The 112,113-nt window shown below is 73.4% G+C and carries 106 protein-coding genes and 2 pseudogenes (1 of these 108 only partly in view); 48 read left to right on the top strand and 60 right to left on the bottom strand.

The genetic code is table 11. From position 1 onward, the window contains the following. Window positions 1-593, bottom strand: partial view of a bifunctional polysaccharide deacetylase/glycosyltransferase family 2 protein gene (locus tag ADL15_RS45985; RefSeq protein WP_083972556.1) — the beginning only. Its footprint begins 1,585 nt before the window's first position; 593 of the gene's 2,178 nt are visible here — the first part of the coding sequence; its start codon is at window positions 591-593; its stop codon lies beyond the left edge, outside the window. Then, window positions 590-883, bottom strand: a complete 294-nt coding sequence (locus tag ADL15_RS45980) for a hypothetical protein (RefSeq protein WP_157442014.1) — start codon at window positions 881-883, stop codon at window positions 590-592. The genes ADL15_RS45985 and ADL15_RS45980 overlap by 4 nt, the downstream gene beginning before the upstream one ends. Window positions 884-1,077: 194 nt before the next feature. Between ADL15_RS45980 and ADL15_RS45975 the strand changes: the two genes are divergently transcribed. Beyond that, window positions 1,078-1,959, top strand: a complete 882-nt coding sequence (locus ADL15_RS45975) for a universal stress protein (protein WP_067706377.1) — start codon at window positions 1,078-1,080, stop codon at window positions 1,957-1,959. A 57-nt stretch (window positions 1,960-2,016) separates the two neighbouring features. Here ADL15_RS45975 and ADL15_RS45970 read toward each other — a convergent pair whose 3' ends face one another. Then, window positions 2,017-3,225, bottom strand: coding sequence for a hydroxymethylglutaryl-CoA reductase (locus ADL15_RS45970; RefSeq protein ID WP_067706163.1), 1,209 nt, complete (start codon window positions 3,223-3,225; stop codon window positions 2,017-2,019). A 263-nt stretch (window positions 3,226-3,488) separates the two neighbouring features. Between ADL15_RS45970 and ADL15_RS45965 the strand changes: the two genes are divergently transcribed. Genes ADL15_RS45965 through hypE form a run of 9 tightly spaced genes read left to right on the top strand, consistent with a single transcriptional unit; the run spans window position 3,489 to window position 12,730 of the window. Next, a complete protein-coding gene (locus ADL15_RS45965) occupies window positions 3,489-4,625 on the top strand; it encodes a 4Fe-4S dicluster domain-containing protein (protein ID WP_067706161.1) in 1,137 nt (378 codons plus the stop codon). Further along, the gene (locus ADL15_RS45960; protein WP_067706159.1) at window positions 4,622-5,467 is read left to right on the top strand and encodes an FAD/NAD(P)-binding protein; all 846 of its coding nucleotides are present in this window, start codon (window positions 4,622-4,624) and stop codon (window positions 5,465-5,467) included. Before ADL15_RS45965 ends, ADL15_RS45960 begins: the two co-directional genes overlap by 4 nt. Further along, window positions 5,467-6,243, top strand: a complete 777-nt coding sequence (locus ADL15_RS45955; protein WP_198171295.1) for an NADH-quinone oxidoreductase subunit B family protein — start codon at window positions 5,467-5,469, stop codon at window positions 6,241-6,243. The genes ADL15_RS45960 and ADL15_RS45955 overlap by 1 nt, the downstream gene beginning before the upstream one ends. Next, a complete protein-coding gene (locus tag ADL15_RS45950; RefSeq protein ID WP_067706157.1) occupies window positions 6,240-7,538 on the top strand; it encodes a Ni/Fe hydrogenase subunit alpha in 1,299 nt (432 codons plus the stop codon). Before ADL15_RS45955 ends, ADL15_RS45950 begins: the two co-directional genes overlap by 4 nt. 1 nt (window position 7,539) lies before the next feature. After that, window positions 7,540-8,016 carry a hydrogenase maturation protease gene (locus ADL15_RS45945; RefSeq protein WP_067706155.1) on the top strand — a complete coding sequence of 159 codons (477 nt, stop codon included), beginning with the start codon at window positions 7,540-7,542 and terminating at the stop codon, window positions 8,014-8,016. Next, window positions 8,013-10,322, top strand: coding sequence for a carbamoyltransferase HypF (gene hypF, locus ADL15_RS45940; protein ID WP_067706153.1), 2,310 nt, complete (start codon window positions 8,013-8,015; stop codon window positions 10,320-10,322). The genes ADL15_RS45945 and hypF overlap by 4 nt, the downstream gene beginning before the upstream one ends. 1 nt (window position 10,323) lies before the next feature. After that, window positions 10,324-10,572: a HypC/HybG/HupF family hydrogenase formation chaperone gene (locus ADL15_RS45935; RefSeq protein WP_067706151.1), complete on the top strand. Its 249-nt coding sequence runs from the start codon at window positions 10,324-10,326 to the stop codon at window positions 10,570-10,572. Next, window positions 10,569-11,678, top strand: coding sequence for a hydrogenase formation protein HypD (gene hypD / locus ADL15_RS45930; protein WP_067706149.1), 1,110 nt, complete (start codon window positions 10,569-10,571; stop codon window positions 11,676-11,678). The genes ADL15_RS45935 and hypD overlap by 4 nt, the downstream gene beginning before the upstream one ends. Next, entirely contained in the window at window positions 11,675-12,730 is a 1,056-nt protein-coding gene (gene hypE / locus ADL15_RS45925; protein ID WP_067706147.1) for a hydrogenase expression/formation protein HypE, read from the top strand. The genes hypD and hypE overlap by 4 nt, the downstream gene beginning before the upstream one ends. A 16-nt stretch (window positions 12,731-12,746) precedes the next feature. Here the strand turns inward: hypE and ADL15_RS45920 are convergent, their stop codons facing one another. Further along, window positions 12,747-13,046, bottom strand: coding sequence for a hypothetical protein (locus ADL15_RS45920; RefSeq protein ID WP_157442013.1), 300 nt, complete (start codon window positions 13,044-13,046; stop codon window positions 12,747-12,749). A 235-nt stretch (window positions 13,047-13,281) separates the two neighbouring features. On the opposite strand from ADL15_RS45920, the gene ADL15_RS45915 reads away from it, so the two are divergent. Both ADL15_RS45915 and ADL15_RS45910 read left to right on the top strand, forming a co-directional pair. Beyond that, window positions 13,282-15,483 carry a glycosyltransferase family 2 protein gene (locus ADL15_RS45915; RefSeq protein ID WP_067706144.1) on the top strand — a complete coding sequence of 734 codons (2,202 nt, stop codon included), beginning with the start codon at window positions 13,282-13,284 and terminating at the stop codon, window positions 15,481-15,483. Between the two features lie 130 nt (window positions 15,484-15,613). After that, window positions 15,614-17,119 carry a long-chain-fatty-acid--CoA ligase gene (locus ADL15_RS45910; protein WP_067706142.1) on the top strand — a complete coding sequence of 502 codons (1,506 nt, stop codon included), beginning with the start codon at window positions 15,614-15,616 and terminating at the stop codon, window positions 17,117-17,119. 59 nt (window positions 17,120-17,178) lie between these two features. Here the strand turns inward: ADL15_RS45910 and ADL15_RS45905 are convergent, their stop codons facing one another. The 6 genes from ADL15_RS45905 to ADL15_RS45880 form a co-directional block, all read right to left on the bottom strand. Further along, a complete protein-coding gene (locus ADL15_RS45905) occupies window positions 17,179-19,863 on the bottom strand; it encodes a bifunctional acetate--CoA ligase family protein/GNAT family N-acetyltransferase (protein WP_067706140.1) in 2,685 nt (894 codons plus the stop codon). Next, entirely contained in the window at window positions 19,860-20,750 is an 891-nt protein-coding gene (locus tag ADL15_RS45900; RefSeq protein WP_067706138.1) for a universal stress protein, read from the bottom strand. Before ADL15_RS45900 ends, ADL15_RS45905 begins: the two co-directional genes overlap by 4 nt. A 153-nt stretch (window positions 20,751-20,903) precedes the next feature. Beyond that, window positions 20,904-21,488, bottom strand: a complete 585-nt coding sequence (locus ADL15_RS45895; RefSeq protein ID WP_067706136.1) for a DoxX family membrane protein — start codon at window positions 21,486-21,488, stop codon at window positions 20,904-20,906. Window positions 21,489-21,608: 120 nt separating this feature from the next. Next, window positions 21,609-23,978, bottom strand: coding sequence for a glycoside hydrolase family 65 protein (locus tag ADL15_RS45890; RefSeq protein WP_067706134.1), 2,370 nt, complete (start codon window positions 23,976-23,978; stop codon window positions 21,609-21,611). A gap of 71 nt (window positions 23,979-24,049) precedes the next feature. Next, window positions 24,050-24,529, bottom strand: a complete 480-nt coding sequence (locus ADL15_RS45885; protein WP_067706132.1) for a universal stress protein — start codon at window positions 24,527-24,529, stop codon at window positions 24,050-24,052. 94 nt (window positions 24,530-24,623) lie between these two features. After that, window positions 24,624-25,547 (bottom strand): universal stress protein, encoded by a 924-nt coding sequence (locus ADL15_RS45880; RefSeq protein ID WP_067706130.1) that lies wholly within the window; start codon window positions 25,545-25,547, stop codon window positions 24,624-24,626. Between the two features lie 158 nt (window positions 25,548-25,705). On the opposite strand from ADL15_RS45880, the gene ADL15_RS45875 reads away from it, so the two are divergent. The 5 genes from ADL15_RS45875 to ADL15_RS45855 all read left to right on the top strand — a co-directional run bounded on the left by ADL15_RS45875 (window position 25,706) and on the right by ADL15_RS45855 (window position 28,443). Continuing rightward, a complete protein-coding gene (locus ADL15_RS45875) occupies window positions 25,706-25,933 on the top strand; it encodes an SHOCT domain-containing protein (RefSeq protein WP_157442012.1) in 228 nt (75 codons plus the stop codon). Between the two features lie 44 nt (window positions 25,934-25,977). Then, window positions 25,978-26,307 carry an STAS domain-containing protein gene (locus ADL15_RS45870; RefSeq protein ID WP_083972554.1) on the top strand — a complete coding sequence of 110 codons (330 nt, stop codon included), beginning with the start codon at window positions 25,978-25,980 and terminating at the stop codon, window positions 26,305-26,307. Between the two features lie 24 nt (window positions 26,308-26,331). Further along, window positions 26,332-27,042 (top strand): hypothetical protein, encoded by a 711-nt coding sequence (locus tag ADL15_RS45865; RefSeq protein ID WP_067706123.1) that lies wholly within the window; start codon window positions 26,332-26,334, stop codon window positions 27,040-27,042. A 97-nt stretch (window positions 27,043-27,139) separates the two neighbouring features. Next, on the top strand, window positions 27,140-27,412 hold the full coding sequence (locus ADL15_RS45860) for a DUF1876 domain-containing protein (protein ID WP_067706371.1): 273 nt from the start codon (window positions 27,140-27,142) through the stop codon (window positions 27,410-27,412). Window positions 27,413-27,426: 14 nt separating this feature from the next. Beyond that, entirely contained in the window at window positions 27,427-28,443 is a 1,017-nt protein-coding gene (locus ADL15_RS45855; protein WP_067706121.1) for a zinc-binding alcohol dehydrogenase family protein, read from the top strand. On the opposite strand, the gene ADL15_RS45850 is transcribed toward ADL15_RS45855, so the two are convergent. Next, on the bottom strand, window positions 28,444-29,307 hold the full coding sequence (locus ADL15_RS45850) for a universal stress protein (RefSeq protein ID WP_067706119.1): 864 nt from the start codon (window positions 29,305-29,307) through the stop codon (window positions 28,444-28,446). Window positions 29,308-29,461: 154 nt separating this feature from the next. On the opposite strand from ADL15_RS45850, the gene ADL15_RS45845 reads away from it, so the two are divergent. The 6 genes from ADL15_RS45845 to ADL15_RS45820 all read left to right on the top strand — a co-directional run bounded on the left by ADL15_RS45845 (window position 29,462) and on the right by ADL15_RS45820 (window position 35,169). Next, window positions 29,462-29,908 (top strand): universal stress protein, encoded by a 447-nt coding sequence (locus tag ADL15_RS45845; RefSeq protein ID WP_067706117.1) that lies wholly within the window; start codon window positions 29,462-29,464, stop codon window positions 29,906-29,908. Between the two features lie 59 nt (window positions 29,909-29,967). Beyond that, the gene (locus ADL15_RS45840; protein WP_067706115.1) at window positions 29,968-30,360 is read left to right on the top strand and encodes an Hsp20/alpha crystallin family protein; all 393 of its coding nucleotides are present in this window, start codon (window positions 29,968-29,970) and stop codon (window positions 30,358-30,360) included. A gap of 122 nt (window positions 30,361-30,482) precedes the next feature. Further along, window positions 30,483-33,209 carry a cation-translocating P-type ATPase gene (locus ADL15_RS45835; RefSeq protein WP_067706113.1) on the top strand — a complete coding sequence of 909 codons (2,727 nt, stop codon included), beginning with the start codon at window positions 30,483-30,485 and terminating at the stop codon, window positions 33,207-33,209. Then, window positions 33,188-33,853, top strand: coding sequence for a CBS domain-containing protein (locus tag ADL15_RS45830; protein ID WP_067706111.1), 666 nt, complete (start codon window positions 33,188-33,190; stop codon window positions 33,851-33,853). Before ADL15_RS45835 ends, ADL15_RS45830 begins: the two co-directional genes overlap by 22 nt. A 56-nt stretch (window positions 33,854-33,909) precedes the next feature. Continuing rightward, on the top strand, window positions 33,910-34,824 hold the full coding sequence (locus ADL15_RS45825; RefSeq protein ID WP_067706108.1) for a universal stress protein: 915 nt from the start codon (window positions 33,910-33,912) through the stop codon (window positions 34,822-34,824). Window positions 34,825-34,875: 51 nt separating this feature from the next. Further along, a complete protein-coding gene (locus ADL15_RS45820; RefSeq protein ID WP_067706106.1) occupies window positions 34,876-35,169 on the top strand; it encodes a hypothetical protein in 294 nt (97 codons plus the stop codon). A gap of 85 nt (window positions 35,170-35,254) precedes the next feature. On the opposite strand, the gene ADL15_RS45815 is transcribed toward ADL15_RS45820, so the two are convergent. Both ADL15_RS45815 and ADL15_RS45810 read right to left on the bottom strand, forming a co-directional pair. Further along, window positions 35,255-36,121 carry a universal stress protein gene (locus tag ADL15_RS45815; RefSeq protein ID WP_067706104.1) on the bottom strand — a complete coding sequence of 289 codons (867 nt, stop codon included), beginning with the start codon at window positions 36,119-36,121 and terminating at the stop codon, window positions 35,255-35,257. A gap of 62 nt (window positions 36,122-36,183) precedes the next feature. Beyond that, window positions 36,184-36,786 carry a universal stress protein gene (locus ADL15_RS45810; RefSeq protein ID WP_067706102.1) on the bottom strand — a complete coding sequence of 201 codons (603 nt, stop codon included), beginning with the start codon at window positions 36,784-36,786 and terminating at the stop codon, window positions 36,184-36,186. 305 nt (window positions 36,787-37,091) lie between these two features. Here ADL15_RS45810 and ADL15_RS45805 point away from each other — a divergent pair, with 305 nt between their 5' ends. After that, the gene (locus ADL15_RS45805) at window positions 37,092-38,129 is read left to right on the top strand and encodes an alcohol dehydrogenase catalytic domain-containing protein (protein WP_067706099.1); all 1,038 of its coding nucleotides are present in this window, start codon (window positions 37,092-37,094) and stop codon (window positions 38,127-38,129) included. A 94-nt stretch (window positions 38,130-38,223) separates the two neighbouring features. Then, window positions 38,224-38,484, top strand: a complete 261-nt coding sequence (locus ADL15_RS45800) for a hypothetical protein (RefSeq protein ID WP_067706097.1) — start codon at window positions 38,224-38,226, stop codon at window positions 38,482-38,484. Between the two features lie 23 nt (window positions 38,485-38,507). Here ADL15_RS45800 and ADL15_RS45795 read toward each other — a convergent pair whose 3' ends face one another. Beyond that, window positions 38,508-38,897: a helix-turn-helix domain-containing protein gene (locus tag ADL15_RS45795; protein ID WP_157442010.1), complete on the bottom strand. Its 390-nt coding sequence runs from the start codon at window positions 38,895-38,897 to the stop codon at window positions 38,508-38,510. A 36-nt stretch (window positions 38,898-38,933) separates the two neighbouring features. Then, the gene (locus tag ADL15_RS45790) at window positions 38,934-39,467 is read right to left on the bottom strand and encodes a DUF2231 domain-containing protein (protein WP_067706093.1); all 534 of its coding nucleotides are present in this window, start codon (window positions 39,465-39,467) and stop codon (window positions 38,934-38,936) included. Between the two features lie 169 nt (window positions 39,468-39,636). Between ADL15_RS45790 and ADL15_RS45785 the strand changes: the two genes are divergently transcribed. After that, window positions 39,637-40,314, top strand: a complete 678-nt coding sequence (locus tag ADL15_RS45785; protein ID WP_157442009.1) for a response regulator transcription factor — start codon at window positions 39,637-39,639, stop codon at window positions 40,312-40,314. Continuing rightward, window positions 40,311-41,558 (top strand): sensor histidine kinase, encoded by a 1,248-nt coding sequence (locus ADL15_RS45780; RefSeq protein WP_067706091.1) that lies wholly within the window; start codon window positions 40,311-40,313, stop codon window positions 41,556-41,558. Before ADL15_RS45785 ends, ADL15_RS45780 begins: the two co-directional genes overlap by 4 nt. Before the next feature lie 6 nt (window positions 41,559-41,564). Here ADL15_RS45780 and ADL15_RS45775 read toward each other — a convergent pair whose 3' ends face one another. Further along, complete coding sequence (locus ADL15_RS45775; protein WP_083972551.1) at window positions 41,565-42,338, bottom strand: SGNH/GDSL hydrolase family protein; 774 nt, start codon at window positions 42,336-42,338, stop codon at window positions 41,565-41,567. 263 nt (window positions 42,339-42,601) lie between these two features. Here ADL15_RS45775 and ADL15_RS45770 point away from each other — a divergent pair, with 263 nt between their 5' ends. Further along, a complete protein-coding gene (locus tag ADL15_RS45770) occupies window positions 42,602-43,300 on the top strand; it encodes a PilZ domain-containing protein (protein WP_157442008.1) in 699 nt (232 codons plus the stop codon). Here the strand turns inward: ADL15_RS45770 and ADL15_RS53705 are convergent. Further along, window positions 43,264-43,380 (bottom strand): annotated as a pseudogene (locus ADL15_RS53705) (DNA-binding response regulator); the annotation flags it as partial. The gene ADL15_RS45770 and the pseudogene ADL15_RS53705 overlap by 37 nt on opposite strands. A 196-nt stretch (window positions 43,381-43,576) precedes the next feature. On the opposite strand from ADL15_RS53705, the gene ADL15_RS45765 reads away from it, so the two are divergent. Further along, complete coding sequence (locus tag ADL15_RS45765; protein ID WP_157442007.1) at window positions 43,577-45,316, top strand: sensor histidine kinase; 1,740 nt, start codon at window positions 43,577-43,579, stop codon at window positions 45,314-45,316. 162 nt (window positions 45,317-45,478) lie between these two features. Here ADL15_RS45765 and ADL15_RS45760 read toward each other — a convergent pair whose 3' ends face one another. Continuing rightward, window positions 45,479-46,609, bottom strand: a complete 1,131-nt coding sequence (locus ADL15_RS45760; protein ID WP_232344960.1) for an SPFH domain-containing protein — start codon at window positions 46,607-46,609, stop codon at window positions 45,479-45,481. Window positions 46,610-46,626: 17 nt separating this feature from the next. Continuing rightward, window positions 46,627-46,878 carry an NfeD family protein gene (locus ADL15_RS45755; protein WP_067706083.1) on the bottom strand — a complete coding sequence of 84 codons (252 nt, stop codon included), beginning with the start codon at window positions 46,876-46,878 and terminating at the stop codon, window positions 46,627-46,629. Between the two features lie 192 nt (window positions 46,879-47,070). Here ADL15_RS45755 and ADL15_RS45750 point away from each other — a divergent pair, with 192 nt between their 5' ends. Beyond that, complete coding sequence (locus tag ADL15_RS45750) at window positions 47,071-47,505, top strand: PspC domain-containing protein (RefSeq protein WP_157442006.1); 435 nt, start codon at window positions 47,071-47,073, stop codon at window positions 47,503-47,505. A gap of 3 nt (window positions 47,506-47,508) precedes the next feature. Here ADL15_RS45750 and ADL15_RS45745 read toward each other — a convergent pair whose 3' ends face one another. From ADL15_RS45745 to ADL15_RS45680, 14 genes and pseudogenes are all read right to left on the bottom strand, one after another. After that, window positions 47,509-48,309, bottom strand: coding sequence for a glycoside hydrolase family 16 protein (locus ADL15_RS45745; protein ID WP_067706081.1), 801 nt, complete (start codon window positions 48,307-48,309; stop codon window positions 47,509-47,511). Continuing rightward, complete coding sequence (locus tag ADL15_RS45740) at window positions 48,282-49,403, bottom strand: glycosyltransferase (protein WP_083972549.1); 1,122 nt, start codon at window positions 49,401-49,403, stop codon at window positions 48,282-48,284. Before ADL15_RS45740 ends, ADL15_RS45745 begins: the two co-directional genes overlap by 28 nt. Next, complete coding sequence (locus ADL15_RS45735; RefSeq protein ID WP_083972548.1) at window positions 49,400-50,530, bottom strand: GNAT family N-acetyltransferase; 1,131 nt, start codon at window positions 50,528-50,530, stop codon at window positions 49,400-49,402. The genes ADL15_RS45740 and ADL15_RS45735 overlap by 4 nt, the downstream gene beginning before the upstream one ends. Then, window positions 50,530-51,318 carry a Wzz/FepE/Etk N-terminal domain-containing protein gene (locus tag ADL15_RS45730; RefSeq protein ID WP_083972547.1) on the bottom strand — a complete coding sequence of 263 codons (789 nt, stop codon included), beginning with the start codon at window positions 51,316-51,318 and terminating at the stop codon, window positions 50,530-50,532. Before ADL15_RS45730 ends, ADL15_RS45735 begins: the two co-directional genes overlap by 1 nt. Beyond that, on the bottom strand, window positions 51,315-52,409 hold the full coding sequence (locus ADL15_RS45725; protein ID WP_067706077.1) for a glycosyltransferase: 1,095 nt from the start codon (window positions 52,407-52,409) through the stop codon (window positions 51,315-51,317). The genes ADL15_RS45730 and ADL15_RS45725 overlap by 4 nt, the downstream gene beginning before the upstream one ends. Continuing rightward, on the bottom strand, window positions 52,406-53,122 hold the full coding sequence (locus ADL15_RS45720; protein WP_198171294.1) for a polysaccharide deacetylase family protein: 717 nt from the start codon (window positions 53,120-53,122) through the stop codon (window positions 52,406-52,408). Before ADL15_RS45720 ends, ADL15_RS45725 begins: the two co-directional genes overlap by 4 nt. Beyond that, the gene (gene murJ, locus ADL15_RS45715; RefSeq protein ID WP_157442004.1) at window positions 53,112-54,629 is read right to left on the bottom strand and encodes a murein biosynthesis integral membrane protein MurJ; all 1,518 of its coding nucleotides are present in this window, start codon (window positions 54,627-54,629) and stop codon (window positions 53,112-53,114) included. The genes ADL15_RS45720 and murJ overlap by 11 nt, the downstream gene beginning before the upstream one ends. Then, window positions 54,626-55,948: an O-antigen ligase family protein gene (locus tag ADL15_RS45710; RefSeq protein WP_067706073.1), complete on the bottom strand. Its 1,323-nt coding sequence runs from the start codon at window positions 55,946-55,948 to the stop codon at window positions 54,626-54,628. Before ADL15_RS45710 ends, murJ begins: the two co-directional genes overlap by 4 nt. A gap of 3 nt (window positions 55,949-55,951) precedes the next feature. Beyond that, window positions 55,952-57,331, bottom strand: coding sequence for an exopolysaccharide biosynthesis polyprenyl glycosylphosphotransferase (locus tag ADL15_RS45705; protein WP_198171293.1), 1,380 nt, complete (start codon window positions 57,329-57,331; stop codon window positions 55,952-55,954). Window positions 57,332-57,458: 127 nt separating this feature from the next. After that, a pseudogene (locus ADL15_RS45700) lies at window positions 57,459-57,722 on the bottom strand (DsrE/DsrF/DrsH-like family protein); the annotation flags it as partial. Window positions 57,723-57,731: 9 nt separating this feature from the next. Beyond that, entirely contained in the window at window positions 57,732-59,084 is a 1,353-nt protein-coding gene (locus ADL15_RS45695) for a wax ester/triacylglycerol synthase domain-containing protein (RefSeq protein WP_067706071.1), read from the bottom strand. Next, on the bottom strand, window positions 59,084-60,529 hold the full coding sequence (locus ADL15_RS45690) for an HAD-IB family hydrolase (RefSeq protein ID WP_067706069.1): 1,446 nt from the start codon (window positions 60,527-60,529) through the stop codon (window positions 59,084-59,086). The genes ADL15_RS45695 and ADL15_RS45690 overlap by 1 nt, the downstream gene beginning before the upstream one ends. Beyond that, window positions 60,526-62,418, bottom strand: coding sequence for a lysophospholipid acyltransferase (locus ADL15_RS45685; RefSeq protein ID WP_067706067.1), 1,893 nt, complete (start codon window positions 62,416-62,418; stop codon window positions 60,526-60,528). Before ADL15_RS45685 ends, ADL15_RS45690 begins: the two co-directional genes overlap by 4 nt. Before the next feature lie 59 nt (window positions 62,419-62,477). Continuing rightward, complete coding sequence (locus ADL15_RS45680; RefSeq protein ID WP_067706066.1) at window positions 62,478-62,993, bottom strand: pyridoxamine 5'-phosphate oxidase family protein; 516 nt, start codon at window positions 62,991-62,993, stop codon at window positions 62,478-62,480. 144 nt (window positions 62,994-63,137) lie between these two features. Between ADL15_RS45680 and gap the strand changes: the two genes are divergently transcribed. Beyond that, window positions 63,138-64,154: a type I glyceraldehyde-3-phosphate dehydrogenase gene (gap, locus tag ADL15_RS45675; protein WP_067706064.1), complete on the top strand. Its 1,017-nt coding sequence runs from the start codon at window positions 63,138-63,140 to the stop codon at window positions 64,152-64,154. Between the two features lie 60 nt (window positions 64,155-64,214). Here the strand turns inward: gap and ADL15_RS45670 are convergent, their stop codons facing one another. Next, window positions 64,215-65,090 (bottom strand): universal stress protein, encoded by an 876-nt coding sequence (locus ADL15_RS45670; protein WP_067706062.1) that lies wholly within the window; start codon window positions 65,088-65,090, stop codon window positions 64,215-64,217. A 160-nt stretch (window positions 65,091-65,250) separates the two neighbouring features. On the opposite strand from ADL15_RS45670, the gene ADL15_RS45665 reads away from it, so the two are divergent. Beyond that, a complete protein-coding gene (locus tag ADL15_RS45665) occupies window positions 65,251-65,940 on the top strand; it encodes a CBS domain-containing protein (RefSeq protein ID WP_067706060.1) in 690 nt (229 codons plus the stop codon). A 5-nt stretch (window positions 65,941-65,945) separates the two neighbouring features. On the opposite strand, the gene ADL15_RS45660 is transcribed toward ADL15_RS45665, so the two are convergent. The 3 genes from ADL15_RS45660 to ADL15_RS45650 form a co-directional block, all read right to left on the bottom strand. Beyond that, a complete protein-coding gene (locus ADL15_RS45660; RefSeq protein WP_067706059.1) occupies window positions 65,946-66,446 on the bottom strand; it encodes a hypothetical protein in 501 nt (166 codons plus the stop codon). A gap of 144 nt (window positions 66,447-66,590) precedes the next feature. After that, window positions 66,591-66,779 carry a DUF1918 domain-containing protein gene (locus tag ADL15_RS45655; protein ID WP_067706057.1) on the bottom strand — a complete coding sequence of 63 codons (189 nt, stop codon included), beginning with the start codon at window positions 66,777-66,779 and terminating at the stop codon, window positions 66,591-66,593. Beyond that, on the bottom strand, window positions 66,776-67,669 hold the full coding sequence (locus ADL15_RS45650; protein WP_067706055.1) for a universal stress protein: 894 nt from the start codon (window positions 67,667-67,669) through the stop codon (window positions 66,776-66,778). The genes ADL15_RS45655 and ADL15_RS45650 overlap by 4 nt, the downstream gene beginning before the upstream one ends. Before the next feature lie 171 nt (window positions 67,670-67,840). Here ADL15_RS45650 and ppdK point away from each other — a divergent pair, with 171 nt between their 5' ends. From ppdK to ADL15_RS45635, 3 genes are read left to right on the top strand one after another with little or no spacing between them, the layout of a single operon-like run. After that, window positions 67,841-70,480, top strand: coding sequence for a pyruvate, phosphate dikinase (ppdK, locus tag ADL15_RS45645; RefSeq protein ID WP_067706053.1), 2,640 nt, complete (start codon window positions 67,841-67,843; stop codon window positions 70,478-70,480). Window positions 70,481-70,492: 12 nt separating this feature from the next. Next, window positions 70,493-70,873: a hypothetical protein gene (locus ADL15_RS45640; protein ID WP_067706051.1), complete on the top strand. Its 381-nt coding sequence runs from the start codon at window positions 70,493-70,495 to the stop codon at window positions 70,871-70,873. Window positions 70,874-70,926: 53 nt separating this feature from the next. Beyond that, window positions 70,927-72,624 carry a GAF domain-containing sensor histidine kinase gene (locus ADL15_RS45635; RefSeq protein WP_067706049.1) on the top strand — a complete coding sequence of 566 codons (1,698 nt, stop codon included), beginning with the start codon at window positions 70,927-70,929 and terminating at the stop codon, window positions 72,622-72,624. Between the two features lie 21 nt (window positions 72,625-72,645). Here the strand turns inward: ADL15_RS45635 and ADL15_RS45630 are convergent, their stop codons facing one another. The 7 genes from ADL15_RS45630 to ADL15_RS45600 all read right to left on the bottom strand — a co-directional run bounded on the left by ADL15_RS45630 (window position 72,646) and on the right by ADL15_RS45600 (window position 80,390). Further along, window positions 72,646-73,746: a site-2 protease family protein gene (locus ADL15_RS45630; RefSeq protein WP_083972545.1), complete on the bottom strand. Its 1,101-nt coding sequence runs from the start codon at window positions 73,744-73,746 to the stop codon at window positions 72,646-72,648. 46 nt (window positions 73,747-73,792) lie between these two features. Continuing rightward, window positions 73,793-74,005 carry a DUF1918 domain-containing protein gene (locus tag ADL15_RS45625; RefSeq protein ID WP_067706045.1) on the bottom strand — a complete coding sequence of 71 codons (213 nt, stop codon included), beginning with the start codon at window positions 74,003-74,005 and terminating at the stop codon, window positions 73,793-73,795. A gap of 116 nt (window positions 74,006-74,121) precedes the next feature. Further along, window positions 74,122-76,641: a cation-translocating P-type ATPase gene (locus ADL15_RS45620; protein ID WP_083972544.1), complete on the bottom strand. Its 2,520-nt coding sequence runs from the start codon at window positions 76,639-76,641 to the stop codon at window positions 74,122-74,124. Between the two features lie 49 nt (window positions 76,642-76,690). After that, window positions 76,691-77,164, bottom strand: a complete 474-nt coding sequence (locus ADL15_RS45615) for a flavodoxin domain-containing protein (RefSeq protein WP_067706041.1) — start codon at window positions 77,162-77,164, stop codon at window positions 76,691-76,693. A 71-nt stretch (window positions 77,165-77,235) separates the two neighbouring features. Then, window positions 77,236-77,796, bottom strand: coding sequence for a DUF2267 domain-containing protein (locus ADL15_RS45610; protein ID WP_067706039.1), 561 nt, complete (start codon window positions 77,794-77,796; stop codon window positions 77,236-77,238). Window positions 77,797-77,881: 85 nt separating this feature from the next. After that, window positions 77,882-79,489 carry an ABC transporter permease gene (locus ADL15_RS45605; RefSeq protein WP_067706037.1) on the bottom strand — a complete coding sequence of 536 codons (1,608 nt, stop codon included), beginning with the start codon at window positions 79,487-79,489 and terminating at the stop codon, window positions 77,882-77,884. Next, a complete protein-coding gene (locus ADL15_RS45600) occupies window positions 79,473-80,390 on the bottom strand; it encodes an ABC transporter ATP-binding protein (protein ID WP_067706035.1) in 918 nt (305 codons plus the stop codon). The genes ADL15_RS45605 and ADL15_RS45600 overlap by 17 nt, the downstream gene beginning before the upstream one ends. A 107-nt stretch (window positions 80,391-80,497) precedes the next feature. On the opposite strand from ADL15_RS45600, the gene ADL15_RS45595 reads away from it, so the two are divergent. The 3 genes from ADL15_RS45595 to ADL15_RS45585 all read left to right on the top strand — a co-directional run bounded on the left by ADL15_RS45595 (window position 80,498) and on the right by ADL15_RS45585 (window position 82,885). Beyond that, window positions 80,498-80,935 carry a universal stress protein gene (locus ADL15_RS45595; RefSeq protein WP_157442002.1) on the top strand — a complete coding sequence of 146 codons (438 nt, stop codon included), beginning with the start codon at window positions 80,498-80,500 and terminating at the stop codon, window positions 80,933-80,935. A gap of 78 nt (window positions 80,936-81,013) precedes the next feature. After that, complete coding sequence (locus ADL15_RS45590) at window positions 81,014-81,310, top strand: 2TM domain-containing protein (protein ID WP_067706031.1); 297 nt, start codon at window positions 81,014-81,016, stop codon at window positions 81,308-81,310. 87 nt (window positions 81,311-81,397) lie between these two features. Then, window positions 81,398-82,885 carry a GGDEF domain-containing protein gene (locus tag ADL15_RS45585; protein WP_157442001.1) on the top strand — a complete coding sequence of 496 codons (1,488 nt, stop codon included), beginning with the start codon at window positions 81,398-81,400 and terminating at the stop codon, window positions 82,883-82,885. Window positions 82,886-82,925: 40 nt separating this feature from the next. Here the strand turns inward: ADL15_RS45585 and ADL15_RS45580 are convergent, their stop codons facing one another. After that, window positions 82,926-84,650, bottom strand: a complete 1,725-nt coding sequence (locus ADL15_RS45580) for a glycerol-3-phosphate dehydrogenase/oxidase (RefSeq protein ID WP_067706024.1) — start codon at window positions 84,648-84,650, stop codon at window positions 82,926-82,928. Between the two features lie 22 nt (window positions 84,651-84,672). Continuing rightward, window positions 84,673-86,136, bottom strand: a complete 1,464-nt coding sequence (gene glpK, locus ADL15_RS45575; protein ID WP_067706022.1) for a glycerol kinase GlpK — start codon at window positions 86,134-86,136, stop codon at window positions 84,673-84,675. 98 nt (window positions 86,137-86,234) lie between these two features. On the opposite strand from glpK (ADL15_RS45575), the gene ADL15_RS45570 reads away from it, so the two are divergent. The 3 genes from ADL15_RS45570 (at window position 86,235) to ADL15_RS45560 (ending at window position 89,532) form a co-directional block, all read left to right on the top strand. Beyond that, entirely contained in the window at window positions 86,235-87,002 is a 768-nt protein-coding gene (locus tag ADL15_RS45570; protein ID WP_067706021.1) for an IclR family transcriptional regulator, read from the top strand. Beyond that, on the top strand, window positions 86,999-88,471 hold the full coding sequence (gene glpK, locus ADL15_RS45565; protein WP_067706020.1) for a glycerol kinase GlpK: 1,473 nt from the start codon (window positions 86,999-87,001) through the stop codon (window positions 88,469-88,471). The genes ADL15_RS45570 and glpK (ADL15_RS45565) overlap by 4 nt, the downstream gene beginning before the upstream one ends. Window positions 88,472-88,632: 161 nt before the next feature. Further along, a complete protein-coding gene (locus ADL15_RS45560) occupies window positions 88,633-89,532 on the top strand; it encodes a universal stress protein (RefSeq protein WP_157442000.1) in 900 nt (299 codons plus the stop codon). Between the two features lie 20 nt (window positions 89,533-89,552). Here the strand turns inward: ADL15_RS45560 and ADL15_RS45555 are convergent, their stop codons facing one another. From ADL15_RS45555 to ADL15_RS45540, 4 genes are all read right to left on the bottom strand, one after another. Further along, window positions 89,553-90,425, bottom strand: a complete 873-nt coding sequence (locus ADL15_RS45555; protein ID WP_067706017.1) for a universal stress protein — start codon at window positions 90,423-90,425, stop codon at window positions 89,553-89,555. A 125-nt stretch (window positions 90,426-90,550) separates the two neighbouring features. Beyond that, the gene (locus ADL15_RS45550) at window positions 90,551-91,294 is read right to left on the bottom strand and encodes an ATP-binding protein (RefSeq protein ID WP_157441999.1); all 744 of its coding nucleotides are present in this window, start codon (window positions 91,292-91,294) and stop codon (window positions 90,551-90,553) included. Between the two features lie 167 nt (window positions 91,295-91,461). Next, the gene (nifJ, locus tag ADL15_RS45545; RefSeq protein ID WP_067706012.1) at window positions 91,462-95,001 is read right to left on the bottom strand and encodes a pyruvate:ferredoxin (flavodoxin) oxidoreductase; all 3,540 of its coding nucleotides are present in this window, start codon (window positions 94,999-95,001) and stop codon (window positions 91,462-91,464) included. Then, window positions 94,998-96,614 (bottom strand): NAD(P)-binding protein, encoded by a 1,617-nt coding sequence (locus tag ADL15_RS45540; protein WP_232344958.1) that lies wholly within the window; start codon window positions 96,612-96,614, stop codon window positions 94,998-95,000. Before ADL15_RS45540 ends, nifJ begins: the two co-directional genes overlap by 4 nt. Window positions 96,615-96,885: 271 nt before the next feature. Between ADL15_RS45540 and ADL15_RS45535 the strand changes: the two genes are divergently transcribed. Next, entirely contained in the window at window positions 96,886-97,626 is a 741-nt protein-coding gene (locus tag ADL15_RS45535; RefSeq protein ID WP_067706008.1) for an SDR family NAD(P)-dependent oxidoreductase, read from the top strand. A gap of 19 nt (window positions 97,627-97,645) precedes the next feature. On the opposite strand, the gene ADL15_RS45530 is transcribed toward ADL15_RS45535, so the two are convergent. Beyond that, window positions 97,646-98,404, bottom strand: a complete 759-nt coding sequence (locus ADL15_RS45530; protein WP_067706006.1) for a 2,3-bisphosphoglycerate-dependent phosphoglycerate mutase — start codon at window positions 98,402-98,404, stop codon at window positions 97,646-97,648. A gap of 256 nt (window positions 98,405-98,660) precedes the next feature. On the opposite strand from ADL15_RS45530, the gene ADL15_RS45525 reads away from it, so the two are divergent. Beyond that, on the top strand, window positions 98,661-98,873 hold the full coding sequence (locus ADL15_RS45525; protein WP_067706005.1) for a DUF1918 domain-containing protein: 213 nt from the start codon (window positions 98,661-98,663) through the stop codon (window positions 98,871-98,873). 31 nt (window positions 98,874-98,904) lie between these two features. Here the strand turns inward: ADL15_RS45525 and ADL15_RS45520 are convergent, their stop codons facing one another. From ADL15_RS45520 to ADL15_RS45510, 3 genes are all read right to left on the bottom strand, one after another. Then, entirely contained in the window at window positions 98,905-99,102 is a 198-nt protein-coding gene (locus ADL15_RS45520) for a hypothetical protein (RefSeq protein ID WP_067706004.1), read from the bottom strand. A gap of 47 nt (window positions 99,103-99,149) precedes the next feature. Further along, a complete protein-coding gene (locus ADL15_RS45515) occupies window positions 99,150-99,986 on the bottom strand; it encodes a universal stress protein (RefSeq protein WP_067706002.1) in 837 nt (278 codons plus the stop codon). Window positions 99,987-100,069: 83 nt separating this feature from the next. After that, on the bottom strand, window positions 100,070-100,972 hold the full coding sequence (locus ADL15_RS45510; RefSeq protein ID WP_067706001.1) for a class I fructose-bisphosphate aldolase: 903 nt from the start codon (window positions 100,970-100,972) through the stop codon (window positions 100,070-100,072). 189 nt (window positions 100,973-101,161) lie between these two features. Here ADL15_RS45510 and ADL15_RS45505 point away from each other — a divergent pair, with 189 nt between their 5' ends. Next, window positions 101,162-102,229 (top strand): DUF2855 family protein, encoded by a 1,068-nt coding sequence (locus ADL15_RS45505; RefSeq protein ID WP_067706000.1) that lies wholly within the window; start codon window positions 101,162-101,164, stop codon window positions 102,227-102,229. 103 nt (window positions 102,230-102,332) lie between these two features. Here ADL15_RS45505 and ADL15_RS45500 read toward each other — a convergent pair whose 3' ends face one another. Further along, on the bottom strand, window positions 102,333-103,244 hold the full coding sequence (locus tag ADL15_RS45500) for an SDR family oxidoreductase (RefSeq protein WP_067705999.1): 912 nt from the start codon (window positions 103,242-103,244) through the stop codon (window positions 102,333-102,335). Window positions 103,245-103,339: 95 nt separating this feature from the next. On the opposite strand from ADL15_RS45500, the gene ADL15_RS45495 reads away from it, so the two are divergent. Next, window positions 103,340-104,053: a TetR/AcrR family transcriptional regulator gene (locus ADL15_RS45495; RefSeq protein WP_198171292.1), complete on the top strand. Its 714-nt coding sequence runs from the start codon at window positions 103,340-103,342 to the stop codon at window positions 104,051-104,053. Here ADL15_RS45495 and ADL15_RS52305 read toward each other — a convergent pair. Next, window positions 104,050-106,230 carry a HelD family protein gene (locus tag ADL15_RS52305; RefSeq protein ID WP_232344956.1) on the bottom strand — a complete coding sequence of 727 codons (2,181 nt, stop codon included), beginning with the start codon at window positions 106,228-106,230 and terminating at the stop codon, window positions 104,050-104,052. The genes ADL15_RS45495 and ADL15_RS52305 overlap by 4 nt on opposite strands. Window positions 106,231-106,810: 580 nt before the next feature. Next, complete coding sequence (locus ADL15_RS45485) at window positions 106,811-107,143, bottom strand: hypothetical protein (protein WP_067705997.1); 333 nt, start codon at window positions 107,141-107,143, stop codon at window positions 106,811-106,813. Window positions 107,144-107,329: 186 nt separating this feature from the next. Between ADL15_RS45485 and ADL15_RS45480 the strand changes: the two genes are divergently transcribed. Beyond that, the gene (locus ADL15_RS45480; protein WP_232344955.1) at window positions 107,330-108,208 is read left to right on the top strand and encodes a hypothetical protein; all 879 of its coding nucleotides are present in this window, start codon (window positions 107,330-107,332) and stop codon (window positions 108,206-108,208) included. Between the two features lie 143 nt (window positions 108,209-108,351). Here the strand turns inward: ADL15_RS45480 and ADL15_RS45475 are convergent, their stop codons facing one another. Together ADL15_RS45475 and ADL15_RS45470 are read right to left on the bottom strand one after the other, a co-directional pair. Next, entirely contained in the window at window positions 108,352-108,888 is a 537-nt protein-coding gene (locus ADL15_RS45475; protein ID WP_067705993.1) for a hypothetical protein, read from the bottom strand. Window positions 108,889-108,970: 82 nt separating this feature from the next. Next, complete coding sequence (locus ADL15_RS45470) at window positions 108,971-109,471, bottom strand: MarR family winged helix-turn-helix transcriptional regulator (protein ID WP_067705987.1); 501 nt, start codon at window positions 109,469-109,471, stop codon at window positions 108,971-108,973. 39 nt (window positions 109,472-109,510) lie between these two features. Here ADL15_RS45470 and ADL15_RS45465 point away from each other — a divergent pair, with 39 nt between their 5' ends. Together ADL15_RS45465 and ADL15_RS45460 are read left to right on the top strand one after the other, a co-directional pair. Next, on the top strand, window positions 109,511-110,509 hold the full coding sequence (locus ADL15_RS45465) for an EamA family transporter (RefSeq protein ID WP_067705986.1): 999 nt from the start codon (window positions 109,511-109,513) through the stop codon (window positions 110,507-110,509). A 219-nt stretch (window positions 110,510-110,728) separates the two neighbouring features. Further along, a complete protein-coding gene (locus ADL15_RS45460; protein WP_232344954.1) occupies window positions 110,729-111,415 on the top strand; it encodes a GTP pyrophosphokinase in 687 nt (228 codons plus the stop codon). Between the two features lie 238 nt (window positions 111,416-111,653). Here ADL15_RS45460 and ADL15_RS56180 read toward each other — a convergent pair. Beyond that, window positions 111,654-112,113, bottom strand: a 460-nt coding sequence (locus ADL15_RS56180; RefSeq protein WP_232344953.1) for a Fic family protein, incomplete at its 5' end; no start/stop codon positions are given.

Genomic DNA, 112,113 nt, shown 5'->3' with positions numbered 1-112,113 from the left:
AGCGACGAGTACGGCGGGCGGTACAGCCGGGCCGAGCGTCCCGTCGTGTGCGCGACAGCCCCCAGCGTCGCCGACCTCTCCAGGCTCCGCAGCCAGGCCGGCAGGGTGGACTCCTTCGCGTGGGTGAAGGTGTGCACCCCGATCTCGTGGCCCTCGCCGACGATCCGGCGGGCCACCGCCGGGTTGCGGATCACCTGCGTACCGAGGACGAAGAAGGTCCCGGGCACCCGGTGCCGACGCAGGACGTCCAGGACCCGCGGGGTCCACACCGGATCGGGCCCGTCGTCGAAGGTCAGCACGATCGTCCGGGCCGGGAGCCGGTACGTCCGTGCCCGGGCGCCGGACAGATCGATCACCGGGCCACCGGTGTGGATCGCGGCCGGCACCGCGCCGAACGGCCGGACACCCTGCGGAGCGCTGTCCGGTGCGTACCCGCTGCGCAGGTAAGCCTCGACCGCCAGCAGGTTGCCGAACATCAGCAGCGACGCCAGCACCACCAGAGCGCCCAGCAGCGATCGCCGCCGCCGCAGCGCCGGGATGCTCCGGGTGGTCAGGTCCGGTTCGGCCGGGGGCGTGGCCTGGTAGACGCTCATCGGAACAGGCCCCCGGAGCCCGGCGCGCCGCCGAGCAGCTGACTCAGCCAGAAGCCGACGGCCAGCACGACGAGCAGGACCGCGACGGCGTACGACAGTCGCCGGAGCCGGCGGCGGCGCACCCCGCTCGGATCGGCGAAGACCGGTGGCGGCATCCCGTCGAGGGGCGCCACGTCGGTGCGTGCCCGCTCCAGCGGCGGCACCCGGCCGATCACCGGACCGGCGTGCACCCGTCCGGCGACCCGTCCCACCGCACGGGGCGCCGGTCCTGCTCGCCGTCGCCGAGCCATGCTTCGACGCTAAGCGCCCGGCCGTACGGCCGGAGGTTCCGAAAGTCCCGGTCCGCCTCGCGGAAGGACCCGCACCTACCACTCGGCCCGCTCGTCCGGAAGGGCAATCGGTCTCTGGCTCTGCCGGTCCCCGCTCGGCACCGTCGGAGGTGAACGGCCGGTTCAGGTGCACCGGCGCTCCGGAGGGGGAGATCGTGGACGGGTCGACCGGCGCCCGGGTGCTGCTCTGCTACGACGGCTCGGTAGCGGCCGGAGCCGCGATCGAGGTCGCGGCCCGGCTCCTGCCGCATGCCCGGGCCCACGTGGCGTTCGTGTGGGCCCCGCCGTTCGGCAGCGCGGCGTTGCGGCACCGGTTGTGGCACGGCACGAGCGAGATCAACGAGTTCGTGGCGGCCATCGAACGCGAGGGCAAGGCAGAGGCCACCCGGTTGGCCGCGGTGGGCGTCGCCCTGGCCGCCGCCTACGGATGGGCCGCCGAACCGCTGGTCCGGCGCACCTACGGCGGGGAGGGCCTGCAACTGGCCGAGATCGGCGGGGAGATCGGCGCGGACCTGATCGTGCTGGGCTCGCGCGGGCTCGGCGGGGCGCGAGCGGTCCTCGGCAGCGTCTCCGATCTCGTCGTCCACTACGCCCGGTGCCCCGTGCTGGTGGTTCCGCATCCCCTGCTGGAGGCGGAGCGCGCGGTCCTGGACGTCGGGCCGGTCGTGGTGGGCTGGGACGGCTCGCCCGGGGCGACGGCGGCCCGACAGATCAGCGCCCGGCTGTTCCCGGGGCGCCCGGTGGTGCCGGTCTTCGTCGCCGACGGCGACGAGCGTACCGCCCGGATGATCCCCGGCCTGGTGGAGGCGCACCATGCCGACGGTCACCTGGAACACGGGCGGTCGACGGCCGCGGCGCTGGCGGGCCAGGCACGTGCCCTCGACGCCGCGCTCGTCGCGGTGGGTTCCCGCGGGCGTTCGGCGGTGCGCGAGATCCTGCTCGGCAGCGTCGCCATGGCCATGCTGCATCACGTCCACCGGCCGGTGCTGGTGGTGCCGCACCGCGAGACGCCGGCGTCGCCCGGCACTCCGCCGTGACGCCGGCGTCGCCCGGCACTCCGCCGTGACGCTGACGTCGCCGGCACCTCGTCACTCTCACCGGCCGCTCGCGCCGGGACGGTTGCGGCCGAGCCGTTCGTGCGCGGCCACCCAGTCGCCGTGGATCACCGCCGCGGCCAGGGACACCTCACCGGCGAGCACGGTCGCGGCGCAGATCTCGGCGAGCTTGCCGGCGTTGCCCGGACCGGCGCAGCCGAGCAGGTCCAGGCAGGCGCGCTGGGTGGGCAGGCCGGTGCCACCACCGCAGGTGGCCACGATCAGCGCGGGCAGGGTGACCGACCAGTAGTAGTCACCGGAGTCCAGCAACTGGGTGTAGGTGAGCGAAGCGTGCGACTCGGCGACGTTCGCGGCGTCCTGCCCGGTGGCGATGAAGAGCGCGGCCAGGCCGTTCGCGGCGTGGGCCCCGTTGCCGGCCGCGCCGGCCAGCAGCGTCCCGGTCGCGCCGGCCTGCCGCCAGCGGAACAGCTCGGCGGTGTCGACCCCCATGGCGTCGTGCAGCGCGGCGCGGGAGAGCACCGCCTCGGCCACCACCCGCCGGCCGCGGGTCAGCAGAGTGTTGATCTGCGAGTGCTTCTTGTCGGTGTCGATGTTGCCGGACAGCAGGTATGCGGGGTGCGCCGGATGCGTCGCCGCGATCCACTGACAGGCCGCCGCGGCAGCCCGGCTGGTCAGGTTCTGCCCGGCCGCGTCCCCGGTGGTGAAGTTCAGGCGCAGGTAACGCAGCGGGCCGACCTGGAACTGGTCGATGTCGCGCAGCCGCCCGTGCCGGGTGGTGCCCTCGGCCACCCGCTTGATCTCGTCGAACCGCGCCGAGACCCAGGCGCCGAAATCGCGGGCCGCCGCGGCGGACGCGAACGAGAACACCGGGCCGCGCTGCATCGACTCCTCGACGACCGTCGTGCTGACGCCACCGCACGCGGTCAGCAGCCGCATGCCGCGGCTGTAGCTGGCCACCAGCGCGCCCTCCGTGGTCGCGAGCGGGATGAGGAAGTCGCCCCGGGCGTGTTCCCCGTGGATGCGGAGCGGCCCGGCGACGCCCAGCGGCACCTGCGCGACCCCGATGAAGTTCTCGATGTTGCCGCGGGCCGCCGCCGGATCGAATCCGGTGGTGACGCTGGACAGATCGGCCCCGGTGTACTCGGTGAGCATCGCGCGGCGGCGTCGCGCCATGGCCTCGGTGTGATCGTCGGCGGGGTCCCGGGGGATGTGCGGGCCGGTGCGCGCGGAGGAGTCGGTCGTCGACATGGTTATCACCTCGGACCATGCTGACCGGCCCCGCGGTGGCCGGGGCAGAGCCGGAGGTCCCGGCACGCCCGGCCGGTCGGCCCCGGGGCGCCGCCGCGGCGGTTCGACCCCGGAGCCGGGACCAAAGGCCCTGTCGGCGGCGATCGGGGGCGGGCCAGGCTGGACGCAGCGAAGGCAAGGTGTCGATCCTGTTCCGACGGGTCGTGGCGACCGGGACCTGACGGTGCGGCGCGACGGCCGGCGGCGTGGCTCGAGGAGGTGCCATGCGATCCGGTGACACAGCGGTGCTCATCGACGTGGCGGACCTGTCCGCGCTCTTCGGGGCCCTGCACCGTCGCGGCTATACGATCGTCGGCCCGATGGTCCGGGACGGGGCCGTCGTGGTCGCCGAACTCGGCGGCGCGCACGAGCTGCCGTACGGCTGGGGGGTCGACACCGAGGCCGGTCACTACCGGCTGTGGCGCCGCGCGGACGACGCGGCGTTCGCCCACTGTGCCGGGCCGCAGTCGTTCAAGGACGTCCTGCACCCGCCGCGCGCCCGGCTCTGGTCCGCCGATCGGGCCCCCGACGGTACGCCGGAGGTCGTCCCGGAGCCCCCGTCCGAGAAACGGTACGCGCTGTTCGGCGCCCGCCCGTGCGACCTCGCGGCGCTGGGCGTCCTGGACCGGGTACTGACCGGCGGTGACCACCCGGAGCCGGTCTACACCGGCCGCCGCGACGGCACGTTCGTGGTCGTGGTCGAGTGCACCGAGCCCGGCGCGACCTGCTTCTGCGCCTCGATGGGCACCGGCCCGCACGCCCGGGACGGCTTCGACCTGGCCCTGACCGAACTCGTCGATCCGGACCACCGTTTCCTGGTCAGGACCGGGTCACCGGCCGGTGCCGAGATCCTGGCGGAGGTGCCCACCCGCCCGGCGCCCGGGGAGACGGTGACCGCCGCGGCCGGTCTGGTGGACCGGGCGGCCGCCACGATGACCCGGCACATGCCGGATGAGCCGCTGCCACCGCTGATCGCCGCGAGCCGGGAGTCCCCGCACTGGGACGACGTCGCGTCGCGATGCCTGACCTGCGGCAACTGCACCATGGTGTGCCCCACCTGCTTCTGCACCACGACCGAGGAGGTCACCGATCTGACCGGTGACCACGTGGAACGCTGGCGGCACTGGGACTCCTGCTTCAGCGTCGACTTCTCCTATCTGCACGGCGGGGCGGTACGCACCAGCGGCCAGTCCCGGTACCGGCAGTGGATCAGCCACAAGCTCGGCACCTGGCCCGAGCAGTTCGGGATGTCCGGCTGCGTCGGCTGCGGGCGGTGCATCGCCTGGTGCCCGGCCGGCATTGACATTACCGCGGAGGCGGCCGCCCTGGCGGCGTCGCGGACCGGTCAGGAGCAGTCATGACCACCGGAACGGCGGGGTACGCGAGCACCGCGGTGAACCCGGCCGTCCCGGTGCCGTACCGGATCGTGGACCGCCGGGCCGACACCCACGACACGGTCACGATCGAGCTGGCCGCGGTCACCACGACGCTGCCGCCGTTCCAGCCCGGGCAGTTCGCCATGCTCACCGCGTACGGAATAGGGGATGTCCCGATCTCGCTGAGCGCACGCCGCGACGACCGCCTGGTCCACACGATCCGCGCCGTGGGCGCGGTGACCCGGGCCCTGCACGATGCCCGGCCCGGCGAGGTGGTCGGCGTCCGGGGCCCGTTCGGCACGACCTGGGACGTCGGCTCCGCCACCGGCCGGGACGTGATCGTGGTCGGTGGCGGGATCGGCCTGGCGCCGCTGCGCCCCGTGGTGGAGCACGTGCTGTCCCGGCCCGGGTCCTACCGGCGGGTGGCGGTCCTGGCCGGCGCCCGGTCGCCGGCCGAGTTGCTCTTCACCGACGATCTGCGCCGCTGGACGGGCCCGGCGCAGGTCGAGGTGATCGTGGACCGCCCGGACCAGGGCTGGGACGGGCCGGTCGGCCTGGTCACCTCGCTGATCCCGGAGGTCGACGTGGACCCGGCCGACGCGGTGGCGTTCGTCTGCGGGCCGGAGCCGATGATGCGGTTCACCGCCCGGGCGCTGGTCGGCCACGGTGTGCCGGCCGAGCAGATCCGGGTGTCGCTGGAACGTGGCATGCGCTGCGGCACCGGCTGGTGCGGGCACTGTCAGCTCGGCCCGCTGCTGATCTGCCGGGACGGACCGGTGGTGCCCTACCCGGTCGCCGAGCCACTGCTGAACGTACGGGAGCTGTGATGGACGTGTCGAAGCCGACCCTCGCGGTGTGGAAGCTCGCCTCCTGCGACGGCTGTCAGCTCACCCTGCTCGACTGCGAGGACGAGCTGCTCGCCGTGGCGGGGCGGGTGCGGATCGCGCACTTCCTGGAGGCGTCCCGCGAGGTGCTGCCGGGTCCGTACGACATCTCGCTGGTCGAGGGCTCGGTCACCACCGCGGCGGACGCCGGGCGGATCCGGGCGATCAGGGAACAGTCCCGGACCCTGATCACCCTCGGGGCGTGCGCGACCGCCGGCGGCATCCAGGCGCTGCGCAACCACGCCGACGTCGCCGAGTACACCTCGCTGGTGTACGCCCACCCCGAGTACATCGCCACGCTGGCCACCTCCACGCCGATCGCCGCGCACGTCGACGTCGACTACGAGCTGCACGGCTGCCCGATCGACCGGGGACAGCTGCTCGGGGTGATCTCGGCGCTGCTGGCCGGCCGCAAGCCCGACCTGCCCGCGCACAGCGTCTGCTTCGAGTGTAAACGCCGGCACCAGGTGTGCGTGGTCGTCGCGCGCGGCCTGCCCTGCCTCGGGCCGGTGACCCGGGCCGGCTGCGGTGCGATCTGCCCGGCGCAGCAGCGCGGCTGCTACGGCTGCTTCGGGCCGATGGAGACGCCCAACCTGGCCGCCGGGGCGGAGCTGCTGGGCGCCACCGGCATGGCCCCCGACGACGTCGACCGGCTGTACCGGCTCTTCAACACCACGGCGTTCGCCGACCTCCTCGACGCGGCGGGTGAGAAATCATGACGCACCGTTACGAGAGACTGGTCGAGGTGCAGGCGCTGGCCCGCGTCGAGGGTGAGGGCGCCATGCACGTCCGGGTCCGGGACGGCGCGGTCGAGGACGTCCGGTTGGAGATCTATGAGCCGCCGCGCTTCTTCGAGGCGTTCCTGCGCGGGCGCCGGCACACCGAGCCACCGGACATCACCGCCCGGATCTGCGGCATCTGCCCGGTGGCGTACCAGATGAGCGCGTGCGCGGCGATCGAGGACGCGTGCGCGACCACCGTCCACCCGGCCGTCGCCGACCTGCGCCGGCTGCTCTACTGCGGCGAGTGGATCGAGAGCCACACGCTGCACATCTACCTGCTGCACGCCCCGGACTTCCTCGGCTACGACAGCGCCATCGCGCTCGCGCAGGACCGCCGTGACCTGGTCGAGCGCGGCCTGGCGCTGAAGAAGGCCGGCAACGACCTGATCGAGCTGATCGGTGGCCGGGCGATCCACCCGGTCAACGTGCGGGTCGGCGGCTTCTACCGGACACCGGCGCCGGCCGAGTTCGGGCCGCTGCGGGAACAGCTGCGGCGGGCGCTGGACGAGGCGCTGGCGACCGTGGCCTGGGTGGCCGGGTTCGACTTCCCGGACTTCGAACACGACCACGAACTGCTCGCGCTGGTCGAGCCCGGCCGGTACGCGATCGGGTCGGGCCACGTCGCCACCTCCGGCGGGCGCTCGTTCGCCGTGCGGGACTTCGAGGACCACATCGTCGAGGAGCAGGTGCCGCATTCGACGGCGCTGCACGCCCGGCTGGCTGGCGCCGGCCGGTACCTGACCGGGCCCACCGCCCGGTACACCCTGAACCGGCGGTGGCTGACGCCGATGGCCCGGCAGGCCGCCGATGCCGCCGGGCTGGGGGAGCAGTGCCGCAACCCGTATCGCAGCATCGTGGTACGGGCGGTGGAGACGGTCTACGCGGTCGAGGAGGCGATCCGCCTGATCGACCGGTACGCCCCGCCGCCCGAGCCGGCCGTGCCGGTCCCGCCGCGCGCCGCCGTCGGCCGGGGCGCGACCGAGGCGCCCCGCGGCACCCTGTTCCACCGGTACGAACTGGACGCCGACGGCATCGTCCGGAGCGCCCGGATCGTCCCGCCCACCTCGCAGAACCAGGCCGCCATCGAGGACGATCTGGCCCGGTTCGTCGCCGGACGGCTCGACCTCGACGACGAGTCGCTCACCGCGCGGTGCGAGCAGGCGATCCGCAACTACGATCCGTGCATCTCCTGCGCGACCCACTTCCTCGACCTGCACCTGGACCGGGGCTGACGTGGACGGCCGGCGAGTGGTCATCGGCCTGGGCAACGAGTACCGCCGCGACGACGCCTTCGGCCTGCGGGTGCTGGGCGAACTGGCCGATCGGCAGGCGTACGACAGCCGCCTGCGCGGCGTGGACCTGCGGATCAGCGACGGTGAACCGACCCGGTTGCTGGACGCGTGGGCCGGCGCCGGGCTGGCCGTCGTGATCGACGTCGCCGACGCGGGCGGGCGCCGCCCCGGTGAGTGGACCGAGCGGGATCTTCCGGACGGTGCGGAGCTGTCCGGTGCGGCCGCGGCGTCCGGGCACGCCATCGGGCTGGGCACCACCCTCGCCCTCGGCCGGGCCCTGGGACGGCTACCCGACCGGCTGGTCGCGCTGGTCACCTTCGCCGACCAGTTCGGCTTCGGCACCGAGCTCAGCGTCCCGGTCGCCGCCGCGGTGCAACCGGTGGTGGACCGGGTCTGCGCGCTGGTGGGCACCCGGTGACCGCGGTCGGCGAGGTACCGGCCTGGCGGGTGCGGGTGCGCGGCACCGTGCAGGGTGTCGGCTTCCGGCCCTTCGTGCACCGGGTCGCGACCGGGCTCGGGCTCGACGGCGCGGTCCGCAACGACGGCGGTGAGGTGGTCATTGAGGTCGCCGGCCCGGAGGCGGCGGTGCGGCGGCTGGTCGGGTTGCTGCGCCGGGAGGCACCGGCCGCGGCCGTGGTCACCGAGGTCACGGTCAGCCGGGCGGCCACCGTGCCGGCTCCCGGGTTCCGGGTGACCCCCAGCGATCCCGGAGCCACCCCGTACGGTTTCGCCGGGCTCCCGGCCGACCTCGCCACCTGCCCGGACTGCCGTCGCGAGCTGTTCTCCGCGGCCGACCGGCGCTACCGCTACCCGTTCGTCAACTGCACCGCCTGCGGCCCGCGCGCCACCATCGTGGACGACCTGCCCTACGACCGGGTACGCACCGCGATGGCCGGGTTCCGGCTCTGCCGCCGGTGCGCGGCCGAATACCACGACCCGGCGGACCGGCGGTTCCACGCCGAGCCGGTGGCCTGTCCGCGCTGTGGTCCCCGGCTGGCCTGGACGGCCGGGCGCCGCACCGCGGCCGGCCCGGCGGCGCTCGCGGCGGCGACCACGGCGATCGCGGACGGCCGGATCGTCGGGCTGAAGGGTCTCGGCGGCTACCAGCTGGTCTGCGACGCGCTGAACCCGGCCGCGGTAGACCGGCTGCGGCAGCGTAAACGGCGCCCCCGCAAACCGTTCGCCGTGATGGTCCCGGACCTGGCCACCGCCACCCTGATCGCCGGGGTGACCGCGGCGGACCGGGTGGTGCTGACCTCCCCGGCCCATCCCGTCGTGCTGCTGCCGGTCCGCCCCGCGCGGCGGCTGGCCGCGGCGGTGGCCCCCGGCCTGGACCGGGTCGGGTTGTTCCTGCCGTACACGCCACTGCACCATCTGCTGCTCCACGACCTCGGCCGGCCCCTCGTGGTGACCAGCGGCAACCGGGCCGACGAGCCGATCGCCATCGACGACGCCGCCGCCGCGGAGCGGCTGGCCGGGATCGCCGACGGCATCCTCAGGCACGACCGCCCGATCCGGGCCCGCTACGACGACTCGGTGGTGCAGGTGGTCGACGGCGTCCGGCGGACGATCCGCCGGGCCCGCGGGTACGCGCCCGGCGCGCTGCCGTTGCCGGTCCCGGCGCGGCGCCCGATCCTGGCGGTCGGCGCCCAGCTCAAGCACACCTTCGCGCTGGCCCGCGGGGACCAGGCGCTGATCGGCCCGCACGGCGGTGACCTGGCCGACGCCGACACGCTGGCCGCGTTCCACTCCGGCGTGGCGCGGCTGGGCCGCCTGCACCGGTTCCGGGCCGAGGTGGTGGCCCACGACCTGCACCCCGACTACCTGTCCACCGGGTACGCCCGCGAGATCGCGCCGGCCACCCAGCGGATCGGCGTGCAGCACCACCACGCCCACGTGGTGTCGTGCGCGGCCGAGAACGGCGTGCACGGCCGGTTCCTCGGCGTGGCCTACGACGGGCTGGGTTTCGGCGACGACGGCACGCTCTGGGGCGGCGAGGTGTTGCTCGCGACGTACGCGGGATTCCGGCGGCTCGGCCGGTTCGGGCGGGCGCCGCTGCCGGGCGGGGCGAGCGCGGTGCACCGGCCGGCCCGGATGGCGCTCGGCTACCTGTACGGCGGCGAGTTCCCGATCCCGGCCACCCCCGCGCCGGCGCTGCTCGGCCGGATGCCCGCCACCGAGCGGGCCACCGTCCGGCGGATGGTCGAGCGCGGCGTGCACAGCCCGCCGGCCTCCAGCGCCGGACGGTTCTTCGACGCCGCGGCGAGCCTGCTCGACCTCTGCGACGACGCCGGCTACGAGGGTGAGGCCGCCGTGCTGCTGGAGACGGCCGCGCGGGCCGCGACCGGTCCGGTCCCGGCGCTGCCCTGGAGGCTGACCCGGGCCGCCGGCCTCTGGGTGTACGACTGGTCGGGCACCCTGGGCGCCCTGCTGATCCGGCTCGCGGCCGGGGTGCCGGTGGCCGAGCTGGCCGCCGCGGTCCACCGCACGGTCATCGACGTGACCGTGGAGTTCTGTGTCCGCGCCGCCGACCGGACCGGTGTCTGGGTGGTCTGCCTCTCCGGCGGCTGCCTGCAGAACCGGCTGCTGGCCGCCGGCCTGCCCGCGGCGCTGCGGGCGGCCGGGTTCACCGCGGTGCTCAACCGGGACGTGCCGGCCAACGACGGCGGCATCAGCTACGGCCAGGCGGTGGTCGCCGCCGCCCGGCTCGGGAAGGGAGGCTGACGTGTGCCTGGGCATCCCCGGGCGGATCACCGAGGTCGAGCGGTGCGACGGGCTGCGCACCGGCACCGTCGACTTCGGCGGGGTCCGCAAGCAGGTCTGCCTGGCCTACACCCCGGACGCCGGGCCGGGCGACTACGTGATCGTCCACGTCGGCTTCGCGATCAGTGTCGTGGATCCGGACGAGGCGGCCCGCACCCTCGCCGTGCTGCGGGCCATGGACGGCGTGCTGGAACAGGAGCTGGGCCCGTGAGGTACCTCGACGAGTACCGCGATCCGGTGCTGGCCCGGGCGCTGCTGAGCGAACTCGGCCGGGTGGTCACCCGCCCGTGGACGCTGATGGAGGTGTGCGGCGGGCAGACCCACACCATCGTCCGGCAGGGCATCGACGAGCTGCTGCCGGACGGCGTCCGCATGATCCACGGTCCGGGATGCCCGGTCTGCGTCACCCCGCTGGAGGTCCTGGACCGGGCGATGGCGATCGCCCAGCGGCCGGGAACCATCCTGACCAGCTTCGGCGACATGCTGCGGGTGCCGGGCTCGCGCACCGACCTGCTGGCGCTGCGGGCCCGGGGCGCGGACGTCCGGGTCGTCTACTCCCCGATGGACGCCGTCGCGCTGGCCCGCCGGACCCCGGACCGGCAGGTGGTGTTCCTCGCCGTCGGGTTCGAGACGACCGCCCCGGCGAACGCCATGGCCGTGCTGCACGCCGCCGCGCTGGGCCTGACGAACTTCACCGTGCTGGTCAGCCACGTCCTCGTGCCGCCCGCGATGACCGCGGTACTGCGCGCCCCGGACTGCCGGGTGCAGGCGTTCCTGGCCGCCGGGCACGTCTGCGCGGTGATGGGCTGGACCGAGTACGAGCCGATCGCCGCCGAGCACCGGGTCCCGATCGTGGTGACCGGATTCGAACCGCTGGACCTGCTGGAGGGCATCCTGATGGCGGTCCGTCAGCTCGAGCAGGGCCGGCACGAGGTCGAGAACCAGTACGCCCGCGCGGTGCGCCGGGACGGCAACCAGGCCGCGCGGCAGGCCATCAGCCGGGTCTTCCGGGTCACCGACCGGGCCTGGCGCGGCATCGGCACGATCCCCGGCAGCGGCTTGACGCTGACCGACGAGTTCGCCGCCTTCGACGCTCGGCGCCGTTTCGACGTCGGCCACCTGCTGGTGCGCGAACATCCGGACTGTGTGGCCGGCGACATCCTGACCGGGGCCAGGACGCCGCTCGACTGTGCCGCCTACGGCACCGCCTGCACCCCGCGCACGCCGCTGGGCGCGCCGATGGTGTCGGCCGAGGGGACGTGCGCCGCCTACTACACCGCGGGGCGCCGTGCCGTCCCGCCGACAGGAGTGTCATGACCATCGTCGATCCCGCTGCTGGTTCCTGCCCGGTGCTGCTTCCGGAGTCCGAACGGGTGCTGCTCGGCCACGGCTCCGGTGGCCGGCTCTCCGCGGAACTGATCAGCGAGGTGCTGCTGCCCGGGCTGGGCCCGGCGGCGCCGGGCGGTCCGCTCGAGGACGCCGCGTTGGTCACCGTTGGCGGGTGCGAGCTGTTGCTGAGCACCGATGCGTACGTCGTGGACCCGCTGTTCTTCCCCGGCGGCGACATCGGGGCGCTCGCCGTGCACGGCACGGTCAACGACCTGGCCATGCGGGCCGGACTGCCGGTGGCGCTCACCGTCGCGTACGTCGTGGAGGAGGGCCTGCCGCTGACCGACCTGCGCCGGGTGGCCGCGTCGGTCGGCGCTGCCGCGGCGGCCGCCGGTGTCCCGGTGGTGACCGGGGACACCAAGGTGGTCGGGCGGGGCGCCGCGGACCGGCTCTTCGTGATCACCGCCGGGCTGGGCCGCCGGCTGCCCGGCGCCGCGCCCACCGCGGCGGGCGCCCGGCCCGGTGACGTCGTGCTGCTCTCCGGGCCGATCGGGTGCCACGGCGTGACCGTGCTGAGCACCCGGGAGGGACTCGGCTTCGAGTCCGACGTCGCGTCGGACTCGAAGCCGCTGCACCGGCTGGTCGCCGACATGATCGCCGCCGGTGGGACGGGTGTGCACGCCCTGCGGGATCCCACGCGGGGCGGCCTGGCGGCGGCGGTGAACGAGATCGCGGCCGCGTCCGGGGTCGGCGTCGAGCTCGTCGAGGCCGCGCTGCCGGTCCCCGAACCGGTCCGGGCGGCGTGCGAGATGCTCGGGATCGACCCGGCGTACGTGGCCAACGAGGGCTGCCTGGTGGCGTTCGTCGCGCCGGAGCGGGCGGACGCGGTGCTGACCGCGATGCGAGCGCGGCCGGAGGGGGCCGCGGCCGTCCGGATCGGTGCGGTGACCGACGGCGGACCGGTGCTGGTCCGGACGATGGTCGGCGCACGCCGCGTGCTCGACCTGCCGCTCGGCGAGCAGCTGCCACGGATCTGCTGATCGGCGGCCGCCGGTGTCACGGGCAGGCGCCGGACCCGCCGCTCTCCGGGACCGACATCGGGTGCCGCTGGTCGTCGCGCTCGGCCAGCCGGGTGAGGGCTTGCCGGTACTGCGGCCGGCTGATCTCCCCGGCGAGGAGCTGGCGGGTCAGCGTGCCCTCCGGGGTCGTCGGCCCGGTGTGGCTGTCGTCCCCGGTGCTGCCCTGTCCCGGCCCGGCGTCGGTGCGCGGGGCCGCCTCGGGCCAGAACGCCACAGCCGCGGTGAGGAACACGGCGACGCTGGTGATGATCAGGATCAGCACGGAAACCACCTCCATCGATGCCAGCATCGCGCCGCGGGCGCCTTGATCAGCAGGGACCTAGGTCCCGTTCACGGTGTCCGGAGCGGTCGCCCGGCGGAGTCTTCGTACCCTGTCGCGGGTCGCCGGCGCCGCGCAGCATGGTGGTGATGCCCGGGAACCAGCCGGTGCGACGTCCGGCGCCGCGGACCGTCGCGAACGTTCCTGCCGCGGCGGTGACGGAGGCGCTCGTCGCTGCGAGAGAGGCGGGCCGATGGTAGCCGCACTGCTGCTGGCGGGAATCGTGGCCGCGCCACTGAGTTCCCTGATCCTGTTCCTTCCGGCGCGGCCTGCCCGGCATGTCACCGGGACCGGGGCGGCGCTCCGGCGGCTGCTGCTCGCGCTCGCCGGCACCGTGGTCCTCGCCGCGGTCGTGTACGCCGCGCTCTCCCTGATGGACGTCCGGCCGCGGGTCGCGGCCGCCGTCGTGGTCATCTTCGGTACGGCGAGTCTGCTCTGGCTGCCGGCCACCCGGCGCTGGTCCGCCCGGGGTCACGTGGCCTGGGCCTCGAACGTCTTCCTCGGCGTGGCCTACCTGGTCTTCGTGATCCATTGGACGCTCACCGGCGGCCTGAGCCGGTGGGCCACCGCCGGCGGGCTGACGCTGTGCCTGCTCGAACTGATCGCGGCCGGTATGGCGGCGGCCTATCTGTGGGAGTTGTGCGACGCGCTCGGCACCGAACGGTGGCGGCGCCGGGTGCCGGTGGACCGTTCCCTGCGGCTCGCCCGGGAGACCAGGTCGCGGCCGCCCGCCGGGTTGCCGTTCGTCAGCCTGCACGTGCCGGCCCACAACGAGCCGCCGGAGATGGTGATCGACACACTGACCCGGATGTCGCGCATCGACTATCCCCGGTACGAGATCGTCGCGATCGACGACAACACCGCGGACGAGGCGCTGTGGCGGCCGGTGCAGCGGTGGTGTGCCACGCACGGGGTGAAGTTCATGCACCTGTCGGACTGGCCGGGTTACAAGTCGGGTGCACTCAACTACGCGTTCGGGGAGCTGATCGACCCGGCCACCGAGATCATCGGCGTGGTCGACTCCGACTACCGGATCGACAGCGGGTTCCTGCGCCAGTGCGTGCCGTTGTTCGACGACCCACGCGTCGGCTTCATCCAGGCGCCGCAGGACTACCGCGACTGGCAGTCGGTGCCCTATCTGCGCCGGCTCTACTACTCGTACCGCTACTTCTTCGCCGTCTCTCAGCCGTCCCGCAACGAACGCGACGGAGCGATCTTCGCCGGCACCATGGGCCTGATCCGGCGGGCGGCGCTGCACGACGTCGGCGGCTGGGACGAATGGTGCATCACCGAGGACGCCGAGTTGTCCCTGCGGTTGCTGCGGGCCGGCTGGTCCGGCCTGCACGTCGACGCGTCGATGGGCCGCGGGGTGATGCCGCTGACCTTCGAGGCGCTCAAGAGCCAGCGCTACCGGTGGTGCTTCGGTGGTATCCAGATGCTGCGGATGCACGTCCGGTCCCTGCTGCCGTGGCGCCGGACCCGGCACAACCGGCTCACGCCCGGGCAGCGCTGGGCGTACCTGTCGGGTGCACTGCAGTGGTACGGCGACCTGCTCGGCCTGGTCTTCTTCGTCCTCCTGCTCGCCGGGGCGACCAACCTCGCGACCGGTGGCGACCAGTTGTTCCGCCGGTTGTCGGTGTTCCTGGTCGCCACCGTCCCGGTGCTGATCCTGCTCGGTCTGCTGCGCGCCGTGGCGCTGCTGCGCCGGGAGACCGGCGCCACCTGGCGGGACGCCGCCGGTGCCTTCTTCGTCTGGCAGTCCACGTCGCTGGTGGTGGCCCGTGCCTCGGTGCAGGGCCTGTTCGCCCGGCGGGCCGAGTTCCTGCGCACGCCGAAGACCGGCGAGCACGAGACGGTCGGGCAGGCGCTGCGGGCGAACGGGGCGGAGACCATGCTCGCCGTGCTCGGCGCGGCCGGCATCGTCGCCGCGCTGACCCGGTTGGACACCTTGAGCGGGCCGTTGCTCGCCGGGCTGCTGGTCCTGCCGACGCTCGGCATGGCCGCCGCGCCGTTCAACAGTCTCGCCGCGCAGCGCGCGTTGCTGCCGCCGGAGCTGGCGGCCCGCCGCCGCTCGGAGTGGCAGCGGGACCGGCACGCGGTGCTGGCCGGCACCGGTGCCGGCCTCGCCCTGGCCGCCGCCGGTGCCGCGCTGTTCACCGCCCTGACGCTGCTGACGGCGACCGGATCCGGGCCGGTCACGCCGCCGGACCTCGACCCGGGGCCGCGCCCGGCGACTCCGGCACCGGCCAGCCCGCCCTCGTCGCCGTCGCCGTCCGCCCCCGCGTCGGCGACCGTCGAACCGAGCCCGTCGGAGAGTGCCGGCCCGCCGGCCGAGTCGCCGCCGGCCAGTTCACCCGCCCCGGCCGGCTCGCCGGAGGTCAGCCCGGCCGGGTAGCCGTTCCTCGTCCGTCTCGGCGGGCGGCAGCGCGGGACGGGACGTTCAGCCCTGCCGGGATCCGGTCCACCACGGTCACGGTGGAGGTGAATGCCTCTACGTGATCAAGTCCGTACCGAGAGGAGCCGACATGTTGAACCTGGCCGTGATATTGCGGGAGTCGGCCGTGGCCCACCCCGCCGCGCCGGCCCTCATCTTCGAAGGGCACAAGATCAGCTACGGCGAGCTGGATGCCCGGTCGGACGCGGTGGCGGCCGCCCTGACCGCCCAGGGCGTCCGGCCCGGCGACCGGATCGCCCTGCAACTGCCCAACGTTCCCGACTTCCCGGTCGCCTACTACGGCATCCTGAAGGCCGGGGCGATCGTGGTGCCGCTCAACGTGATGCTCCGGGCCCCGGAGATCGCCTATCAGCTGGCCGACTCCGGCGCCCGCGTCCTGATCACCTGGTCCGCCCTGCTGGACGAGGCCGCCAAGGGCGCGGCCGAGGCCGGCCTGACCGAGTTGTACGCGGCCGGCCCGGCCCCGTCCGGCGCGGCCCGCCCGTTCGCGGAGCTCACCGCCCCGTGCCCGGGACCGCTGCCGCTCGCCGACCGGGACGCCGGTGACGTCGCGGCCATCGTCTACACCTCCGGCACCACCGGCCGGCCCAAGGGCGCCGAGCTGACCAACCTGCAGCTCTACATGAACGCCGACATCCCGGGCCGGCTGTTCGACCTGCGCCGGGACGACGTGGTGATCACCGTGCTGCCGTTGTTCCACGTGTTCGGCATGTCCAGCACGATGAACGTCGGGATCCGTTTCGGCGCCGCGCTGTCACTGGTCCCGCGGTTCACCCCGGAAGCCGTGCTGACAACGATCACCAGGGACCGGGCCACCGTCTTCGACGGCGTGCCGACCATGTTCGCCGCCCTGCTGGCCCACCCGGACACCGCGGAGTACGACACCTCGTCGTTGCGGGTCTGCATCTCCGGCGGCGATGCCATCGCGGCGCGGGTGATCGACGGCTTCGAGCAGCGCTTCGGGGTGCCGATCCTGGAGGGGTACGGCATGACCGAGACGGCTGCCACCATCACGTTCAACCCAACCCCGCAGGATCGCCGGGTGTACAGCGTCGGCCGGCCGGTCTGGGGTGTCGAGGTGCAGGTCTGGGATCCGGACGGGCACCCGCTGCCGCCCGGGCGCGAGCACCTCGGCGAACTGGTCACCCGCGGCTACCACACCATGCGGGGTTACCACGGCGACCCGGCGGCCACCGCCGAGGCGTTCCAGGGCGGCTGGTTCCACACCGGTGACCTCGGCTACGCCGACACCGACGGCTACCTGTTCATCGTGGACCGGAAGAAGGAGATCATCATCCGGGGCGGGTACAACGTCTACCCGCGCGAGGTGGAAGAGGTGCTGCACCAGCATCCGGACGTGCTGACCGCGGCGGTGATCGGGATCCCCGACGAGCGTCTCGGTCAGGAGGTCAAGGCGTTCGTGGTGACCCGCCCGGGCCGGCCACAGGACGCGGACGCGGTCGTCGCGCACTGCCGCGAGCGGCTGGCCGCCTACAAGTACCCGCGCGTCGTCGAGTTCCGGGACAGCCTGCCGCTCAGCGGCGCCGGCAAGGTGCTCAAGAAGGTCCTGCACTGAGCTCATCGGGGCGGGCCGGGAACACACCGGTTCCGGCCCGCCCCGATGACCGATGGTGATCAATCAGCGGCACGCAGCCGCCGGAGGACGGGGTCGGGCTCGGCGCCGACCGGCGCCAGCCGAAGCTTGGCGTCCACCGCCGTCACCAGGTCCGGCCCGGCCAGCACCGGGTTCAGGTCCAGCTCCGCGACCTCGGGGTGGTCCTCGGCGAGCCGGGCCAGCCGCAGCAGCAGCTCCTCGAGTGCCCCGGTGTCGACCGGCGGCGCGCCCCGATAACCGGTGAGCAACGGCGCGCAGCGCAGCGAGCGCCACATCCGCCCGGCGTCCAGATCGGTCATCGGCACCAGCCGCAGCGCCCGGTCGGCGAGCAGGTCGGTCTGCACCCCGCCGAGCCCGAGCAGCACCAGGGAACCGAACAACGGGTCGTGGACCAGGCCGGCGACCAGCTCGACCGGCGCGCTGACCTGGTGTTGCACCAGCAGGCCGGCACCGGGTCGTCCAGCCGCGGCCACCGGCGCCCACGCCGCCCGGACCGCGTCCGGCCCGGTCAGTCCGGTCCGCACGCCACCGGTGTCGCTCTTGTGCACCACCTGCGGGTCCGCCGACTTGAGCACGACCGGGTAGCCGAGCCGGTCGGCCGCCGCGACCGCCGTGTCCGGGTCGGACACCGTGGCGGTGGTGAGGACGGGGATGCCGTACGTGGCCAGGATCTCCGCCGTCCGTTCGTACGGCTGCCAGCCGGTCTGCTCGGCCATCGCCTTGGTGATCAGAGCGCGGGCCCGGTCGGTGTCGATGCCGGGCAGCTCGGGACGACGCCCGAGGGGCTGGCGCTGCCACTGCGCGTGCGACCAGGCGTGCCCCATCGCCCGTACCGCGTGTTCCGGCAGCTCGTAGACGGGCACCCGGCGGGTGGCGAGGGTGGGCGGGGTGTCGCCGGCGCCGCCGGTCAGCACCACGGCCATCGGCAGGTGCGGGTACCGGTCGGCGATCGGCGCCAGGGCCGCGAGGATGGAGTCCGGCCGGTTGGCCCGGGTGCGGATGACGACGAACAACAGCAGGTCGGCGCTGCCGCTGCGGACCACCGCTTCGGCGACGGCCGCGAACGCCTCCGCCGACGCCCCGGCGCCCAGGTCGATCGGGTTGTCCAGTCCGGCGGCGTGCGGCGCCACCGCCGAGACCTCGGCCCGGACGTGTCCGGGCAGTGCCGGGACCTGCAGCCCGGCCGGCTCCGCGGCGTCGGCCGCGAGCACGTTGAGGCCGCCGGCGTTGCCGACCACGGCCAGGCGCGGCCCGGCCGGCGCGGGTTGATCGGTGAGCATCCGGGCGGCGTCCAGCAACTCACCGAGGGTGTCCGTGCGGATCACGCCCGCCTGGGCGAACAGCGCGTCGACCGTGGCCGCCGGCGCCGCGGCGGCCGCGGTGTGCGACGCGCCGGCCCGTCGCCCGGCGGCCGACCGGCCGCTCTTGATGGCCAGGACCGGCTTGCGCCGGGAGAGCGCCCGCACGGTACGGGCGAACTTGCGGGGATTGCCGAACGACTCCAGGTACAGCGCGACCGAGCGGGTGGCCGGGTCGTCGTACCAGTAGGCGATCAGGTCGTTGCCGCTGACATCCACCTTGTTGCCCAGCGAGACCAGCGTCGAGATGCCGCAGCCGGTACGGATGGCGTTCTGCACGACGGCGATCGCGACCGCCCCGGACTGCGCGGCCACGGCCAGTCCGCCGGGCGGCGGGGGAGCGGGGGCGAAGCTGGCGTCGAGACGGACCCGGGGATCGGTGTTGACCACGCCGAGGCAGTTCGGGCCGACCAGCCGGATGCCGTGCGACCGGGCCAGGGACAGCAGCGCGGCCTGCCGTGCCCGGCCCTCCGCGCCGGCCTCGGCGAATCCGGCGCTGAGCACGACCGCCGCCCGGGCCCCGGCCCGAGCGCCGTCGGTGAGCACGGCGGCGACCTGGTCAGCGGGCACCGCGACGACCAGCAGGTCCACCGGTGTGGGCAGGTCGGTCAGGCGCCGGAAGGCGGGCACACCGGCGACCGGCTCGCCGGATCGGTTGATCGCGTACAGGGTTCCGGTGAAGCCGTACTCCCGCAGGGCGCGCAGGGTCTCGTGGCCCGCCCGGCCGGGCCGGCGCCCGGCGCCCACGACCGCGACCGCGCCGGGACTCAGCAGCGCCCGCAGCGAGGCCCGCTCGGCGACGCGGTCGCGGACGTCCACCGCTTCCTCGGTGGCCTCGTCGTCGCCGGTGCGCAGGCGCACGTCGACCACGCCGTGGTCGAAGCTGCTGCGCGCCTGCGAGGTCAGGTCGCGGGCGACTCGCAACATGTCATGGTTGCCGGGCAGCACTTCGCCCTCCAGGTCGGTGATGCCGTGCCGCCGGGCCCGGACGGTCAGGTGCTCCAGCAGCAGGGTCGCGATGCCGCGGCCGTGGTGCCGGTCCGCGACGAAGACGGCGAACTCCGCGCGCGGCTCGTCGTCGACGCGTTCGCAGGAGGCGACACCGACCAGCTCGTCACCCTGGTGAGCGGCCATGACCAGGTGCCGCTCGGACTCCGGGCGGCACAACCGGTCCACCTCGGCGGCCAGGGTCGCGCTGCCGGGCGTGGCGAAGAAGCGCAGGCGCAGGTTCTCCGGGGACGCCTCGGCGTACAGGACAGTGACCTGGCGGCGGTCAGCGGCGGTGAGCGGCCGGATCGAGATGATCCCGCCGTCCGCGGTGAGCGCGTCCACGGTCTCGGTGCTCATCGGTGATCCCGGCGTTGCCGATCCAGGTAGACCGGGCAGTCGGCGTGCTGCAGCAGTTGCAGGCCGGTCGATCCGAGCAGCGATCCGGCGACCACACCGTGCCCGCGGCTGCCGACCACCACCAGCTGCGCGCTCCGGGAGACGCCGGTCAGCAGACCGGCGGCGCCGTCGTGCGAGAGCAGCGTCTCGACCGGCACCTCCGGGAACTTCATCCGCCACGGCGCGAGCTGCGCTTCCAGCCGGTCCCGTTCGGCGGTGTCCTGCTCGGGAGTCCGGACGCTCTGGGGTGCCACGTCGCGGTAGTGGTACTGCAACGGCACCACCGGCAGGTAGGAACGGATCACCTCGAGCCCGGTGCCGCGGTCGGCGGCGGCGGTGAACGCGGTGGCCAGGACGTGGCCGGCGGCGGCCGAGTCGTCGACCCCGGCGGCCACCGGGCCGTCGGTGGCGCCGGAGCGGCCCCGGACCACCACCACCGGACCGGGCGCGTGGGTGGCGACGCGCTGACCGACCGAGCCGAGCAGCAGGCCGGCGAACCCGCCGTGGCCCCGGTGGCCCAGCACCAGCAGGTCCACGTCGTCGTCGGCCGCGGCGGCCAGTAGCCGGGCGGCCGGGTCGCCGACCAGGGTGACCCCGGTGACCGGCACGTCCGGCGCGGCGGCCCGGGCGGCGGCGGTGGCAGCGGCGGTGACGTCCTCCGCCGCCCGGCGGACCGTCGCCGCCTGCGTACCGTGAATGTCGTAGCGGGCCATGGTCCAGTCCCAGTCCAGGACGTGCGCCACGGAGAGCCGGCAGTGCTGGCGTGCGGCCTCGGCGGCCGCCCACCGTACTGTCGCCTCTCCGCTGGCGGCGCCGTCGGTGGCGACCATGATGGTGGGGGTTCGCATCTCTCCTCCTTCTCGTCCTCCCTCATCGTCGATCGATGCCGGCCCGGTGCGGCAGGGCGGGAGGTCCCGTCCGGGCGGGCCGTTGGCCATCGCGGCAGGCGGGAACACGAGCGGCCGGCCGCTCCCGCGGCCGGCCTGTTGGTGTACTTGGCGTCAGATCAGCCAGCGGTAGCGCTGGACGAGGGGCAGCTTGGCCCACTGGCGGCCGAGGCCCCAGGTGTGTCCGGCGTAGGTGAGGGCGGTGACGATCGCGCCGAGGGCGTAGATGATGTGGTAGTCGATGATCGGGTTGGTGGAGTGGGTGGCCTCGCCGCTGGTGCCGGTCTTGGCCGGGGGGAACTCGGCGAACCACATGAGCAGCATCATGGCGGTGGCCGCGACGGCGGCGATGCGCATGCCGATGCCGAGGATCAGGGCGACGCCGATGCCGAGCAGACCGATCATGAACAGCCAGTCGGCCCAGCCCTGTCCGGCGATGTCGTGGAAGAAGCCCTGGAACGGGCCGGCGTCGACGCCGGAGAGGAAACCTTTGGTGGGGGAGCCGCCGTCGATCCACGCGTTGGCGGACGGAGTGGCGTAGCCCCAGCCGAAGGTCTTGTCGAGGAACGCCCAGAGGAAGACGAACCCGGTGGAGATGCGTAGCACGGCGAGGCCGCGGGCCGCGGCGGTGGTGAGCATGGATCCGGGAACCGGGGCGTGTTCGAGAGTGTGGGCCGCGTCGCGGCCGGTGGTGGTCATGGTCTCCTCCTCACAGATGCGCTTCTATGAACGACTATTCGCCGCCGGGCACCGTGGTCACCCGGGCTGGTGTCCCTGACTGTGTGGGCCGAACGGCCCTCGTGGTGACGCCCGCGCCGATCACCGGACGAGATCGGACCGGTGGGCCGGGCCGCGTCCGGGCGGCTGCACCGGTGTGCCGGTCAGCGGGGTGATCGGCGGGATCGGGCGGCGTACCGGTGCCGCAGTCGTGACGACCAGGCGTTCGCCGTGGTGCGACAGGGTCAGCTCGGCGTCGCCGCGACCGGTTCGCAGCGTGTAGACGGCCTCGCCGGGCCGGACCGTCACGTGCAGACGATGTCCCCGCCAGAGCAGGGAGAAGGCGAGCCGGTCGATCCGGCGGGGCAGCCGGGGCGCGAAGGACAGCGCGCCGTCGTGATCCCGCATCCCGCCCAGCCCGGCGACCAGGGACAGCCAGGCGCCGGCCAGCGACGCGATGTGCACCCCGTCGCGGGTGTTGCGGTGCAGGTCGTGCAGGTCCATCAGCACCGCCTCGCCGATGTAGTCGTGTGCCAGCTCCAGATGCCCGAGCTCGGCGGCCAGGATCGCCTGGGTGCACGCGGACAGCGAGGAGTCCCGCACGGTACGGCGCTCGTAGTAGGCGAAGTCGCGGGCCTTGTCCGCCGGGTCGAAGGCGTCGCCGCACCAGTGCAGGGCGAGCACCAGGTCCGCCTGCTTGACCACCTGCGTGCGGTACAGGTCGAGGTACGGGTGGTGCAGCATCAGCGGGTAGTCGCCAGGCCCGGCGGCGGCGAAGTCCCACTCCTTCATCAGCGTGAACCCGCGCACCTGCGGATGCACGCCGAGCTCGTCGTCGTACGGGATGCTCATCGCCGCGGCGGCGGCCCGCCATGCCGCGACCTCCTTCCCGGTCACCGCCAGCGCCGCGGCCCGGTCCGGCTGACGTGCCGCCGCGTCGGCGGCCGCGGTCAGGTTCCGCCGGGCCATCAAGTTGGTGTAGACGTTGTCGTCGGCGACCGCCGTGTACTCGTCCGGCCCGGTGACCCCGCCCAGGTGGAAGGCGCCGTGCCGGTCGTAGTGGCCGAACGAGACCCACAGCCGAGCGGTTTCCACCAGCAGTTCGACGCCGACGTCCCGGTCGAACGCGGTGTCGCCGGTCGCGTTCAGGTACCGGACCACCGCGTCGGCTATGTCGGCGCCCAGGTGCACGGCCGCGGTGCCGGCCGGCCAGTAGCCGGAGCACTCGTGCCCGCGGATCGTCCGCCACGGGAACGCCGCGCCGGCCCAGCCCAGGGTGGCGGCCCGCTCCCGGGCCAGGTCCAGGGTGGCGTGGCGCCAGCGCAGCGCCTCGGCCGCGGCCCGCGGCTGCAGGTAGGTCAGCACCGGCAGGACGTAGCGTTCGGTGTCCCAGAAGACGTGCCCGTCGTAGCCCGCCCCGGTCAGCCCCTTGGCCGCGATCGGCCGCTTCTGGGCCCGCGCCCCTGCCTGGAGCACGTGGAACATGGCGAACCGGACCGCCTGCTGCACCTCGGCGTCGCCGTCGAGTTCGATGTCGGCGCCGTCCCAGAACGTGTCGAGGTAGGCGCGCTGCGCGGCGAGCAGGCCGTCCCAGCCCTCGATCCGGGCGCCCGCGAGCGCCGCGACCACCTGGTCCCGGATCGCGGGCCGGGAGCGGCGGCTGGACCAGCCGTATGCCACCAGCTTGACCAGGCGCAATCGCTGTCCCGGAACCAGCCGGCAGGCCACCGTGGTCCGGGCCAGATCCGGCTCGGCCTCGGTGTCGTACCGCGTGCCGGGCGGGCCCTGCACGAGGTGATCCATCGCCACGGCCAGCCGCAGACCGCTCTCCCGGGTCACATGCATCAGCAGCGCGCCGGTCGTGCCGGTGCCCTGCTCCTCGGCCACGAGCGGCGCCCGCAGCACCGCCGACACCCGGGGGTCACGCAGCGGGCCCGGCAGCGTCTCGTTCGCCACCAGCTCGGATTGGACGATCACCCGCACCGGGCTGTCCACCGGGGTCACCTCATAGGCGATCGCGACGATGGAACGCTGAGTGAAGGAGACCAGGCGCGTCGATCGGATCCGTACCCGCCGGCCGGCCCCGGACTCCCATTCCACCTCGCGGCGCAGCACACCGTCGCGCAGGTCGAGTGCGCGCTCGTGGCGCAGCAGCCAGCCGTCGCGGACGTCGAACGGCTCGTCGTCTACCAGCAGGCGGATCACCTTGCCGTCGGTCACGTTCACGATCGTCTGCCCGGACTCCGGATAGCCGAATCCACCCTCGGCGTACGGCAGCGGCCGCAACTCGTAGAACGAGTTGAGATAGGTCCCCGGCATGGCGTGCGGGTCGCCCTCGTCAAGGTTCCCGCGCAGCCCGACGTGCCCGTTGGACAGCGCGAAGACCGATTCCGATCGGGCCAGCAGCGCGTCGTCCAGGTACGTCTCACGCACCTGCCACGGCTGCACCGTGTACGCCGGATGCCGGGTCATCGTCCCCTCACCATCCGGCCTCCCCCCCGGCGCCGGCGCCCGTCGCGGGGCGCCGGCTGCCTGTTCCCCGTCTACCGCTGGGCGGCGCGCACCGCCGGTTCCCGGTCCGGCACCGATTCCCCGAGATGGGTCGGGATGACCACCACCGGGCAGGTGGCCCTGCGGATGCATGCCTCGCTGACCGAGCCGAGCACGGAGTGCCGCAGCCGGCTGTGCCCGTGACTGCCCAGCACCAGCAGGTCGGCGCCGCGGGCCATGGCGATCAGCACATCGGCCGGCCGGCCCTCGACGGTCTCGGCCGCGATCGGCAGGTGCGATCCGTGTTCCGCGATCACGGCCTGGACCTGGCGTTCCAGCACCGCGGTGGCCTGCCGGTGCTCCTCCTCGGGCGAGGTCGCGGTGAGCACGTCGGCCTCGACACCGTCCCAGGACCAGGCGAGCACGGCCTGCACGGCGGTGTCGCGCCCGGCGGCTTCCCGGGCCGCCCACTCCAGCGCGCGGCGGCCGCTGTCGGAGCCGTCCACGCCCACGACGATCAGATGGTTCTTCATGGCTGTCTCCTCCACTCAGCCGTCCTGTGCGTCCAGCGTCATCCCCGCGATCCCCGCCGGGCAGGGTCACAGGTCCCGTCCTGTCCCGGCCGGCTCACCCGCAGACCCGGGCACCCGCCGTGTGCGGTGCCGTCGGCGTTTCCACCGGCCAGTCCGGCGGGACGAGCAGCACCGGGCAGAGCCCCTGATGACTCCCCACCCGGCAGCCCTGCTCGCCGATCAGTTCGCTCAGCCGCCCGCGCCCACCGGTGCCGGCGACCAGCAGCCGGCTGCGACGCGACGCCCGTTGCAGGGTGTAGGGCACGTCCAGGTCGGGAACGATCATCGAGGTGACCGGCACCTGAGGCAGCTGCCAGGACCATTCGGCCAGCGCCCCGGCCAGGGCTTCCGCCATTGCCGCGCGTTGCGGATCCGCGCGCGCCACCGGGAACGGGTGTCGTTCCGCGCGGTCCGGCGGCTGCCGCCACGCGTGGACCACCACGAGGTCGGCTCCGGATCGGGCGGCTTGGGCGAAGGCGTACCCGAGGGCGGGCTCGGCCGGGCGCCCCGAGACGCCGACGACGACCGGGCCCCGCGGGTCGGCGCGGCCGCGGTGGACCAGCAACGGACACGGACAGCCACGGGCCAGCAGGCGAGCGGTCGAACCCCAGTCGGCGCGATTGATCTGCCCGTTCCGGTGTCCGACCACCAGGAGCCCGGCGTCCCGGCAGCAGTCGGCGAGCGCCTCGCCGGGGAGGCCGGGCCGCAGCTCGGTCTCGACGACCAGTCCCGGATCGACCGAGGCGGCGTGTTCGGCGGCGAAGGTCAGCAGCCGGCTGCCCTGCGCCACCCCGCGATGCGGGCCTTGGCCGCGGAACGGGCCGTGATAGTGGCCGGGCCAGGCGTGCACGATGAGCAGTCGCGCCGACCGGCGGACGGCTTCGGCCACCGCCACCTCGACGGTGGCCGGGCAGGCCGGGGTGCCGTCGACGCCGACCGCGACCGTGCGGTGATCAGAAGACGCGAAGGCCTTTTCCATAACCGTACGTTATGGAGCAGTCATCGTACGCGGATACGGTCCGTGGTCCGTCACCTCGGGGCCGAAGGACTCCTTCCCGGTGTACGAGGGACGTCTGGCCCTTGGTACCGCGATGGCAGCCGATCGACGCTGGCGGTAGAGCCTGAGGAGGTATGGCCATGATGTACAACTCGCCGCATATGCTGGGAATGGGATCGGGCTGGGTCATGATCCTGCTATCGCTGGGGGTGCTCGCGATCGCCCTCGTCGGTCTCTTCGCCTGGAACCCGCCGCGCCCCGGTCGTCTCGGCGCCGAGCAGGTCCTCGCGGACCGGTTCGCCCGTGGCGAGATCGACGCAGAGGAGTATCAGCAGCGCTTGTACACGCTCCGCGGCGCCGGGCACTGAAAGAACGGACCGGGTACACCGGAAGGCGTCACCGGGCGGCCGCCATGACACGTGAGGATGGTGTGGACCGGCGTCTGCGGGTCGTCGGCGCTCAGCGCGACGACGGCATCCTGCGGCTGTGGGTGACCGGTGACCTCGACATACTCGGCGTTGCCCGGTTCCGCGAACGGCTCTCGGTGCTGCTCGCGCCACCGGTCCGCCGTGTGGAGCTCGATCTGCGGGGCGTGACGTTCTGCGGCGCCGCGGGTGTCGGGGAGCTTCTCCGGCTGCGGCGTCGCGCCGTGGCGGGGGAGTTCGACGTGGTGCTGGTGGCCGTGAGTGATCCGGTGCGGTTCGTGCTGGGCCTGTGCGGCGCCGGTGATTGGTTGCCGTGAGCCGGCCGAGGACGGAGGACGAGCATGCTGCCCCGAGCAGTCGGAACGACGGTCGCGGCGGGGACCGGTGCCGCCGCTGCGATCTCCCTCGCGGCCGGTGTCACCACACCCGTCCGGTCCGGTCCGAACTGCACCGGTGACTGCGTCCGGTATCCGTACCTCGACGCCGCGGCGTTCGTGCCCCGCGACTACCTCTGGATGTACCCGGCCGTCATCACCGCGTTGTTCGCCGTGCTGCTGGCCGTGTGCCTGGACGTGACCACACCGGCGGCCCGGCGGTGGGCGAGCCGCGCCGGACTGTGCCTGGCGGCCATCGGCGCCGGCACCCTCGTGCTCGACTACGCGCTGCAGCTGACCGTGCTGCAACCCGGCCTGCTCGCCGGCGAGACCGCGGGCCTGTCGCCGTTGTCCCAGTACAACCCGCACGGCGTCTTCATCGGCCTGGAGAACGCCGGTTACGCCGAGTTCGCGGTGGCCTTCGCGTTCCTGGGCTACGCCCTGCTCCGGCAGCGGTCGCGGGCCGGTCGGGCAGCGGGCTGGATCCTGGCCGCCGGCGCGGCGGCCACCCTGAGCGTCCTGATCGTGTTCGCCGCGGTCTATCGGGAACGGCTGGACTACCACTTCGAAGTGATCTCCATCGGCCTCGTCTGGCTGACCCTGATCGTCGGTGGACCGGTGCTGGCCGGGATGTTCGCCCGCGGCGGCCACGAGGGCCCGCCGGCGTCGACGCGATGAGCCGGTCCGGGTGGGGACCAATGGCACTGTCCGGACCCGGCTGCCCCGGCCTGTCATGGGAGAGATGGAGAGGACGGCAGAGAGGTAGGTGACGACGATGCACACCCGGACCTGGACGGTCGAGATCACCATCGCCGAGCACGAGGACGAACGGCGCACCCGTGCCGTCGCGGTGCTGCGGACCGAGGCCCGCCCGCAGGTGCGTGGCGAGGGCACCGCCCACCGCGCGCCCCGCGACCGCGAGGTGCCCGAGATCGGTGACGAGCTGGCCTCCGCACGAGCCCTGGCCGACCTGGCGTACCAGCTGCTGGACGCGGCAGCCGGCGACATCGAGCAGATCACTCATCGGCCGGTGCACCTGAGCAGCTAATTAGGAGACGACTTTTGTACGGCTGGCAGGTGGTCGAGCCCGGGCCGGACGTCCGGCAGGCGCTCCGGCGGGTCGCCATGCCGGCGCCCCGCCCGGCGCCGGGTGAGTTGTTGCTGGCGGTGGACGCGTGCGGGGTGTGCCGTACCGATCTGCACGTGGCCGCGGGGGAGCTGCCGGTGCACCGGCCCCGGGTGGTGCCCGGTCACGAGATCGTCGGGCACGTGCTGGAGACCGGCTCGGACGTCACCGGGTATGCCCCCGGTGACCGGGTCGGGGTGGCCTGGCTGCGGCACACCTGCGGCGAGTGCCGCTACTGCCGGTCCGGCGCCGAGAACCTCTGCCCGGCGTCGCGCTACACCGGCTGGGACGCCGACGGCGGGTACGCCGGCTGTGCCGTGGTGCCGGCCGCGTTCGCGTACCGGTTGCCGGACGGCTACCGCGACGAGGAGCTGGCGCCGCTGCTGTGTGCCGGGATCATCGGCTACCGCGCGTTGCGCCGGGCCGACCTGCCACCCGGCGGACGGCTGGGTGTCTACGGCTTCGGCGCCTCGGCACACCTGGCCGCGCAGATCGCGCTGGCCGGGGGCGCCCGGGTGCATGTGCTCACCCGCTCCGCGGCGGCCCGGGAACTCGCGCTGGAGCTGGGCGCGCACTCCGCGGGTGAGGCGTACGACGCACCGCCCGAGCCGCTCGACGCCGCGATCCTGTTCGCGCCGGTGGGCGACCTCGTGCCGGTCGCCCTGCGCGCCCTGGACCGGGGCGGGACGCTGGCGGTGGCCGGGATCTACCTGAGCGACATCCCGTCGCTGGACTACGACCGCGACCTGTTCCAGGAACGCACGCTGCGCAGCGTCACCGCCAACACCCGGGCCGACGGGCGGGACCTGCTCGCCGTCGCCGCCCGGCACCGCCTGCACGTGCGGGTCACCGCGTACCCGATGGCGCAGGCGGCGGACGCTCTCGCGGATCTGGCCGCCGACCGGGTCAACGGTGCGGCCGTCCTGCTGCCGGAGAACTCCCCGGCCCGCTGATCAAACCCGGACGACGAGCACCGGGCAGTCGGCGTGGTGCAGCAGCTGGGTGCCGGTGGTGCCGAGCAACGTCCGGCTGAGCAGGCCGTGACCGTGGCTGCCGACGACGATCAGCTGCGTGCCGTGCGACACCTCGGTCAGCACCGCCGCGGGACTCTCGTGCGAGAGCAGCGTCTCCACCGTGACCTGGGGGTACTTCGCCTGCCAGGGGGTGAGCTGCTGGGTCAGCCGATCCCGTTCGGCGGTGTCCTGGTCCGGGGTCTCGATGCCGGACACCGGGAGGTTGCCGAAGTGCGCCGGCAGCGACGGCAGGTAGGAGCGGACGGCGACCAGGCTCGTGTCGCGTGCGGCGGCCGCGCTGAACGCGGCGTCCAGCACGGCGTCGGCGGTCACCGAGTCGTCCACGCCCACCGCGACCGGGCCCTGACCGGCGTCGGTGCGGCCTCTCACCACCACGACGGGGCAGTGCGCGTGCGCCGCCACCCGCAGGCTCACCGAGCCGAGCAACAGCCCGGCGAACCCGCCGTGACCGCGGTCGCCGACCACGAGTGCGGCGGCGCCCACCGAGGAGTTGAGCAGCTTGGCCACCGGATGGCCGATCGGGATCTGCGCGTCGATGGTCACGCCCGGCGCGGCCTCGGCCGCCGTCCGGTTGGCCTCCCCGATCAGGGACCGGGCACCCCGGCGAGCGGACTCGAAGTATTCCCCGCCGAAGTCGTACCGCGCCACCGCCCAGTCCCACTCCAGCGCGTGGACGATCCGCAGCGGCAAGTGCCGGCGTGCGGCCTCGCGGGCGGCCCAGGTGACGGCCGCCGTTCCGGACGCCGTGCCGTCGGCGCCGACGATGATGGCCGGAGTCTGCATGATCTCCCTCCTCTCACACGTCCTTCCTCTCGATCGTCGTGCGGGTGGGAGGGGACCGGGCAGGGCCGAACGACCCTGGCCGCCCGCGCCCGAAACGACGGATGCTGGAATCGTCAGGAACCCCGGAGGCGCGTGATGTCACGGTTTCGTGCAAGTGGATCCCGCTGACGTCCGCACCGGCGACATCGTGGTCGGTGTGGACGGCTCGATACCGGCCAGGAGTGCGCTGAGCTGGGCAGCCGCCCAGGCCCGCCACACCGGTGCGCGCCTGCACCTGATCGCCGTCTGGGAGATCCCGGCCTTGCACGGGTGGGCACCGGCGCTCCCGTACGACGAGGATCTCGCCGCGGCCGCCGGCAAGGTGCTGTCCGCGTCGGCGCGTGACGTCCTCGGCGAGCAGCCGACGGACCTCGAGATCGCCGAGAGCATCGTGCCGGGACACCCGGCCCAGGTGCTGATCGACGCGTCCGCGCGGGCCGCTCTGCTGGTCGTCGGCTGCCGCGGGCACGGCACGCTCACCGGCGCGCTGGTCGGCTCGGTGAGCCAGCAGTGCGTGCGGCACGCCCGTTGCCCCGTGGTGGTGGTCCGGGGGACCTGGTGACAGCGCCCCGTCCGCGTGCCGCGCGACCGGGGTGGACGAGCAGGAGAGGAGTCAGGGAGATGACATCGTTGTTGCCCCGGCTGTTCGGGGACATGACCGACTGGCTGGAGGTGGACTTCCCGCGTCCGTTGCCGGCGTTCCGGATCGAGGACCGGATGACCGACACGGAGTACGTGCTGCGAGCCGAGCTGCCGGGGCTGGACCCGGAGAAGGACGTGCAGATCTCCGCGCTCAACGGCGTGCTGACCGTGAAGGCGGAACGGCGCGAGGAGAACGTGAGCGCGGGCCGCTCGGAGTTCCGGTACGGCATGATGCACCGTTCGCTGCGGCTGCCGCCGCACGCCGACGAGTCCGCCATCACCGCGGCGTACGAGAAGGGGATCCTGGAGATCGTGGTGCCGTTGACCGCGCCGCAACCGGCCGGCCGGCAGATCGCGATCACCAAGAAGTGATCCGGCTGCGCTGAGCACCGGCCGGCGCACCGCGCCGGCCGGTGCCCGTCTGTCCGGTGGCCCGGGAGAACCGGGCCGTTCGACCCTGACCCCGGCCGGGCCGCGCGGCGAACGTTGAAGTCATGGCTCAGACGACGACGGCACCGGCCGAGGTCGACGAGCGGCGCCCGCCGACCGAACTCTTCCGGCACCTGCGCTCCGGACCGACCGGGTTGCGATCCCGGGACGCGGCCCGCCGGCTCACGGTGTACGGCCCCAACGAACTGTCCCGGCGGCACACCCGTCACTGGCCGAGACAGCTGCTCGCCCAGTTCACCCAGCCGCTCGCGGTGCTGCTGATGATCGCCGCGGTGCTCGCCTGGGCCGGGCACAGCCCGGCGCTGGCCGCGGCGGTGGTCGCGGTCATCCTGCTCAACGCCGCGTTCGCGTTCGTCCAGGAGCAACAGGCCGAACGCGCGGTCGAGGCGCTGGCCGCCTTCCTGCCGCTGTCCGCGCGAGTGCTGCGCGACGGTGTGCTGGTCGAGGCCCCGGCCCGTGACCTGGTCCCCGGCGACGTGATCGAGATCGCCGAGGGTGACCGGGTCTGCGCCGACGCCCGCCTGATCGACGGGAGCGTGGCGGTCGACCTGTCCGCGCTCAACGGCGAGTCTGTCCCGGCCGTCCGTGCCGCCGACACCGCACTCGTCCCGGGCCCGTTGCTGGAGGCCCGCGAACTGGTGTTCAGCGGTACGTCCTGCACCGCCGGACAGGCCCGGGCGGTGGTGACCCACACCGGCATGCACACCGAGATCGGGCGGATCGCCGCCCTGTCGCAGCGCGGCCGGGCCGAGATGAGCCCGCTGGAACGGCAGGTGCGCCGGGCCACCTGGATCATCGCGGCCGTGGCGGTCACCGCCGGCGCCGCGTTCCTGCCGATCGGCGTGCTGGCCGGGCTGGGCTGGGCGGCCGCGATCAGCTTCGCCATCGGCCTGATCGTTGCGAACGTCCCCGAGGGCCTGCTGCCGACCATCACCCTCGCGCTCGCCGCCGGTGTCCGGGAACTGGCCCGGGCCGGTGCGGTGGTCAAGCGGCTGTCCGCGGTGGAGACGCTCGGCTCGACCACGGTGATCTGCACCGACAAGACCGGCACCCTGACCGAGAACCGGATGCGGGTCACCCGGCTCTGGCTGACCGGCGGGGAACGGGACGCCACGACCGTCCGCGACGACGGCCCGGCCCGCGCGCTGGCCCTGGCTGCGGCCACCTGCACGACCGCCCATCCGTCCGGTGACGGCGCCCCGGCCGACAGCGGCGACCCGACCGAGCTGGCGCTGATCCACCTGGCCGCCGCGATCGGCGTGCCGGTCCGCGCGACCGCCCGCGACGCCGCCCGTACCGGCCTGTACGCCTTCGACCCGCGGACCAAACGGATGTCCACGGTGACCGGTGGCCGCCTGCACACCAAGGGGGCCCCGGAGTCCGTGCTGCCGTTGTGCACCCGGGTCCACGACGGCTCAGGCCGCCCGGTCGGGCTCACCGACACCGTGCGCGCCGAGGTGCTGGCGGCCGAGGACCGGTATGCCCACGCGGGCCTGCGGGTGCTCGCCGTCGCCGAGCGGGTCGCCGGCGCGGATCTGCTGGCCGCCGGCCGGGAGACCGCCGAGACCGGGCTGACCCTGCTCGGGCTGGTCGCCATGGTCGACCCGCCGCGTGAGGCGGTGCCCGCGGCGGTCGCCGACGCGCACCGGGCCGGGATCACCGTGCACGTGATCACCGGTGATTACGGGGCGACCGCGGCGACGATCGCCGCCGAGGTGGGGATCGGCGACGGGCAGCAGCGGGTGGTGACCGGCGCCGAGCTGGACGCGATGGGCGACGCCGAACTCGATCACCTGCTCGAGGAGGGGCGGGAGATCGTGTTCGCCAGGTCCTCGCCGGAGGGCAAGCTGCGCGTCTGCGAGGCGTTGCGCTCGCACGGGCACATCGTGGCGATGACCGGAGACGGCGTCAACGACGCTCCGGCGCTGCGCCGCGCCGACATCGGGGTGGCGATGGGCCGGTCCGGCACCGATGTGGCCCGCGAGGCGGCGACCATGGTGCTCACCGATGACAACTTCGCCACCATCGTCCGCGCGGTCGAGGCCGGACGGCGGGTCTTCGACAACGTCCGCAAGTTCGTGCTGTACATCTTCGCCCACGCCGTACCGGAGGTCGTTCCGTTCTTGATCTTCGCGTGGTCCGGCGGCGCCGTTCCGCTGCCGCTGACCGTGCTGCAGATCCTCGCCATCGACCTGGGCACCGAGACGCTGCCGGCGCTCGCGCTGGGGCGGGAACGCGCCGAACCAGGCCTGATGAGCCGGCCGCCCCGGTCGCCGAAGGCCGGAGTGATCGACCGCCGGCTGCTGTGGCGGGCCTGGGGGCTGCTCGGGCTCACCTCGGCGGTCCTGGTCACCGCCGGATTCTTCTGGAGCCTGTGGCGGGCCGGCTGGCAGCCTGGGGTGACGCTGCCCGCCGCCGACTACGCCCGGGCCACCACGATGACGTTCGCCGGCATCGTAGCCTGCCAGATCGGCACCGCGTTCGCCTCGCGCACCGACCATGCCGCGCTGCGGACCATCGGCGTGTTCAGCAACCGGCTGTTGCTCGGCGGCATCGCGTTCGAGCTGGTCTTCGCCGCCGCCCTGATCTACCTGCCGCCGCTGCAGGCCGTGTTCGGCACGGCCGCGCTCAGCGGCGCCGCACTGGCGTTCCTCGCCCCGTTCCCGGTGCTGGTGTGGGGCGTCGACGAGCTCTACCGCGCGCGGGTACGCCGCCGCGGAACCGGAATCCGGCCTGAGGAGGCGCCATCATGCGAGTCCGCGACATCATGACCAGCCCGGTCCAGGTCGTCTGGCACAACGCGCCGATCGAGGACGCGGTCGCCCTGATGACCACGTACGAGGTCACCGCGCTGCCGGTGCTGGACGCCGACGGCCTGCTGATCGGCATGGTCAGCGACAGTGATCTGCTGTGGCACCGGGTGCCCGCCGAACCTCTGGCGGACCCGGCCCGACATCGCGACACCGGCCCGCATCCCGGGCACCGGCCCGGCGTCGTGGTGGAGGTGATGTCGGCGTACCCGGTGACCACCACCCCCGGCGCCGACCTGGCCGACGCCGCGCAGCTGATGCTCGACCACGACGTGCGCAGCCTGCCGGTGGTGCAGGGCCGCACAGTCGTCGGCATCGTCAGCCGCCGCGACATCCTGACCGCGGTGGTCCGCGACGACGACGCGCTCACCGCGGACGTGCAACGGCGCCTGGACGACTACGCCGGCCACCGCGGCCGGTGGACTGCCCGGGTGACGGCCGGCGTCGCCACCGTCGCCGGCGGGTTCCCGAACGAGCAGCAGCGCGAGGTCGTGTCGCTGCTGGCCCACACCGTGCCCGGCGTGGCCGGGATACGGCTTCTCGACGGGCCCGGCCCCGACGGGTCGAAAGACACTGTCGCGGCGGGTGTTCCGGTGCTGACATAGAGATGGAGGCGCCGGTAGCCTTGCCGGCGTCCCCGGCATTGTCGGGAGGTGCCGCCATGAAGAACCTCGACCGATTCCGGGCGGAGACCGTGGCACGCCGTGACCCGGGCTCGAACCGCTTCGGTGAGATGATCAACCGGTATCTGGGGGCGGTGAGCTACCCGGATCCCTACGCTGTCGTGCCGGTGAAGACGACGGCAGGCGCGCCGGTCACCACGACCGTCACCGATGGCACGGTCCTGGTCGGGGTGGACGACAGCCCGATCAGCAGCATCGCGGTCGACCACGCCGCGATCGAGGCCGAGCTGCACGGCTGGGCCCTGCGGCTGGTCAACGTCCGGCGCACCGGCGCCGACGAGGCCGGAGAATCCCTGCTGCGACGGCTGACCGACCGGGTGCACGCCAGCGCTCCGGCGGTCGTGGTGAGCAGCCGGCTCGCCGTCGGCGCCCACCCCGCCCAGCTGCTGCTGGCCGCGGCCGGCGATGCCGACCTGCTGGTGGTCGGCCATCGGCACGGCGCCACCTCGACCGCCCTGGGACGCAGCGTCGCCGACCGGGTGGGCCGCCACCACGCCGGGCCGGTCCTGGTGGTCCGGATGCCCGGGTGGCCGGCCGGTCCCGAGTTCGGGGCCAGGCCGCTGGTGGTCGCGGTGGACGGTTCGGCGCCGGCGCGGGCGGCGGCGGAGTTCGCGTACGCCGAGGCGCGCGTCCGTGGCTGCGACGTCACCCAGCTGCACATCGTGGGAGACCGGATGGACCTGGCCCGTCGCCTGGAGGACCGGGACGGCGTCCGGGTGCACCACCGGATCATGTCCGGTGACCCGGCGTCGGCGCTGCTGGCGGAGTCCGCCCGGGCTGCCGCCGTGGTGATCGGGCGCAGCCGGCACGAGGTGATCGTCCCGACCCTGCTCGGGCCGGCCGCGCACCTGCTGCCGCAGCGCGCCCTCTGCCCGGTCTTCCTGGTCGGCTGAGCTGAGCACGCCGGGGGTTCCCGCCGTCCGGCGTGGCATCCTGGAGGGACGATGACCGCTCTGCTCCTGATCGCCGCGGTGCTGCTGCTGGTCCGGGTGGCCGGCGCGCTGGCCCTGGCGTTCAGCGACCGTGTTCCCCGGCCCGGTGGCTCACCGGGCCGGCGGGTCGACCCGTGCCTGGGGCCGTTGCTGACACTCCCCGCGCAGCCCGTCCGCACACCGCACCCCCAGCCGGGCGGGACACTGCTCGATCGGCTGCGGTCGGGGCAGATCAGCCGGGCCGAGTACCGGGCCCGGATGGCCGCCGTCGCGGCCCGGGACGCGCGGATCCATCCGCTGCGCTGATCCGTACCGCACCACGTGGGCCCCGGACGGTGTGTCCGGGGCCCACGCGGTGCGGGCGCGATCTGTCGTCGGCCCAGAGGAGAGGTCAGGCGCGCATCAGGGTGTCGTGCACCACGGCGACGGTGCAGGCGCTGTGCCGGAGCAGGTGCTGGCTGACCGACCCGAGCAGCAGCCCGCGGACCGGGCCGAGGCCCCGGCTGCCGACCACGAGCAGCTGCGCCGTGTCGCTCTCCCGGGTCAGCGCGGCCGCCGGGTGCTCGACGAGCGCCTCGGCTTCGACCTTGATTTCCGGGAACGTGTCGCTGACCAGCGTCACCAGGGCGTCGAACGGTCCCCGCTCACGCTCCAGGACGGCCCGTGCCTCCTGACGCCCGTCGGTCCCGATGCCGGCCGCCGGCGACCAGGCACGGACCACCCGCAGCGGAACCCGCCGGGCCGACGCCTGGACCGCGGCGAGGTCCAGCACTGGGGAGGCCAGCCCGGAGCCGTCGATCCCGGCCACCACCGGCGCCGCGGCCGGGGCGTCACCGCGGACCACCACGACCGGGCAGTGCGCGTGCGCGGTGACAGCCGAGCTGACCGAGCCCAGCAGGTCGGTCACCGCGCTGTGACCACGAGCGCCGATCACCACGAGCCGGGCGCGCCGGGACCGGTCGATCAGCGCCGGGGCGGGGAACGCCCGGACCGTCTTCACGGTCACCTCGACCATGGGGTGGGTCCGTCTCGCCGCCGTCACGGCGCGCTCCATCATGCCGCCGATGACCTCGACGACGTAGCTCTCCGGGCGCGCCGGGCCGGACGATCCGTCGCCGATCGGCGTCCACACCGGCGACTCGTCCGCGTAGAGCAGCTCGACGGGAGCCCCGGTGCGGTCCGCCTCGGTCAACGTCCAGGCGAGTGCGGCACCGGCCTGTGGCGATCCGTCGTACCCAATAATGATCTTCTGCAACACGGGTGGGGCCTCCTTCCGGCGCCGTCACCGACCGAGGAATCTCCTCACCGTCCAGGGAACCCTCATCGTGCGATGCCGGGTAGGGCCGCAGGCCACCTCGAGGCCGGTCGATCGGCGCCAGTCGATACCACGATCAGCGGGCAGGTGGTACGCCCGATCAGGCCGCCGACGGTCGAGCCGAACGGCCGGGCCGGCGTGACCTGCTCGCTCGCCGCGGCCACGACCAGCAGGGACAGCTCACGGCTGAGCCTGCGCAGGGCCCGAGCCGGATCCCGGTCGTGCAGGATCTCCCGCTCGGCCGCGGCGGCGTCCCCGGGGTCCAGCCCGTCGTAGAGCGCGGTGGAGAGCAGCAGATCGGCGTAGGACAGCCCGTGCGGGCGGACCCGCAGGCCACCCACCACGGCGCCCCGACCGGTCCAGACGTGCACGGCGCGGAGCGTCGCACCCCGCTCCCGGGCCCGCCGGTCGGCGTGGGCCAGCACCTCGTCCGCATGCGCGTCGTCGTCGATCGCGGCGGCCACCACGGTGCCCCGCGTCGCGGCACCGCCGAGCACCTCCACCGCGCCGGAGACCGCCACGACCCGCCACCGCGATCCGCGCGGAAGGCGTTCGCGGATCGCCGCCGCCAAGCCGGCGGCGGGTGCGCTGACCGGTGTCGTGCTCATGGCTCCACCATCCCGGACGGTCAAGGCGGCGTTGGGGCGCCCTTCCGGCCGGTTCCCGTTCCCCGCCGGCCGGTTTCCGTCTTGACGACGGTGGGTCTGGTGGCTCAGCGGCCACGCTTTCACGAATGCCGGGCGGCGGCGTTCCGGTCGGGCCGGGAGGGCGCCTGCGACAAGCGTCGCGCGGCGCCGAGCAGGCCGGGCAGGGCCATAGGTAATCCGGTCGCGCCGTTCGGCCCTGTCGGCCGGCGCCGGCGGCGGACATGCTCGGATCAGGCGCATCCTTCAACGGCGAGGGGAAAAAGATCATGAAAGGGCTGGTGTACGGCGGAGGCGGCGAGCGATCCTGGGCCGAGGTCCCGGACGTCGTGATCCGCGACCCGCGCGACGCGGTGATCCGGATCGACGCGGTGACCATCTGCGGGACGGACCTGCACATCCTGGCCGGGCACGTGCCCGAGGTGACGCCGGGCCGGATCCTGGGGCACGAGGCGGTCGGCACGGTCGTCGAGACCGGTACCGCGGTGTCCGGGCTGAGCGCCGGTGACCGGGTGCTGGCATCCTGCATCTCGGCGTGCGGCCTCTGCCGCTTCTGCCGGGAGGGCCGATACGGTCAGTGCCGCGGTGGCGGCGGCTGGCGGCTCGGCCACGACCTCGACGGGGTGCAGGCGGAGTTCGCCCGGATCCCGTTCGCCGACCTGTCCACCCACCGGCTGCCCCGGCCGGTGACCGACGAGGCGGCGCTGATGCTGGCCGACATCCTGCCCACCGCGTACGAGGTCGGCGTGCTCAACGGCGGGGTCCGCCCGGGCGACACCGTGGTCGTGGTCGGCGCCGGGCCGATCGGGCTGGCCGCGATCCTCACCGCCAAGCTGTTCTCCCCGGCGCACATCGTGGCGATCGACAAGGCGGAGAGCCGGCTGCAGGCGGCGAAGAACCTGGGCGCGGACGTCACACTGACGCCGGAGCAGGTGCCGCTCGGCTCGATCCGGGCACTCACCGGTGGCCTCGGCGCCGATGTGGTGATGGAGGCGGTGGGCCTGCCGGAGACCTTCGAGATGTGCCAGACGCTGGTGCGGCCCGGTGGCCGGATCGCCAACATCGGCGTGCACGGCAAGCCCGCCACGCTGCACCTGGAGCACCTGTGGACCAGCGACGTCACGATCACGACCGGGCTGGTGGACACGTCCTCCACGCCGCGTCTGCTGGACATGCTGGTCGGCGGTCAGCTCGATGTCTCCTCGCTGGTCACGCACCGCTTCGGCCTCGGCGAGATCATGCAGGCGTACGACGTCTTCGCGCAGCCGGCGACGACCGGGGCGCTCAAGGTCGTGCTCACTCGGTGAGCGCGGCGCGGTCCGGCCCTGAGGTGGGGTCCAACGGCCCTGACCGGCGTTAGCTGTGCGCAGCTAACGTGCTAATTGAGGAAGGGAGGTAACGATGACCACCACGACCACCCGGCCCGCCAAACAGACCGAGCCGGCCGCTCCCGCCGCGAAACGCCGGGAACTCCGGCGTGAGATCGGCGTCCTCGCGGTGAACGCCTACGAGCGGGGGATCGCCGACATCGTCGCGCTCGAGAAGGACGCTGCGAAGATCACGCCCTACCCGTGGGCTAAGAACGCGCTCACCGTGAGCGCCGGGCTCATCGAGGACGTCGGCGCGGCCTACGTCCGGACGGCTCGCCAGATCCTGCGGTGAACCATCCGGCGACCGGCCCGGGGTCATGCCCTGGGCCGGTCGCCGTCTGCGGTACGTCGTTCCCGGCCCCGCCGGGCGATCGTCGTCGCGGTCATCGCCGCGTAGACCTCGACGAGCGCCTGCCGCTGCCGGGCGGTCAGGTTCGGATCGGCCGCGATCGCGGCGAGCACCGCGGCCGGCCCCGGCGTCCGCGGCGCGGCCTGCTCGGTCAGCGCGTCGGCGGTGGTGCGCAGGGAGCCGGCGATCGCGTGCAGCACCCGTTCGGAGGGGGCGCGCAGCCCGCGCTCGATCTGCGACAGGTACGGGTTCGAGATGCCCACCATCGACGCCAGCTGCCGCATCGACAGCTCGGCCAGTTCCCGCTGCCGCCGGATGATCTCCCCGAGGCTCACCGGGGCCTGCTGGTCGTCCATGATGACCGAAGCCTAACGCCGCCGCGAACGGCTCGTTCAGTCGCCGTCGGGCCCGCCCGAGGTGGGGGTGGAGCTGAAGTTGCCGGTCCAGGACGCTTTCGCGCCGGAGTCGCCGATCCGGTACGTGTCGTAGACGGCGGAGCCGGCGATGAGTATGGCGAGCACCATGACGACCCTGGTGATCATGGCTGATCGCGGTGCCAGGTAGGCGCGGCGCCCGGTGGTGTCCGGGCCATCCGCCGCCGCGGTGGCCTCGCGCTGCCGCCACCAGATCACCAGCGCCAGGACGGCGACCGGCAGGGCGACCCAGATGGCGGTGTCGCCGAGTTCGGTGTGGTCGCGCAGCAGCGGGGTCTCGCCGACCCGGTGTTCCAGCCACTCACCGGCGCTCGTTGTCATCGGCACCAGGGCGACGACCAGCACGGACAGGATCGCGTTCGGCCCGGCCAGGCGGTGGCGGGCCGACGGCCAGACCGCGGTCAGCACGAGCAGCAGGGCGGCGAGCGGGAGCAGTACCACGATGGCGTGCACGAGCAGGATGTGTGCCGGCAGTCCGTTGAGGGTGCCCATCGAATTCCTTCCGGGAACGGCGCAGGAGCCGGCACCGCACCGGTGGTGACGAGCCGACTGTGACGTAGGCCAAGGCTAGGGACCGAATCTTCACGAACTCCCATTTTCGGCTGAGACGCTGGATCCGGCCCGCGGATCCGGCCCGGACCATCCCTGCGAGAGTGACACCATGACCGATGTTTCCCCGCCCGCGGCGACGCTGCTGGTCGTCGAGGACGACCGCGAGGTCGGTCCGCTGCTGGTGCGCCTGTTCCGGGGCGCCGGGTACGCCACCGATCTCGCCCCGGACGGTCAGGCCGGGCTGCATCTGGCGCTGACCCGCCGCTACGACGCGATGATCCTCGACCGCGCGCTGCCGGCCATCGAGGGTCTCGACCTGCTCGGCCGGCTGCGGCGATCCGGCATCACGGCTCCGGTGCTCGTGCTCACCGCGCTCGGCACCGTGCCGGACCGGGTGGCCGGCCTGGACAGCGGCGCCGACGACTACCTCGTCAAACCGTTCGAGATCGACGAACTGCTCGCCCGGATCCGGGTGCTGCTGCGCCGGCGGGCCGGTGCGCAGGAGCGGCTGACCGTCGGCGACGCGGAGTTCGATCTGATCTCCCGTACGGTGACCGGGCCGGGCGGCTCGGTGGTGGCGCTGTCCGGCCGGGAGAGCGATCTGCTGCGGCTGCTGGCCCGGAACCCGGCTCGGGCGTTCACCCGCGAGGAGATCGTGGCTCAGGTCTTCCCGGACACCACCGGCGTGACCCTGGCCGACACGTACGTGCACTACCTGCGGCGCAAGCTCGGTGCCGCGGTGGTGTCCACCGTGCGCGGGGTGGGCTACCGGCTCGGGCCCGGATGAGGCGCCGCAGCCCGGCGGGACCGGATCCGGATCGGCTGCTGCTGACCCGGGCGCGGCGGGTCATCGCCCTGCAGACCGCCGGTGCGATCACCGTGAGCCTGCTGGTGCTCGGGGTGCTGGCCCTTGTCGTGGTGATACACAGCCAGAACGCCGCCGCCACGACCCTGTTGCGCCAGACCGCGGCGAGCGCGGACGACGTGCGGGATCCGCCGCCGGACGTGTGGGTCTTCGTGCAGAGTGCGGCCGGTGTGCTCACCGCGACCGAGGACGCGCCCGGTGGGCTTCCGGACCGGGCCGCGCTGGACCGGGTCCGCGCCGGCCGGGCGAGCGTGACCACCCGGATCGCCGGCCGCGAGGGCGGTTACCTCGCGCTGACCAGGTGGCGGGGGACCCGGGTGGTGCAGGTGGTGATGAGCCGTCATGAACAGCACGACGAGCGGGAGCGGCTGCTCGGCGCCCTCGCCGCCGGTGAACTGGTCGGCCTGCTGATCGCGCTGTGCTCGGCGGCGTTGCTCGCGCGCCGGGCGACGGCCCCGCTGGCCGACGCGCTGGCCCGGCAACGACGTTTCGTCGCGGACGCCAGCCACGAGCTGCGCACCCCGCTGACCCAGTTGCACACCCGGGCTCAGCTGCTGCAGCGGGATCTGCGCACCGGAGCGGACGTCGCGGAGGTCACCAGCGACGTCGACCACCTGGTCACCGGCACCCGGCATCTCGGTGAGGTCGTCGAGGATCTGCTGCTCTCCAGCCAGCTCAGCCGGCGCGACGACGCCGGCGAGCCGGTCGACCTCGGGGCCGTGGCGGCCGACGTCATCGCGAACCAGGCCGGCCGGGCCGGTGCGCAGGAGGTGGAGCTGGTCCTGCGCACCGCCGCCGGGGAGACCTCCCCGGTCGTCGGACACCGAGCCGCCCTCCGGCGGGTGCTCACCGCCCTCGTCGACAACGCGCTGAGCCACACCCCGGCCGGCGGGCACGTGAGCGTCGAACTCGGCACGTCCGGCGCCGTCGTCACAGTCGTCGTCCGGGACGACGGCACCGGCTTCGACCCGGCCGACGCCGAACGGCTCTTCGCCCGTTTCGCGCGCGGCAGCCACGGCGATCACCGCCGCTTCGGGCTCGGCCTGGCGCTGGCCCGCGAGGTCGTCACCGGGCACGGCGGCACGATCGAGGCGAGCGGGCGACCGGGGCGCGGCGCGGTCTTCACCATCCGCCTGCCCGCCGCGGCCGGGCGTGACCGGTCCTGACGGCGCTCAGGGCGCCACGGCCGTGCGGGCCGCGTAGAGAGCGGCCGCGATGGTGGCGTGCCCCTCGGCGTTGGGGTGGTCGCCGTCGTCGGCGAGCAGGCGGGTCGGATCGGCGGTGCCGTCCGCGCCCTTGAACGCGGTCAGCGTCGGCACGAACGTCGCCGCTCCGGCGGCCGCCGCCGCGCGCAGGGCGTCGTTGGTGTACCCGGTGATGACGGCGGCCCGTGCGGTGTCGTCGGCGCTGTAGTCCTGCTGCGCGGCGTCGCCGTCCTCGAGGACGTTCCAGTACCCGACCACCAGGACCGGGACCGACGGCCGCCGGACGGCCCGGATCCGCTCCAGGGCCGCCGCCACGTTCGCCTCGACGGTGCCGGCCGCGCGGCGGTACGCGGCGGTGTCGCCGTCCGCGTCGAACACCGCGGCGAGGTCGTTGGCCCCGATCATGATCACGATGACCGAGGCGGACCGGAAAGCCGGCCGGTCGGCCGGGTCGCCGGCCTGCGCCAGGACGTCGGCCGAGACGATGCCCGGACGGGCCAGGTTGATCGTGTGCGCGTTCCCGGCGAGACGTCGGGCGTAGAGCCCGGGGAACGGCACGCAGCCGCAGGCGGTGCCGGCGGGCACCGAGTCGCCCAGGGCCAGGACGTTCACCGCCCCGGGCCGCGCGAGCACGGCGCGATCCCGCGCCGACGTCACCGCCGGGCCCCACGAGGTGCAGCCGAGCAGGGCGGCGAGGCCGAGGGCGACCGTTCTGGCCAGTGCGTACCGATGACCGGTCATGACACCTCGGCGAGGGGCGGGCGCGGGGCGGATCGGGGGAGCAGGGCGGCGGCGACCACGATGGCGAGTATCCCGAACGTTCCTGTGCTGGTGCCGACCGCCTCGCCGGCCGGCCGACCGCGCCCTGTCCGGTTCGGGACCTTTGTAGCGAAAAATCGGATAGCCCTGTTGACTGCCGCCGGCAGGTCGATGAGTCAGGCGTGGGACCGCCGGTCAGCGCCGACGAGCACGCTCATCTTCAGCTACCGAGAAAGGGTGTGGCGATGATGCATCACCGGAGGATCCTGCGGTCCGATGTCGATCTCAGTCACGAGCAGCCGCTGCCGTGGAACGTTCCCGAGGTACACATCTGGTTCCACGACGGGCCGGCGCTCAACTGCCGGGTGAGCCGGAGTCCCGGTGATCTGCTGCGGGTGCAGGCCGACGGGCTCATCGTGCCGGAGGGCACCCCGGTGGAGATCCAGTGGACCCAGGACGATCGTGGCTGCTACGCCGCGGGCACCGTCATCGCCGCGCCCCCGTCCGGCCCTCCCGGTCTGTATCTGCGCGTCGACGAGTCGGTCTCCGGGATCGAGCGACGAATCGGTGTCCGGCTCCCCGTGCAGCTGCCGGCCAGCGTGATCGCCCCATCCGGACGGGTGCTGCCCGGCCGCACCACGGATCTGTCACTGGGGGGTGCGAGCATCGTCGCGGACTCGCTCGCCTGCGGTGGATTCCTCGGCGACTTCCTGCAGCCGGAGCGGGACGCGCCGCAGGCACGAGCCTCGGTGGTGCTGGCGCTGCCCACCGGTGTCGCCACGCTGGCCTGCCGGGTCATCAGCGTCAGCGGGAACACCGGTCAGGTCCGGGTGCGGTTCGTGCACCACGATGGTCTGGTCATCGAACAGATCGGAGCGCTGCTGAGCGCCGAACAACGCCGGATCGCCCTGCGACGAGACGTGCCCAGCAGGCTCGACAAGTAGTCGCCAATCACCTCGATGTCGCCGGTGGCGTGCAGCAGGTCGACGAGGCCCCGGCGGACCACCTCGTGGTCGTCGAGCAGAAGACGCGGATTATCCCCACGTCCTACCGTGCCGGGTCCGGAAAACCCGAGCGTATCGGTTGTCCGGCAGCGCCGCGGCCCGCCGGCCAGCCGAACCGGCCTGGAGGATGGCCCGTTTCTCGCCGGTGGTCCCGCTGGCCTAGGATCAGGCCGATTCATTGAGGTCAACGCGCGGACTCGGCCAGGAGGTGCATCGATGCTTGCCAGCGACGCGTCTGCCGATGATCCGCAGACCGGCCCGACGCCTCGGCTGCGGTTTCCCGACCAGCCCCGGCTGGAGCTCGACCAGTTGCTGGGCCAGCTGATCAATCGGGCTCAAGAGGTGATCGGCACACAGGGCCGGCTCCGGGGGCTGCTCCAGGCCAACCAACTGATCATCGGTGAGCTGAACCTGCCGTCGGTGCTGCAACACGTCGTCGAGGCGGCCCGGGAGCTGACCGGCGCTCGCTACGCCGCGCTCGGCACCATCGCCCCCGGCGGAGGTCTCAGCGAGTTCGTGCACGTCGGCATGCCGGACGACATGGTCCGCCGGATCGGGCACCTGCCACAAGGCAAAGGCCTCCTCGGCGCCCTGATCGACGATCCCCGCCCGATCCGGCTCGGGCGCATCGCCGACGACGCCCGGTCCTCGGGCTTTCCCGCGGGGCATCCACCGATGGACAGCTTCCTCGGTGTGCCGATCGAGATCCGCGGCACCGTGTTCGGCAACCTGTACCTGGCCGAGAGCGACAACGGCGCGTTCAGCCAGGACGACGAGGAGCTCGCCCGGGCACTGGCCGCGACCGCCGCGGTCGCCATCGACAACGCCCGGCTGTACGAGTTCGCCCGGGTGCGCGGGGAATGGCTGCAGGCGTCCGGTGCCATCACCGCCGAGCTGCTCGCCGCCGACGACCAGGAGGGCTCGGTGCTGAAGCTGATCGCCGAGCGTAGCCGTGAGCTGGCCCGAGCCGACCTGGTCACGGTCGTCCTTCCGTTGCCGGCTGGCGACGCGCTCGGGATCGAGGTCGCCGTCGGCGCGGGCGGTGCGGCGCTGACCGGGCAGATCCTGGCGTTGGAGGGCTCGTTGAGTGGCCGGGTGTACCGGGAAGGTACGCCGCTGCGCCTCGACGCGCCGCAGAAGGGCGAGACCGATCCGCCGACCGACGGTGCGCTCGACATCGGGCCCAGCATGATGCTGCCGTTGCAGGGCTCGACCCGGGTACTCGGCGTGCTCGGTGCCTTCCGCCGCCGTGGCGCCGCCGGGTTCGCGGCCGAGGAGCTGGAGATGGCCGGTAGTTTCGCCGCGCAGGCAGCGGTCGCCATCGAACTGGCCGATGCCCGCGCCGAGCAGCAGCGGGTCGCGATGCTGGACGATCGCGAGCGGATCGCGGCCGACCTGCACGACCACGTGATTCAGAAACTCTTCGCCGCCGGCCTGTCGTTGCAGACGGTGTCGGCCCGCGTCGGCCCGGGTGCGGCGCAGGACCGCATCACGAGCGTCATCGACGATCTCGACGACACCATCGGCCAGATCCGCACCACCATCTTCGCCCTACAGGAGACCCGGCGAGAGGACGGCGGCGGGCCGCGGGCACGCCTGCTGGACGTGGTGGTGCAGTCCCGGCAGACCCTCGGCTTCGAGCCGGGCCTGCGCTTCGCCGGCCTGCTCGACATGCTGCGTGGCGACGTCGTCCAGGATCTGGTCGCCGTGCTGCGCGAGGCGCTCAGCAACATCGCACGGCACTCGCGGGCCCGCTGTGCCGACGTCGCGGTCACCGTGTCCGACGGCCGGTTGACGTTGACGGTGTGCGACGACGGCGTCGGATTCACCGGCGACAACCGTGGCAGCGGTCTGACCAATCTGCGGCAACGGGCCGAACGTCATGACGGCACCCTGACTGTCGAGGGAGCCCCCGCCGGGGGCACGACGCTGACCTGGTCGGTGCCGATTCCCTGATCGCCGCCGGTACGCCGGTGACGTCACGCCGTGCGCTGATCCGGCGCTGTCGCGGTGGTCGCGTCGGCTGCGGTGGGCGCGTGGTTCCTGCCGACGTGCCTCCCGTCGAGAGGGACAGGACGGCAGGACGGCGCACGGGATCACGTCCGCACGAAAAACCGGTCAGGCGGCCGTCACGGGATTGATCGGCGCGACCGCGGTGCCCGGTTTCGTGGGCTGGGCCGGTTCCACCCGCATGCCGTTGCGGATCGCGTCGAGCATGGTCATGCCCTGGGCGGCCAGCGAGGCGACCACGCTGTTGAGGCCCTCGGCGCCGTCCAGCACGGTGACGTTCGCGCCGCGCAGCCCCTCGGCGGCGGCCCGCAACATCTCCGGCAGCTTCTCGATGATCGCCTGGTCCAGGGCGATCCGGCCCTCGGCCGCCGCGGCCTCGGCGGAGAGCTTGGTGGCGTCCGCGTCGGCGCGGGCCAGCGCGCGGATCCGTTCGGCCTCTGCCTCGGCGGGCCGGATCACCTCGGCGATCAGCTCGGCCTCGCGCAGCTCGGCGTTGCGCTGGGCGACCAGGGCGCGTTCGGTGATCACCTCCTGGGCGGCGCGGGCGGCGGCGAGCGGGCCGGCCTGGGCCGCGGTCTGCTGTGCCTGGTCGATCTCTGCCTGGTACTGGGCCTTGGCGATGGCGGTCTGCCGGGCGTATTCCGCCTGGTGCCGGATGCTCTCCTGCTGGGCCATCGCGCTCTGCCGGTCGGCGTCGGCCTGCGCGACACTCGCCTCCTGGTTGACCCGGGCCTGGTGCGGCGCCGCGAGGGCCTTGATGTAGCCGACACCCTTGTCGTCGATGCTGCTGATCTGCAGCGAGTCGACGGCCAGGCCGATCCGGGCCATCTCCGGCTTGCTGGCGTCGACGATCGCGTCGGCCAGGGTCTGCTGCTCCCGGATGATCGACTCGACGGTCATGCTGCCGATGATGCTGCGCAGGTGGCCCGAGAAGATCCGGCCGACCAGCGTCGGCATCTGGCCCTGGTCACCCTGGAACCGGCGGGCGGCCGCGGCGATCGACTCGTGGTCGTCGCCGACCTTGAACGCGATCACCGCGCGGACCGCGAGGGTCAGGCCCTGCTTGGTGTACGCGTCCTCGGCGACCTCGGCCTCCTGCATGGCCAGGGTGAGCCGGGTGGCCTTGGAGAGCACCGGCGTGACGAAGACACCGTGCCCCGTGACGATCTTGAACGGCAACGCGTCGGCGCCCCGCTGCTTGCGACCACTGATCAGTAACGCCTCGTTGGGGGCGGGCACCCGATAACCGAACACTGTTACAGCCCTTCTGTCACGCCGCGGGCGGATCCGTCCGGTGGCACGGTGGGCCATGGCTCGACGTCGACCTGACGCGCGCCACGGCTGTTGATCACGAGCACCTCGGTGCCGACCGGAAGAGGCCCGGCCGAGTATGCGAGGTAGTAGTGCGCCAGGCCGCCGACCAGCAGGCGGACCTCTCCGGCCCGCTCGCCTCCGCGGATTGCGGTGATCACCGTTCCGCACCGGCCGACCAGCGTCACACTCGTCACGTCTGCATTGTGCTCCTGCCCCGCGAGCCCCGGCCGCCCCGGTCCATGGTGGCGTGGAGCCCCTGGTGTGGCGCTCCACCGAGACCTGCCGGGCCGTCGGTGGCCGGGGCCGTCGGGCCCTTGTCCACCCGGCTCTTCGACCCTGCCTACGGCCCGGGCGCCGGGGGATGGTGGAACAGGGAGGTGGGTGTCATGACAGCACCGTCCGGCATTGGCCCGAACCCGCCGATCGAGCCGGGGTCGTCGCCGCGTGTCCTGCGCCGCAGCCGGGCCGACCGCATGATCGGCGGGGTGTGCGGCGGGCTCGCCCGGTACTTCGACGTCGACCCGGTGCTGCTGCGGATCGCCGCGGTGGCGCTCGTCCTGGCGAGCGGGTTCGGCCTGGTGGGCTACGTGATCGCCTGGATCGTGATCCCGGAGGACGACGGCGAGCCGGTGGCCGGGCCGCGTCCGGCCGCGGCCGGCCTGCTGCCCTGGTACCTCGGGGTGGCGTTGATCGCAATCGGTGGCGTGTTGCTGCTGCGGGTGGTGGCGCCGTGGTTCGGCACACCGCTGCTCTGGCCGCTGGTCATCGTCGTGACCGGCATCGCGGTGCTGGTGGTGGCCGCTTGGGGCCGCCGAACGTGAGCGTCAGGCCGGCGGGGCCGTTGCCGTCCACACCCGGATGTAGTCGACCAGCTTGACCGCGGTGGTGGTGCCCGGCTCGGGCGGGATGCGGGCGTAGACCGCCAAGTTGGAGATGATCGCCGTCGGACCGTCCGAGGTGGCGGCGGTACGGCAGATTGCGGTGCCGTCGACATACCAGGTGGTGCCGGTGGGCTCGATCGCCACACCGTAGGTGTGCCAGCCTCCGGCCGGATGGAACGGCGGGCGCCACTCGCAGCGCCCGCCGACGCCGGAGAACTGCGTGCCGTAGAGCCGCCCGGGGTTGTCCGAGTAGTACTCGTACACGTCGGTCTCGATGTGCCGGTCCACCCCGCCGGCCTGCCAGGTCCAGAACGCCGGCCAGAAGCCGCGGCGGGCCGGCAGGACCGCGCGCTCCTCCAGGAACGCGTACCGGATGTGGAACACCGGGGCGGTGGTGATCAGACAGGACGTCCAGCCGTACCGCTGCCCGGAGGCCGGGGAGATCACCCGGTCACGGCGTGCGGTCATGGCGAGCCGACCGGCACCGACCCTGCAGTTGCCGGCCCGGTTCCACTCGAGTTGCTGGTTGCCCGGGTTGCCCCGGCCGCCGTCCGGTTCCGCGCTGGAGTGATCGGACCAGTGGTGCGGGTCGAGGGTGGCGCCGTCGAACTCGTCGCTGAAGGCGAGCCGCCAGCCACCCGGTGCGCCGAGCGGCCGCGGAACCTGTGGCGTCGTTGCGGGCGCGCCGGGCGTGCAGCCGGCGAGCACGAGGCAGATCACGACGACCGGCAGCCGGCGGACCATCGCGCCACCTCCTCGGTCCGGGCCGCGAGCTGCTCGTAGGTGTCCCGTACGTCGAATCGGGCGGCGTGCCGTGCGGCCGCCGCACCCTCGGCGTCGCAGACCGGCCGGTGGAGCAGCCGCGTGCTCAGCGCCGCGGCCAGCGCCTGGGTGTCCTCCGGGGCCACGCGGTCGCCGGCACCGGGGCCGAGCGCCTCGCCCAGCCCGGGGATGTCGCTGACGACCACACTCCGGCCGAGGGCCATCGCCTCCAGCAGGACCAGCGACAGCCCCTCCCACCGCGACGGCAGGGCCACGACGTCCGCGGCCACCAGCCAGTCGCGCACGTCGTCGACCGCCCCGGCGAACGTGACCCCGCCGGTGGCCCGCGCGCGGAGCCGTCCGGCGAGATCTCCGTCGCCGACCAGCACCAGGTGGGCCGACGGACAGCGGTCCCGCACCGCCGGCCAGGCCGCGAGCAGCACGTCCTGACCCTTCTGCCGGGTCAGCCGGCCCGGGCAGACGGCCAGCGGGCTGTCGGTGGGCACCCGGAGCCGGCGCCGGGCGGCGACGCGGTCGGCGGTGTCTGCGGGCCGGAACCGGTCCAGGTCCACACCGTTGCGAACCACGGTGTACCGGCCCCGGACGCCGGCCGTCCGGCCCTGCCGCGCCTCGCCGTCGCCGACGCAGACGAACAGGGCGGTCCGCCGGGCGGCGAGCCGCTCCCAGGCCAGGCAGGCGTGACGCAGCGCGCCGCCGGTGGCCAGCCAGGACCAGCCGTGCGGCTGGAAGACGATCGGCACGTGCGGCACCGGCCACAGCCGCCCGGCCAGCCCCGCGGTGGACGCGTGCAGGTGCAGCACATCGGGCCGGACCGCCTGGATCAGCGCCCGCAGCCGGATCGCCTCGCCGGGCGACCCGGGCCCGGGGCCGCGAGTGGCGGCCCAGGGCAGCCGGGACACGCCGGCGCGGGCCAGATCGGCGGCGAGCCGCCCGTCGCCGGGGCAAGCGACCGTGACGTGCCAGCCGCGGGCACACTGATCACGGCAGGCGCCCAGGACGTACCGGGCGACGCCCGCCTCGGTGGGCTGGGCCACGTGCAGCACGGTGGGACTCATCGGTGGAGCCGATCCCGGACCGTGCGCAGCCACGGCGCGTGCTCCTTGGCGGCCGCGACGGCGGCCCGCCCGGCCCGGACCGCGGCGGCGTAGCCGAGGCCCGCCGGGCTCGCCGGGCGGACCAGCAGGATCCGCTGGTTGCGCGTACGCCGCGGGTGCCATCGGTCCTTGTAGGGCTCCTCGCCGCGCAGGAAGCTCACCGTGGACAGCCCGAGCCGGTGTGCCCGGGGCATCGCGTCGGCCAGCATGGTCATGGTCAGGTCCATCCCCCGGCGCATCTCCGGGTCCACGCCGGACAGGTAGCCGTCCAGCGAGTCGTGACCGAGGAAGGCCAGGTGCGCGCCGAGCACCCGGTCCCCGTCGCGGTATTCGACCAGGCTCGCCTGCCCGGCGCCGAGCATCGTGGTGACCGCGCGGCGCAGGTACGCCGCGAACGCCGGGCTCAGGTGCTCGGGGTTGATCCCCCGGCCACGCCACTGCTGCGCGTGCAAGCGCAGCAGTTCCGTCACCGCGGGGCCGGCCTCGTCCGCGGGGACCTCGTGCAGATCCAGCCCCGACCGGTCCAGCACGACCAGCGTGTGCCGGGCGGTCCGGCGCTGTCTCCCGGGCAGCGACGCCAGGAATGCGGTCAGGGTCTGCGTGGTGAGCTCCTGGCACATCGAGGACGCGATCCGGTAGCGGCGTCCCGGCCAGGCGTCCCAGAACGCGGTGCCGGTCAGCGCGCCCGGTCGCGACTCCGGCAGGTCGATCACCTGCCAGTCCGGCTGGGCCAGCAGCGCGCGGGTCAGGGCGCGGGCGGCCGGCTCGGCGACGTCGTCGTCGATCAGGACGTCGGTGTGGTCGGCCAGGTCCCCGCCGAGCGGCACCAGTACGCGGACACCGCCCCGGCGCCGCAGCATCAGCGGTGCCGCGGCGACCAGCCGGCGGTCGTGCCGGATCAGTGTGAGCCGCAGGCATCCGGGCCGGGCGTAGGCGTGCCACCACCCCTCCAGCCAGCCGTACGACTGGAAGGGCGAAGCGGTGGCGCAACGCCGGTACAGGTCCGCCCAGTCGTCGCGCAGGTTCCGGAACGCGTCGTCACCGCGGACGGTCTCGACCGTCCATCCGGCGTCGGCCCTGGTGATCATCAGAGGTCCTCCGATCCTTCGACGGGGGCCCGGCCCACCGCGGGGGGCAGGGGTGCGGTCCCCACCGCGGGTGAGACCGGGTGGTCCGGCACCGGACGCAGCAGCGCGGTCGGCGGTGTTCCGTCCGGGTGGGACACCGGTGGCAGGGTGAGGATCGGCTGCAGCAGGGTCCGGTCCGGGGGCGCCGGCGGCACCGCGGCCCGGGCGGCGGGCGGTGTGCCGGCGGGTTCGGCGGGCGGCTCACGGCGTCCGCCACCGCCCAGGGCGGCCAGTCCGCCGATGAGCAGTCCGGCGGCCGCGCCGACCGCGAGCTCCAGCGGTGGCTTCGGCGACGTGGGCCGCGCCGGTACGGTCGCCGGGGCCAGCACGGACAGCTTGACGGTGGTGTCCGTGCTGCGCTTGGACGCGTAGTCGGCGAGCGCCCGGGCCACCGCGTTCGCGAGATCCGCGGTGTGCCGGGCACTCGTGCCGGTGGCGACGATCTCGACGACCGGCGCGTCCGGCGAGGTGGACGCACGGACCGACGACAGGCCCGCGACGTCGTGGAGCCGGCTGCGGGCGGCGGCCAGCACCGGACCACTGGTGGCTATCCGGCCGTACGCCTGGGCGAAGTTCAGCGCGGTCGCCGGGTCGCTGCGCGACGCGGTCGCCACCACGTAGGCCTTCGCCGTGTAGGTGGGATCCTTCACCGCCGCGTAGGTCGCTCCGGCCGCGCCGCCGAGAACGGCGAGCACCGTGATCAGGACGAGCCGCCGGATCACCCGGCGCAGAGACGATGACGAGTTCATGGAGCAATCCCTTCCCCGACGCGCGGCGCGATGCGCTGATACAGGTCGGCGACCGAGCGGGCCGCCCGCGCGATGTCGTAGTGACCCACCACCGCGGGGACCGGCAGCCGGGCCCCGCCGCGGTCCAGGCCGGCGGCCAGCGCGCCGGGCAGCGCCGCGGGGCGGTCGATCCGCCGCCACGATCCGCCGGCCGGGACGTCGTCGAGCGCCGGGCAGCACGCGTACACCGCGGGCAGCCCGCTGGCCAGTGCCTCGAGGACGGTCAGGCCGAACGTCTCCCGCGGTGACGGCGAGACGAACAGATCCATCGCGCAGTACCACTCGCGGGTGCCGGCGGTCTCGCCGGTGATGATCACGCGGTCCGCCACGCCGAGACGGGTGGCGCACGCCCGCAGCGCGGGTACCGCGGGGCCGCCGCCGACCAGCAGCAGGACCGTCCCGGGCAGCGCGGGCAGGGCCTGTACGAGCAGGTCGAAGCGCTTGCCGGCGACCATCCGCCCGACCGCGCCGACGACCGGCACGTCCGGGGTGACGCCGAGCTCGGCCCGGGTGGCGTCGCGCAGGCGCGGGTCGAAGCGGAACTCGCCCGGGTCGATGCCGTTCGGGATGACGGTGATCCGGTGCGCCGGCACGCCCCAGGCGAGCAGGCGGCCGGTGACGGCACCGGAGACCGCGATGGTCATCCGGCCGAGCCGCTCGGTGGTGAGGTACAGCGCCCGCACCCCGGCCGAGGTGCGGTGGCCCTCGATGACCCCGTCGCCCAGCGAGTGTTCGGTGGCCACGGCCGGCACCCCGGCGAGGCGCGCCGCGACGCGGCCGTACACGCAGGCGCGGTACAGGTGGGTGTGCACGAGATCGAAGCCGCCCCGGCGGATCAGCCGCACCAGCCGGGGCACGACGGTGACGTCCCGGTTGCCCCGCATGGTGAGCTCGTGCACCACGGTGCCGCCGGCCCGGATCGCGCCGGCCACCACTCCGGGGTGCGACAGGGTGACGACCTCGCACTCGACCGGCAGCCGGGGCAGCAGTAACCGCAGCTGGTGTTCGGCTCCGCCGGCGTCCAGCCCGGTGATGACGTGCAGCACCCTCATACCGGCACCCGTCCCGTGGTGAGGCGGTGGCGGGCCAGCTTCGCGTAGAGGCGCGGCGGCGTATCGCGGTCGCCGACGAAGGTGCGTGGCAGGGTGAGCGGGCCGGCGGGCAACTCCCGCCCGGCCGCGCAGGCGTACTCGTAGCCGGCGGCCGCGACTGCCGCGGTTTCCCGCGGACCGGCGTCGCCGTACGGGTAGCAGAACCCGGTCACCGGCCCGCCGGCCAGCGCGGACAGGGCGCCGCGGCTGCGGAGCAGGTGCTCGGCCAGTTCCGTGGGGCCGAGCCCGGGCAGGTGCACGTGATGCAGGCCGTGCGAGCCGATCTCCATTCCCGCCGCGGCGACCTGGCGTACCTGCGTGGCGGTCAGCAGGCGCTTGCGGGGGCCCGGGTCGTCCCAGGTGTTCCAGCCGCCGAGAGCGCCGGCCACGACGAACACCGTGGCGGTGAATCCGTGCCGAACGAGGGCCGGCAGCGCTTCCGTGACGAAGTCGGCGTACCCGTCGTCGAAGGTCAGGCCGACGAGCCGGGCGTCGTGGCCGGAGCGGCGCCGGCGCAGCAGCTCGCGCATCGAGACCCCGCGCCGGCCGTGCCGGTGCAGCCAGCGCAGCTGGTGCTCGAACCGGTCGGGCCGGACGGTCACCTGATACGGATCGTCGTGGTAGGCCTGCACCGAGTGGTACATCAGTACGAACGGTGCGGATTCAGTCGTCATGACGCAGCCTCCGGGAAACGGCCGTGGTCACCGCGGCGATCTCGGGGAACCCGGCGAGCCGGGCCAGGCCGGCGAAGACCGCGAGCACCACGATCCCGCCCGCGATCGCCTGGGGCAGGGGTGTGAGCCCGGTCATGACACGCGCCGCGAACAGCCCGGCACCGCACGCGGCCGCACCCACCAGGGCCAGCCGGCCCACGGCACCGGCGATCGCGCGCACCGAGATCGGCAGGACCCGGCGGCGCAGCCCGGTCAGCAGCAGCACGGCGGCGACGGTGATCCCGATACCGTTGGCGGCGGCGATGGCGGGCGCGCCGAACAGGGGAGTGCCGAGCGTGGCCAGCACGGCGGTCAGGCCCAGCCCGGCCGCCATGACGGCGACCGGGAACCAGGTACGCTGCCCGTCGGCGTAGTACGGCCGGGCGAGCACGCCGACGAACGAGTGCCCGAGCACGCCCAGCGCGTAGACGCGCATCACCGTGGCGGTGGCCGCGGTGTCCGCGGCGGTGAACTCGCCGTGCTGCAGCAGGACCGCGACGACCTGCGGCGCGTACGCGATCAGGAAGGCCACCGAGACCAGGATCAGGGCGGTGACCGTCCGCAGGTCGGCCTCGACCCGGTGCCGGGCCTTCGCGACGTCGCCGGCCGCGACGTCGCGAGCGAGGGTCGGGAACGTGACCGCGCAGACCAGCAGCGCGACGAGCATCGGGATCTGGTCGATCTTCTGGGCGTAGTTGAGGTGTGAGATGGTGCCCGCGGACAGGTCGGACGCGACGAACCGTTCGACGAAGACCTGGGCCTGCCGGGTCAGTGTGTAGGCGACCACCGGAACGACCGCGCCGGCCGTGAGCGCCGAGCCGCCCAGGTGCCAGCCGTGCGGCAGGCCCACCCGGCGCAGGTACGCCGGCACCTGCACGAGCACCATGAGCAACCCGCCCAGGGCCACACCGCCGGCCGCGCTGACCACGCCGAACCGGGCGTGCAGCAGGATCATGCAGCCGACGATGCCGACGTTGTACACCAGGGTCAGCGCGGCCGGCGGGCCGAACACCTGGTGGGCGCGCAGGGCGGCGCTGAGATAGCCGGCCACGCCGAAGGTCAGCACGGTCAGCGCGGTGTAGCGCGTGCACGTGACCGCCAGGCCGGGGTCGGCCAGCCCGGGTGCGAGCGCGTGCACCAGCAGCGGGGCTCCGGCCAGGACCGCCGCGCACAGGACGACCAGGGCGAACGTGATCCGGGGCAGCGTGGTGGCCACGACCGCCCGGGCGTCGTCGCCACGGGCGAGCGCCGCGCTGAACAACGGGATCATGAGCAGCGTCAGCGCGCCCTCGACCACCAGCACGTACGCCGTCTCGGGCACGGTCCACGCGACCAGGAATGCGTCGGAGCCACCGCCCGCGCCGAAGTAGCGGGCCAGCAGCAGGTCCCGGCCGAGCCCGAGCGCCGTACCGGTCAGGGAGATCCCGACGGTGAGGACGGCGGCCTTCGCCAGCGTGGTGCCGTTCATGACGCCGCCACCCCCGGTTCGGCTCGTGCGGGGCGGGTGCCGGCCGGGACGATGAGAACGCGTCGTGCCGCCAGGCCGAGCAGCACCGCCAGCAGGACCGCGCCGGAGCCGCCGCCGAGATCGCCGTAGACGAAGTCGACCAGGGTCCACGCCACGATGCCGGGAGCGGCCAGGTCGAGGAAGCGCCGCTCGGGACCGCCGGATCCGGAGGGAGCCCGGCGTACCGCACCGGCCGCGAGCGCGCCGAGCAGCCCGCCGAACGCGACCAGCCCGACGGTGCCCTGTTCGCTGAGGACCTGCAGATACTGGTTGTGTGCGGACAACAGCGGCTCACGGCCCAGCCCGGTCGAGGGGTCGCCGACGTCGCTGCCCGCCGACAACGCCACCGAGGCGTAGGAGTCGCGGTATCCGGCGAAGTCCCGGATTCCGACGCCGAGCACCGGGTGATCGGCCCAGATCGCCGCGGCGGTCCGCCACAGCGCGTAGCGGTCCAGCACGGACTGGTCGGGCGCGGAGGTCGAGGTGGTGATGCTGGTGATGCGTTCGACGAATGTGCCCGGTCCGCCGTGGCCGGCGACGGTGAGCGGCAGGGCGGCGACCAGCAGGGCAGCGGTGCCGGCGACCCCGATGGCCACGCGCCGGTTCGCGACGGCCAGCACCGCCAGCACCGCGATCGCGGTGGCGATCCAGGCGCCGCGGCTGAGCGTGAGAGCGAGCGGGACCAGCAACAGCCCGGCGAGAGCGATCAGGAGCGGCCGGGCCGGGCCGCGGACCGCGAGGCCGAGCGCCAGCGTGACCACGATGCCGTAACCGAGCAGCGAGGCGAGCGCCATGACCTGCTCCGGGCCGAAGGTGCCGACCGCCCGGAGGTATTCGCCCGCGTACGACGCGCCGGTCCGGCTGAGGTACTGGTGGACGCCGACCCCGCCCTCGGCGGCCGCCACCGCGACGAGGGCGCCCGCGACCAGGTACAGGTCGGACCGGTCGCGCAGCGCCAGCGCCACCGCGACCGGCACCAGCACGAAGATCTCGGCGTAGCGCACGAAGCCGAGCACACTGGTGGACACGTCCGTCGCGGTCACCGTCGCCAGCGCGAAGGCGGCCAGCGCGACGCCGAACGGGAGCCAGCCCCATCGGGTGCGGCCGCGGAGGCCGACCAGGGACTGGATCGCGACCACGGCGACACCGAGGCCGGCCGCGACGTCGGCGGGGCTGAGCCGGGACGTGGTGACATCGTCGGGTCCGGCGGGCAGGCAGGCCAGCAGGACCGCGGCGGCGATCAGCGCGCTCGGCCGGAGAAGTCGGTGACCCGCGGGCACGGCTCAACCCCGCGGTCTGTGCATCATGCTGCCCAGCGTGCGCAGCATGATCTTCAGATCGAGGCCGATGGACCAGTGCTCGATGTAGTAGTTGTCGAAGCGGACCCGATCCTCGATGGAGGTGTCCCCGCGCAGGCCGTGGATCTGTGCCCAGCCGGTGATCCCGGCGGGCACCCGGTGGCGGTCCGGGTAGCCGCCGTACACGTGTCCGAACGCGTTCGCGAAGTACGGCCGCTCCGGTCGCGGGCCGACCAGCGACATGCTGCCGGTCAGGACGTTCACCAGCTGCGGCAGTTCGTCCAGCGACGAGTGGCGCAGCAGCCGTCCGACCGGGCCGACCCGCGCGTCGGCGTCGATGTTCCACCGGCGCCGCGACTCGCCCTCGTCACCCGGGGTGAGGGAACGGAACTTCAGGATGGTGAACGGCTCGCCGTCGCGGGTCACCCGCTCCTGGCGGAAGAGCACGGCGTGCCGGCCCGACTCGATCTTGACGGCCAGCGCGCAGAGCAGGAGCACCGGTGCCAGCAGCACCAGCGCGGTCACCGCACCGACGACGTCCACGAACCGCTTGAGCCACCAGCGGCGCAGCTGCACCGGCTCGGGGCGCAGCCGGGTGAGCGGGATGCCGCCGACCAGGTCCGCCCCGTCGCTGCCGACCGCGAGCTCGTGCAGTCGCGGGATCACGTGCACGGTCACGCCGAGCCGGCGGCACCGGCGTAGCCTCGCCACGAGCTCACCCTCGGGCACGGCGGGGTAGGCGACGATCAGGTGCAGCGGCTGGTACCGGGTGACGGCCCGTTCCAGCTGCTCCTCGGGGGCGAGCACCGGCAGGTCCGGCCGGGCCAGGGTGCGCGGCCCGACGAAGCCGACCGGGGTCAGCCCGCACGAGCGGTCCTCGCGGAGCGCCTCGGCCACCCGGACCGCCAGGTCACCGCCGCCCAGGACGATAGTGGCCCGGCCGGGGGAGCTGCGGCGGTGCGCGTGCAGGACGCTGTATCCGGTCGTCCGGGCGAGCAGGACCGCTCCCAGCAGCGTGCCGAGCGCCGCCAGGCCGGGGCCGGGCAGCGGGGTGAGCCAGTGCACCGCGGCCGCGGTGACCGCGATCGCGACGACCAGCCGGGGCAGGTCGTCGAGCACGGAGTAGTGCAGCCGCTGGCGGTAGAGCCCGGCCGCGGCGAAGGCCACCGGGATCAGGAACACCGGCCAGGGCGCGTGCGTCGCCGCGATCGCGACGGTGACCGCGAGCGAGTCCAGGGCGAGGAGGACGATTACTTCGCCGGTGCCGCTGCGCACCTTGTGCACCGGCACGAGTCCCGGGACCCGCGGTGCGAGGACCAGGGTCCTGGTGGTGGTGAGACCTGTCGTGGCGCCGATTCTGGACACGATGCTTCCCGGGGGTTCGCTCCTATCGCCAGCGTGGCAGCGACCACCGGTCACCGGCAGACCCGAAGGACAGCAGTAGCATCGACCTTTGTCACTTCTCGCGGTCCCGGGCGGGCCGGTGCCCTGATCAGATGAACAACAGCTGGGCGCCGTCGGTCTTCTCGATGAAGTCGGCCGCGTTGATGACGTCCTCCACGTCGTCGCGAAGGTCGTCGCGGCTCAGGTGCATCATGTCCGTGGACATCCGGCACGCCCACAGATGGCCGCCGGAGGCGACGATCTGGTCGAGGAGCTCCGGCACGCCGATCGCGGCGATCTGCTTGCGCATCTGGTGGGTGGCCATCGCGGTCATGCCGGGAAGGCCGCCCAGGCCCTGCGGCAGATGGGTGGCGACCCGGGCTCACCGTGCCGGGCGCGCTCGCGCGCGGCCCAGCCGCAGCACCTCGTCGAAGTCCCGGCGCAGGCAGTCGACGAGCGCCGCCGGGTCGGGCACGACCGAGCCGTCCATGATCAGGCCGGTCCCGCAGATCCCGGCGTGGATCTGCAGCGTCGCGCTGATCGCGGCGCCGGCCGGCGGCTCGAAGCGGTGGATCCGGTCCACCCTCGTCCCGGCCAGCAACGCCCTGCGGGTCACCCCGGGAACCTCGGACACGGCCACGTCCGGGACCGCCGCGGCGATCATCGCCGGCAACCGCTTCAGGATCGGGACCAGTAGTCCCCCACCGGTCATCGCCGGCTCGGCCCGCAGCGACAGCAGCAGGCCCCGGATCGCGGCGATCCGTTCCTCCGGATCGGCCGGGCCGGTCGGTGCGCCGAACATCACGCGCGGCCGCGGACCGCCGGAGCACAGGACCGCCGGCAGCTCCGGGGCGCGCGCGCCGTGCCGTTCGTGGTAACGGCGCAGCCCGCCGAACAGGGCGGCGAGGTAGGCCTCCAGCGGTGACCCGTTCGCCGCCCGCGCCGCAGCACGCAGCTCGGACAGCGGGCAGGCCAGCGTCGCGAGCAGCCACGGCCCGCCGACGCGCCCGTGGAACAGGTCCGAGCCCCGCGCCGGCCGCAGTGCCGCGGTGCGGCGCAGCGACGCCCCGAGCTCCAGCGCACCGCGGACGGCGCCCGCCGGCCGGGTCAGGGCTCGGGTGCCGGCCGCGACCAGCCGACCGGCCGCCAGCGGCAGGGTGGCGACCTGTTCGGCGAGCTCCGCCGCGGCCAGGGCCCAGGGCGATGGCCCGTTCCCGGACGGGTCGGCGTGACCGGCCGGCGTGCCCGCCGGGCGCGCCGGTCGCCGGCCCAGCAGCAACGACGCCAGCGGGACCCGGCCGGCTCCGTCGGTCAGGCTCTGATGAACGCGGAGCAGGTAGGCGGCCCGGCCGTCCGCCCCGCCGGTGATCAGGGTGCCGTCCCACAGCGGCCCGGAACGGTCGAGCGGCGTCATCAGGGCGTCCTGGGCGAACGCCATCAGCCGGTCCGTTCCACCGGCCCCGGGCAGCTCTACATGGCGCAGCTGACGGTCCAGGTCGAAAGCGGGATCCGGGAGCCAGACCGGCGGCCCGACCGGCACGGCCGGTTCCCGCACGTACGCGCGGGCGGGTGGCCACAGCCGGGCGGCCCGGTCGTGCGCGGCGCGCAGCCGGTCCCCGTCCGGTGCCCCGTCCAGCAACATCAGCACCCCGACGATCGCCGGTCGGCCGGGGTCGCGGTCGCGGTACCAGGCCGCGGCCTGCGCCCCGGTCATCCGGTACCCGTCGGCATCCATCACGCGGCCACCTCCGCGGGCCAGTTCGCCAAGGTGCCGGCGAACCGGTCGCGCAGCGTCGCGATCCGATCGTCGAGGTCACGCACCGTCCAGTCGCCGGTCGGGACCGGGTCCAGGACCGCGACGTCGACCGTGCCCGGGTGGACGATCAGCGAGCGACGCCAGGCCAGCTCGCCGGTGTTGCGCAGCACGATCGGCACGATCGGTACGCCGGCCTGCAGCGCGAGGTGGAACGCGCCCTTCTTGAACCGGCCCAGAGCCGGCGTCGGCATCCGGGTGCCCTCGGGCAGCACCAGGATCGACGTGCCTGCCCGGATCCGGTCCAGGGCCCGGTCCAGGGTGTGCCGGGCGCTGGCCCGATCGGACCGGTCGATCCACGCCGGGTCGAGGAACGCGCTGATCACCGCCATCCGCGGGTCGAAGCGGGCCTCGCGCTTGGCCACCGCGGTGAAGTCGTGCCGCAGCAGCGCGCCGAGCACCACCGCATCCAGCGTGCTCTGGTGGTTGGCGACGAACACGGCCGGGCGGACCTTGTCGAGGTTCTCCGCGCCGGTCACGTTCAGCCGTACCCCGGCGAGGGCCAGCCCCAGGTCGGCGGAGAGCCCGATCCCGACGTTGATCCCGCCCTGCCGGTCACCGGTCAACCGGCCGTAGACCACTCCCGCGGTCAGCGCCGCGTTGACGCCGGCCAGGGCGCTGAGCGTGCCCAGCCCCGCCCACAACCCGGGTGACCGCGGTTCTCGCAGCGTCAACACCGGCCAGGCGTGCTCTTCGGCAGCGTGCCGCAGCACCGGATCCGGATTGGACGGGTACGGTCGACCCACCGATCCGAGGAACGCGAGGTCCTCCAGCCCGTTGGCGTACCCGAAGCTCTTGCGGAGATCGATCCCGGTGGCGCGGGCGAATCCGCGCACCGCGCGGGCCTTGCGCTCACCCCACAGCAGGCCGGTGGTGCTGCGCCCGGTGAGCACGCCGTCGCGCTGTTCCAGTTCCGTGCAGACCAGGTGCGGGATGCCCAGATCGCGGGCTACCGGCTCGATCTGCAACCGGGTCGCCGAGGACGCCACCGCGACGGTGTGTCCCTGCCGCAGGTGCGCCCGGACCAGGTCACGGGCCTCGGGCCGGATCGTCCCGGCGATCCGTTCGGCGAACAGCCGCTCGGCGAGTCCGGACAGCTCCGCCACGGTGCGGCCGCGCAGCGCGGCGAAGCCGGCCCGCCCGATCGCCTGCGGATCTCCGCCGAGCACCCCGCCGTCGATCATGGCGAGCAGGACGCGCGCCAGTTCGCCGGGGCCGATGTCGCCCCGGCGGATCCGGTCCCGGTAGACGGCGCCGGCGGTGTGGCCGTGCACCAGGGTGCCGTCGAGGTCGAAGAACGCGCCGACCCGCGGCCCGGCGGGCGCGGCCCGGATCGCCCGCACGGTCTCGGCCGCGGTGACGGTCATGACCGGCTCCGCTCGGCCATCGCGGCGATCAGGTTCACCCGGCGCAGCGTCTCGCGGATCTCGGCCAGGAAGTCGGCGCGCCGCTTGGCCGGCTCCGGCGCCTCGGAGGTGACGAGATCGCGGTGCCGGGCCAGCCGCAGCGCCGGCTTGAACAGCTCCAGCGACACCGACTCCTCGCTGGCCAGCCGCTTCTGCAAGGCCCACTGCCGGCCGACCCGCAAGCAGTCGTCGAGGAAGTGCGCCTCGTCGAACGGTTCGTCGGCGTCCGTCGCGACCAGCCGGTCGGCGACGACGTGGTACGCCTCCAGGAACGGCCGCAGCACCAGCGGCGCGACCAGCGGCGGGTGCTGTTCCAGCCAGCGCCGGGCGTCGGCCGCGGTGAACTCGTGCACCCCGGCGGCCTGGCTCGGGTCGACGAGCGCGAGTTCGGCGGCCATCTCCTCGGCGAACACTCGCCGGGTCGGGAAGAAGAAGTCGAATTTGAGCAGGTCACGCAGCCGTAGCGTCTCCCGGCTCGCGGTACCCAGCCCGGGCCCGTCGCCCTCGGCGGCGGCGGCCAGGCCCAGTTCACCGATCGCCCGGTCGATCAGGACGTGCACCGCGGTGTTCCGGTAGAACGCCGCGACCAGGTGCTGGCCGGGGCCGATCCGCCAGACGGTGTCGGTGCCGCCGTCGAAGCAGGCCAGCACGCCGGAAGAGGCCAGGTCGTCGAGGGCACGGCGGATGGTGGCCCGGTCGGTCAGGTTCGCCGCGCCGGCCACCGGGCGCCCGCGTGCGGTGAGGTACCGGGCCAGCGGGGCGACGGTGGCCAGCACCTCGTCCAGGGTCAGCGCGCGGTCGGCGGCGAGCAGTGCCAGGCACACCACCGCGGTGGTGGTCACCGGCGTGGCGCGGTTGATGCCGTGGCACGCCTGCACCGCGATCCGCTCCACCAGGTGTGCACCCGACGGGTCGTCGGCCCGCAGCTCGGCGAGCCGGTCCCGCAGCGGGATGGGCTCACCGAACTCCAAGAAGGCCCGACCGAACCGTTCCCGCTGCGCCCGCCCGAAGCTCCACAACCAGCGCAGGTCCTCCGGCTGCTTGCGCGACCCCCGCGCCTCGTCGGTCATCAGCCCGACCTCGTGCAGCTGCTCGTACACGATCGAGACCGGGACGATCAGGGCGCGCAACCCGGGATCCTGCTCGAGCGCGTCGACGGCGTAGCGCAGCACCCCGTACGTCGGCGGGCGCAGCTTGCCGGTCCGGGTCCGGCCGCCCTCGATCGACCAGCACAGGTTGCGCCGGCTGCGGATCAGCTCGGCGAGGTAGCAGCGCAGCGCCAGCCGGTAGACGGGAAGGTCGGCGGTCGAGCGGCGCACGTAGACGAAGCCGGACCGGCGCAGCAGGTGGTTGAACGGGAACACGTCGAGGTTCGCGCCGGCCAGCACGAACGACGGCGAGATGCCGTACCGGGAGACCGCTGCCGGGACGGTGATGCCGTCCAGGTACGACCGGTGCGAGAACGGGAACAGCAGCGACTGGGTCCGGTCGAGCACCCGCAGGCGTCGCAGTTGTTCCGGATCGAGGACGAGTTCGTGCGCGCGCGCCAGCCACCGGCTCATCCGGGACCAGTCGTCCACCGCCCGGCCGGTGTGGGTGGCGCCCATCTCGCGCAGGTACCCGGCGGCTTCGGCGCGTACCGCCCGCGGGCGCCGGCCGAGGGTGCCGGCCAGGCTGCTGACCTGGTCGGCGAAGCCGGCGTCGGACAACAGCCGGCCGACCTCCGGAGGGTCGGAGGGGAGCGGGCCGAGCGGTTCGGCGAGCACACCGGCCCGCTGCAGCGGGCGGCGGACCGCGATCCGGTCCAGTGCGCCCAGGAACGACGGATGGTCGGTGCTGCTGGAGATCATGGCCACCTCGCAGGCCGGCGTGATGGGTGTGCGATGCGTTCGCGGGTGTCACACGTGGTTCAGCCGGGCCCGACCGGCACGCGGGCGCGGGATCGGTCGGGGTCACGCATCCGCAGCAGCGGTACGCCCACCCCGTAGGTGACGTAGGCGCCGACCGGCCGGATCTCCAGCACCGCGCAGCGGGCCCGCCGTTCCGGTGGGGCCAGCGCGGCCAGGTCCGGCAGCTCGGTGAGGATTTCGCCGGAGTGGACGGTCGCCATCGCCGGGAAGCTGACCGTGGCCGGCGGGATCGGCGCGATCAGCGCCAGCACACCACCGCGCCGGATCGGCACGGTCACCGCGACGTGCGGGTCGGCCGCGATGTGCCGGGCCTTCCAGCTGTCGACGGCGACGACGGCGAACATGCGGTGGCCGCTGACGGCGTAGACGACGCCGCTCGATCGCGGAGCGCCGCCCGGGGTGACGTGGCTGAGCACGGCGAACGTCCGCCGGGTCAGCATGGTCCAGATCTGCTGGGCGGTCAGTGCCCGGGCCGCGGCGTCGCGCCGCGCCCGGACCGCCTCGGACGAGAACATCGGGACACCTCCCACCGTCACGGTAGGCCGGGGCGGGACCGCCCGGCGCGGGGCGCCCGCCACCTCCGGCCGGGACTTTCGTCCCTGCCCGTGCCCGGACGTCCGGACGACGCTGAGGGGAGAGACGAGAAGGGGAGGACGACGATGACGTATCGCATCGCGATCAACGGTTTCGGCCGGATCGGCCGCAACTACCTGCGCCGGCTGGCCGCCACGGACATGGCCAACAGCGGCTTGCGGGTGGTGGCGATCAACGATCTGTACGACGCGGCGACCCTGGCCCACCTGCTGGAGTACGACTCGACGTTCGGCCGGATCGACGCCGAGGTCGGCCACGACGACGACCAGTTGCTGGTCGGCTGGCACCGGATCCCGACGTTCGCCGGGCGTTCGCCGGACACGCTGCCCTGGGGTGAGCTCGGCGTCGACCTGGTCATCGAGGCGACCGGCCGGCTGCGCAGCCGTGACGACGCCGCGCTGCACCTGAAGGCCGGCGCCGGCCGGGTGCTGATCTCGGCGCCGGGTAAGAACGTCGACGCCACGCTGGTGCCGGGTGTGAACGCGGACAGTTTCGACCCGGACCGGCACCAGGTCGTGTCGGCGGCCTCCTGCACCACCAACTGCGTGGCGCCGCTGGTGAAGGTCCTGCACGAGGCGTTCGGGATCGAGCACGGCTATCTGACCACCGTGCACGCGTACACCAACGACCAGAACGTGCTGGACGCGCCGCACAAGGATCCCCGCCGGGCCCGGGCGGCCGGAGTCAACATCATCCCGACCAGCACCGGCGCCGCCAAGGCGGTGGGCCTGGTCCTGCCCGAGCTGGCCGGCCGGTTGGACGGGGTGGCGTTGCGGGTGCCGGTGGTGGATGGTTCGATCAGCGACCTGACGCTCACTCTGGCCACCGAGGTGCCGGCGGCCCGGATCAACGAGGTGGTGGCCACCGCGGCGGCGGGTCCGATGCACGGCATCATCCGCTACACCGAGGCGCCGCTGGTCTCCGCCGACGTGATCGGCGATCCGGCCTCCTGCGTGTTCGACGCCCGGCTGACCCAGGCGCAGGGCACCACGGCCAAGGTGTTCGGCTGGTACGACAACGAGTGGGGCTACACCAACCGGCTGGTCGACCTGACCATGCAGATGGCGGCCACGCCGTCCTGAGCCGGTGCTTCCGGCGCCTTCCCGGCCTCCGGGCCGATGAGGGCGCCGGGCCGCCGGAGATCAAGATTTTGGGTACGGATGGATGATCAGAACCGGGCAGTCGGCGTAGTGCAACAGCTGCAGACCGGTGGAGCCGAGCAGGGTCCCGGCGAGCACGCCGTGCCCGCGGCTGCCGGCGATCACCAGCTCGGCGTCTCGCGCGGCGCCGACCAGCGCGGCCGCCGGACCGAGGTGTGACACCAGCAGGTCCACCGCCACCGCGGGGAACCGGGCCTGCCACGGTGCGGCCTGGTGGGCGAGCAGGTCACGTGCGGCGGTGTCGTGGTCCGGGGTGTGCGACTCGGCCGCCGACAGATGACCGTGGTAGCCGCGGAACGGCGGCAGGGAGGAATGGACCAGCAGCAGGCGGGCGTGTCGTTGATCGGCCGCGGTGAACGCGGCGTCGAGGACACCACCAGCCGCGGCGGAATCGTCCACCCCGGCCACGACCAGCGCCTCGGCGGACCGGAGGCCGCCGCGGATCACCGCGACCGGGCAACGGGCATGGGTGGCGACCCGTTGGCTGACCGACCCGAGCCGCAGCCCGGCGAAGCCACCCCGCCCGCGGTCCCCGAGCACCATCAGCGCGGCAGACTCGGACGCGGCGACCAGTTGCGCGGCCGGGTCGCCGACCAGGACGTCGCTGACGACCTCGATCGCCGGGACCGCCTCGCGGGCCACCCGGGCGGCCTGGGCCACGATCCCGTCGGCGTGCCGCCGATCGGCGTCGAACCGGTCATTGCTGAATTCGTAGCGGGCGGTCGACCACTCCCAGTCCAGTACGTGCAGCACCTGAAGCAGTTGTCCGCGGCGTGCCGCCTCCGCCGCGGCCCAGACGGTCGCCGACCGGCTGGCGTCGGTGCCGTCGGCCGCGATGACGACGCTCATCGTCCGCATGATGCCCTCCTTCGTCGAGCCCGGTGCCCATCGTCATCCCGGTCGACGCGGTGCGTCAGGGTCGCAGGTCCCGACCGGTCCCGCCGGTTAGGGCCGGAAGTCCCTACTGGCCGGACCCCCGGACGACCACCGTGGAGAGGACGACAGAAGGGGGAGAGCGGTGAAGACCTGGAAGATCGGCGACGTGATGACCCGGGACGTGGTGTCGGTGGCCGAGGACACCTCCTATCACGACCTGGTGGATCTGCTGGTGGGCAAGCGGATCAGCGCGGTCCCGGTGGTCGACGGCTTCGGCCGGGTGACCGGGGTGGTCTCCGAGGCCGACCTGCTCCGCAAGATCGAGTACGGCGGTGACGAGCAGCCCCGGATCTTCGAACGACGCCGGCGGCGCGGCGAACGGGCCAAGGCCACCGCGCGGACCGCGGCCGGGCTGATGAGCGCGCCGCCGGTGGTCGCGCTGGCGAGCATGCCACTCGCCGCCGCGGCCCGGCTGATGGACGCCAACGGCGTCAAACGCCTCCCGGTCACCGACGATCTCGGCCGGCTGGTCGGCATCGCGTCGCGGGGTGACCTGCTGCGCACCTACCTGCGTACCGACGACGAGATCCTCGCCGACGTGCGCGCGGAGGTGCTGCGGCCGTTCCTGGCCGACGAGGCGGACGGGGTCACCGTCACCGTCACCGGCGGCGTGGTCGGCCTGTCCGGCCGGGTCGACCGCTGGTCGTCGGCCGATATCGCGGAACGTCTCACCCACCAGGTCGCCGGGGTGATCGAGGTGTCCTCGGCGCTGTCCTACGCCCTGGACGACCGGAAGCTGGAGGCCCCGCCCGGGCCCTTCGGTACCTACTGAACCACCTACTGAACCCGGCCGGCCGGGGTCGAGGCGCGCTGCTGTTCCGCCAGCGACAGGTACAAACGGCTCCAGTCCCGGTGCTTCTGCTCGGTATGCCGCAGAGCCTGGGCACGCGAGGACAACCGCCACCGCCACAGCGCGGTGACCCGTAGCTCCCGGTCGGTCATCCGCCGGTACCGGGGATCCCGACGGGCGGCCTGAATGCGCACCCGGTCGGTCTCGCGCTCGAGGCCCCGGCGCCACCGGGCCCGGCAGCGTTCCGCCTCCCGCAGGCAGGCCGCGGCCTGCTCGTTCCAGTTCAGCCGGCACTGACGGCAGCCGGGGGACACCCAGACCGGCCAGTACCGGGGATCGCCGCCGCGCGGGGAGACGAGCCGCCCCGCGCACGGCACGACGCCGTCGGGGCGGACCAGCGGGCAGGCACCGTCCGGCTCCGGCCCATGACAGGTCCCGAGCAGTCGTCCGGTGGCCGGGCTCCGGATCTCGATCGTCTGGCTTCGCATCGTCCCCGCCTCCTGATGACCGGTGACCTCTCCTCCTGTCAGTGTCGGGACCGGAGCGGGAAGGTCAGCAGGGCCGAACGGACCGGCGCGAAGAGGCGAGTGCCGGTGGTCCGGCACTCGCCCGCACGATCGACGGCTCGCCGGTCACAGGACCGGTTCGATCCGGCTTCCCAGACCCGGGAACAGCAAGGTGGTGTGGCCGCTGTCGAACCAGCGCACCCGGTAGGGCGGAAGCCCGCCGGGCCGCCCCACCGCGATGATCACGCCGATCCGGCGCCGGCCGTTCAGCCCGGCCGGCTCGATCACGATCAGGTCGCCCTCCCGCGCCCTCACGGCCCGACCCGGGCTGCGCTGCGTTCCGCCTCTTGCTCCTGGTGCTCTTCCTGATCCTCGTGCTCGTGCACGATCGCGACCGGGCAGGTCGCGTACCGCAGCAGGTGCCGGACGGCCGAGCCGAGCAGCAGGCCGCGCACCGCACCGCGCCCGCGGCTGCCGATCACCACCAGCTGGGCGGTGTCACCGGCCGCGACCAGCGCGTCCGGCGAGTTCCCGGTGACGGCTCCGACGTGGATCTCCAGGTCCGGGAACTCGTCGCGGACCGCGGTGACCACGGCGTCGAACGCGTCCTGACCGCCGGCGGCCGCGCGGTGCTCGCCGTCGGGCGGCCCCAGCCGGAGCACCCGCAACGCGACCTTGCGGCCGGCGGCTTGCTCGGCGGCGAACCGCAGCACGACCGGGGCGAGCGGGGAGCCGTCGACGCCGGCGACCACGGGCGCGCCTGCGGCCGACCGGCCCTGGACCACCACCACGGTGCAGTGCGCGTGCGCGCCGACCGCCGCGCCGACCGAGCCGAGCAAGCCGGCCAGGGCGCGGTGCCCGCGGGAGCCGACCACGATCATCGCGGCCTGCTCGGACTGCTGGGCCAGCGCGGTCGAGGCAAGCGCGCGCACGGTCGTGGCGGACACCGGCACCAGCGGGTGTGTCTTCCGGGCCGTGGTGACGGCCCGGTCCAGCACCCCGCCGATCACCTCGTCCACGTAGTCGTCCGGACGCAGAGCGGGGGACGGCACCATGCTCGCGGCCGGCGCCCAGAACGGCCACTCGTCCGCGTACACCAGTGCGGCGTGCGCCCCGGTGCGATCCGCTTCGTCGAGCGCCCAGGTCAGGGCGACGCCGGCGGCGGGCGACCCGTCGAACCCGACGACGATCTTCTTCTCGGCCATGGCTGCAGGCCTCCTCTCCGATACCTCCACCCTCATCGGACGCGTTCGGGGCGCGGTCCGGCAGGGCTTCAGGTCCCGCCGGACCGGGCCGACGGCCCTACTCCGCGGGCCCGCCCGGGGCTACCAACGAAGGAGGAGCACGAATCGTCAGGGAGCGAGGGTGGGATTCAGGTGTCTGGATACGTGTACGACTTCGTCGACGGCAACAAGGACCTCAAGGACCTGCTCGGCGGCAAGGGGGCCAACCTTGCCGAGATGACGCGGATGGGCCTGCCGGTCCCGCCCGGGTTCACCATCACCACCGAGGCCTGCCGCGCCTACCTGCGTACCGGCACGCTGCCGGCCGGGCTGCTCGACGAGGTCGAGGACCACCTGCGCGGCGTGCAGGCCGCGCTGGGCAAGACGTTCGGTGACCCGGACGACCCGCTGCTGCTGTCGGTGCGGTCCGGCGGGAAGTTCTCGATGCCCGGGATGATGGAGACCATCCTGGACATCGGCCTGAACGACACCAGCGTGACCGGCCTGGCCCGGGTCAGCGCCGACGAGCGGTTCGCCTGGGACTCCTACCGGCGGCTGATCCAGATGTTCGGCCGGACCGTGTTCGACGTGCCCGCCGAGGCGTTCGAGGCCGAACTGGCCGGCTTCGGTACGACCGAGCTGACCGCGGGAGAGCTGCGCGACCTGGTCCGGGCGTACCAGAAAGTCTTCGAAACCCACACCGGGCGCGCTTTCCCGCAGGCGCCGCATGAGCAGTTGTTCCTCGCCATCGGCGCGGTGTTCCGTTCCTGGAACGCCGAGCGGGCCGTGCTCTACCGCCGGCAGGAGCGCATCCCGCAGGATCTGGGCACCGCGGTCACCGTGATGGCGATGGTCTTCGGCAACCGTGGCGACGACTCCGGGACCGGGGTGGCGTTCACCCGCGATCCGGCGACCGGCCGGCGGGGCAGCTACGGCGACTACCTGCGCAACGCCCAGGGCGAGGACGTGGTGGCCGGCATCCGCAACACCGTCCCCCTGCACGAGCTGGCCACCGTCGACGCCGCCTCCTACGAGCAACTGCTCGCCGTCATGCAGCGGCTCGAGGACCGCTACCGCGACCTGTGCGACATCGAGTTCACCATCGAGGCCGGCAAGCTGTGGATGCTGCAGACCCGGGTCGGCAAACGGACCCCGGCGGCCGCGTTCGTGATCGCCGCACAGCTGGTCGAGGAAGGGGTGATCACCCTCGACGAGGCGCTGCGCCGGGTCACCGGCGAGCAGCTGGCCCAGCTGATGTTCCCCAGCTTCGACGAGGCGGCCGCCCCGCCGCCGCTGACCACCGGCGTGCCGGCCTCACCCGGCGCCGCGGTCGGCGCGGTGGTGTTCGACTCGGCGGCCGCCGCGGCCGCGACCGGGCCGGTCATCCTGGTGCGCCGGGAGACCAACCCGGACGACCTGCCCGGCATGATCGCCGCGCAGGGCATCCTGACCGCACGCGGCGGCAAGACCTCGCACGCCGCCGTCGTCGCCCGCGGCATGGGCAAGACCTGCGTCTGCGGAGCCGAAGAGCTGCGGATCGAGGGCGACACGTGCACCGTCGGCGGCCGGACCGTGCACGCCGGCGACGTGATCTCCATCGACGGCGGCAACGGCCGGGTCTACCCCGGACCGGTCCCGGTGCACCCGTCGAGGGTGGTGCGGTACTTCGAGGGCGAGGTGACCGCGGACGGCGACCCGCTGCTCACCGCGATCGAGCGGCTGATGGACCACGCCGGGCAGGTCGCCCGGCTGGGCGTGCACGCCAACGCGGACACCGGCGCGGACGCGGCCCGGGCCCGGCGGTTCGGTGCGACCGGGGTCGGCCTGTGCCGTACCGAGCACATGTTCCTCGGCGACCGGCGGGTGCTCGTCGAGCGGCTGATCCTGGCCGAGACCGCCGCCGAGCGGGAGGCGGCGCTGGCCGCGCTGCTGCCGTTGCAGCGCGCCGACTTCGAGGAGCTGCTGACCGCGATGGACGGGCTGCCGGTCACCGTGCGGCTGATCGACCCGCCGCTGCACGAGTTCCTGCCCCCGCTGGAGGAGCTGACCGCCCGGGTCGCGCGCGCCGAAGCACTGAGCGAGGACGCCGGGCACGCCGGGGTGCTGCTGAACGCGGTCCGCCGGATGCACGAGTCCAACCCGATGCTCGGCCTGCGCGGTGTACGCCTGGGTCTGGTCGTTCCCGGTCTGTTCGAGATGCAGGTCCGCGCGGTCGCCGAGGCCGCGGCGGCGCGGGCCGCGGCCGGCGGCGACCCGCGGCCGGAGATCATGGTGCCGCTGGTCGGCACGATCCAGGAGCTGGAGATCGTACGGGCGGAGGCCGAGCGGGTGCTCGCCGCCGTGCCCGGCGCACCGCCGATCCGGATCGGCACCATGATCGAGGTGCCGCGGGCGGCGCTGACCGCCGGGGAGATCGCCGGTGCCGCCGAGTTCTTCTCCTTCGGCACCAACGATCTCACCCAGATGACCTGGGGTTTCTCCCGTGACGACGTGGAGGGCGCGTTCTTCGGCCGCTACCTGGAGCTGGGCGTGTTCGCCGTCTCGCCGTTCGAGAGCCTCGACCGGTCCGGCGTCGGCGAGCTGGTGCGGATCGCGGTCGACCGCGGTCGCGCGGCCCGGCCGGACCTGACCGTGGGTGTCTGCGGCGAGCACGGCGGCGACCCCGCCTCGGTCCGGTTCTTCCACGACGCCGGCCTCGACTACGTGTCCTGCTCGCCGTTCCGGGTGCCGATCGCCCGGCTGGAGGCGGGCCGGGCCGCGGTGGCCGGGACGGCCGGCTCGGACAGCCGATAGGAGAGCAGAGAGATGACCATCGCACTCGACGGGCGGCCGGCCACGGCCGCCCCGGCGGGCCCGGTCAGCACAGGCTCGGTCACGGTCCTGCCGGTGACCGACGGCGATCGCACGGTCGGGGCCTGGATCGTCGGCCCGGACACCGCCGTCTACCGCCCGGTCGTCGACGTCACCCGGCTGGCAGGAGCGGCCCTGGCCGCCGCCGGCGCGGTGGCGATCGCGGTGGCGGCCGGCGCCGCGGCGCGCTCCCGCCCGGCGATCGGCGCGGTCACCATGGGCCCGGGTGGCTGGGTCAGCGTCAAACGCGCCGGGTGCCCGCCGCTGCGTTCCGCAGAACGCCGGCCGTGGTGGGCGCGACTGATCGGTGCTCACCGCGTGGTCCCGGTGAAGTAGATCGATTCGTCAGGACGATTCCGCCGCCCGGTCAGGCGTTCTAGGCTGACCGCATGGCTGAGCTACCCACGCTGGGGCTCCCTCCGCTGTCCCGGGTGCGCCTGGACGAATTGCTGCAGGAGATGCTGGACCGGGTCGGCGACGTGGTGGCCAGCCGGGAGCGGCTGCGGGCCCTGCTCGACGCGGTCGTCGGCATCGGCACCGACCTCGACCTGCGCAGCACGCTGCAACGGATCGTGGAGGCCGCGTGCGCGCTGGTCGGCGCGAGATACGGGGCGCTCGGCGTGCTCGCGCCCGACCACGGCAGCCTCTCCGACTTCATCACCCACGGCATCGACCCGGCGACCCATGCCCGGATCGGCGACCTGCCGCACGGCCGGGGAGTCCTCGGCCTGCTGATCACCGACCCGCAACCGGTCCGTCTCCCCGATATCCGCAAACACCCGCATTCGTTCGGATTCCCGCCGAACCACCCGCCGATGCACAGCTTCCTCGGCGTCCCGGTGCGCACCCGGGACCAGATCTTCGGCAATCTCTACCTCGCCGAGAAACGGGGGGCCGCGGAGTTCACCGACGACGACGAGGAGATCGTGGTGGCCCTGGCCTCCGCCGCGGGCATCGCGATCGACAACGCCCGGCTCTACGAGCTCGCCCAGCGCCGCGGGCGCTGGCTGGCGGCGACCGCCGAGATCACTGGCGTGTTGCTCGGCACCGTGCGGCGCACCGAGGCGCTGCGGCTGATCGCCCGCCGGGCCCGGGAGGTGTCCGGCGCCGAGCTGGTCCTGGTGATGCTCTACGACGAACCGAACAGCCGGTACACCATCGAGGTGGCCGACAGCGCCGATCCGGCGTACGCGGCGCTGGCCGGGCAGCTCGTGCCGGTGGACAAGGACGCCGTCGCGGCCTTCGGGCAGGAACGCTTCCGTCCCCTGGACAATCTGCGCACGGTGACCGAGTGGCCGGGCGAGGTCCCGGCCGTGCCGGCCCTGGCCGCCCCGCTCGCCGTCGCGGACTCCCTGCAAGGTGTGCTGATCGTGACGCAGGCCCCCGGCCAGCCGGCCGAAGACCAGGACGCCGTGCTGCTGTCCACCTTCGCCGGGCAGGCCACGCTCGCCCTGGAACGGGCCCGGGCCCAGGAGGAACGCCGGCAGCTGGCGGTGCTGGAGGACCGTGAGCGGATCGCCCGCGACCTGCACGACGTGGTGATCCAGCGGCTGTTCGCCACCGGCATGCAGCTGCAGGGCACCGTGCACCAGGCCGGTAAGCCCGAGGTGGCCAAGCGGATCAACGCCGCGGTCGACGACCTCGACGCCACGATCCGCGACATCCGGCGTTCGATCTTCGAGCTGCGTGCACCCACCGGGCCGTCGCTGCGCGGCGAGATCCGCGACCTGGCCGAGGAGGCCACCGCAGGCCTCGGTTTCCGCCCGACCCTGGACATCAGCGGACCGGTCGACAGCGCGATCCCCGACGACATCGTGCCCGAGCTGCTGGCCGTGCTGCGCGAGGCGCTGTCCAACGTCGCCCGGCACGCGCAGGCGACCCGCGTCCGGGTGGGTGTCTCCGCCGCCGGTGATCACGTCGTGGTCTGCGTGGAGGACGACGGGGTGGGCGCCGACCCGGACCGGGCCCGTGGCGGCCTGGTGAATCTGCGTGGACGGGCGGAGGACCTCGGCGGCAGCTTCGAGATCGGGCCCGGCGAGGGCGGCGCGGGCACGGCCGTCACCTGGCGGGTCCCGCTCACCCGGTGACCTGCACCGTCCGGGCCACGGTCACCGCGCGGCGCGACCGGCCGGGTGTGCCCCGAGCCGCGCCACGCCCGCCAGCCGGCTGACGTCCCCGGCGGTCACCACACCGGACGGCCGGTCCTGGTCAACGACCACCACGGTCCGGGCCGGGGTGTCCAGGGCGGGCACGATGTCGAGCAGCGCCTCGTCGACGTGGGTCACCCGCAACCGGGACCGGGGGATCATGACGTCGGCCAGCCGGGTGCTGGCCCGGCGCTCCGGCGGCACCGCGGCCAGCGTGGCGACGGTGACCAGGCCGGCCAGCCGGCCGTCGATGTCGGTCACCGGGTAGGCGCGGTGCGGGCACCACCGGGCGGTGCCCGTCACGAACTGCGGCACGGTGTGCCCCGCGTAGCCGCACACCGCGGGCGTCGACATGACCTCGCCGACCAGGATGCCGCGCAACTGGTCGGACAGGGCGGCCGCCGTCTCCTCGCCCCGTGCCGCGACGGTGAGGTACCACCCCAGCAGGATCAGCCACAGGCCGCCGGTGGCCGCGTAGGCGACCAGCGCCATCACGCCCGCACCGGCCAGCAGCAGACCGAGCAGCCCGCCGGTCTGGGCTGCCACCCGCTGGGCGGCGGACCGATCCCCGCGCAGCCCCCAGAGGATCGCGGTCAGAGCACGTCCGCCGTCCAGCGGCGCGCCGGGCAGCAGGTTGAACCCGGCCAGCAGCAGGTTGGCCTCGGCCAGCCAGCTCAGGCCGATCCGCAGCAGATCGGCGCCGGCCAGACCGGCCGGGGCCGTCGCCGCGGCAAAGGTGCCCGCCACCAGCAGGCTGGCGGCCGGACCGGCCAGCGCGATCAGCAGCTCGGCGCGGGGGCGGTGCGGCTTGCCGTCCAGCTCGGAGATGCCGCCGAGCGCCCACAACGTGATCGAGGTGACCGGAATCCGGTAGTGCTGGGCCATCACGGCGTGAGCCAGCTCGTGCCCGACCAGCCCGGTCAGGAACAACCCCGCGATCAACAGGGCGGTCAGCCAGTACCCGGCCGGCGGATAGCCGCCGGCGACCGCCGGCAGCATGCCCACCGCCAGGGAGTAGACGAGCAGGAACAGGATCAGCAGCACGGACCAGTGGGCACCCACCGGGATACCGTGGACGCTCCCGAGGCGTACGGTCTGCCGCACGGCGCTACCGCCCCGGGCCTACCGGACTGCCGTGCGCGGGGGCGATGTGCGCCTCCGGGCCGGGGAAGAAGAGCGTGGTGCGCCCGTTGTCCAGCCAGTGCACCCGATACGGCGGGCTGCCGTCCGGATGGTCGATGCCGACGATGATGCCGATCCGTCGTTCCAGGCCGAGGTGGGTGCCCTCGACCACGATGTGGTCGTTGATCCGAGCCTGCATGGCCGGCCTCCGATCCGTGGCGTGGGTGGCCGTGCTGACCTTCCCTGTACCGATCGTCCGGCTGCCCGGCCGGTCGGCGGAAGAGGAACAGGGCCCGTCCGCTGCGGCCGGGTGGCTCAGTGCCGCCGCCCGGTGAGCCGCAGCAGGGTGCCGGGCACGGCGGCGACCGCGACACAGGCCAGGATCGTCGCCGCGGTCAGCGGTTCGGTGCCCAGCAGCGTCCGCAACGGTCCGATCATCACCCCGGCGACCTGCAGCAGCAGGCACCCGGCGACCGCGGCCGGCAGGGCGAGACCGCGCGGCGTCCCGGGCGCCGCCGTGGCCCGCACCGCCAGCGCGACACCGAGCTGAGCCAGGCCGAGGACCAGGTACATCACCGTCTGCCACGGCAGTTCCAGCCGGTGCGCGGCGACACCGGCGGCCAGGGTCACCGCCGCGAGCAGGCCCCCGCCGATCAGCACACCGCGCAGCAGACCGGCGCCGAGCACCGACTCCTGCGGCGAGCGCGGCGGCCGGCGCAGCACGTCGGCCTCGGCGGGTTCGGCACCGAGCGCGACACCGGGCACCCCGTGGGTGAGCAGGTTGATCCAGAGCAGCTGGGCCGGCAGCAGCGCCAGCGGCATGCCCAGCAGCGGACCGGCCAGCATCACCAGCAGTTCGGCCAGGCCACCGGAGAGCGCGTAGCGCAGGAAGCGGCGGATGTTGTCATAGATACGCCGGCCCTCGCCGATCGCATCGGTCACGGTGCCCAGGTTGTCGTCGACCAGGACCAGCTCGGCCGCCTGCCGGGCCACTTCGGTGCCGCTGCCCATCGCCACGCCGATGTCGGCGCGGCGCAGCGCGGGCGCGTCGTTCACCCCGTCGCCGGTCATCGCCACCACCTCGCCGCGCTGTTGCAGCGCGGCGATGATGTCCAGCTTCTGTTCCGGCTGGGTCCGGGCGTACACCCGGGTCTTCGCCACGTCGTCGCCGGTCAGTCGGCCCCGGTCACCCTCGGCGACCGCCTCGCCGGCGGGCAGGATCCCGAGCCGCCGGCCGATGGCGGCCGCGGTTCCCGGGTGGTCACCGGTGATCAGAAGCAGACGTACGCCGGCCCGCTCGAACGCCTGCGCGGTGTCTCGCGCGGTGTCTCGCAGCGGGTCACCGATGCCGACCAGCCCGGCCGCCCGCAGCGGTAACGGCCCGGCCGGGTCCGGGCGGCCGGTGGTCTCCGCGGTGGACACCGCCAGCACCCGCAACCCGTCGGCGGCCAGCTCCGCGGCCGCGGCCAGCAACGCCGCGTCGCGCCCGGGGTCGAGCACCGCCTCCGGCGCGCCCTTGCGGACCACCAGGTAGCCGTCGGCCCGGCGGTGCACCGTGGTCATCCGCCGCCGGGCCTGCTCGAACGGCAGTTCCGCGACGCGGGGCGCGGCGGCGCGCTCGGCCTCCGGATCCAGGCCGCACCGGGCGGCGAAGGTCAGCAGGGCGGCCTCCATCGGGTCGCCGGCGGCCGCCCATCCGGTACGGTCGCCGTCCGGCGCCAGCAGGCCCGCGTCGTTGCACAGCGCCCCGGCCCGGGCGAGCGCCCGGAGCGGGCCGCCGTCCGGGACCGTGCCGCCGTCGCGGCGCCACACCCGCCCGGCGGGGTCGTACCCGGTGCCGGTGACCGTGTGCCGCACGCCGTCCGCGGTGACCGCGCGCTGCACCGTCATCTTGTTCTCGGTGAGGGTCCCGGTCTTGTCGGAGGCGATCACGGTGACCGAGCCGAGCGTCTCGACCGCGTGCAACCGGCGCGGGATGGCCCGGGTCCGGGCCATCCGCCGGGCACCGAGCGCCAGCGCCAGGGTGACCACGGCGGGCAGGCTCTCCGGCACCGCCGCGACGACCAGGCTCACCGCGGTGATCGCCATCCGGACGAACGGTTCCCCGGCGAGCAGACCGAGCGTGAAAACCAGCGCCGACACCGCGACCGCGGTCAGGCCGAGGATCCGGCCCAGCGCGGCGAGGCGCCGCTGCAAGGGGGTCGGCCCCGGCCGGGTGCCGGCCACCAGGGCGGAGATCCGGCCGAGCGCGCTGGCCGCGCCGGTGCGCAGCACGGTGCCAGCCGCCCGGCCGCCGGCCAGCACGGTCCCGGCGCCGGCCGCCTCGGTCACGTCGCGGTGCACCGGTACCGATTCCCCGGTCAGCGCCGACTCGTCGAAGGTGGCCCGCTGCGCCTCGGTGAGGTCCAGGTCGGCGGGGACGACGTCACCGGCCTCCAGCCGGACGTGGTCACCGCGGACCAGCCCGGCGGCCGGCACCAGCTGGTCCCGGCCGTCGCGGACCACCCGGGCGACCGGTGCGGCCAGCCGGTCGAGTGCGGCGATGGCCGCGTCCGCCCGGATCTCCTGGACCACGCCGATCACCGTGTTCACGGCCACCACCAGCACGATGATGACGGTGTCCGGCAGGTCGCCGAGGGCAGTGGTCACCGCCCCCGCGGCCAGCAGCAGTGCGACCAACGGGTCGGCCAGCTGGCGGCCGACCCGTCGCGCGACACCGCGGCGCGGGGGAGCGGCCACGACGTTCGGGCCGTCGGCGGCGAGTCGCGCCGCGACCTCGGCCGCGGAGAGGCCCCCGACGGTGGGACCGGTGGTTCCGGCCAGGCTGGTCGTCACGGCGGCCTCCTCGATGCCGGGCCGGGCGCGGTGGCCGGTCCGATGTGCTTCAGACGGTGCCGCTGATCGCCAGAACCTTGCGGGTCCACTCGCCGATGGCGGCCCAGTCGCGCAGGTCGGCCCGGATACCGCGGCGCCGCGGCCGGTCCGCGCCGCCGAACAGGCCCACGGCGACCGGTGTCAGCCAGGGCTGCCGGTCCAGCGCCCGGTCCAGTTGCTCCGAGCTGCGCAGCCAGGCCTCCTGCTCGTCGCGGCGCGGGCCCATCCCGAACACGGCCACCGGGACCGCATCCAGGTCGTCCCGGTACCGGGCGAGGAAGCGGTGTGCGTCCCGGTGCCAGCGCCCGGAATAGAGCGGAGCGCCGACGACGATCAGGTCCCAGCCGGTCAGCGGCCCCCTGACCGCCCGGGCCGGCTGGACCTGCACCTGGGCTCCTTCGGCGGTGGCGGCGGTCGCCACCGCTTCGGCGACCTCCCGGGTGGTGCCGTTCTTGGTGGCATAGGCCACGAGGATGTTCGTCATCTCGCCACCTCCCGACTCCAGCTTGGGCCGGGCCGTTCCGGCCGGTAAGGGCCGAAGGTCCGCGGACGCGGTCACCATGGGTCGTGCAGCGACGCGGCGATGAGCAGTTCGGTGTTCCGGCGGGCCGCCCGCGCCAGCTGGTCCGGGTCCAGCTCGGCGACGTCCGGCTCCCGGTGCACCGGCGGTTCTGCCCGCTCACCGGTCTCGGCCGGGCCCCGCAGGATCCGGCGGATCGGATCCGGTAGCACCTCCAGGACCTGGTCGACCTGACCCGGCGACATCCGGTCGCGCAGCTCGGCGGTCACCACCGCGGCCGCGGTGTCGACCTCGTCGACCGGGATCTGCGCCTCGAGGGCGAAGCGCCGCCGGTACTCCTCCGGCCCGTATTTGACCGGAGCCCGGCCGGGTTGCCAGCCGTCATAGAAGGCGCCACGGAAGAGTTCCGGGAGCTGGGCGGCGAAGTCCGCGGCCACGGCGGCCGGCAGCCGGTCGCGCAGGGTGTGCAACCAGGCCCGCAGGATCCGGTGCGCGGCGTGCCGGTCGCCGTCGCCGAAGCGCCTGGTGATGCCGGCGAGCCAGTTCTGTGCGGTGTGCACGGCGTGGTCGAACACGTCGATCGTGGTGGATGCCATGATGCCTCCTCACGTTCCATGAACCCCCTCCCCAGCCTGATCACGGCCGGGCCGGCCGGGGCAGAGCCGTTCGGCCCGGATTCGGTCAGGACAACGCGGACCGGCGGCGTCCTGCCACCAGCAGCCCGAGCGCGGCCCATCCGGCGAGTACGGCCAGGTGACCGGCGGCGACACCGGCGCCGGAGGCGTCCGGGCGGGTCGCCGCGAGGACCGCCTGCAGCAGGTGGCGCAGCGGGAAGAGGTCCGCCACGGTGGTGAGCCAGCCGGGCAGTGGCCGGTCACCGACGACGAAGATCTCCGACGCGAAGCAGAGCGGCAGCAGTGTCCCGAGCGTGACGGCGACGATCGACCGGGCGGAGGGCAGCAGCGCGGCCACCGCCAGGCCCAGCGCCGCGAAGCACAGCGATCCGGCGACGATGGTGAGCAGCAGGGCCGGCAGCCGGACCGGGTCCAGCCGGACCCCGAGGAACCCGGTGCCGACCGCGGTGAGCAGCACGGCGGCGAGCAGCGAGACGAGTAGCGCCGCGCTCGCCCGGCCGGTGAAGTACCAGCGGAACCGCAGCGGTGTACCGCGCAGCCGCTTGAGCACCCCGGCGGACCGGGCGACGACCACCGACTCCGGCATGTCGACGTAGGCGGTGAGGGCGGCGGTGTACGTGATCATGCCGGCGAACAGGTACTGGGCCAGGGGCATCCCGTGCACCCGCCCGTCGCCGAAGACGGTCGGGAACAGGGCCAGCAGCAGGGCGGGGAAGACCAGCGAGAAGAAGACCGAGAGCAGATTGCGGCGCAGGCCGAGCATCGCATAACCGATCTGTCCGGCCAGCGGTGACCGGCGCCGCGCCCTCGGCCGCGAGAGGTGCGGCCGGGCGACGACGTCCGGCTCCGTCGTCACCCGCGGCGCCGTGGAACCACGCGGTTGCCACCCGAACCGCAGCCGGGCGGCCAGCGCGCCGGCCACGGTCCAGGCCACGATGACGGTGAGATGACCGGGTGAGAACCCGTACCCGGGGGTAGGGTCGAAGGTCTCGGCCATGGCGCGGGCCAGATGCTTGAGCGGCAGCACCGAGCCGAGCACGTCGAGCCAGCGGGGCAGGGCCGCGCCGACGATGAAGACGTCGGAGACGAAGGCCAGAGTGATCAGCAGGCCCTGGGCCAGCGACTGGGCGACCAGCACGGTCCGGGTCAGCGAGGCCAGCGCCAGTCCCAGGGCGGCGCAGCAGGCGATGCCGAGCAGCAGGGTCACCAGCATCGCCGGGACCTTGCGCCAGACGAGCTGGACGTCGTACCCGGCCACACCCACCGTGGTCAGCAGCACCACCGCGATCCCGGAGGCGACCACCGCGGCGGCGATCCGGGACGCGAGCACGGTCCGCGCCCGGACCGGGGTGGCGCGCAGCCGCAGCAGCACCCCGGTCTCCCGCAGCCCGGCCAGGTCCACCGCGACCAGCACGAAGGACGCCTGCGCCACGCCGAACACGGCGAACGGCGAGACCAGGTACTGAGCGATCGGCACACCGTCCGGGGTGGTCTGGTCGCCGACGATCGACGCCACGATGACCAGGAAGGCGAGCGGGAACGCGAGGGTGAAGAACGCGCCGATCGGGTTACGCGCGAAACTCCGCACCGCATGGCCGGTCAGCGGCCGCAGCGCGGACCGGTGCCGGGTCGCGACGTCAGCCGGGCCGGTCATCGGTATTCTCCGCGGTGAGCGCCAGGTAGACGTCCTCCAACGCCGGTGGGCTGACGGCGAAGTCCGGCAGCGTGACCTGGTGCTGCACCGCCCATCCGGTGAGCCGCCAGGAGTCCGCGACCGGCTCCCGGGAGGTGACCCGTACCGTCACCCCGGCCACCTCCGGCGGCGCGCTCAGCGCCGGCAGGTCGGCGACCCGGACCGCCGCGGGCAGCTCGAACGTGATGACCGTCGGCAGTTTGCTGCCGGCCCGCAGGTCCTCGGGGGAGCCGATCGCCAGGATGCGCCCCGCCCGCATCACCGCGACCCGATCGGCGAGTCGCTGCGCCTCCTCGAGGTAGTGGGTGGTCAGCAGGATCGTCGTGCCGAGCGCTCGCAGGTTCCCGACGAGATCCCAGGCGCGGTGCCGGGCGGCCGGGTCGAAGCCGGTGGTCGGCTCGTCGAGGAAGAGCATCTCGGGCGCCCCGGCCAGACCCAGCGCCAGGTCCAGCCGGCGCCGCTGACCGCCGGAGAGCCCCTTCACCCGGGTGTCGCGTTTGCCGGCCAGCCCGACCAGCGTGATCAGCTCGTCCGGGTCGTGCCCGCGCGGGTACAGCGCGGCCTGCAGCCGGACCAGCTCCCGGACGGTGAACTCCTCCTCGAACCCGGCCGACTGCAGCACCACCCCGATCCTCGACCGGTAGGCCGGGCCGCCGGTCGCCGGGTCACAGTCCAGCACCCGGACCGTACCGGCGTCCCGGGTGCGGTACCCCTCCAGAATCTCCACAGTGGTGGTCTTGCCGGCTCCGTTCGGTCCGAGCAGCGCGAACGTCTCGCCGTCGCCGACCGAGAAGCTGATCCCGTCCACCGCCCGCACCGGCCCGTACGCCCGGACCAGGTCACGTACCTCGATGGTGGCCATGTTCCCACCCTCGCGCGGGCGCGCAGGCCGGCGGCAGCGCGGGAAGTCCCGTACCGGCAGGACCTCCGGCCGCTGTCCGGCACCTGGGGCCGGTACACCCTGAGGGTATGAGGACTTCGCCCGCTCGCCGGTCCCGGTCGCCGCAGCCCGGCGGCCGGATCGTGGCGGGCCTGATCGGCGCGGACCCGGCCGAGACCGTCCTGCGATATGCGTTCGGCGAGGCCGAGCGGTACGGCGCGGCGGTGACCGTGGTGGTCACCGGACCGGCGTCCACGGCCGACGACCAGTTCGTCCGCGACGTGGCCCGCCGGTGGGCCGACAAGTACCCGGCCGTCGACGCGACCGTCACCGTCCGGCGCAGTGTGGACGCGGTGATCACGCTGGCGGCCGCGAGCCGCCAGGCGGACCTGCTCGTGGTGGCGGCCGGAACGGATCCCCGGTCCGCGGCCATGGTCGCCGCACTGGCCCGTCTGGCGCACAGCGCGGTACGGATCGTGGACGGCGTGCCCGATCGGCGCTGCCCGGTCGGCCCGGGCGGCAGGTGACGTCCGGCCCTGTGCCCGACCGTCGCGGTCACGTGACGGTGGGGGTACGAGAAGGACCAGGCCAGGAGGGGAGCTGTGATGACGACCATGTCCGGTGTCCCGGCCGCGCCACCGCCGGGTGACCTGCGCCAGACCGCGGTCGGCCGACTGCGCAAACGGCGTGAACTGCAGACACATGTGCTGGCATACGTTCTGGTCAACGCGTTCCTGGTGGCCATCTGGTGGCTGACCACCCCGGACGGATTCTTCTGGCCGATGTTCCCGCTGTTCGGGTGGGGTATCGGCGTCGCCTTCCACCTCTGGGACGTGTTCGTCGGATCCGAGCCGTCCGAGGAGGCGATCCGCGCCGAGATGGACCGCCTCGAGAAACGCTGACCGCGCGCCGGGATCCGGCCGGATCCGCAACCGGCCGGCACCCGTCGCCGCACCCGGACCGCAACCGGCCGCCGCGAAGGTGAACGGATGTCTCCGAGCTTGCGAGCCGGCCTTCTCGGCGCCGGACTGGTCGTCGGGCACTTCACCGCGTTGCGGGTGCTGCCGCCCGGCTCGCAGGCGGCGACGAACCTCAGCGTCGGGGTGCTGATCCTGTCCGCGCTGATCGCCGCGGCCAGTGCCGGCGCCGCCGCCCGGCGCAACACCGGCCGGGCCCGGTACGGCTGGGCCGTCCTCGCCCTCGGCATGGTCGGCTGGGCGTTCGGCGAGACGGTGTGGGCGTTCTACGTGACGTTCCGCGAGGGCCACGCCCCGTTCCCGAACGTCGGCGACTTCGGCTTCCTGCTGATGGTGCCGGGTGCGGTCGCCGGGATGGTGGCGGTGCTCGGCGTCCGGCGCGGCCTGCTACGGGTGATGCTGGACGGCCTGGTCATCGCCGGTTCGTTGCTGTTCCTGAGCTGGGCGTTCATCCTCGAACCGGTCTACCAGGCGGGCAACCTGACGGCCGGCGCCAAGGCGATGTCGCTGGCCTATCCGCTCAGCGACGTGCTGCTGGCCGCGGTCGCGCTGATCCTGCTGCACCGGGCCGCACCCGGGCACCGGGCGACGGCGGCGCTGATCCTGGCCGCGGCGCTCGCGCTCAGCGTCGGTGACCTCGGGTTCGCCTACCTCAACCAGCACAGCACGTACACCTGCGGCGATCCGATCGACACCGGCTGGGTGGCCGGGTTCGTGCTGATGGCGTTGGCCGCGCACCGGGCCCCGGCGGCCCGCCCGGGTGACGACGCCGAGCAGAGCGTGCCGATCCTGCTGTGGCTGCCGTACCTGCCGCTGGCGCTCGCGGTGCTGGCGGCGGTGGACCTGCTGGCGAGCGGGGACCGGCTCAGCGCCTTCCTGTCCGTGCTGCTCGGCACGGTGCTGCTGCTGGTGCTGGCCCGTCAGCTGGTGGCGCTGCGGGACAACACCGCGCTCAGCCGCGACCTGCACCGGGTGGTCGCCGAGCTGCGCGAGCGGGAGAACGAGTTGCATCACCTGGCCTACCACGACCCGCTGACCGGGCTCGCGAACCGCGCCCTGTTCGTGTCGGCTGCCGAGGCCGCGCGCGCCGATGAGACCCTGGCGGTGCTCTACCTCGACCTGGACGGGTTCAAACCGGTCAACGACCTGCACGGGCACGCCGCCGGGGACGCGCTGCTGGTCGAGGTGGGCCGGCTGCTGCGGGCGCACACCCGGGCCGAGGATCTGGTCGCCCGGCTCGGCGGCGATGAGTTCGCGGTGCTGATGCCCGGGGTGAGCGGCCGGTCCGAGGCCGAGGACCTGGCCCGGCGGCTGACCGAGCGGCTCACCGAGCCGTTCGGCATCCTCGGGCACACCGTGCGGATCGGCGCGAGCGTCGGCGTCGGCCTGCGCGAGGAGGGCGATCTGAGCGTGGACGCGCTGCTGCGCCGCGCCGACGAGTCGATGTACGCGGTCAAGTCCACCCGCCCGGGCCGTCGTCCGGTCGTCGAGCGGGTGTGATCCGGCGCGGCCCCGCCCCCGGAACCGCGCCGGATCGGTCTTACACCGCGGCGGCCAGCGGGGCCACGTCGACGGCGGCGCGGCGGGTCGCGTCCGCGGTCGCGTCGTCCGGCTGTTCCTGCGCGGCGAGCTCGGCGACGACGCGCGCCTCGTACAGCGAAATTTCCCGCTCGATGTCGTCGGCGCCCCAGCCCAGCGGGCCCGAGATCAACCTCGCGGTGGTCCGGGCCGCGGCCACGCCGCGGTCCGCTGTTTCAATAGAGATCCTGGTACGACGGGTCAGCACGTCCTCGAGGTGCCGCGCCCCCTCATGGGTCACCGCGTAGACCGCCTCGGCCCGCAGATAATCCGCGGCACCCTCCAACGGCTCACCCAGCGACGGGTCCTCGGAGACCAGGTCGAGCAGTTCCTCGGTGAGCGTGCCGTACCGCTGCAGCAGGTGCTCGATCCGCGCCACCGGCAGCCCGGACATACGGGCCAGCAGCGCCCGCCGGTTCCACGCGGCCCGGTAGCCGTTCGCGCCGAGCAGCGGGATCTGCTCGGTGCACGACGCCGGCACCCGGCTGTGCAGCTCCTTGACCGCCGCGTCGACGGCGTCCTTGGCCATCACCCGGTACGTCGTGTACTTGCCACCGGCCACCACCACCATGCCGGGCACCGGGGTGCCGACCGCGTGCTCGCGGGACAGCTTGGCCGTGGTGTCCGACTGCGCGGACAGCAGCGGCCGCAGCCCGGCGTAGACACCCTGCACGTCGTCGTGGGTCAGCGGGGTGGCCAGGGTCTGGTTGACCTCGTCGAGCAGGTAGTCGACGTCGGCGCGGGACGCGGCCGGGTGACCCTTGTCCAGGGTCCACTCGGTGTCGGTGGTGCCGATGATCCAGTGCCGTTCCCAGGGGATGACGAACAGCACGCTCTTCTCGGTGCGCAGGATCATCCCGGTGTTGCCGGCGATCCGCTCCCGGGGCACCACGATGTGGATGCCCTTGCTCGCGGTGATCCGGAACTGGTTCGGCTCGCCGGTGAGCAGCGCCTGGCTGTCGCCGGTCCACACCCCGGTCGCGTTGATCACCGTACGGGCGCGGATCTCCAGCTCGGCGCCGGTCTCGGCGTCGCGGGCGCGGACCCCGACCACCCGGCGGCCCTCGCGCAGGAACCCGATCACCTCGGTGCGGGCGGCCACCTTCGCGCCGTAGGCCGCGGCCGTGCGGACCAGGAACATGGTGTGCCGCGCGTCGTCGACCTGCGCGTCGGAGTAGCGGATCGCGCCGACCAGCGACTCCGGCCGCAGCGACGGGAACGCGCGCAGCGCCTCGGTGCGGCTCAGGTGCCGGTGCCGGGGCAGGCCGGCGCCGAAGCTGCCGGTGAGCGCGAGGGCGTCGTAGAGAGCGATGCCGGCGCCGATGTAGAGCCGTTCCCAGGCCCGGTGCTGCAGCGGGTAGAGGAACGAGACCGGGCGGACCAGGTGCGGGGCGAGCCGCTGGATCAGCAGGCCACGCTCCTTGAGCGCCTCGCGGACCAGGGCGAAGTCGAGCATCTCCAGGTAGCGCAAGCCACCGTGGATGAGTTTGCTGCTCCGGCTGGACGTGCCGCTGGCGAAGTCGCGCGCCTCCAGCAGCCCGACCGACAGCCCGCGGGTCGCCGCGTCCAGCGCCGACCCGGCCCCGACCACACCCGCCCCGACCACGAGCACGTCAAGTTCTTCGCCGTTCGCCATCGAGGCGAGTGCGGCCGCACGCGACCGTGAGGAGATCACTCCGGTGTTCATTCAAATTCCTTTCGGGTACGGCCTAAGCCCAATCGAGGGTGCGGTCGATGGCTTTGCGCCACCGGGTGGTGCCTTCGGTACGTCGCTCGGCGGTCCACGCCGGCTGCCATCGCCGGTCCTCGTGCCGGTTGGCGCGCAACTCGTCGAGTGAGGTCCAGAACCCGACCGCGAGCCCGGCCGCGTACGCCGCGCCCAGTGCCGTGGTCTCGGCCACCGCCGGGCGGCTCACCGGCACGCCGAGGATGTCCGCCTGCAGCTGCATGCACAGGGCGTTGGCGGTCACCCCGCCGTCCACCTGCAGGCAGTCCAGCTCGGTGCCGGAGTCCTGCGCCATCGCCACCACCACGTCACGGGTCTGGTAGCAGATCGCCTCGAGCGCGGCCCGGGTCAGGTGCGCCGCGGTGTGGTACCGGGACAACCCGACGATCGCGGCCCGCGCGTCCGGCCGCCAGTACGGCGCGAACAGCCCGGAGAACGCCGGTACGAAGTACACCCCCGCGGTGTCCTCGACCTGCCCGGCCAGGGTCTCGCTGTCGGACGCGGACTCCAGGATGCCGAGCTGGTCGCGCAGCCACTGGATGGCCGAGCCGCTGGCCGCCACCGAGCCCTCCAGGGCGAACACCGGCGGCTGGTCGCCGAACCGGTAGGCCACCGTGGTGAGCAGCCCGTGCGTGGACCGGACCGGGGTGGTGCCGGTGTTGAGCAGCACGAAGTTCCCGGTGCCGTATGTGCACTTGGCGTCGCCCGGCTCGAAGCAGGTTTGGCCGAACAGTGCGGCCTGCTGGTCACCGATCGCCGCGGCGATCGGCACGCCGAGACCGTCGGCCGTCCCGTAGACCTCGGCCGACGACCGGATCTCCGGCAGCATGGCGCGGGGGATGGCGAAGATGTCCAGCAGCACCGGGTCCCAGTCCAGGGTGGCCAGGTTCATCAGCTGGGTGCGGCTGGCGTTGGTCACGTCGGTCAGGTGCAGGCCACCGGTCAGGTTCCAGATCAGCCAGCTGTCCATCGTGCCGAACAGCACCTCGCCGCGCTCGGCCCGCTCCCGCAGCCCGGCCACGTTGTCGAGCAGCCAGCGCGCCTTGGTCGCGGAGAAGTAGGTGGCCGGCGGCAGCCCGGTGCGTTCCCGCAGCAGGTCAGCGTCCAGTCCGGCCAGCTGCGGCGCGGTCCGGGTGTCCTGCCAGACGATGGCCGGCGCGACCGGTTCGCCGGTGGCCCGCTCCCAGATCACCGTGGTCTCGCGCTGGTTGGCGATACCGATCGCGGCCAGGTCCGAGGCCACCAGCCCGGCGCCGCTCAGCGCCGCGTCGATCGTCTTGCGGACGTTCTCCCAGATCTCCCGCGCGTCGTGCTCGACCAGGCCGGCCGCCGGCAGGATCTGCCGGTGCTCGATCTGGCTCCGGCCGATCTCTACCCCGCCACGGTCGAAGATCATGAAGCGCGTGCTGGTGGTGCCCTGATCGATCGCGGCGATGAACTGCGCCACTGTGCCTCCCGCCCGATGGGCCCGCTTGCCCTTGACAAGCGCGACGTTAGGAAGCGAAAAGATCCGCGGCAACGACGAGCGTGCGACAATGTCGCACGATGCCCGGTCTCATTCAGTCCATCGAACGTTCCTCCGCGGTGCTGCGCCTGCTCGCGGACGGTCCCGGGCGCCTGCGGGTCAAACAGATCGCCGACGCGCTCGACCTGCCCAAGTCGACCGCGCAGAGCATCCTGCGCACGCTGACCCACATCGGGTTCGCCGAGCAGGACCCGCGGACCGCGCGGTACCGGCTTGGCCGCGCCCTGCTCGATCTGAGCTCCACCGGGCTCGACGCGAACGAGCTGCGTGCGCACACGCTGAACTGGGCCGACGCGCTGGCCTCGCGCAGCGGCGAGGAGGTGTACGTGGGCGCGCTGCGCGATGGCGGGGTGCTGGTCGTGCACCACGTGTTCCGGCCGGACGACTCGGCGCAGTCGATGAATACCGGCCGGGTGGTGCCGGCGCACGCGACCGCGCTGGGTCAGGTGCTGCTGGCATATCGGGTGGCGGCGGCCGAGGACGTGCTGGCGGCCGGGCTCATGGCGTACACCAGAGGAACCGTGACCACCCGGCAAGCTCTCACCCGGACGCTTGCCGTGACCCGCGCCCAAGGGTGGGCTTTATCGGTCGAGGAATGGCAGGCCGGGAGGGCCGGGATCGCCGCGCCGGTGCGCACCTTCGGCGGCCTGGTGGTCGGCGCGATCGGGATCAGCGGCCCGGTCGAACGGCTCTGCGACACCCGCCGGCAGGCCCGCCCGGCCCTGGTCGAGCACGTGGTCGCGGCCGGCCGGGCGATCTCCCGCGACCTGAGCGGCCCGCAGCCGTGACCGACCGCTACATCCTCGCCATCGACCAGGGCACCACGTCGAGCCGATGCATCGTCTTCGATCGGCGGGCCACCGTGGTGGCCCTGGCCCGCGCGGAGCATCCGCAGTCCTACCCGCAGCCCGGCTGGGTCGAGCACGACGCCGCCCGGGTCTGGCGCGACGTGCGCAAACTCATCACCCGGGCGTTGCGCGACGCGGGCCTGACCGCGGACAAGATCGCGGCCATCGGCATCGCCAACCAGCGCGAGACGACGGTGGTCTGGGAGCGCGCGACCGGCCGGCCGGTGGCGCCGGCGATCGTCTGGCAGGACACCCGGACCGCGCCGCTGCTCGACGGCCTGGACCCGGACGTGCTGCGGGAACGCACCGGGCTGCCGCCGGCCACCTACTTCTCCGCGACCAAGGCGCGCTGGCTGCTCGACAGCATCCCCGGGCTGCGATCAAAAGCGGACCGCGGTGAGGTGCTGTTCGGGACGATGGACAGTTGGCTGATCTGGAACCTGACCGGCGGGCTGCACGTCACCGACGTGACCAACGCCAGCCGTACCCAGCTGATGAACCTGGCCACCCTGGACTGGGATCCGGTGCTGCTGGACATCTTCGCCATCCCCCGCGCGATGCTGCCGGAGATCCGCTCGTCGGCCGAGGTCTACGGGACGGCCGACGGTCTCGGCGTGCCGATCGCCGCGGCGATCGGTGACCAGCAGGCCGCATTGTTCGGCCAGACCTGCTTCGAGCCGGGCGACGCCAAGTGCACGTACGGCACCGGCGGGTTCCTGCTGCTCAACACGGGCACCACCCCGGTCCGGTCGGCACACGGGCTGATCACCACGGTCGGGTACCGGATCGGCTCGCAGCCGCCGGTCTTCGCCCTGGAGGGGTCGATCGCGATCGCCGGCTCACTGGTCCAGTGGATGCGCGACGGGCTCGGCCTGATCGGCACGGCCGCCGAGATCGAGACCCTGGCGGCCACCGTGACCGACAACGGCGGCTGTTACATCGTGCCGGCCTTCTCCGGATTGTTCGCCCCGCACTGGCGCAGCGACACCCGGGGCGTGATCGTGGGGCTGACCTCGTACGTCACCAAGGCGCACCTGGCCCGGGCGGTGCTCGAGGCGACCGCCTGGCAGACCCGCGACGTGGTGGACGCGATGAACGCGGACTCCGGTCTGGCGCTGACCACGCTCAACGTGGACGGCGGGATGACCGCCGACAACCTGCTGATGCAGATCGTCGCGGACGTGCTCGACGTGCCGGTGGCCCGCCCGATGGTCGCCGAGACGGTCTCGCTGGGCGCCGCGTACGCCGCGGGCCTGGCCGTCGGCTACTGGTCCGACCCGCGTGACCTGCGGGCCAACCGGCACCGGGCCGGCCGCTGGCTGCCCACCATGGACCCGGCGAAGCGTGCCACCGAACACGCCACCTGGCGCCGCGCCATCGCCGCGGCCGTGCTCTTCAGCTCGCCCTGACCGGACGAGGTGACCATCGGGCCGATGCCCAGGGCAGGACGGCACTGGGCGAACGGGCGCCGCCGAGGTCACCTGGAAGTACGGAGGCTCATCGGCACCCCCGCCGATGCGGGGGTGCCGTGCCGGTTCCGGCGCACACCGTGCGCGGTGGGGAGACGACCATGAACGACCTCGACAGACTCAGAGTGGAACACGAGGCGCGGCAACGGGCGGGCGCCCCGCACCGGGCCACGCCGTACAGCGAGGTGGTCAACCGCTACCTCAACGCCTTCTCGTACGTCGATCCGTACGTCCCGGCACCCACGCCGCCGCCGGATCCGGCCGCGAAGCCTCCGCCGGCCGGCCGGGTGATCGTGGGGGCGGACGAGCTGCCGACCGCCCACCTCGCGGTCGACCTGGCCGCCATCGAGGCCGGGCTGCGCGGAACCCCGCTGCGGATCGTGCACGCCGGCTCGTCGCCGCGCACCAGGCCGGCGCTGGACCGGCTCGCCGAGCGGGTCCGGCGTTTCGCACCGGAGGTCGCGGTCTCCACCCGGGTCACGGCCGGGATGGGACCCGCCGAGATGCTGCTGGCGGAAGCCACCGCCGATGATCTGATCGTGGTCGGGCACCGCCACGGTGCCGCTCGGGGCTCGCTGCGGCGCAGCGTCGCCGACCAGGTGGCGGCCCGGCACACCGGGCCGGTCCTGGTGGTCCGGGCACCCGGCTGGCCGACCGGCCCTGAGTCGCCGGCCCGGCCCCTGGTGGTCGGCGTGAACGGGACGGCGGCCGCCACCCGGGCGGCCGAGTTCGCTGTCGAGGAGGCCCGGGTCCGTGGCTGCGACGTCGTCCTGCTGCACGCCGTCGGTGAACCGAGTGAGGTACCCGACTGGACCGACCGGCGCGGTGGGGTCTCGGTCCGCAACCACACCGTGATCGGTGACCCGGTGACCGAACTCGTCGCTGCCTCTGAACACGCCGCCGCGATCGTGGTCGGGCGCGACGCCGGGCGTCAGCGGCTGGGCTCGGTGAACCGCGCGGTCCTGCATCGGGCGCACTGCCCGATCTTCCTGGTCGGCTGAGCGGCGGTCGCCGGGCGACGTCACTGGTCCTGCCGTGTCTCGTGAACCACCGCGACCGTGCAGGACGAGTGGCGCAACAGGTGCTGACCGACCGACCCCAGCAGCAGCCCGCGCACCGGGCCTCGTCCCCGGCTGCCGACGACGAGCAGCTGCGCGGAGGCGCTGGCCCGGACCAGTGCGGCGGCCGGATGCTCCACCACCGCGTCCGCGACGACCTCCAGGTCCGGGTGCACCTCGCGCACCTCACCGACGAGATCGTCGAACGGCTTGCGCTCCTCTGCGGTCACGGAGCGGGTGATGACCGGGCCGGTCTCCCACAGGCCGGTCACCGGCGGCCACGCACCGAGCACCCGCAACGGCACCCGGCGGTCGGCGGCCTGGCCGGCGGCGAAGGCCAGCACTGCCGCCGAGGCGGCCGAACCGTCGGCGCCGGCCACCACCGGTGCGCCCTCCGGTGCCTCGCCGCGGACCACCACGACCGGGCAGTGCGCGTGGGCGCTCACCGCCACGCTCACCGAGCCGAGCAGCCCGGCCACCGCGCTGTGCCCGCGACTGCCGACGACGACCGTCTCCGCCTGAGCGGAGCCGGCGATCAGGGCCGGCCCGGCGAACGCGATCACGGTCCTCGTCTCGGTCGTCACCGTGGGATGTGTTCGCGCAGCGGCCGTCGTGACCTGCGCCAACATGGTGGTCGCGGTCCGCTGCAGGTCCTCCGGCGGGCGTACGGCCGGGGTCGGCACCATGCTCGCCGCCGGCATCCAGAACGGTTCCTCGTAGGCGTAGAGGAAGGTGACCGTGGCCGCGGTCCGGGCCGCGTGGTCCAGCGCCCAGGTCGCCGCAGCGCGGGCGTCGGGTGATCCGTCGTAGCCCACGATGATCTTCTGCTGGCTCATGGCTGCGGCATCCTTCCGGTCTCGATCGCGCTCGTCTCCACACTCGCCCCGCCCAGGGCCGGCGGGCAGGGCAGGACGGCCGGGCCGGGCGGGCCGGTCGGCCCTCGACAGCGGAGCCGGTGTCGTCAGTAGCGATACGCCAGCAACAGCGCCCAGACGATCTTCCCGCTGGGGATCTTCGTCACGCCCCAGTGCGCCGCCGTCGCCCCCACCACGCGCAGCCCGCGCCCGGTTCCCGGCAGCATGACGGCGCTCGTCGGCGGCGGTTTCCCGGCGACCAGCGGCGTCACCGGGCTGCCGTCCTGCACGGCGATCCGCAGGTAGCGCCCGGTGTACGCGATGACCAGATCCAGCTCGGTGGCGGCGTGGACGATCGCGTTGGACACCAGCTCGGAGGTGATCAGCCGGGAGGTCTCCTGCAGGTGCACGAGGCCCCAGCTCAGGCACGCCTCGCCGACCAGCGACCGGGCGGCGGCGACGTTCGCCGGCACCGGCATGAAGTGCCCGCAGACCCGGCGGGGGACGTAGGCGAGCACCGCCACCGCCGCCTGCGCGTGCTGGTCGTACAGGGCCACGAAGTTTCGGAGCGGGCCGAGGCGCTGTCGGATCTCCGGTGTCGCCGCGCACAGCAGGACCGGCACGCCCCATTCGGACTGGGCCTGATGGGTCGTCATGGCGAACACGTCGAGCGGTGGATCGCCGGTCGGCCGCAGTGCGGCCAGATCGACGATCACGGCGGCCGGGCACTCGGCGGCAGCCTTGCCCACCGCGGTGCGTACCGTGGCCACATTGGCCCGGCCCAGCTCGCCGACGAGGCGCACCGTCGTGATCCCGCTGGCCAGATCGCGTTCCATCGTGGTTCTCAGCATTGTTGATCCCTCGGCTGCCGGTTGCCGGCCTGCTCGCCGTCCGTCGGCGCCCAGCCCGGTATGGTCCAGCGCCCCTGTCCACCCAACGCCGCCGGGCGCGGCACCACAAGCCTGGTCGTGGGCCTATCGTCCGATCCGGTCCAGCCACCGCCCGGCACCCGGACCGGTCAGCGACGGGCGTCCGCGGGGAAGCGGTCCGGGCCGTGTGCCGCCATCTCCTCGTACACTTGCCAGCGTTGGTCGACCGCCGCCTGGGCGAGCCCGGCGAGCCGCTCGGCCTCGGCCGGGTCGGTGTCGCGCAGTTGCCGGAACCGCAGCTCCCGTTCGGTGAACCGGGCCAGCGGCAGCCGGGGCCGCGGCGAGTCGAGCAGGAACGGGTTGGCGTCGGCGGCGCGCAGCAGCGGGTCGTAGCGGATCAGCGGCCAGTAGCCGGTAGCCACCGCGAGGTGCTGCTGGTCCAGGCCGTCGCGCAGGTCGATGCCGTGGGCGACACAGTGGGCGTACGCGATCACCAGCGACGGCCCGTCGTAGGCTTCGGCCTCGCGCAGCGCCTGCAGGGTCTGCTGCGGGTCGGCGCCCATCGCGACTCGGGCCACGTAGACGTTGCCGTACGCGATGGCCTGCAGCGCCAGGTCTTTCTTCGGGGTGGTCTTGCCGCCGGCGGCGAACCGGGCCACCGCGGACAGCGGGGTCGCCTTGGACATCTGGCCACCGGTGTTGGAGTACACCTCGGTGTCGAGCACCAGCACGTTGACGTCGCGGCCACCGGCCAGCACGTGGTCGAGCCCGGCCGCTCCGATGTCGTATGCCCAGCCGTCACCGCCGACGATCCACACGCTGCGGCGGACCAGGTGGTCCAGCACGCTGCGCAGGTCGGCGACGGCCGGGTCGCGGACCGGCAGACCGGCCAGCCGGCGGTCCAGCTCGGCCAGCCGCTCGCGCTGCGCGGCGAACTCGGACTCGCGGCGCTGCGGCGCGGACACCACCGCGTCGACAAGCTCCGGGCCGAGCCGGTCGCGCAGGTCCCGCAGCCGGTCCTCGGCGAGCCGGCGGTGCAGGTCGGCGGCGAGCCGGAAACCGAGCCCGAACTCGGCGTCGTCCTCGAACAGGGAGTTCGACCAGGCCGGGCCGCGCCCCTGGGCGTTGCTGGTCCACGGGGTGGTGGGCAGGTTGCCGCCGTAGATGGAGGAGCAGCCGGTGGCGTTGGCGACCATCAGCCGGTCCCCGAACAGCTGGGAGAGCACCTTGAGGTACGGGGTCTCCCCGCAGCCGGTGCAGGCGAGCGAGAACTCGAACAACGGCTGGAGGAACTGGGCGCCCCGGACGGTGCCGAAATCGACCCGCGACCGGTCGGCGTACGGCAGGGTCTCGAAGAAGCCGATCGCGGCGCGCCCGGACTCCAGCTGCGGTGCGCGCGGCGCCAGGTTGATCGCCTTCCGGTCCGGGGTCCCGATCGGGCAGGCCTGCACACAGAGCCCGCAGCCGGTGCAGTCCTCCAGGTAGACCTGCAGGGTGAACTCGGTGTCCGGCAGGCCGCGGGCGTTCAGCGGCGCGTGCGGGAAGCCGTCCGGCGCCCCGGCCAGCTCCTTCAGGTCGAGCAGCTTGGACCGGATGACGCTGTGCGGGCACACGAACGCGCAGGTGCCGCACTGGATGCAGGTCTGCGGGTCCCAGGTGGCGACCAAGTCGGCGAGGTTGCGCTTCTCATAGGCGGTGGTGCCACCGGGATAGGTGCCGTCGACCGGCAACGCGCTGACCGGCAGCTGATCGCCGTGCCCGGCCAGCATCGCCGCGGTGACCTCACGGACGAAGGGTGGCGCGGTGACCGGGACCGCTTGCGGTGGTTGCCGGGTGGCGGTCGCCTGCTCCGGTACGACGATCCGGCGCAACCCGGCGATCGCGGCGTCCACGGCAGCGTGGTTGCGGGCGACGACCTCCGGACCGCGTTTCGCGTACGTCCTGGTGATCGCGGCCTTGACCCGGGTGAGCGCCTCGTCCCGGGGCAGCACCCCGGAGATGGCGAAGTAGCAGGTCTGCAGCACGGTGTTGCTCCGCCCGGGCAGCCCGGCCGTGGCGGCCACCGCGTCGGCGTCGATCGCGTACAGCGCCAGGCCCTTGGCGATGATCTGTTCCTGCACCGGGCGGGACAGTGTCGCCCACACGTCCGCGGCGGCGCTGTTGAGCAGCAGGGTGGCACCGGACGCGGCCCGGTCCAGCACGTCCACCCGGTCCAGCAGGGCGGCGTGGTGGCATCCGACGAACCCGGCCTGGGTGATCAGATACGGCGCGTGGATCGGGGCCGGCCCGAACCGCAGGTGGGAGACGGTGAGACCGCCGGACTTCTTGGAGTCGTAGACGAAGTAGCCCTGGGCGTGGGTGCCCGGCCGGTCAGCGAGAATCTTGATGGTGTTCTTGTTGGCGCCGACCGTGCCGTCCGAGGCGATCCCGAAGAACACCGCCCGATCGGTCTCCGGCGGTTCGATGTCCCGTTCGGTCCAGGGCAGGCTGGTCCCGGAGACGTCGTCGACGATGCCGACGGTGAAACGCGGCCGGGGGCGGTCCGCCGCCAGCTCGGCGAAGACACCGGCGACCATGCCGGGGGTGAACTCCTTGGAGCCGAGACCGTACCGGCCGCCGATCACGGCCGGCATCGAGTGGCCGGTGGCGGCCAGCGCCGCCACCACGTCCAGGTGCAGCGGCTCACCGGCGGAACCTGGCTCCTTGGTGCGATCGAGCACGGCCACCCGGGTGACCGTGGCCGGCATCGCCTCGACCAGGGCGTCGGCCGGGAACGGCCGGAACAGCCGCACCTGGACCACGCCGACCCGCTCGCCGCGCCCGGTCAGGTACGTGACCGTCTCTCGCGCCGTCTCGGCCCCCGAGCCCATCAGCACGACGACCCGTTCGGCGTCCGGGGCGCCGTGGTACTCGACCGTGCGGTACCGGCGCCCGGTGCGCGCGGCCAGCTGGTCCATGGCGGACTGCACCGCGTCCGGCACCCGGGCGTGGTACGGGTTGACCGTCTCGCGACTCTGGAAGTACACGTCCGGGTTCTGCGCCGTACCCCGGATCACCGGCCGCTCCGGCGACAGCGACCGGGCCCGGTGCGCCCGGATCAGCTCCTCCGGGATCAGCGCGCGCAGGTCGTCGTCGTCCAGCGCGTCGATGGTGGCGAGCTCGTGCGAGGTGCGGAACCCGTCGAAGAAGTGCACGAACGGCACCCGGGTGCGCAGCGACGCCGCCTGGGCCACCAGGGCGAGGTCGTGAGCCTCCTGCACCGAGGCGGCGGCGAGCATGGCGAAGCCGGTGGCCCGGACTGCCATCACGTCGGAGTGGTCGCCGAAGATGGACAGTCCCTGGGTGGCCAGCGACCGGGCGGCGACGTGCAGCACCGCCGGCGTCAGCTCACCGGCGATCTTGTACATGTTCGGGATCATCAGCAGCAGGCCCTGCGACGCGGTGAACGTCGTGGTCAGCGCGCCGCTCTGCAACGCGCCGTGCAGGGCGCCGGCCGCGCCACCCTCGCTCTGCATCTCGACCACGACCGGCACCGAACCCCAGACGTTGCGACGACCGGCGACCGACCACTGGTCGGCCAGCTCTGCCATCGGGGAGGACGGGGTGATCGGGTAGATGCAGCAGATCTCGTTCAACCGGTACGCGACCGACGCTGCGGCCTCGTTGCCGTCCACGATCGTACGAGTCATCGCGGGTCCTCCGGAATCAGCTCGATCGCGTGCACCGGACACTGCGCGAAGCACGTGCCGCAGCCGGTGCAGCGGTCGTAGTCGAAGCGATAGCGGTTGCCCGGCCCGAGCTTGATCACCGCGTCCTCCGGGCAGGCGCCCAGGCAGCCGTCGCACTCGAAGCAGTTGCCGCAGGACAGGCAACGGCCGGCCTCGAACCGGGCGGCCCGCTCGTCCAGCCCGGCGACCACCTCGGTGAAGTCGGCGACCCGGGCCGCGGGATCGCGTTCCGGTTGGACGCGGCGGTGCGCGTCACCGAAGTACCACGGGTGCAGCAGGCCGAAGTCCGCGACCGGGTGCTTGGCGGGCGCGGGCGCGGCGGTCGCGTTCAGATAGGCGTGGATGTGCCGGGCGGCCTTGCGGCCGTGCCCGACCCCGACGGTGACCGTGCGCTCGGCGGGCACCATGTCACCGCCGGCGAAGACGCCCGGGCAACCGGTCATGAACGCCGGCGACACCAGCACCGTGCCGTCCGGCCCGAATTCGACACCCGGCACGCCGTGCAAGAACGCGGTGTCGGCGCGCTGCCCGAGCGCGAGGACCACGGTGTCGGCGGCCAGGGTCTCGGTGCGCCCGGTAGGCGTCGGCCGGCCGGCCGGGTCCAACTCCATCACCTCGACGGTCAGCTCCGGCCCGTCGAACGCCTGGATGGTCCGCAGCCAGTTGATCTTCACGCCCTCGCGTTCGGCCTCGTCCGCCTCCTCGGCGTGCGCGGGCATCTGCTCCCGGGTCCGCCGGTAGACGATCAGCGCCTCCTCGGCGCCGAGCCGCTTGACGACCCGGGCCGCGTCCATGGCGGTGTTGCCGCCGCCGTAGACCGCCACCCGCCGGCCGATCACCGGGCGCTCGCCGGAGGCGACCCGGCGCAGCAGGCCGACCGCGTCGACGATGCGCCCGGCCTCGCGGGCCGGGATGTCGATGCGCCGGGACAGGTGCGCCCCGACGGCCACGAAGACGGCGTCGAACCGGCCCGCCCGGCGTTCCGCCGCCAGATCGTGCACCGGGTGCCCGGTCTCGATCACCACACCGAGGGCGGTGATCCGGGCGATCTCGGCCGCCAGGACGTCGCGGGGCAGCCGGTAGGCGGGAATGCCGTACCGCATCATCCCGCCGGGCTGGTCACCCGCGTCGTAGATCTCCACGTGATGACCGAGCCGGGCGAGCTGGTAGGCGGCGGAGAGCCCGGACGGCCCGGCCCCGACGACCAGGACCCGCCGTCCGGTGGGCGCTGGCGGTGGCGCGAACGCCCAGCCCCGGTCCAGGGCCAGGTCGCCGAGGAAGCGCTCGACGCCGTGGATGGAGACCGCGCTGTCCAGCTGGGTGCGGTTGCACACCGACTCGCACGGGTGATAGCAGACCCGGCCGTGCACCGCCGGCAGCGGATTGTCGGCGGTCAGCACCCGCCAGGCCGGTTCGTACTCGCCCGCCTGCGCGTGCGCGAGCCAGGCCTGGATGTTCTCCCCTGCGGGGCAACCGGCGTTGCACGGCGGCAGCAGGTCGCGATAGACCGGCCGGCGATCCCGGACCGGGCCCACCCGCGCCCGGTCGTGCACCAGGTCGGGCAGGGGCGTCATGTCATGCCCTATCCGATTCATGTCCGGCTCCCTCCGGCCGTGTCCCCCTCCATGGCACGCACGCCCGGCGGGCCCGGCCCAGAGGGAAAGGTCCGGCCGCCCCGGGCCGGATGACCCGCACCCGCCACCGCGGTCCGCCCCGGGCGCCGGCCCGGCAGCACCGGGGACGAGCGGCCAGTGCCGAGTGGCCCGGTGCGGTGGGACCCAAGGCCGTATCGGTGCCCCTGTCGCGGGATGACAGTCGTGGGGAGACCGATCTGAGGAGGCTGAGATGGAACAGGACCTCGCCGGCAAGGTCGCCATCGTGACCGGCGGCGGCTCGGGGATAGGTGAGGCGACCGCGGTGCTGCTGGCGCGGCGCGGCGCCCGGGTGGTGGTCGCCGACTGGGACGTGGAGGCCGCTGAGCGGGTGGCCAAGCAGGTCGGCGACGGCCTGTCCTTCGCCGTGGACGTCTCGGATCCGCCGGGATGCGCCGCGATGGTGCAGGCCGCCCTGGCGGCGTACGGCCGGCTCGACATCGCGGTCAACAACGCCGGTATCGGTGGTCCGCAGGCGCCCACCGGCGAGTATCCGCTCGACGGCTGGGACCGGGTCATCGGCGTGAACCTGAGCGGTGTCTTCTACAGCATGCGCGCCGAGATCCCGGCCATGCTGGCCTCCGGCGGCGGGGCCGTCGTCAACATGGCCTCCATCCTGGGCTCGGTCGGTTTCGGCATGGCGGTCGCCTACGTGGCCGCCAAACACGGGGTGGTCGGGATGACCAAGTCCGCGGCGATCGAGTACGCCCAGCAGGGCATCCGGATCAACAGTGTCGGACCCGGGTTCATCGACACGCCGTTGCTCGCCGCCGCCGATCCCGACGTGATCGCCGGGGTCAGCGCGCTGCACCCGATCGGCCGGCTGGGCCGCTCCGAGGAGGTCGCCGAGCTCGTCGCGTTCCTGGTCTCGGACCGGGCGTCGAACATCACCGGGTCGTACTTCCTGACCGATGGCGGCTACACCGCGCGATGACCGGCCGGGGCGCCCGGTGTCAGCGGCTGCCGCGGGCCGGGCCGATCCGTACCGGGTCCCCGGCCCCGACGGGATCGAGATACCGCCCACCCGGCTCCGGCACCGGGGCGCCGTGCCGGTCGAGCCGGTACCGCATCGGCACCGCGGTCGGGATGTCCAGGCGTTCCACGTCGGCCGGGCTCATCCCCTCGAGGTGCATCACGAACGCCCGCAGACTGTTGCCGTGCCCGACCACCAGCGGTGTGCCGCCGGACCGCAGCTGCGGGAACAGCACGTCGGTCCAGTACGGCAGGGTCCGTCGCCAGACGTCGGCGAGGCTCTCGGTGCGCGGCCGTGCCTCGGGCGGCAGGCCCGCGTACCGGGCGTCGGCGTACATCACCGCGGCCACGTCCTCGTCCATCGCGGGCGGTGCGACCGCGAACGATCGCCGCCAGGCACGGCAGAGCGCGTCGCCGGCCTCCGCGGCGACCACGCGCTTGTCCCGTCCGGTCAGGGCGCCGTAGTGCCGTTCGTTGAGACGCCAGGACCGTCGTACCGGTATCCACTCGCGGCCCAGCACGCCCGTCACGATCTCCGCGGTGGTGATCGATCTCCGCAGCAGCGAGGTGTGCACGCCGGTCGGTCGCACGCCGAGGCGGAGCAACGCCGCCGCGGCGCCGTGGGCCTGTGCCACGCCGAGATCGCTCAGCGGAGCGTCGTCCCAGCCGGTGAAGACGTCGGCCGCGTTGCTCACGCTCTGGCCGTGCCGCAGGAGCAGCAACGCCCCGCCCTCACCCATCCTGGTCCTCCGGCCCTCTCCCGGTCACCCCGCGGACGGCCCGGCCGATCGCGACGAGCCGGTCCGGCCGGGCGCCGTTCCACCATCGGGCACGCCGGGCCGGTCCGGCAGGGCCGAAGGTCCCGAGCGCCGGCCCGCGGCGCCGGCCCGCCCGGTTGTGGGACCTTCGACCCTGGGACGGATGCCGACGGGCGGGACATCCTGGATCCGAGCCAGGACATCGAGGAGACGGGGTGTCTCCGGAGGGGAGAACACGATGAAGGCTCAGATCGGCGACCGCATCATCGTCGAAGGAGTCCACCTGGGCGACTCGCGGCGGATCGGGATCGTCACCGCCCTCACCCATGACGACGGCCGCCCGCCGTACCAGGTCCGCTGGTTGAACGACGGTCATACCAGCGTGTTCTTCCCCGGTGTCGAGGCGCGGGTCGAGCCGGCCGGTGGCGGTGAGCCGACGCCGGCCGGCTGACCGCCGCCGGGCCCGGTCAGCCGGGCGGTGGTCAACTCCCGAGCAGCCGCAGCAGGTCGTGGACGACGAAGGCGGGCCAGACCAGGGACTTGAGGACGCCGAGCACGCCGTTGCCGAAGCTCTCGGCCGTCCCGAAGTAGTAGACCAGGGCCCCGATCAGCCCGAGCCCGTAGATCGCCCCACCACCGCCGGCACCGGGCCCGTAGCGGCGGGACTTGTTCTCGTTCATCGTGTGCCTCCTTTCCTCGGTGTCGCCGGAGCGAAAGCCGTCATCGGTCAGGTCCCGGCGCCGCCGAGCACCGAGCGCGCGGTGTGGTCCCGGCCGGCCGGCGGCCCGGTCCGGCGGCGGACGACGACGATCGGTCCCCGTCCGTGGTGGAGCAGCGTCTGCGTGACCGATCCGAGCAACCCGTGGTAAGGCAGGTCGCCCCGGGCGCCCACGATGATCAGTGACGCGTCCTGCGACTCCTGGCGCAGCACCGCCGTGGGGTCGCCGCGCAGGATCCGGAACTCGGCGGCGACGCCGTGCCCGGCGGCCCGCGAGGCGATCACCTCGTCGAGCGGCCGCACCGGGTCCGCGGCCTCGCCCACGTGCACGACGAGCAGGCCGGTGTGCCGGCGGGCGGCCTCGTCGAACGCGAGGCCGAGCACGCTGTCCGGCACGGCGGATCCGTTCACCCCGAGCAGGACCGGGCCGGGTGGCGGCGGCGCCGCCCGGGTCACCAGCACGGTGCCGAAGGCGCGGGCCGCGAGCTGTACCGCCGTCGCGTCCCGGGGCAGGCAGACGTGGTCGTTCAGATCACCGTCGCCGACGACGGTCAGCGCGGCCCGGCGGGACAGGCGCAGCAGCCCGGTCAGCGGGTCGCCTTCGAGCAGTTCGGTGGTGACGCGCAGCTGCGGCGCGACCCGGCCGGCGATGGCTCGCGCCTGCCGGAGCAGGTCACCGCCGGTTCCCGGGTGGGCCGGGAGGTCCGGGACCCAGCTGAAGGCGTGCACCAGGCGCAGCGGATGGCCACCGGCGGCGGCTTCCCGGGCCGCCGCTTCGACGGCGCGCCGGCTGGCCGGTGATCCGCTCACCCCGGCGACGACCGGTGTGACGGGTGAGGCGTTCACGTGGTCACCTCCTGAACATCGCGTGCCGGTCCGCCCGCTCGGCGACGCTGAGCCGTCGGGCGCGCGCCGTGCAGGGTCGCCGGTCAGACCTTCGGCGTGGTGGGGTACTTCGCCAGGATCTGGCGCAGCTGTTCGACCAGGCGCAGCGATGCGCCGTGCTCGCGCTGCCACACGTTGCGGCCGAAGATGAGTCCGGTCGCGCCGGCCGCCATCGACTCCTCGGCCTTCTCCAGCATGGCCTCGTCGCCCGCGCGGCTGCCACCGGAGACCAGCACCAGGGTGCGGTTGGCGGCGCGGACCACAGCGTCCATGGCCTGCTGCGCGGTGAACGCCGTGTGGTACGGGTCCGGGACGTCCTGCTGTTTCTCCGGGTGCGGGAAGTTGACCTTGACGACGTCGGCGCCGAGCTCGCTGGCCACCCGGGCCGCGTAGTGCACGGCGTAGAACGAGTCCTTGCCGCCCTTCTGCTCGATCGCCGCACCCCGCGGGTAGGCCCAGACGACCAGCGGCATGCCGAACCGTTGCGCGTCGCGCCGCACCTCGTGCAGCTGGCCGTAGTCGGGCACCTGGGCCGGGGATCCGACGTAGAGGGTGTAGCCCACCGCGTCGGCGCCCAGCCGTACCGCGTCCTCGACCGAGGCGTGCAACGGTGACAGGGCATCGCGGTCCGACGGGATGTCGGTCTTGCCGTTGAGCTTGAGAATCAACGGCACCTCACCGGCGTAGTCCCAGTAGAACTTCTCGGCCAGGCCGATCTGGACGGCGATCCCGTTGAACCCGCCCTCCAGGGCCAGCTTGATGATGTAGCGGGGGTCGGCGGCGGCCGGATCCGGGAAGAAGTCCCGCGGCCCGTGCTCCAGGCCCTGGTCGTAGGGCAGGAACAGGGCCGTGCCGTTGCCCAGCCCGTGCTGGTGGAGGATGCGGTGCAGCCGGGCCCGTTTGCCCGCGCTCAGCCCGCACTGCGAAAGCCGTGGTCGCGTGGTCATCGCGAACTCCCCTCTCTCACCTTCCACCATCGAGCTAGCCGGGCGTCGCGGTCAGGGCCGATCGTCCTTTCGGCCAGCACCGATGTCCCGTCGGCCGGCGCCGTTGCACCGTTGCCGGACGAACTATCGGTGAGATTTTGCACTCTCAGTGCACTTGTCTGGTCCGGGCAGGGAATTTAGCGTCTCTGCATGGCTGATACGTGGACGTTCGCCGTCGCCCGGGACGATCTCGCTCGAACCATCCTCGTCGATGGCGCGACGCCGGTGCTCGCCGACGGGGAAGCGCTGCTGCGGGTCGACCGGGTCGGGCTCACCGCCAACAACGTCACCTACGCGGTGCTCGGCGAGGCGATGCGGTACTGGGAGTTCTTCCCGGGCTGGCCGCGCGGGCTCGGAGCGGAGTGGGGGCTGCCGCCGCTGTGGGGCTTCGCCGAGGTGATCGCGTCCACGGTGGCCGGTGTCGAGGCGGGCCAGCGGGTGTACGGCTACCTGCCGCCGGCCGGTCACCTGGTGGTCCGGCCGGAGCGGGTGGACGCCACCGGGTTCCGGGACGCCAGCGCGCACCGGGCCACGCTGCCGTCGCCGTACAACGCGTACCGGTCGACGGTGGGGGACCCGGCGTACCGGGCCGATCAGGAGGACCTGCTGGTGCTGTTCCGGCCGCTGTTCTTCACCTCGTTCATGCTCGCCGACCAGGTGGCCGATAACGATTACTACGGCGCGGAGAGTTTGGTGCTCTCGTCGGCGTCGAGCAAGACCGCGTACGCCGCCGCGTTCGAGCTGCACGGGCGCGGCCCGCGGCTGATCGGGCTCACCTCGCCCGGCAACGTGGACTTCACCAAGACGTTGGGCTGCTATGACGACGTGCTGTCGTACGGTGACATCGGTTCTCTGGCGGTCGTGCCCACCGCCTATCTGGACCTGTCCGGCGCACCGGACAACCGTGCCGCGCTGCGGCAGCACCTCGGGGATCGGCTGGTCCGCGACGTGGCGGTCGGCCTGACCAACCAGATCCCGAACGCGGACTCCGCCGGTGAGGTGTTCTTCGCGCCGGTGCAGATGCGCAAGCGGCGCGAGGACTGGGGCCGGGACGGCCTGGACCAGCGGTTCGCTGAGGCGTGGCAGCGGTTCGCGGCGGTGGTGGGGGAGTGGCTGGACGTGCGGGCCGGCGCCGGACCGGCCGATCTGCGGCAGGCGTGGCTGGACGTGCTGGGCGGCCGGACCCCGCCGCGCGAGGGCCGCATCGTCCAATTCTGATCGCCTTTTCCCGGCGGCCTTTCCCACGGACTCTTCCCCGGCCGGTTTTCCTGCGGCCGGCCTCTTCCCTGGCTGCCTCTTGCTGTCGGCCGGGCGCCGGTTTTCAGGCGGTGATCGGCATGGTGACACCGGTCAGGCGCTCCGATTCGGCCCACAGCCGGGCGCGGACTGCCGTGTCGCGGGCGCGGCTGGTGACGGCCGCCTTCGCGGACGGGCCGACCAGGTTCCAGCGCGGGCCGTAATAGCCGCCCGGCGTCGCGTCCGGGCTGGTCGCCGCGAACAGCAGCGGCTCGGTGCCGCGCTCGGCCGACTGGGACGGGATCAGCTTCGTGGCGATCCGCATCACCGGGCCGAGCCGCCCGCCGAGGGTCGGGCCCGAGGTCAGCAGGTTGGTGCGGGCATAACCCGGGTGCGCGCCGGTGGACCGCAGCGCCCAGCCCTGCTCGGCCGCGATGTCGCTCAGCTGGAGCGTGAACATCAGGTCGGCCAGCTTCGACTGGGCGTAGGCGCCGGTCGGGTTGTAGGACCGGGTCGACTGCAGGTCGTCGAAGGTGATCCGGCCCCGGGTGGCGACCCCGCTGCTCATCGTGGCGACCCGGGCGGCCGGCGCGGCGAGCAGCAGCGGCAGCACCCGCCCGGTCAGCGCGAACGGGCCGAGGTAGTTGCTGGCCAGCTGCAGCTCGAAGCCGTCGACCGTCTCGATCCGGTGCGGCGGCATCATCACGCCGGCGTTGTTCACCAGCAGGTCGATCGGCCGGCCGTCGGCGATCAGGCCGTCGGCGAACTCGCGCACTGAGGACAGATCGGCCAGGTCGACACGGCGGACCCGCAGGTCGGCCCGGGAGTGCGCGGCGAGGATCTCGGCGCGGGCCCGCTCGCCCTTCTCCGGCGCGCGGACCGCGAGGATCACGTCGGCGCCGGCCGCGGCCAGCGCCTGCGCGGCGACCCGGCCGGTGCCGCTGTTCGCGCCGGTCACCACGGCGAGCTTTCCTCGCATGCTGGGCACCTGGTACATGACATCTCCTTAAAGACCGCCGGTCTGTTGCTCGGCAACGCTAACAGACCGGCGGTTCTTTACGCAAGAGACTGGTGGTCTGTAGGATGCAGGGCGTGGATTTCAAGCGCGCGCACACGGAGGAGCAGCGCAGCGAGCGGCGGCGGCAGATCCTGGACGCCACGGCCGTGATGCTGACCGAGATGCCGGTCGCGAAACTCAGCCTCAACGAGCTGAGCCGCCGGGTCGGGCTGGCCAAATCGAACGTGTTGCGGTATTTCGAGTCGCGCGAGGCGATCCTGCTCGAGCTGCTCGACGCGGAGTCGCGGGAGTGGCTCGCGGAGTTGGACCAGGTCCTTCCGCCTGTCGCCGCTGCCTCCGGCATCGCGGGTTTTGGCAGCCCTCGCGAGCGCGGCGACCGGCTCGCCGCCGTGATCGCCGAGACCGTCTCTCGCCGCCCGGTGCTGTGCGACCTGTGGAGTGCGCAGGCCACGGTGCTGGAGCACAACGTGTCCGCGGCGGTCGCCCTGGAATACAAGCGGGCCACCGGGCGCGCGCTCGTGCTCCAGGTCGGCCTGATCCGGCGCTGCGTGCCGGAGCTCGGCCCGCACGACGCCACCCGCCTGGTGGCCACCATCGTGCTGACCATCGCGGCGGCCTGGCCGGCCTGCCAGCCCTCCGAGGCGCTGCGGGCCGCCTACGCCGCGGACCCGGAGGTGGCCGCCATGCAGGTGGACTTCACCGACCTGCTGCGCCAGACGATCGCGGTCAGCGTCTCCGGCCTCCTGGTCCGCGGCGAGAACCTGCCGTTCGGCCCCCTTCGTTCTTAAGGGGCCAGCGCGAGCTGCCCCAGCTCCTGGGTGCAGCGGGTCAACGCCACGTAGAGGCCGTTCCAGCCACGCGGCTCCGCCGCAATCCCCTGCGGGTCGACGACCAGGGTGGCATCCCACTCCAGGCCCTTGGCCTGGGTCGCGGTCAACACCGGTACGTCCGGCAGCGCCACCCGCAACGCACCCACCCTGCTCACCGGAGCGACCACCCCGACCGTCCCGCCGGCCCACCGCTGCCGGAGCGCCGCCACGGATTGCTCCGCGTTCTCGAGGAGCGTCTGCGGGGTGACCGTCAGCTCCCACGGCTCGATGCCCGCCGAGCGGACCGCCCGCGGGGGAGTGTTGTGGCTGCCGGCCCGTTCCAGAACCGGGCCGGTCAGCGCCATCACCTCGCGCGGCGTGCGATAGCAGATGGTCAGCTCGGCGGCGGTCCACCGCTCACCGAGGGTCGCCTGCACCGCCTGCGCCCAGCTGGTGTGCCGGTGCGACGCCTCGGCCTGGTCGATGTCACCGACCGCGGTGATCGACCGGGTCGGGCAGCGCCGCAGCACCATCTGCCACTGCATCTCGGACAGCTCCTGCGCCTCGTCGACGACGACGTGCCCATAGACCCAGCCGCGCTGCCGCCGGGCGTGCTCCGCCACCGACCCACCCGGCGGCGGGGTCTCCGGGCCGGACTCGCCCAGCAGATCGGCGAGCGCGTCGAGCAGCGGAATGTCCCCAGCCGCCCACGGCCGAGGCTCGCCGGTCCCCCGCGGGTCATCGGCGTCCGCCGCCTGGCCGGCCGCTTCCGTCGAGGTGCCGGCGGCGGCTCGCGGCGCCGGCCCTTTGTCTGCCACGACCAGCGCCTGGTCGGCCACCACCTGCGCCTCGTCCGCCGCGACCGGCGCCCGGTCGGCCACCACCTGGGCGATTTCCTCGGGGGACAGCTCCGGTGCGAACCGCCTCAGCGCGGCCGGGTCGCTCAGCAACTCCCGCAGCGCGGCCGCGGGCTCCCGGGTCGGCCACCAGAACTCGACGAACCGGGCGATCGCCGCATCCTCCGCGATCCGTTCCCGCAGCTCCTCGATCTCCTCCTCGGAGAGCAGCCCGTCCACGTCACTGGCGCTGGCCCCGACGTGCCCGCCCGGCAAACCCCGGTCGACCCGCGCCAGGATGTCCTCGAAACCCTCCTCCATCGCCGCGAGCATCGCTTCGCGCTGCTCGGCGACCGCCTCCGCGAGAACCAGATGTAGTTGTTCGGCGAAGACCGCACGAGCCCGATGGTACGAACGCCCCTGCGTCGCCGACGCCACGATCTGGGTGACCACGGCCCCGCCGATCACGTAGTCCTCACCCGCCCAGCGCAGCCGCAGATGCCGGGCGCGCGGCACCATCGCCCCCACGTACCGATCAAAAACGGCCTGCCACAGCGCCCGCCCCTTGATCTCGGACACCGCGCGGTCCTCCTCGCGCCCCACCACGACCCCGGGAACCAGCGTGTCGCAGGTCGCCGACACCACGGCCGTCTCACCGAGCGCCGGCAACACCTGCCCGATGTATTCCAGGAACCGCGCCGACGGCCCGAGCACCAGCACCGCCTGCTCGGCCATCTGCCGGTGGGTGACGAGCAGATACGCCACCCGGTGCAGCGCCACCACGGTCTTGCCGGTGCCCGGACCGCCCTGCACGATCAGCGGCCCGGTCGCCTCGGCCCGCACGATGTCGTCCTGCTCGCGCTGCAGCGTGGCGATCGCGGTCGACATCCGCCCGGTCCGCCGCTCGTCCAGCGCCGCGAGCAGCGCACCCTCCCCGACCAGCCCGGTGTCTCCGGCGCCGTCCAGCGGTTCGTCGTTCACCCCGGTGACCACCGCCCCGGCGGTACGCACGTGCCGGCGCCGCGCCTGCCCCTGCGGATCGATCGCCGTCGCGGTGTAGAACGGCCGTGCCGCCGGCGCCCGCCAGTCCAGCAACAGCGGATCGGCGGTCTCGTCCTCGTCGCGCAGCCCCACCCGGCCCACGTGCCGGACGGTCCCGTCCAGCGCGTCGAGCCGCCCGAACACCAGCCCGTCCCGCGCCCGCACCAGCTCCTCGTGCTGGCGCCGCAGCATCCGCTGCCGGGCCACGCCCAACTCGTCCGCGACGGCAGCCTCGAGCTCGTCCCGCAGGTGCTCGGTCAGCCGATCCCGCCGTGCCACGGCCCGATCGAGAAATCGCTGCTCCTCCGCGATCGCATCAGTTTCCGCGTCAGTCAGAGAACCCGGGAGCATAAGAAAAGTCCCCTATCGGAGTAAGTCGCTTCGGTAGCCGGAACAATAAAGCGACCCTCCGCCCGGCTGCCACCCGGACAAGCAAAAACACCCGGTTAAGCGATAGACCTCTCACGAGCTTGCCTTTACCGGAACCGTGCTGTCTACGTCGCCGAATTTCCCTATTGACTATTCCGCGAAAACCTGGCCTCGCTATCCAATGGTCCCTCCGGGAAATGGCATCCCGCCGAGCCCGTCGGCATGCCACCCGTCGCTACCAGTGCCCAGACGCCCGGTCCGCGCGGCGCACGCCACGACCGTCACCGGCCCACGGGCGCTGGGGGGGCAGCGGTCGGCTGCCAGGCGGGGTGGTCGGCGGGTCGCGGTCCTGGGCGCCTGCCGCGACCGCACTCGGACGCGGCCTCCACAACGGCCGGCAGAACCAGCCCCGCCTCTTTGACCGACCGGCCAGGGGCACACGTAGATCAGGGGATCCTGCGCCTGCTGGTTGTGCAGTCAGCAGCCCGGATCAGGCGTCTCGGCTCTGGTCTGCGTATTCCTCGAGGAGATCAACCAGGCGATGCGTCAAGCTGAGCTGCAGTTCCTGCGGCAGGTCATGGAGATCTCGATCGCCCCGGGCAGCCACAAGCGGCTCCGCCGACGCAATGATCATGCTCCAGTGGCGAGGGGAATACCGGCCCAGGACGCGCTCAGCCACGTGATCGTGGAATCCGCGCAGGGGCCTGCCATCGAGTGCGCTGTTGTAGCCCTCGACGAAACCGACCACGGTCAGGAAGCGATCGTCGAAGACGTACATCCGGCGTCGGTGGCGCAGGTGAAAACACAGCTCACGCAGGTCCATCGGGCACCGTCTCCCCTCGACGCGAGTGCGGACCCACCCGCGCCCCGGCCGGCCGATCATAGGGCAACGGTGAAACTCGCCCTGGGGGTAGAGCTACGTATACCGCAGGGGGTAGGGCAACCCCACCCGACGGTGCTATCTCCAGCACCATCGCGCTCCAAGCGGTCCCTTCTCTACCGTCGCACCATGCGATTTCCACCGATCACGGCAACGGGTTCCGACCGCCGAAATATTCGACTGCATTCGACATCAGTGATCGGGTTGCTGCTGACGGCCGGCGCAGCTCTGGTGACGGCATTCGTGCTCGCCCCCGCAGCCCTCCTGGAGCCGACCTTCGGGGCTTACAACAATGACGCGACACGGCAGGACGCCCTCGGGCGTGCTCTGGCCGACTATTGGCGAAGCGGAACCGCCGCGTTCCCCGCCGACCTGACGACGCTGGTCGACTACTGGTTCCAATGGCATGCCATCAAAGTGGTGATCAGCACGGCGTCGGTCGTTGTGTTCGCCCTGCTCGCCACCGCGCTGTGGCGGCGATACCTGCGATTCCGGCCCTGGCTCGCGGTGGCTGCCACGGCCGCAACGGTGTCGACGGTTCTCGCCACCGGAGTGCTGGTGCTGAACATCCAGGCCACGGCCGTCCCGCTGGTCGCCTTGCTGCCGCTGCTACCCGGTCGGACCACCGACGGGCAATTAGCGCAGACGGTGAGTGAAATGCGCGAGGCGCTGGCGGCACCGGCAAGCCCGCACGCCGGCTCTCCCGCGTTGACGGCACTGCTCGGCGAGGTCGAGCGATACCACTGGGTCACGGTGGCGGTTGCCGCCACGCTGATGGTGGCGGCCGCCCTGGCGAGCGCCCATGTCTGGAAGCGGCGTGTCGGCGGCGACCTGAGCGCCCGCGTCAAATTCATGCACAGCACCCTCGGTGTCATCACGGCCCTGACCGCATGTCTGCTGCTGCTCATGGCAGTGGCCAGTGCACTCTCGGCGCTGGACCCCGCCACCTGGCTGCTCGGCGTCATCGGTGCGGGACCGACGGCCACCGCCGGGTCCGTGCCGTCCTGATCTGCCTGCGAGGCTGAGCGCCACCCCCCGATCAGGAGTCGCCATAAGTTCCCGAGCAGGGCGCCGGGGCGGCGTGGAGTGTGAAGGTGCGCAGCGCTCCACGCCCGAACCGGCGCCCCGCCGCGCCGACAGCAAGAACAGCTTCAGAACGCCACCACCGCACTGACCAGCGAATAGACGCCGCCCGCCACCAGCGGAACCCCGGTGCCCACCCCGACAACCGCACTGGGCAGCAGCCCCCGCCGCCGAGCCACCGGAATCGCCACCACCGAAGCCGCCGTGACCAGCACCGCCACCACATGGATCACCGGGTAGTGCAGGATCGCCGCCACCGGGAACAGATGCACCCCCACCACGAACGCGATCCACACCGGGATCCACGCCGCCCGCCGCCGCACCCCGAGCACGGCCGCCCCGATCCCGGCCACCGCGAACTCCACCCCGACCACGATCCCGAACACCCGCCCGGTATCCGGATCGAAAACGGTCCCGTCCGACCAGTGCAGGACCGCCACCACCACTCCGGCCGCGCAGGTCAGCCCAGCGAGCACCAGCCCACCGATCAACCACCGCCGCCAGGACACCGGGGGCCCCTCCAACGCCCAGCCGAACCAGTTCATCGTGAAGAAACCGAAGATCGCCGCAGTCATCGCCGCGTCCCGGAGGTATTCCGCGTGCATGTCCGCCCCCGTCGCTCAAGGACCTGAAGTATGCACAAAGGACGCCCGGCCCAGCGGCCCCGAAGCGACGGGGCCGGCGAGCTCAGGGGGACTCGAAACCGGCCAGCCAGGTCGCCAGGATCGCCTCCAGCCGTTCCGCGTCGTCCGGCGCCAGCATGTCGAGCAGTCGCCGTTCGTTGCGCATGTGCTCGGCGAACGCCCGGTCGATCAGGTCACGCCCGGCCTCGGTCAGCGCGACCACCCGCGACCGCCCGTCACCCGAGCTGCGCCGCCTGGTGACCAGCCCGTCCCGCTCCAGCCGGTCGATGCGCTTGGTCATCGCCCCGGTGGTGACCATGGTGTGCGTGGCGAGTTCACCGGGCGCGCGTTCGAACGGTGCACCGGCCCGGCGCAGGGCGGCGAGCACGTCGAACTCGCCCTCGCCGAGCCCATACCGCCGGTAGACCAGGCGCAACTCCTCGGTGAGGTGCCCGGCCAGGCGGTGCAGGCGGCCGATGACGCCCTGTGGTCGTACGTCAAGGTCTGGCCTTTCTCGGGCCCAGGCCTGCTGAATCCGGGCGACGTGATCGGACGTCTCACTCATCTTGCCAATATAGCTTCCTTGGAAGCTATATTGTCTTCCATGGAAGCTACCTTGCGGTGGCCGTTGATCACCGCGTTCGCCCCGATCGCGTTCGGTACGACCTACTTCGTCACCCACCGCTACCTCCCCGCCGACTACCCGCTCTACGGCGCCGCGATCCGCGCGCTCCCGGCCGGCCTGCTGCTCCTGCTGGTCCGCCGACGTTTGCCCTCCGGCGAATGGTGGTGGCGTTCGCTGGTGCTGGGCAGCCTGAACATGGGCGCGTTCTTCGCGCTGATCTACCTGGCCGCACAGCTGCTCCCGACCAGCGTGGCCTCGACGATCATGGCGACGTCGCCGGTCGGGCTGATGCTGATGGCCTGGGCGGCGCTCTCCGAACAGCCCCGGGCCGCGCACCTGGCCGGCGCCGGGATCGGGGTCGGCGGCGTGTGTCTGATGTTGTTCACCGGCCCGGTCGCCGTCGACGCCCGCGGCGTGCTCGCCTCGGTCGCCGCGATGACCATGTCGTCGCTCGGCTACGTCCTGGCGAAGAAGTGGAGCGCCGGCCTCGACGTGTTCTCGCTGACCTCGTGGCAGCTGATCGCGGGCGGGCTGATCCTGCTCCCGGCCGCGGTGCTGGTCGAGGGCGTGCCGCCGGTCCTGGACGCGCGGGAGACGGTGGCGTTCGCCTATGTCACGGTGGTGGCGACCGCGGTGGCCTTCGCGGCCTGGTTCACCGGCCTGCGTCACCTCAGCGCCGGCACGGTCGGCCTGATCGGCCTGCTCAACCCGGTGACCGGCGTCCTGCTCGGCACGGCCGTCTCCGGCGAGACCCTCGGCGCCCGCCAGGTCTGCGGCCTGGCCCTGGTCCTGGCCGGCGTCCTGCTGGGCCAGCGTCGAGCGGACAAGAAACCGGCCCAGCGCCGACGCGCCACAGGTCACGGGCGAAGAATTGACGATCAAAGGCATTCCTCGGGTACGCCGGGGAGCCGCCCCCCGTCCCCGGATCCGACCGGTGACCACCCGCGGGTGCCGACGCTCCGTCACCCATCAGGGTGAATGCCGCCCGGTCACCGGCGCCGACCCCGCCCGCGTCAGGTCCGGTCACCCCGCCCGTTGCGCCCTCACCCCGACCGCCGCGACGCTGGTCCCGCCGGAGGTGGGGTGAGAACGGCTGACCTTTTCGTCCGGGTCGAGCGGCAGTCGGCTACCGTGCGGTGCGGAAATGCCGATTGTCCGGTGGAGGAAGTCACCGGACGCGCCGAGGAGTAGTTGATCGTGACGACCGAGCAGTCCGGGCTGGGGGAACTCGCTCGGCGTACGCCCGACGACAACGTCACCGGGCCGTTCGGTGCATACGGGTTCGCCGACGTGAACAAGTTCCTGATGGTGTACAAATTCGGTCTGGCGGAGATCGGCACGAAGATCAATATTCTGGCCGAGGAGCTGGCGCACCGCGGCCGCGGCAACCCGATCGAGCACGTCAGCCCGCGCCTGAAGACCCCGGCCAGCATCACCGCGAAGGCGCGCCGGATCGAGTGCCCGCTCACCTTCGACGACATGCGCGCCCGGATCCGCGACATCGCCGGGATCCGGATCGTCTGCGGTTTCGTCCCGGACGTCTACACGGTCGCCCGGATGCTGACCCGCCAGCCCGACGTGCACCTGGTCGTGACGAAGGACTACATCGCCCAGCCCAAGCCGAACGGCTACCGCAGCCTGCACCTGATCGTCGAGATCCCGGTCTTCCTCTCCGACCAGGTCGTCGCGGTCCCGGTCGAGGTCCAGCTGCGCACCGTGGCGATGGACTTCTGGGCCAGCCTCGAACACAAGATCTACTACAAGCACGACGCGGACGTCCCGGCGGCCCTGCGCGCCGAGTTGGCCGCCGCCGCGGAGGACGCCGCCCGCCTCGACGAACGTATGCAACGCCTGCACCACGAGATCCACGGCCCCCGCCAGTGACCCCAGCCCCAGGCCGGCTGTCCACTTCCGGTCACCCCTTCTTCGGTACGACTACCGAGCGCCCCGCCGCAGGCTAGAAGCCAGGTTCCCTGGTGGCCCCGCGCGCGACTGCGGCCCACTCCAGGCCGCAGCGCGCCCCCAGGTCCCGGCTGGGCCCCAGGGGTGCCTCCGCGCTGCGGAGGCACCCCTGAGCGCCAGCCAAAACCCATCCCGCGTCGAGCGGTTCACGCGGATGGTGTCAACGGCGGGTCTGTCTGATGAGCACGGCGATGAAGCCGGCCAGGCCTTCGGCGCTGCGGGGCTCAGCAGCCGGCCAGCGGGTCATCAGCAGTGGGGCGGCGCGGTCCAGCACCACGTCCTCGCGGGCCAGGACGAAGTACAGCGCGAGCGCCGCCGACCGCGCGTTGCCGTCGACGAACGGGTGGAAGTGCAGCACGTCGAGGTAGACCCGCGCGGCCCGGGACGGCCGGGTCGGTGGCCTCGGCGAGACGCCTCGAACACCGCTCCATCCCACGATCAGCGCGCCGTCGGCCGGCCGGCCGTCTGGCTGCTCCAGCCGCAGGCCCAGGAGCCGTAGTGCTCGACGAGGGCGACGGTCGTCGGATACCTCCGTGGATACTCCGGCCTTCAGGCCGGAGAGGAAACGGATTCCCTGCGAAGCAGGGCAGGGGCAGCCGGTTCGCCGCCAGGGCGAATCC

Origin of the sequence: Actinoplanes awajinensis subsp. mycoplanecinus (genome assembly GCF_001509495.1) — a bacterium.
GTDB classification, from domain to species: Bacteria; Actinomycetota; Actinomycetes; order Mycobacteriales; family Micromonosporaceae; genus Actinoplanes; species Actinoplanes palleronii.
The sequence above is the reverse complement of the archived record's forward strand: the minus strand, read 5'-3'. Positions and strand labels throughout refer to the sequence as shown.

Bases quoted from the DNA above. Each gene is read 5' to 3' on its own strand.
- ADL15_RS45880 (WP_067706130.1), bottom strand. From the start codon at position 25,547: ATGGAAAAGGCCTTCGCGTCTTCTGATCACCGCACGGTCGCGGTCGGC.
- ADL15_RS45805 (WP_067706099.1), top strand. From the start codon at position 37,092: ATGAAAGGGCTGGTGTACGGCGGAGGCGGCGAGCGATCCTGGGCCGAG.
- ADL15_RS45865 (WP_067706123.1), top strand. From the start codon at position 26,332: ATGCTGCCCCGAGCAGTCGGAACGACGGTCGCGGCGGGGACCGGTGCC.
- ADL15_RS45810 (WP_067706102.1), bottom strand. From the start codon at position 36,786: ATGAGCACGACACCGGTCAGCGCACCCGCCGCCGGCTTGGCGGCGGCG.
- ADL15_RS45780 (WP_067706091.1), top strand. From the start codon at position 40,311: ATGAGGCGCCGCAGCCCGGCGGGACCGGATCCGGATCGGCTGCTGCTG.
- ADL15_RS45950 (WP_067706157.1), top strand. From the start codon at position 6,240: ATGACGCACCGTTACGAGAGACTGGTCGAGGTGCAGGCGCTGGCCCGC.
- ADL15_RS45695 (WP_067706071.1), bottom strand. From the start codon at position 59,084: ATGGATGCCGACGGGTACCGGATGACCGGGGCGCAGGCCGCGGCCTGG.
- ADL15_RS45540 (WP_232344958.1), bottom strand. From the start codon at position 96,614: ATGACGCCCCTGCCCGACCTGGTGCACGACCGGGCGCGGGTGGGCCCG.
- ADL15_RS45900 (WP_067706138.1), bottom strand. From the start codon at position 20,750: ATGCGAACCCCCACCATCATGGTCGCCACCGACGGCGCCGCCAGCGGA.
- ADL15_RS45905 (WP_067706140.1), bottom strand. From the start codon at position 19,863: ATGAGCACCGAGACCGTGGACGCGCTCACCGCGGACGGCGGGATCATC.
- nifJ (WP_067706012.1), bottom strand. From the start codon at position 95,001: ATGACTCGTACGATCGTGGACGGCAACGAGGCCGCAGCGTCGGTCGCG.
- ADL15_RS45740 (WP_083972549.1), bottom strand. From the start codon at position 49,403: ATGAGTCCCACCGTGCTGCACGTGGCCCAGCCCACCGAGGCGGGCGTC.
- ADL15_RS45890 (WP_067706134.1), bottom strand. From the start codon at position 23,978: ATGACCCGGCATCCGGCGTACACGGTGCAGCCGTGGCAGGTGCGTGAG.
- ADL15_RS45475 (WP_067705993.1), bottom strand. From the start codon at position 108,888: ATGCACGCGGAATACCTCCGGGACGCGGCGATGACTGCGGCGATCTTC.
- ADL15_RS45875 (WP_157442012.1), top strand. From the start codon at position 25,706: ATGATGTACAACTCGCCGCATATGCTGGGAATGGGATCGGGCTGGGTC.
- ADL15_RS45980 (WP_157442014.1), bottom strand. From the start codon at position 883: ATGGCTCGGCGACGGCGAGCAGGACCGGCGCCCCGTGCGGTGGGACGG.
- ADL15_RS45735 (WP_083972548.1), bottom strand. From the start codon at position 50,530: ATGATCACCAGGGCCGACGCCGGATGGACGGTCGAGACCGTCCGCGGT.
- ADL15_RS45640 (WP_067706051.1), top strand. From the start codon at position 70,493: ATGACCATCGCACTCGACGGGCGGCCGGCCACGGCCGCCCCGGCGGGC.
- ADL15_RS45570 (WP_067706021.1), top strand. From the start codon at position 86,235: ATGCCCGGTCTCATTCAGTCCATCGAACGTTCCTCCGCGGTGCTGCGC.
- ADL15_RS45605 (WP_067706037.1), bottom strand. From the start codon at position 79,489: ATGACCGGCCCGGCTGACGTCGCGACCCGGCACCGGTCCGCGCTGCGG.
- ADL15_RS45775 (WP_083972551.1), bottom strand. From the start codon at position 42,338: ATGACCGGTCATCGGTACGCACTGGCCAGAACGGTCGCCCTCGGCCTC.
- hypE (WP_067706147.1), top strand. From the start codon at position 11,675: ATGACCATCGTCGATCCCGCTGCTGGTTCCTGCCCGGTGCTGCTTCCG.
- ADL15_RS45750 (WP_157442006.1), top strand. From the start codon at position 47,071: ATGACAGCACCGTCCGGCATTGGCCCGAACCCGCCGATCGAGCCGGGG.
- ADL15_RS45600 (WP_067706035.1), bottom strand. From the start codon at position 80,390: ATGGCCACCATCGAGGTACGTGACCTGGTCCGGGCGTACGGGCCGGTG.
- ADL15_RS45535 (WP_067706008.1), top strand. From the start codon at position 96,886: ATGGAACAGGACCTCGCCGGCAAGGTCGCCATCGTGACCGGCGGCGGC.
- ADL15_RS45555 (WP_067706017.1), bottom strand. From the start codon at position 90,425: ATGAGCCAGCAGAAGATCATCGTGGGCTACGACGGATCACCCGACGCC.
- ADL15_RS45525 (WP_067706005.1), top strand. From the start codon at position 98,661: ATGAAGGCTCAGATCGGCGACCGCATCATCGTCGAAGGAGTCCACCTG.
- ADL15_RS45915 (WP_067706144.1), top strand. From the start codon at position 13,282: ATGGTAGCCGCACTGCTGCTGGCGGGAATCGTGGCCGCGCCACTGAGT.
- ADL15_RS45500 (WP_067705999.1), bottom strand. From the start codon at position 103,244: ATGTACCAGGTGCCCAGCATGCGAGGAAAGCTCGCCGTGGTGACCGGC.
- ADL15_RS45920 (WP_157442013.1), bottom strand. From the start codon at position 13,046: ATGGAGGTGGTTTCCGTGCTGATCCTGATCATCACCAGCGTCGCCGTG.
- ADL15_RS45825 (WP_067706108.1), top strand. From the start codon at position 33,910: ATGAAGAACCTCGACCGATTCCGGGCGGAGACCGTGGCACGCCGTGAC.
- ADL15_RS45595 (WP_157442002.1), top strand. From the start codon at position 80,498: ATGAGGACTTCGCCCGCTCGCCGGTCCCGGTCGCCGCAGCCCGGCGGC.
- ADL15_RS45970 (WP_067706163.1), bottom strand. From the start codon at position 3,225: ATGTCGACGACCGACTCCTCCGCGCGCACCGGCCCGCACATCCCCCGG.
- ADL15_RS45560 (WP_157442000.1), top strand. From the start codon at position 88,633: ATGAACGACCTCGACAGACTCAGAGTGGAACACGAGGCGCGGCAACGG.
- ADL15_RS45690 (WP_067706069.1), bottom strand. From the start codon at position 60,529: ATGACCGTCACCGCGGCCGAGACCGTGCGGGCGATCCGGGCCGCGCCC.
- ADL15_RS45860 (WP_067706371.1), top strand. From the start codon at position 27,140: ATGCACACCCGGACCTGGACGGTCGAGATCACCATCGCCGAGCACGAG.
- ADL15_RS45585 (WP_157442001.1), top strand. From the start codon at position 81,398: ATGTCTCCGAGCTTGCGAGCCGGCCTTCTCGGCGCCGGACTGGTCGTC.
- ADL15_RS45510 (WP_067706001.1), bottom strand. From the start codon at position 100,972: ATGACCACGCGACCACGGCTTTCGCAGTGCGGGCTGAGCGCGGGCAAA.
- ADL15_RS45955 (WP_198171295.1), top strand. From the start codon at position 5,467: ATGGACGTGTCGAAGCCGACCCTCGCGGTGTGGAAGCTCGCCTCCTGC.
- ADL15_RS45850 (WP_067706119.1), bottom strand. From the start codon at position 29,307: ATGCAGACTCCGGCCATCATCGTCGGCGCCGACGGCACGGCGTCCGGA.
- ADL15_RS45480 (WP_232344955.1), top strand. From the start codon at position 107,330: ATGCGATTTCCACCGATCACGGCAACGGGTTCCGACCGCCGAAATATT.
- ADL15_RS45520 (WP_067706004.1), bottom strand. From the start codon at position 99,102: ATGAACGAGAACAAGTCCCGCCGCTACGGGCCCGGTGCCGGCGGTGGT.
- ADL15_RS45625 (WP_067706045.1), bottom strand. From the start codon at position 74,005: ATGCAGGCTCGGATCAACGACCACATCGTGGTCGAGGGCACCCACCTC.
- ADL15_RS45685 (WP_067706067.1), bottom strand. From the start codon at position 62,418: ATGATCTCCAGCAGCACCGACCATCCGTCGTTCCTGGGCGCACTGGAC.
- ADL15_RS45635 (WP_067706049.1), top strand. From the start codon at position 70,927: ATGGCTGAGCTACCCACGCTGGGGCTCCCTCCGCTGTCCCGGGTGCGC.
- ADL15_RS45795 (WP_157442010.1), bottom strand. From the start codon at position 38,897: ATGGACGACCAGCAGGCCCCGGTGAGCCTCGGGGAGATCATCCGGCGG.
- ADL15_RS45820 (WP_067706106.1), top strand. From the start codon at position 34,876: ATGACCGCTCTGCTCCTGATCGCCGCGGTGCTGCTGCTGGTCCGGGTG.
- gap (WP_067706064.1), top strand. From the start codon at position 63,138: ATGACGTATCGCATCGCGATCAACGGTTTCGGCCGGATCGGCCGCAAC.
- ADL15_RS45610 (WP_067706039.1), bottom strand. From the start codon at position 77,796: ATGGCATCCACCACGATCGACGTGTTCGACCACGCCGTGCACACCGCA.
- ADL15_RS45910 (WP_067706142.1), top strand. From the start codon at position 15,614: ATGTTGAACCTGGCCGTGATATTGCGGGAGTCGGCCGTGGCCCACCCC.
- ADL15_RS45465 (WP_067705986.1), top strand. From the start codon at position 109,511: ATGGAAGCTACCTTGCGGTGGCCGTTGATCACCGCGTTCGCCCCGATC.
- ADL15_RS45670 (WP_067706062.1), bottom strand. From the start codon at position 65,090: ATGCGGACGATGAGCGTCGTCATCGCGGCCGACGGCACCGACGCCAGC.
- ADL15_RS45580 (WP_067706024.1), bottom strand. From the start codon at position 84,650: ATGAACACCGGAGTGATCTCCTCACGGTCGCGTGCGGCCGCACTCGCC.
- ADL15_RS45660 (WP_067706059.1), bottom strand. From the start codon at position 66,446: ATGCGAAGCCAGACGATCGAGATCCGGAGCCCGGCCACCGGACGACTG.
- ADL15_RS45550 (WP_157441999.1), bottom strand. From the start codon at position 91,294: ATGCTGAGAACCACGATGGAACGCGATCTGGCCAGCGGGATCACGACG.
- ADL15_RS45650 (WP_067706055.1), bottom strand. From the start codon at position 67,669: ATGGCCGAGAAGAAGATCGTCGTCGGGTTCGACGGGTCGCCCGCCGCC.
- ADL15_RS45840 (WP_067706115.1), top strand. From the start codon at position 29,968: ATGACATCGTTGTTGCCCCGGCTGTTCGGGGACATGACCGACTGGCTG.
- ADL15_RS45505 (WP_067706000.1), top strand. From the start codon at position 101,162: ATGGCTGATACGTGGACGTTCGCCGTCGCCCGGGACGATCTCGCTCGA.
- ADL15_RS45680 (WP_067706066.1), bottom strand. From the start codon at position 62,993: ATGTTCTCGTCCGAGGCGGTCCGGGCGCGGCGCGACGCCGCGGCCCGG.
- ADL15_RS45485 (WP_067705997.1), bottom strand. From the start codon at position 107,143: ATGGACCTGCGTGAGCTGTGTTTTCACCTGCGCCACCGACGCCGGATG.
- ADL15_RS45835 (WP_067706113.1), top strand. From the start codon at position 30,483: ATGGCTCAGACGACGACGGCACCGGCCGAGGTCGACGAGCGGCGCCCG.
- ADL15_RS45615 (WP_067706041.1), bottom strand. From the start codon at position 77,164: ATGACGAACATCCTCGTGGCCTATGCCACCAAGAACGGCACCACCCGG.
- ADL15_RS45870 (WP_083972554.1), top strand. From the start codon at position 25,978: ATGACACGTGAGGATGGTGTGGACCGGCGTCTGCGGGTCGTCGGCGCT.
- ADL15_RS45725 (WP_067706077.1), bottom strand. From the start codon at position 52,409: ATGAGGGTGCTGCACGTCATCACCGGGCTGGACGCCGGCGGAGCCGAA.
- murJ (WP_157442004.1), bottom strand. From the start codon at position 54,629: ATGAACGGCACCACGCTGGCGAAGGCCGCCGTCCTCACCGTCGGGATC.
- ADL15_RS45800 (WP_067706097.1), top strand. From the start codon at position 38,224: ATGACCACCACGACCACCCGGCCCGCCAAACAGACCGAGCCGGCCGCT.
- ADL15_RS45470 (WP_067705987.1), bottom strand. From the start codon at position 109,471: ATGAGTGAGACGTCCGATCACGTCGCCCGGATTCAGCAGGCCTGGGCC.
- ADL15_RS45960 (WP_067706159.1), top strand. From the start codon at position 4,622: ATGACCACCGGAACGGCGGGGTACGCGAGCACCGCGGTGAACCCGGCC.
- ADL15_RS45530 (WP_067706006.1), bottom strand. From the start codon at position 98,404: ATGGGTGAGGGCGGGGCGTTGCTGCTCCTGCGGCACGGCCAGAGCGTG.
- ADL15_RS45895 (WP_067706136.1), bottom strand. From the start codon at position 21,488: ATGACCACCACCGGCCGCGACGCGGCCCACACTCTCGAACACGCCCCG.
- ADL15_RS45830 (WP_067706111.1), top strand. From the start codon at position 33,188: ATGCGAGTCCGCGACATCATGACCAGCCCGGTCCAGGTCGTCTGGCAC.
- ADL15_RS45590 (WP_067706031.1), top strand. From the start codon at position 81,014: ATGACGACCATGTCCGGTGTCCCGGCCGCGCCACCGCCGGGTGACCTG.
- ADL15_RS45965 (WP_067706161.1), top strand. From the start codon at position 3,489: ATGCGATCCGGTGACACAGCGGTGCTCATCGACGTGGCGGACCTGTCC.
- ADL15_RS45885 (WP_067706132.1), bottom strand. From the start codon at position 24,529: ATGAAGAACCATCTGATCGTCGTGGGCGTGGACGGCTCCGACAGCGGC.
- ADL15_RS45745 (WP_067706081.1), bottom strand. From the start codon at position 48,309: ATGGTCCGCCGGCTGCCGGTCGTCGTGATCTGCCTCGTGCTCGCCGGC.
- ADL15_RS45770 (WP_157442008.1), top strand. From the start codon at position 42,602: ATGATGCATCACCGGAGGATCCTGCGGTCCGATGTCGATCTCAGTCAC.
- ADL15_RS45730 (WP_083972547.1), bottom strand. From the start codon at position 51,318: ATGAACTCGTCATCGTCTCTGCGCCGGGTGATCCGGCGGCTCGTCCTG.
- ADL15_RS45720 (WP_198171294.1), bottom strand. From the start codon at position 53,122: ATGACGACTGAATCCGCACCGTTCGTACTGATGTACCACTCGGTGCAG.
- ADL15_RS45765 (WP_157442007.1), top strand. From the start codon at position 43,577: ATGCTTGCCAGCGACGCGTCTGCCGATGATCCGCAGACCGGCCCGACG.
- ADL15_RS45790 (WP_067706093.1), bottom strand. From the start codon at position 39,467: ATGGGCACCCTCAACGGACTGCCGGCACACATCCTGCTCGTGCACGCC.
- ADL15_RS45785 (WP_157442009.1), top strand. From the start codon at position 39,637: ATGACCGATGTTTCCCCGCCCGCGGCGACGCTGCTGGTCGTCGAGGAC.